The following is a 115,343-nucleotide window of genomic DNA, read 5'->3' on the forward strand; positions in this document are numbered from 1 at the left end:
CTTACCACTCTTGGCAATATGAGCGTATTTATCAACATAATATCCTGTATAACGTTGAATTACATCTGACAATTTTAATACTTGTAATTCTTTCCCCTTTAAATATTCAGAATCGTATTTCTGTTTATGAGATAGTTCATTAGTTTGTCGTTCAAGATAATAATTATCTTTCAATAAATCTTCCTGTAGATCTCTCACAATTGGATGATTTGCTATAAAATAGCTTTCTTTAATTTGTGTCTGCGAATTTAAATATTTTGTTATTTTGGCTCGTTCGCTATATTTTTTTATCTTTATTACTCTTACTAAAAGATCTGCATCATCTCTTAACCTAGAGTCATCATATGCTCGTGCCAAAGTCGTCACCGTTTGACACCCATTAACAATAGAGGCCCCTTTCATAAATAACGTGTTATTATTGGGACTATTCTTATAATCGTCACAGATAAATGTTATTCCATTGTTGTAATAATAAAACATTCCCGATGTATCATTTCCACTAGCAGTTTTATAGATTCCTTCATTCACTTTTGAATCACTTTCATATAATCGAATATTTTCATCAAAAACAACAGACAATTCATCTTTGACAGACTCTACAAGTTTTGCCGCGTTAACAACACCTACGCTGGATTCAATATTTTCTCCTGCATAAGAATTCGCCATATTTTTATATGTTAGTTTCACATCTACAGAAGTATTTTTTTGAGATTTTTCAAAAATATTTAGTATAGTATCTCTATCATAAAGTTTATATCTAAAATCGTAATCATCTTCATATTGAGAACTTCTGTTCCTTAATACTTCTACATTTGCATTTGATTTTATTCCTTTATTATAACTAACAAAATTTATGTTAAATTCATATACTTCTTCGTCACGCAGATACTCTTTCATTGCAATAAAACTTTTATTAGCTTTACCAGATTTATATTTGTTATCAACCAATGCATCAAAGCCATTAAATGTTTTCAGTATATCACCTTGCTCTATTTCCTTATTGATATTTTTTTCTGTTGGAAACTTAAATTGATATACATGCAATTTCTTATCATTCAAATATACAGCATCTATTCCATAATCACCATTCCCATCAATTATAACTTCACCAATTTGTTGATCATCTAATCCAACCTGATGCTTCAAAAACCAGTGTGCAAAGGCTAAGGAGTCATTAGGATACCCTTCCCTATCCTTTATACTATTCAATATATCTTTCAATTTTCGATAATAAACTTGATACTTTGTAATAGGCATTATATGTTTCCATTTCATAATTTAATAGACGTATATTATTATACCCGAAAATTATATAATGATGCCTACTATTTTTCTGTCAACATATAGTATCTATCCGCATCAACTGGGACAGCTAATTTCAGATCCATTGAAACAATCGGATCCTCTTTGCCATCCTGGCGTTTAGAGAACTCTTGCTGCATTGAATCCTTAATAATTTCACATGGCCCTAAATAGATAAATGAGGTCCCTTCATCATCAGACTTTTTAACAAACATGTGCATGTCCAATGCTGGCTTGCCTTCTTCAACACCACGGTAAAGTTTTTGAATCTCAGCTCCCTCAATCCGCCGCTTATTCTTTGAATACATGTGCATCACACTTGGATTCTTGAAATAATCACCGTATTGAATAGTTTCGCTAATGTTTTCACTCTTATGATATGTGATAAAAATTGGACACGTATCGTGATCTTTATCAATAAAATATCCGCCAATGTTTTGACCTGGAACACACTTGTTGAAGTTTAGCAAACGACAAGCATCTTTTCGTTCATAACGACAGCCAATGGTAAATGGCTGACTTGCATCATATTGTTCTGCTTTAAGTAGCCCCGTTTTAATAGCATCTTCAAACAATATCTTAAAATCATTGTTCTCTAATTCTGCCTTGATTTTATCATTAAACCGATAACTACCTGCATGATGTTCAGTAATCTCTGTGTCACCATAGCTCACTTTATTAGGCTTCGATTTATCATCAAAAAATGCTAACGATAAAATTCGATCAACCGATCCCAGTACTGCGTCATTTATATAACAACCTGCTTCTTTTAAAATCTGAACATATTGTTCATCAGTCAATTCACCTTGAAGAAGGGAATTTAGCAGTAATAATTCATGTTTACGTAAACCATTACTCAACTCAACCGTTACAAAAGAAAGCACTTGTTCTTGGAAAGGCGTTAAAACAAATTCTTCTTCATCCATTGCTAGCAAGAAAGCATTATATTGCTTATACTTACTTGCAATAACACTTTGATCAATTGAGTCACGCTGCAAATCGCACATTAAAGGTACACGACCAAGCTTATTTTTCACATTCATATACTCATCATGCAACTTTTTCTTCAAGGTTAAATTTGACTGGCTAATTGATTTATAAATGCGCTCTTTAGCAATCTTAGTGAAATTAATCACTGAAGTTCCAAAGATCGGTTCAAGATCTACAGAATCACGCGCGCTATCCTTGCTGTGAGATTTATCGCCAGTCAAAGCGATTGGAATCAGATAGTTATTTTTATAATTTCCAATAAAATCAATAATCGTCACGTATTCCTTATCTTTGAATTTACGCAAGCCACGACCTAATTGTTGCACAAAAACAATGCTCGATTCGGTATTACGCAACATAACAACCTGATTAACACAAGGAATATCGATACCTTCGTTAAAGATATCCACAGTCACAATATAATCAATCACGCCAGCTTCAAGTTGGCTGACAACTTCATCACGTCTAGCAATGCCATCTTCACCGGTTAAAGCAATGGACTTGTAACCGCGTTTACTCAATAATTCAGCAATACCTTTAGCTTCATCTTTACGACTACAAAATACCAATCCATGCAATTTGTCGCCTGAATATCCATAATACTTAGTCTGTCTAACAATATAATCTGCACGTTCTTCACTGACTAGCCGTTGTAGTGAGGTAGTATCGTCAATTGTCTCACCATTTAATTCGTAATCCTCAACTCCATAGTAGTGGAATGGGCAGAGCATATTCTCTTCTAGAGCGTCTTGCAGCCGAATCTCATAGGCAATATCATAATTAAATAATTTGTAAACATTAAAATTATCTGTTCGTTCTGGGGTCGCAGTCATCCCTAAGCAAAATTTTGGCGTAAAATATTCAAAAATCCGTTGATGCATCGAAGCACCCAAGTGATGTGCTTCGTCAAATAGAATATAGTCAAAACTATCTTTGGCAAATAGTGCTAGATTTTCTGGCTTGGAAAGTGTCTGAACTGTAGCAAAAACATATTTCTTGTCTAAGCCTTCACGATTATTGCCACTATAAATTCCATAATCATTGCGATTACCACCAATTACTTTATAGAAACTTTCTAATGATTTTTGCAAGATTTGCTCACGATGGGCAACAAGCAGAAAACGTTTAGGCTTAAAACTCCGTACATCAAATGCACCAAGATAAGTCTTCCCTGTCCCCGTTGCAGAAATAATCAATCCTTTTTGTTTACCACTTTGACGCAATTCAGTTAACTGATCTAAAGCAGCTTTTTGCATCTTGTTAGGTACAATTTTGCTATCAGTTTGATAAACTTCTGTACTTTCGGCTACATCAGCGGCTGCGATCAATTTTGGATGATTCTTTTTATATAGCTCGGTGTATTCTTCAATCCAAGTATCTGTGAGCTCGACTCCTCGGTCCCACTCGGCTTCAATTTGTTTGCTGATATTTTTGGTAATCTCTGCATTATCCAATGAAGTAACTCGTAAGTTCCATTCATAGTTCTTCATGATTGCATTGCTTGTGAGATTAGAACTACCGATAATTGCGGAATTATAGCCATTTTCGTGGGAAAACATGTATCCCTTAGCATGGAATGGCAGTGGTTCAGCAGTTTTTTGATCTTTACCCGTATAGATCCTAACATCGATATTAGGAATATTGGTTAACATTTTAAAAACATCTGGTTGATTGAACCACAAATAAGTTGAGGTAAGGATTCTACCACGTACGCCACGTTTGTCTAAATCTTGAAAAACGGATAAAAACTGGGATAAACCAGCCTTAGTGATAAACGCCACTGCAAAAATGAAATCATCACATGTTTGCAATTCATTTTTCAAGATTCGATAAACATTAGTGTTGGCTGATTCATTGGCAACCAATGACGCCGATAAACCACCGACCGCAGAGTATTTATCCCGATCCACAAAATTATTAAGTACAGTATTGGAAATATTATCGATCAAATGACTATTCAAAACTAATACTCCTTAAATCAACTTTTTCGATTGCTTTTTCAACCGGGATATCGGCCGGGGCCCAATTAAGTTGCGACAACTCATCAACTGTATGCCACTTAACTTCACTATGAGCTACCAAATCAAAGTTGTTTGTTAGCAATTTGGCATAGAATACTGTTAATTCAACGACACCGAATTCATATTCATATTTTACAGTTTCAGTAACTTGTGGCCCGACTAAAATTTCATCCTTAAACTCTTCTTCCAGCTCACGTTTTAAAGCTTGTTGTGGTGTTTCGCCAGGTTCAATCTTTCCACCTGGAAATTCCCACAAATCACCCAGTACTCGATCTGAGCTGCGTTTGGTTGTTAGAACTTTATTATCATCGATGATCGCTGCACCGACTACTTTGATATGTTTTATTGGCACTTTCTACACCTCAAAATCACTTTCTATATGCACATAAATACTCTTAACTCTAGTATAAATATAATACATATACCTTGACTTTGCCAAATTTCATTTATCTATGCCAAGCACCTATGTTTATCTCAATTTCGAGCATCGAAAACATCGATCTACCTCTTAGTAAAAACAAGAAACTCCATGAAAACTGGCCTAAGCCAGCTTCATCGAGTTTCTATAAAATTATTCAACTACAATTCATCCATTCCCATATCAATGAAGTATTGATATGTTTCATCAAGTATTTCATCTCTTGGGATAAATATAATCATTTCTTTACGTGCTCTAGTTAGTAGAACTCTATAGTTATTTTCAACAATAGTATCTATATCTTTGTATTTTCCTTGTTGCTTATTACGTTGATATCCTCTGGTCATCCACTTATTACCATATCGGATATAATCACCACTAAATACAACAATCGGACAATCAAGCTCCAATCCCTGATTTCCATATACTGAACATACCTTAGTTAACTCTTTACAACCACCACTAAACCAAGGACCATACTCTCTCATAGAAACAGCATTCGATCCGTTAAAACCAATATTCCAGCCCGGGAGCGCTTTACTAATGATATTTTGCTCAGCAAAGTTAGATACCAACATTCCATACTTCCATTCTGGATGATCTTTATCAATATCTGCTGCTCGCTCCTGAATCTTAGAGAAATCACGAGTCACACAAATTCTCATTGATGTTTTTTGTAATTTTTTAAATTCTGATTTAGCTTTTGATAAATTAGTGTGAGTATAGCAAATAGCCTCCTCTACCCATTTACTACAATCAATAAAATCCGCTCTCAGAGATGTTGGAAGAAACAGATCATTATCAACAACCTTTCTTTCCCCAGTTACCTGAATCTTATCAGCTAAATCTTTAGAAGCTAGTACAATCCAATCGCCATGTTTATTAAGCGCATCTTCCCATAATGACAGCCCTGCTTCTTCTCCAGTATAAATTACCTGTCCATTGCCATATAAACCAATCAGTACCGTATAGCCTCTCCTACTATAAATTCTTTCCCCAATATCAAATAGACCTTCTGGTTCAGTGAATCCTCTTTTAAGTTTTTCAGCGTCCCATGCTCTTTGTGCCTCATCAAAAATAAGAATAGATTGCTCAGGGACTGCTACTTTAGGAGAAAAAAAGGTCGCTTTAAATTCTTTCATACCTTGTATTGCATTCTCCCCCATATGTCTATTATTTCCAACCTGATTAATTTGATATTGAAGAACTTCTATAAGTGGGCCATTTCCAGAAAGATAGACCGCATTAGCTTTTCCATTCTTATTTGCTTCATATACCACGCTCTGAGCAACTGCAGTCTTTCCAGCACCGGGAACACCATTTATCAAAATAAGTAATTTTTTATTTTTCTTGCTTGCACCACTGATATACCAAAGTACCTTCTTAAGACAATTTTTATTGACATCTGAAATATACGGAATTCTTCCTTCACGATACATTATTTCAATCGCCTTAAGCATATCGGGCATTTCAGTCTTAGAAGAGGAAAGCCATTCTTCAATAAATTGGCATGAGCGTTCTCCATTAAGTTCCTGCTCTATAGTACTGCAAAAATTATCAGCTGTAAGAATATTTATTCCTCTCAATTCGCCAGGCTGAGCATCTCTATGCGTACACACGAGATAGCTTTTAACTTCTAAATTTTTATCTATTGTTACTCTATGATGATTCATAAGCCATTCTTTATATCTAATAGCCTGAGCTACATCATCTTTATTGTCATCAACCTGAGGAGCAGGTTTTCGTTTGAATTCTAAAGAAATTACCTTTTTATCAGTAAGTAAGAATACATCTGGCCTTTCATGGACTGTTCCTGGGAGACTATATTCAAAGACTAGTTCAAATTCTTTAGCAGCCATATTCAAATCTGACAGTGTACATGCGATAAATTTAAAGCAATCCATCCATACAGATTCCTGACTTGGGCTTACAGAATTACCTGTGCGTGATGAGTTATCCTCACTCATCACATCATTAACATGATCTTTAAGCATTTTCACCCATATTTCCAATTGTCTCTGATCAGCAGATATAATATCTCTTATCTTTAGCTTTAAAGCATAACCTTTTAAAAATTTACTCGCGCTAAAATCTTTTACTGGTTCAATACCACATACTTCTTTTGCAATAGCCAATGTTTCAACATTATACAGCCCATGCCATAGTCCTCGCCCCGGATCCCATCTGAATTTAACACTTTTCATCTTATCTCTTGTAGCTTCATCCGGAATAATACCATTAAAATTTATTTCAATTCTATTTCCTTCTGTTACGGTGTACGTTGCCACTTCAAGCCCTCCATCCCCTGTTTATCTAAATGTACATTTTTAAATTTTTGCGCAAAAAAAGGACATCAGATGCCCTCCTGTTATCCAATTAATTCACCACAAATAATCAATAAAGGAGTGTGACATTTATGTCCTATAATTATTTTATCTTAAAAATGTTAGATATTAAAGAAAAAACTCGGGATAATCGACTGAATTAACCAAACTTCTTGGTAATTAGAGCTAGGTACAGCTATTTACAACTTAAAAAATCAAATATTAAAAAATATAATTATTCAACCAGAAGATCGAAAGGTACTACTCGAATGCTGCTACCAAGCCGGAGCTGTTGTGACTTTAGAAGTCAACAATTTTTTACTAATTGATTATATTTTCATAAAAAAATACTTCCCACATTTCTACCGAAAGCCTATGGTTGTCGTAATTTTGAACATCTCAAAGCTTGGATCTATCTTCAGACATATCTTGGTAAAGATACAAGAAGCTCTGTGAAAACAGCCTAAGCTATTCTCACAGAGCTTCTCTAAAAATATTTACTCTTTCAGTGATTGACAAAGAGCCTTAATTAAAAATTTATACGAAGTATATACCCATAAGATAACCGTTAGCATTAAATCATTTACAAAACATATAGTATCAGTGAGTGCATAACACCTAAAATTCTATTATTGAAATAAATACTTATATCTTGACCTACATCTCCTAATTTTATACAAACTCTTGTATCTTTTACTCTTCTCCGTCAATTCCTAGTAACTCTTCCCTAGCTTTAATATAATTTCTAGATAGTTCATAGTTTTTCTTCTTTTCCTCATCTTCCAATGAGCTGAAACTAACAATATCTTCTATTTCTTCCCTACCAATCACATCTCTATTAATTTCTGCTATAACTTGTGAATTCATATTACACTTCCTGTAGTTATCTAATGCTATATGGAGTAGTTTATCCAAGGTATCTTCAGGAGTATTAATCAGATTCGTTTCTTTCACTGGAATTTTGACTGTTATCCGTTTTAGCTCATGCTTATCATCATTTTTCCATCTCTCCACTAAACCAATACATTTTTCTGACCATACTCGCTCTATTGTAGAGATAATTTCAGGAGCTTCACTTATACGCCTATTATATCTATATATTCCCTCTTCTTCCTCGCTAGCAAAAATACAAATTTTATAATCATCACTAAATCTATTAACAAGTACTCCTTCATTAGTATTACTACATTCGCCACTAAAAACTAGTCTCTCTGTGCCACATTGTATATACTGTTCATCTAGTTCTATAACTATTCCATTTTCTTTCAAAAACAGCTTTAACTCCGAGTCGCGATTCAAGACACCACGTAAATTTTGTAATCCATATTTATTTAATTCTTCAAAATCTGCGGTTGTATAATGATACCCCAAGATATCACTATTTAATAATATATCTAACGCATCACGGTTCTTTAGTATTTCTTGAACCTGCACTTCATCTATGTCTAAATCGTAGGACAGATTTTTGTTACTAAATTTAAATATTCTACCTAGTTCATCATCTTTCAATCCTGTCAACATCTTAATTGCTTCATAATAGTTGTTTTTTAAATCAATTAACATTTATATGTTCCCACATTTTTTTCACTCACTGCTTTACCTTTATCTCATCAGTAATATGCTACCTTATCCATTCATATATCTAAGCACTTTTTCTAAGCTTTCCATACTATTTGCTACATCAATATATTCATTACTTCCTGGGGCGTATAATCCTACCCTTTCCCAATAGTACCTATTTTCTTCAAAATAGTTTAATAATCGTTTTTCATAAGTTCCTGGTTCAGCAGCTTTTTCCCCAAAGTTCACAAACTTCCAATCGCTTATAGCATAATATGCAAAGCTATCAATAACAATTCCTGGTAGTTTATAACTTTTATAGAAATTATCTCTAACGTATCTTATATGTCGACAAGTAGCTACTAATAACCCATTACTCAAATTATTCTTTTCACGAATAGCACTTTGTTCTTCTTTTGGATTTGTAGATCTCCATCTACCTCCCATATTTGAATCTGCATGAGTATAACTTCCATCTAAATTCTTAAAAGCTGGTAATATTTCAAATGATATACCATCATAAAAATTTATCTTTACTATTTGACCATCTGCTCTTATATCACTATTTGGATAGCTCACTTTTAGTGCTTGTCTCACAGCCTGTAATAGTTTAGACTGTCCATTACCTGTTAGTCTATTATAACTATCAAATTTAGAGAATGGTAAACATACTAAAATATCTATATCGCTAGTACTTATTGCAGTATTTCTACCATAAGAACCAACATAAATACTGTTACTAGTTTCACTTGCTGTTCCCCAAAACTCCCTATTGACAGCCTTAGTTATTTGTCTATATCTACTAGAAATATTATCCCTCTCATCTTTAGGGATAATATTATCATATCTTATTACTCTAGTTCCCACTTGTCTATTTCCTCCTTAATGATTCTGGTAAATTTGCATCAATCTCCTCAGTCGAAAAGCTATTGTCTCCATTAATTTTTAAAGCTTTTGATGCCTTTTTTACAGCTTTATCGGTCGTACTTGGGGCTTCCCTATAGATTTGATCTAATTGTTTTATAAAATATTCATATTCACTTAACAGTTCAAAATCATCTTTACTTTCTAATTTTACTTTAACAAGCAATATCCTAAGCTTATCTCTGATGCCTAATAATTCATTTGCTGCTTTTTTATGATTTATTATTGAATTTTGAGTATCGAAAGACTTAAAATGCATGCTACTAAGCGTAATTACAAATGAAATCATTGTCGCTACGAATTTAATCAAAAATTGATCTGTGAAAATCAACGATATCAACCCTACAGAAGTTAACGCATTACAGATTAATCTAACAATTTCTAATTTTTTATATTCCCCCGCTAAAATATCCGACTGTTTTTCTTGAATTTTATGCGACCAAACAACACTCATATATGAATATCTGATATTATCTTCTAATATACTTTTTTCTTCTAAATTAGCCATACCTTGCATCATTTCCTTAACATAAGTTATTAAGTCTAAATTTCACTTGTGGAGTTTATTTTTCTAAAGATAAAAAATCTACTGACCCCACCACCAAACTGCCAGCTTGCAATAAATATTCCTCTAAATATCTGCACGTATTCCCTTGCATAGTGAAATACTTATCGCCGAATATTATACCATATCCTCACCCCCCACAAACATTCGTTCGGTTGATTGAACCTTATTAAAGATTGAAGCAATTTATTACCTTCATATCTTCAAATATATTTCATCGTCTAGAAATATTTCACTAATAAAAGAACACTATTTCTACCATACATAAGCATGTAATTGATACTTTTTCTTCGATATATTCCTTGGAATTCTTGAAAAATGGTAGAAAAAGAGCACAAAAAACTGCGCCACTTCATCCGAAGTTAGCGCAGTTTTTCTTATCCTTCCACAGCCACACCTTTAGACCGATATCCCTGCAACAGTCCCAGACCCTGGAATACTGCTTCCTTATATGCGATCTCGGCATTCCATTCGACTGTTTCCAAGATACAGGTTGCATGATGCAAGTCATCAGTGGTGATCAGTACCCCATGGCTATCCAGCAAGAAGATGTTATTGGCAGCTTTATTCCCTAAGGCCAGCAAGTGTTCATGGACCATATCTGCCAATTCTTTAGAACAAGCTGGGCGATACGGTAAACATTTGATCTCACCTAAGTCTAGATCGTGGCTCGTTACCTCAGTTACATTTGGCATATCACGTCCGATCGTAGCCCAAAACATTGATTTAGGTGCATGCGAATGATAGACGACCTTGATATTCTTATTGGCTTGATAGGCCTCTTGGTGCATATTCACTTCACGGGTCAGGCGCCCTGAACCATCGATCTGTTGCCCTGTTTCTAAGTCCACTACTAAGATCTGACTGGCTTCGAGTTCGCCAAACCAAGCTTCTGACATAAACGTTGGCGTCATTATCATATAATCATGCCCTTTTTTGATCTTAACATGACCATATTCAACATCCTCAGGGGCGGTTATTTTCTGGGAAATATTTCCCCCAGCTACGTTAGTCATTTTCCGCTCAAACATCTTTCGTGCGACCCGTGCCATATCACGCCGCTCTGCTTCAAATAAAAATGTCTCTGTCATCGCATTTTCCTCCTATCATCAAATGCTTTTTGCAAACGTGCTCGTTTAGCTTCACGTTTCTTGTTATATTCTGCAAATAATACGTCATCACCTATGAAATACGTTACGGTCGCAAGGCTTCCAGCCGCTAGTAATAACCACAGATCCTGCTTGATCAGACTAGCTAAAAATAAACTTACCGCTAATAATAAACATAGTGACCAAAATCCCTTTGACGATAACATCTATTTCACCTTCTTTTTCTGACTAAAGTTCATCCCATCTAAGGCATTTAGATCAATATTTTGATAATCGTTGACCTTCTTTTTATCACCAATATGCATCCCATCTAAAGCGTTCAGATCAATGTCTTGGTAGTTTGCGCTTGCCTTTGGTGCAACTGTGCTAGTTGTTGTAACACCTGCTAGCGTCGCATAGCGTTTACTTGGCAAAGCGATCTTTTGTTGGTCTTTATACAACCAAATAAACAGCACTGTCCAAATAACTGCAGCTACTACTGCCCACCATTGTCCGGCAAAGGCTTGACCAAAGAGCAAACGAAAATCGGGGCCTTCGATCGTTGACCAGGATAGTTGTTGTCCGGCTGGAACTTTAAAGCTCCCGGTCTGAACTGCTAATTTAGTGATCATTGGCGCAAAGTACGTCCCACCATACAAGAAGATCGGAGTTGAAATGATCCCTAAAACGATCATTCGCAAAAGGTTAGCCCCAGTCAAAAGCAAGGCAGCTACGGCAAAGGAAAGATTGATGATACCCGCAAATGGTAGGATATTATTATTTGGTAAGATGATTGCAAAGAGTAGTTCAACTGGCACTAAAACGATAACGGTCACCCAAAATTCACTGCGTCCGGCTAAGATCGGCCAATCTAAACCAATGTAGACTTGACGATCTTTGAAATGCTTTTTCATAAAATTACTCATAGCATCTGCGATCGGGTTCAAAGCCTCCATGAATAATTTAGAGATCATTGGGAACAGCGTCATCGCAGTTGCAGCTTGGATCGCTAGCATCAATGATTTTGATAATCCATAACCTGCACCAAAACCTAACAAGATCCCAATGATAAAGCCCATAACTTTATTTTCCCCGAAGATACCGATTTTCTTTTGAATAGCTTCCGAATCAATGGTTTGTTGAAGATCGGAATGTAATCTAATAATTTATTTATCGGATTAAGGATAACGGCAAATAGCGTAATGAAATGTGGGACCGTTACTCCTTCCATCCCTGTCATATCTTCAATGTGGCGTTGCCAAACATCACCGATCTTGAGTTCAAAGATGATCTGGATCGAAGCGACAATAAAGCCTAAAAACATATTATTGGTAAAGTAATACACGATAACATAGGTAAAAATCTTGTTCCAAACATTCCACATATCAACATTGAGCGTTTTAGTCCAGTTGAAGGTCAACATCACAAAATTGATCGCTAATAACAACGGGAAAAAGAGAAAAGCTACTTTATATGACCACGTGATCGCTGCCACACCGGTCCAACCGGCATCGACTGCATTTAGGGTCACTCCCAGCGCTTTAGACATCGCCTTCCCAGCTGGTGCAATGATCTCTTGCATATAGTTAACAACTAGATTCATCCCCGAAAAGGCCACGCCCAAGGTGATCGCTGCAATAAATGATTTCTTAAACGACAAACCTGCGACTAGCGCAATGATCAACATGATAAGTGGCACAAACACAGGACCACCTAAATTCAAGACGAAATTGACGATCTCTTTTAAGACTTCCATTTAGCTCACCTCTTTCAACTTGCCATTTGTTGCAATGCCCAAATGATCTTTCTAAATGAATCTTCAGCATTATTCCCTGTCAAAATATTGACTCCATTAACATCAACGATTCCGTGGTTATCACAAATATCTTGGATCTCTTGTGTTGGTTTGGCGATCCAAACATAAATATCATATTTTGGTAACACGCTTGCCAAGCCTTTAAAATCAGTAGCTTCGACTTCGACTCCGCTGATATTATGATCATCTAAGAAACCTTTGATCAACCCAACAACTGTTTCTGAAGTTGCGACACCACTACCACATGCTACGACGATTTTTGCCATTTTAGATTCCTCCCATTATTTATCAAATTCACGTTGTAAAAATTCAAACATTTCATTTTCTGCACTAATACTAGTCAAACCAGCCACAAACTCTTGATCTTGTAGCAACTTCATGAACTTTTGGAGTAAGATCACTTGATTTTTGGAATCGGTGATCCCCAGAAAGAAGAAGTACTGGGCTTGCATTGGTTTGTTTAACCCCATCTGCAACACATCTAATAACTTTTCATTTTTGACCATACAGATGAAGGCCTGGTTTACATGTTCAGGATCAGTATGTGGCAATGCTACTGGTAAGTATTTTGTTACTAATCCAGTCGGAAATTCCTGTTCGCGTTTTTCTAGGGCCCCAGCATAACTTTCCTTAACATACCCTAATTTCTGCAGACGCTTGCCTACTTGTTCAAATAATTGAGTCTCACTTTCAGCAGTAAGATCTAAAAAAATAAGTTCTGGATGCAACATCGCATGATAATCAACTGGCATAAACTTCTACCTCCTCGATAAACCGATTTCATTTATTTACAATTTAATTATAGTACTAAAACACTTCAAAAAATAAATGTTATTAAATATATGACAAACATTCAAAAAAGTTTTATTATATTGTTCAAAGGTTCAGAATTTATTCAAAGAGGTAAGTAACGATGAAAAAACAGCAACGGCGACTCGAAAAATTATTAGCAGTTCTTGAAGAAAACCAGCATATCCACATCAAACGGTTAGAGGAGTTGATGGGTACGTCAACTTCAACACTGCGCCGTGATCTGATAGAATTGGAAAAATCCGGTATGGTTCGGCGGACATTTGGCTTTGTGACGCTCTTGAAGAAGAATAATATTGAATTTACCACGACTTACCGTGAAGCCCAAAATGCTGAGGAAAAGAATAAGATCGGTTATTTTGCCTCCAAGTTTATCAACAGCAGTGATGCGATCTTCATTGATACTTCAACGACTTGCCAATATATTCTTGAACATTTGAACGACCAAACCAACATTAAGATCATCACTAATAATTTAGCAATCGCTGAAAAAGGCCGTCTCCAAGCCAGTCTACATATCTTTTTGGCTGGAGGCGCCCTTAAACCTTATTCTAATTCATTTTTAGGTGACGACACCATCAAGTATCTTGCTAATTTTCACGCGCGTATGGCTTTTTTCTCCTGCAATTCGATCAGTGAAAAAGGTGTCTTCATGGCGGACATGGAACAGACCCGTTGCAAGCAAAATATGCTCAAAAATGCTGATCTATCCATTCTATTAGTTGATCACACTAAGTTTCGCCAAGACACTGATTTCATCAAGATGGTCCCGATCCACAAACTGGATATCATCATTACCGATCAAAAACCTGATACCACGTTCTTGAAACTGTGCAAAAATAGCGATGTGCAGGTAGTGTACTGAATGTTAGTAATTTTATTTGGGACAATTCAGAGTATTATCAAGTTCTTAAAAAAAAGAAACTCATATTACAGACTCCCCATCTTTTGTCCACTAGTATGACTAGAAATGATTTACTTCCTTAGCCTCTAACTCTTTATCGTTATTTTTATAAAATTACGATAAAAGGCGAATTCTCGCATTTAACGAAATTCGCCTTTTACTGAATATTTCTTCATATCTTCTTAATATTCACTTCCTTGAAATTCATCCCACATAGCTTGGTAACGTTTAGCATTCGCTTGAACATGAGCAGATATTTTCTTATAGTCACTAGACTTCAATTGTACCATCTAAAAACATAGCCCCACTTCTTCTCCATGGACATAGATATGAACATAAGCCCTTTGTTTCTTATGATCATATTCATTCGTTCAAATTTCAATAATAAACTTTCCAAAACTATCAAGTATAATATAATTCCAATCAAGCTGCTACGGTAAAATTTAATAAGCTATTTCCCTAAATTCCCGGCAGATCTGCTTGGCCGACTTGCTCACAGCTTTGGCCAGCTCGCCTTCGATCGCTTCAGGCAAGATCTCAATGTCATGGGTAATATTTTCTTGTATCTCATTGATATATGAATCGAGCTCAGTCATCCCTTTTTCAAGAAGCGTATCTTTCTTAGCTAGCTTGCTTGGAGCTACAGTTTCCAATATCATCAAACGTTGCACTAATTTTTTGATCTGTTTTAACGCAGTCGCGACCACCGTATGATCATTGGCCAAAGTTCCTTTGTATACCAGCTGAGTCTGGGTCTGAAGTGCCATTTGGATAGCTAAAGTGTTCATCATGACCGCCTTCTTTGCTGCAAAAATTCCGCCTCTAATTTATCCTGGTGTCTCCGATCGTCCACACGATATTCTTCCCATTCAAGCTCTAATTTTTGGCGATTTGTTCGATAATCATCACGCGCAGTTTCGGCTAAGCTTGCATGCAACCGTTCCACTTTGGAAAGTTCCTGTGGCTCGGCATCATTTTGGCGTAAACACTGATAGGTCACATCAGCTATCTCATAATAGATTTGATCCAACTTGTGGTCGAGCATGGCAAGCTCTTCTTGCTGCTGTTCATATGATTTTTACGGTGATCTTTGCTTTAGCGTTTTTGAATATAATCAGCGTAACCTAATGCAGTATCGAATTGGCTCACTGGTGACTCAAAGAGTTAGACCAGATCTTTGGTTTGAGATAAAGTTTCATCCACACTAAGACTCACTAATATCCGATGTTTTTTATAATTTGCACAACAAAAATAGACCTACACCGTTCAGCATAGGTCTAAGTCCTCTATTTATCGTTATTTTTTCAGTGCTAATTCCATGATTGCTTGGGCTACTCCATCATGGTCGTTATCCACGGTATGGTGTGTGGCAACTTCTTTGACCGCTGGGATCGCATTCCCCATTGCAACACCTGTACCTGCAAATTTGAGCATTGAGATATCATTTTCCTCATCCCCGATCGCCATCACATTATCTGCCGTCAAATCAAGGATCTCACACAATTTAACAAGTGCATTACCCTTATTGACGCCTTTTGCATAGGCTTCGTAATAAAATTGTGCTGTCTTCATCAAGTCTAAGCGATCTTTGACAGGTTCAAAATATTCCTGCTTGGCGATCGCAGGGTCAAGAATTTCAGCATCTTCGATATACATAGCTTTAACAAGCGGGATCTCGCGCATTTCTTCGGGCGTCCGATACGAGACCGGCATCGACACCAAGTTTGCTTCGTAGAGTGTGTAATAGCCAATATCCTTGTTACACGTATAGATCCGCTCGGTATTGATCACTTGGAAATGCAAATTTAATTTGCGAGCGATCGCTTCTAAATCGACAAAATCGTCGTAGCTGATCCCTTTTTGGAAGATCAGCTTACCACTCGTGGTCTCAACGACTGCCCCACCAAAACAAACTACATATTGGTCATCTTGGTCCGCTAGATCTAGCTGGGCTAATAGATCAGTCACTCCTGCTAACGGACGTCCTGTGCAAATGACGACTTTGATCCCTTGAGCAGTCGCTTGTTTGATAGTTTCTTTGACTTTTGGCGTTAGCTTCCCTTTAGAATTGACCAAAGTCCCATCAATATCGATCGCGATCAGTTTAATATCCATAACAATATTCCTACCTTCTATTGCATCTGTCTCTATTCTACACTAAAGCGCTACCAACTAATACATAATGATACTTTTGGACTAATTCTTTGATCTCAATTAGTTTTAGGCATATCTTAGCAGTTGAATCCCCATTTTTGCAGAACGTCCTCCCCACCATTATTACCGCTAGCACCCAACATAGAGCACGGATCCATTTAATATCCCCCATCATCGTATAGAAAATCTGTCAGTGTTTTTTCATTATCTACCGTAACACTTGGAATACTTTTGCTCAATGAAACTAGATCTGTCATACCCACTTTTTATCCACAAATTCCATATTATCTGGTGATGACCCTGCATCTGAAAGGACACTTTTTGCAGTTTTTTTTCGATTTTGTAATTGAGCTTTTTTCGATCGATCCATCCATAAATATTCCCCCATATATTATTTTGTGTTCTCATCAATATGCCACTACCTTATGAAGCAACATAAAATATATTTCAATCATCTTCTTCACAAAGTTCTTTATCTTCCCTAACAGTTTTAAATAAACGAATAAATTCTTCAAAACCTTCTGGCCAAGCGTTACTCCCACTTGTCTCTAGGATTTTGCCACTAGCTAAATAAGCAGTAAATGACCATTGTGTACCATCACATACTCCAGGAAAGATATAGTATTCTTGAAATTTATCTATCTCTAACCTATCTAAAACAGTATTGATTTGTTCAAATTGACCATTTGAAATAGTAACTTTAGTGATAGTTGGTTTATCATCAACTAAACTCTCGCCCTCAATTATTTCCATATATCCTTCAACCAGATCCAATGTGTAAGCTTCAGCGGACCCAAGCCCTTCACTAGTAGCCTTGATCCAACTCTCCCATATATCTTCTACTCTGCAATGATCTCACTTAATTTAGGTGTCACAGCCTCAATGACTTGAGCTGTAAGTGCATCGGCGCTTTGCATCAAAGCTAGTGTTTGGTCAAGATCTTTGGCCTGCAATTTAGCGTAGACACTAGTCGCCATGATCGCTGCGCCAGCACCGTTTGTGTTGACTAATTTTGCCTTATGGTAGGCGACAAATTTAGCTGCCGTCGGTATTTGATAATAGATCCCTAGACTATCGACATAGACACAGACACGTTCACAGCCCCATGACTGCAATTTATCCGGCGACCATCGACATCATTTAAATACACATACGTAGCCGTCGGACGTTCGACCCGCAAAGCATCACTTAGGTCTAACTCATTATTTTGGGCTTCAGCTTGGAACAGATCACCGTTAGTATCATTTCCATACACCGTGATCAACTTTGTCTTGAGCCCTAGATTATCCAAGTTCGTAGCAATATTACGGCCCATCCCTCCGATAAATGAATATACTCGGCCCGGAGTCGATCCTGTAGTACTTACTTGGGCTTTGGCAGCCCCCAATACGTCTAAATTGACAGCTCCGATCACAGTTACTTCATTTTCCGCTGGAAAGACATAACCCCGACCAACGATCAAGCCTTCTTTGATCAAGTTAGAGATATGCGATCCGATATTTGAGCGCGTCGTTCCGGTTTTTTCAGCCAATTGTGCCTGCGTGATCAAGGAATCTTGCTTGATCAGTGCTAAAATTTCTTGTTCCCGCTTAGTTGCCAAAATAAATCTCCTCCGTTAATGTCATTAGCTCAATTATACCATTACAGTGTAAAGAATTGCGGTAAACTCCGTAGAAATAACGGTATCTCAGTCAGGAGGCGCTTTTTGCCTCGTGGATGAGATATTGTTATTTCCTAGGAGTTGCAATTCGGAGCACGACTTCATTACAGTGCGCAAAAAAGGTGGTGTCTCTAACTTCACAACCTGATTTACTCACCCAAATGAGCGCAATGAATCCATGATAAGTTGGATAAATCTTGGCCGATCGATCCCTAACATGACTTCCGTATTCTTTTCTTTACCCGTCAACTCATAGTAATCACAAACCGTCTCACCGCGAGTCAATTCACCCGTTGTTTCAACATCCACGTTCATTTTCTTGGTTTCAAACAGCGTCTCATCGATCAACCAAGCGATCGTACATGGATCATGTAAAGGTGCGCCATCAAAGCCCCATTTAGGATCTTTATGGTAAATTCCAAAGAACTCCAGTAACCCATGAAAGGCTTTGGCTACTTCATTATCGATCTGGCCTACTTGTTTGATCTCATCTTCTAAGATCTGTGCTTGATGAGTCACATTTAACGGTGCCATCACCAATGGGATCCCCGCATTTAATACGATCTTGGTGGCTTCAGGATCAACAAAAATATTAAACTCGACTGATGGTGTCCAATTACCAAGTCCCATGGCGCCACCCATAAAGACGATCTGCGCTAATTTTTCCTTAGCCAGATCAGGATAGACGCGCAAGAATAAGGCAGCATTGGTCATCGGACCCGTTACCACTAAAGTCACCTTTTCATCACTTTCCCGTAAAACTTTCGCCATCAATTCGATCGCGGTCATTGGCTGAACTTCAAATGTCGGTGTCGGTAGCTCAGCCCCATCCAGACCGGATTCACCATGAACATTGCCTGCTGTTTCCAATTCTTTGACTAGTGGCGTCTGGTTGCCACCAGCCACGGGGATCTGGGTTTGCCCTAATAATTGTAAAGTCCGCATTGCATTATTCAAAGTCTTTTCGGGTGTCTGATTCCCAGCTGATGTTGTCACCGCTTTCAATTCGATTTCTGGAGAAGCTACTGCTAACAATAGTGCTAAAGCATCATCATGCCCTGGATCACAATCCAAGATAATTTTTTTCGTCAAAATCACCACGTCCTTTCATACTTTAAAAATACAGCCCGACGATCGTTCCCGTCAAGACAGATGCTAAGGTCGCCCCAAGTAAAAGTTTCATTGAGAACTTGGCTACATAAGCACCTTGCTTTTCACTGATCGCTTTTAATGAACCAGTGATGATCCCGACCGTGCCAAAGTTAGCAAATGAGACCAAATAGGCTGAAACGATCGTATTATTAAATGATCGCTTAAAAAGCCTTCCAACTTCTCTAAATGAAGCGGAAGGCTTTTTAATATTTTTAGATTTCACCCAGTTGTTGGACTTCTGTGAGCGCAAAAGTTGGCTTTTGTTCCAAGACAGCCTCCCAATCAAAGGCTCCCCAGTGAACGCCCGCCGTTTTGACTCCTGCTGCATGTCCCATTTGGATGTCATAGATCGCATCCCCGATCATGACTGATTGCTTTGGATCAAGTCCATAGCGCTCCAACAAGACATCGATCCCATCTGGAGCGGGTTTATAATTTTCTACTTGGTCTGATCCGACTAGATCATCGAAGTAGGTAGCGATCTGCAAAAGCTCTAAATTGCGTCGTAGTGCTTCACTGTGCTTACTAGAGACCGCATAGATCTTTTTACCATTATCTTTCAACTTAGCTAAAACTTCCTTGATCCCCGGATATAACTTGACCTGACTAGCTTCCAGTGCCTGATAATGCTCCCGAAAGCCGGTAAACATCGCTGGTAGCTCAGTCTTAGCCCCCATCAGTGGAAATGACTTTTCGATCGGGATCCCCATGTAGCCCCGGATCTGGTCACTACTTGGCAAAGGGAGCCCAAAATCTTTAAATGTCGCTTGAGTCGCTAGAACCGCAGTCTCCCCTGAATCAACCAAAGTTCCATCAAAATCAAACATATAATTTTCCATCTATTATTTCCCCCATAGAAACTTGATCAAGGCGCGATCAACTTGTGAATTATTGTGCAACTTACTGTGTTGCCCCATTTTACCACGGATCTCTTTTTCTTGATAACTTTTAGCGCGTGGACTGACTAAATAGCGCAAGGTTTGTGCCGACTTGACTGGTACTGGTCCATCAGACTCACTTCCATCCAAGACATCACCATAAATATTCAACACCTTTGCCCCTGCTGGATAGGTCTCACGTAAAACTAAAAAATTCTCAAAATCCCCCGCTGTGACATTGGGTCTGCCCGCTTGATCAAGCGTCACATCAGCAGGCATTTGGTCGACTAACCCGTTAGGAAAAGCTGCTAAGGCTACTTGCTTATTTAATTTGGGTAAATTAGGATCACCAGCGTTATCGCGCAAATAAAATAAGATCGCCGAATTACCCATCGAATGTCCGACAAAGTTTAGCTTTTTAAATTTATACTTAGTCTGTAAAAGCTCAACGGCTGCTTTTAAATATTGCGCTTCCATCATCGCATTGACATTCTTGTTATTTTCAAAATTGATCTCGACCAATGGATCCTTGGCATTTTTAGGTAAATTCCCAACTAAGTGGGCCTGCCCGTAAATATCGACATCAATGCGCACAATGGTATTAGTCACTTTAGCTTTGACGGCTGCCTTGACCATGTGCTCCTCGGCGCGGTAACTACTGCCCCAACCGTGAACAAAAAGCGTCGGGATATTTTCTTTAGCTTGGGCAGTCTGCATGCCAAATAGCAAGCACGCCACGAGGCCCAATAATATTTTTAGTATCTTTTTCATCGTCTCTTTAAATAATCATCCTTTTTAGCTTCAACGATCACTTCAACTTGTGCCATTGAAAGTGGCTGGCCAAATTCAGGTTTAGTTGTTAGATAATCAAATTCTGGTGAATCCACTCCAACATTGATATTTTCCTTAGCATTGACGGCATAGTGATGGATATGGCCGTGTAAGTTGATGATCTTTGGTGCGATACCAAGCATCAGTGGATAGTGTGTCAGGTAGTATTGGCGGTGATCGTATTTGATCAAGGCACCTACGTCATGGAAAGTAAACTTAGGCTTGCCGTTGACCTCATAATTGTGTTTGGCTAAATATTTAAATAAAGCTCGATTATCATGATTTCCCTTGATCAACACTAAATTGCCATTCAAACGTTTTAAAACATCATAAACGCCTTGCTGGGCCTTTCTTTCCGGCCGGATAAAATGCACGGCGATATCACCTAAATGATAGACCGTATCGCTTGGATCGACCACTTTATTCCAATTTTCAATGATCGCTTCATTCATCATTGAGGCTAACAAAAAAGGACGGACCGCAAAATCCGTGATCCCTAACAAATGTTCATCAAAAAAATGCGTATCTGAAGTTACAAATATCATCACTTCACCCCCCAAAACTTAGTATAACCGTCTTAGGTAGCTAGCGCAAAACCAAAGTCACGCTTCTTCGATAACGTAGCCTGATCCCCGCTTAAGCGGTCAGCTTGATCATTTTCTCAGCTCTTTTGACCTGTTTTTTAGCAATATTGATGGTCACATCCTTAAGCTGGACCGTATCACTTAAAACTTCCCGCTTTTTTCGCCGAAGCAAGGCCCGGATCCGCGCTAGTAATTCTTCAAATTCAAAGGGTCGCACCAAATAATCGTCCGCCCCGATATCTAAGCCCTTGACCCGATTGGCTAGGGAGTCTTTAGCCGTCAAGATCAAGACGGGAACGATATTTCCTTTTTGGCGTAACTTTTCGATCAGGGTAAAACCGTCCATCAACGGTAACACAACTCCTATTAAATAATGATCCCCCTATGATGCGTGTTGCATTTTGCATCATAGGGGATCATTATTTATGCAAGGTCAACTCACTTTGAATCACTTTCTTACCTTAATACAAGAAATCTATTCTCAAAAAGCTCAGACCTATCCACTGTAAAATTCTTAAAAATTTTTCTATAATGAAGTGACGGCTTGAAACAACAAAGGACCGCCAATCTGTAACGGAAGCGAATATATTTTATGCAAATTACCGAACTCTTACCCGAATTGATCACTAAACTTGCACCAACCGGGCCTTTTCCAACTGATGTCTCAGCCCAATTTGCCTACTGGCGTCAACTTGTGACTAGACGCCAGCCAGGAGACTTACCCAAACATTACTTACAACAAGAAGATCAACTATTAGATCTCATCTGGCAAAAGCGTGGCTACGTTGAACTCAGCGATCTAACCGAATATAGACCGGGAATATATTTGGCCAAAGGTGATCTAACACGATTGAAAGTCGATGCGATCGTCAATTCTGCTTCAGACCAAATGCTTGGCTGCTTTGAACCAGAACATATCTGTTTGGACAATGAGATCCACGTTCTAGCCGGGAGTCGGTTGCGCGAAGAATGTGCTTTGGTGATGCAACACACGTACCTAAAACCTGGCCAAGCTCGGATCACTGCTGGGCACCACCTACCAGCCCAACACATCATTCATGCCTTAGCACCTAAAGTTACGGGCGAACCGACCTTACAACTCCAACAACAGCTAGCTGCTTGCTATGAGGCTACTTTGACATTAGCGCTAGAAAATAACCTCCGCTCGATAGCTTTTTGCAGTCTAGGGACTGGACATAAAAATTTCCCCAGCCCATTAGCTGCTCAGATCGCACTCGATGTCACTGAAAGCTTTCATGCTAAACATCCTGAAGTAAAAATCATTTTTTGCCCTTATAAAGACATCGATCATAATCTTTACCACTATTTATTAAATAACTAGCCAAAAAAGGAGATGAAACTCTATGAGTCTCATCTCCTCTTTTGTTGTATCAACACTCAGTGACTACTTATCAGATCAGTGCAAACACCACCATTAAACTCACTTGGCCCCAAAGTGTTTGAAAAATGTTACTTGTGAGCGGTAAATGCACCAACGTAGCCGCAAAAGCTAAAGCTACAATGTAGAAAAGCCCACTACGAAAGTAATCAGGCCACTTAAAATATAGTCCTAGATAAATCACAAATAACAGCCCGATCCCCCACAGTATCGTAGGGCCAAGGGGATAGATCAAAGTTTTTGGCGTAAAATGATCACTCAATAGCAATACCCCTAAATAGATCATGAATGCTACACCCGTGCCCAAATAGCTACGCCACGGGACACGGTTGAAAACATCATTGCCTAGCAAAGTAAGTATGATGTTGAGTAAAATGACCATCCCAACTATCTCAATAACATATTCGACAAGATCGATCTCGGTATGCATAAATGCTAATAATGTTAGCAAACAAAAGATGAATACACTCAGACTCAACTTTTCTTTTAAGTTCGTTTGCTTATCAGCATTTATCTCAGTTAGTAGTTCATCGGCTGCCATCTTAGGATCAGCGCCAAAATATTGTTGTGCTGTTTGCCCTTCCGCCTGCGCTTCGAGCATATCCTGCAAGATCTCTAACAATATTTCTTCTGTTACTACCTCGTCTTTACCTTTGGCCCGTAAATATAACAAAAGCTTTTCGTAATATTTTCGATTCTCAGGCATTAACTTTTCACGTAAATGGTTATTTTATTCGCTCAATAGCTCCATCCATATTTCCCCCTATCTGTTCGATGACCGCTGTCACTGTCGCTGTAAGTTGTTGCCAATCAGTAATAAAATTTTGGGTCTGCATTTGGCCACTAGTAGTTAAGTGATAATACTTTCGCTTTGGTCCCTCATTTGACGTACGTAACTGACTTTCTAAATAGCCTTGCCTTTCTAGTTTTTGTAAAAGAGGATAGACCGTCCCTGCACTGAGATCAAAAAAGCCTAAATTCTGTAGCTTGGTAACTAATTCATAGCCATAAACTTCTTGTTGGCTGATCACTAATAAGACACAGCCTTCCAACGTTCCTTTCAACAGTTGTGAATTATTCATCAGCTTCACCCTCCTACGCCCCAATTATATATTTTCTCCACTACTATGTAAAGCATAATAGCGAAATATCCCTGTAGATGTGCGCTTTGTCTGATATAACCAACTGGTGTAGTTCCGATATAGTGCTAAGCGGTTTTCACGTGAAACATTTTGCCAGCATAAAATGTCAGCGATACCATTACTATTTACTAGATCTCCGTAACCGTTTGCCTCTTTTTTAGCATCACCATCTGCATGCCAGAACTTTTTCGCCCGTTTCCGCAGATCAGATTCAAGCGGATTAACACCATCAAGATTGCCATGTGAATAGCGATAGCGCCACGGCACACGCCCTTTTCCATGTGGGATCCCATAATTAAAAGATTCAGTATCTGCCAATGCTCGCAATTCTGAAACGGTGTATTTTTCAGGATCTGAACAAAATTTTCCTGTTTTTTCCTGCTTGATCACATTCCACTGACTGACAAACTCCAACGTATCGACATTGATGATAAATTCTACCATTCGTGCATCGTTGAAACGCGAAAAATACCCATAGCTCGAGTTTTTAGCTAGTTGTACCTTCATATTTTCTGGTACAAAATCACTTTGTTCAGCTAAGTGGCGATTGTGATAATTTGCCCCCGTTTCAAAATCCAGCTCCACGCCACATTGCTTGGCATAAACGGCTAAACGCCAAAAATCATTGGGCAAAACCGGATATGTTTGACGTAAATAACTGATGGCTTGCCGATCGATATAACCCCGGAAAAGATTTAAGCGTCGAGTAAAATCAGAATTTTCTTGTACTAACGGTCGGCTATTCTTAGGTGCTTTTCCATATAATTGCAAGACTAAAGCTCTAAAAAGCACATTAAATTCAGCTAACGGTGCGAGGTCAGCCCAAATATGATATTTAGCTGTTGGAGCAAGCTGTAAAAAGTTATGTTCATCTACATATGTTCCCAAATGATTCAACACTAACTGAATTTTCAAGCGTGCTGGCAACCAAGAGCGCTGCAACATTTTAGTATATAGTGGGGTCCCAACTTCATGGATCTCTTGCCAACAATCTATCGGTGAGCTAGCAGCTTGTTTGAAATAGTTTCGCCGGTAATAGCGTAAACTGCGCTTATCCCAACCTTCTTTAGCTAAATTTGACAATTGCTGTTCTAACGTCATCATCTCCATCGTATTCCTTTCGCTTTTTAAGTAACAATACCATGAAAATAACTTTCTTTTCACGCAAATGACTTATTTTGCAAAAACGTGTGAGAAAAAGCAACTCCTAGAAAATAACAATGTCCTACTTATGACGCAAAATACGCATCATAAGTAGGACACCATTATTTATACGGAGCTACCCGTGCAGGCAAACACTCTATTTAGTATAATCCACATCCTTAGTTTCCTTAGTTGTCAACCAAGCGATAACTGAAGCTACTGCTAGGACGAACATATATAATCCCGCTGCGTGGAGACCAAAACGTGCGATCAGCCAAGTCGTTACTGATGGAGCTACGGCAGCACCTACTACCGCTGCTAAATTATACGTGATCCCCGCACCTGAGTAACGAACTTTGGTCGGGAAAAGCTCTGGTAAGACCGCACCAACTGGGCCATACAGTGTTCCCATGATGACAAAGCCAACACTTAAGAAGAGAAACATCCCTAAAACATTGTGTTGACCACTTAAAAAATACGGGAAGACTAACGAAAAACCAACTAAGCCAACTGTAGCTGTCAATAATACCTTTTTACGTCCAACTTTATCCGCTAACATCGAAGTCGTCATGATCAAGACTGCAAATTCAACGATCGCTCCCATCAAAAACAACAACATTTCCGAATGGCTAAAGCCCAACGCTGTCGTCGCATATGCTAAAGACCAAGTCTTCAAAGTGTAAAACATCGCATAAGTCCCACCCATGATAAATGTTCCTTTAACGATATCTTTCCAATAGCAGGAAAAGAGTTCCTTAAGTGGCGTCTTAGTCGTGGTGTCATTTTCTTGTGCCATTTGGAATAACGGTGTCTCTTGCAAATGATGACGTACATATAACCCGATCACTACCAATACCGCAGAAACTAAAAATGGTACGCGCCAGCCAAAAGCTAACATCTGCTGTGGCGTCAATAATTTTTCAAGTACAAAAAATAAACCATTACACAAGAAAAATCCCAGTGGAGCACCAACTTCTGGGAATGCTCCGTATAAAGCGCGTTTATCAGCTGGTGCGTTTTCTGTTGCTACTAAAACTGCCCCTGACCACTCACCGCCAAGCCCGATCCCTTGGACAAAACGACAAGCGCATAAGAGTAACGCACCCCAAACTCCAACACTGTGATAACCCGGTAAAAAGCCGATCGCGATCGTTGCACCTCCCATGACTAGCATCGATAATACTAAGGTCTTCTTGCGACCCAAGCTATCGCCAAAATGCCCGAATAAAAATGAGCCGACTGGGCGTGCCACAAAAGCAACACCAAAAGTCAATAAACTCAAGACCGTTGCCAATAGTGGTGTCATCTGTGGGAAAAAGACCTTGGGAAAGTACGCAGCTGCAGCTGTCCCGTAAGCATAAAAATCAAAAAATTCGACCGCTGTCCCGATCATCGAAGCTAAGATCACCGTCTTGACTGAACTTCTAACAACTGCTGTTTCCTGTAATTTTGTTTCCATTTCTATCGTCCCCTTTACTTATGTATCTACTACACTATAACTACTCGATTTTCGGCCCTCCTTTGAAATTTAAGCTACAAAAAAGGCGCGGCAACTATTTTCGTCAAACAGTTGTCGCGCCTAAAAGATCGAGACTTCCTGTCTGCACCAGCTGTGATGCAGACTAGCTAAACTATCCGCACCACCTAAGAAATGATCCGAATAATAATAATACTGTTGTTGGTTTGAGATCGTTTAGCCATTGTTCTCATCTTTTTTCGCCTCACTTAAATTTGATAAGCCAAAGTTTATCACACAATAAATTAAAAGACAACAAGAATATTAATTAAAATTTTAGAAATAACAGCTAAAACGCTTGTTTCCCGCTTTTTGATAGCGTATACTTTATAAAAATTATTTTGAAAGGAAGTGGTGGTATGCGTGGAAAATTGCATACCGGCGAACTATATCTACCTACCGATGAGACGATCGTAGCCGAACAAACCGCCTGCCTAGAATTGCTCTACGATTTCAATCAGACGCGCCCCCGTGAACAAAAAAAGCGCCGTGAACTATTACAAAAAATGTTTGGCAAGATCGGACCAAATTGCTATATCGAACCACCTTTTCATGCTAATTTTGGAGGTAACCATTGTTACTTTGGTGATCATATCTACGCTAATTTTAATTTAACTGTGGTCGATGATACTTATATCCATGTTGGAGATCATACAATGTTTGGCCCCAACGTGACTTTAGCAACAGCCGGGCACCCGATCTTACCCGAACTCAGACAAGCAGGCTACCAACATAATCAAGCGATCCATATCGGAAAAAATTGCTGGTTAGGAGCTGGAGTCGTCGTTTTACCCGGCATTACGATCGGTGATAACACGGTAGTCGGCGCTGGGAGTGTCGTCACTAAAGATCTCCCCGCCAATGTAGTTGCAGTCGGCGATCCTTGTAAGATATTGCGTCCGCTAAATGAATATGACCGTAAATATTACTTTAAAGACCGCCAAATAAAATGGGAGGAGTTAACATGACATCTTTGAATCTACCTTTAGCAAAATATGCAACGCTTGAAACCAGTCGGCTGACGCTTCGGCCAATTCAGTTAAGTGATGCCGCTGATATGTTTGAATATGCGAGCGATCCTAAAGTGATCGAATATGTTAGTTTTGAGCAACACCAAACTTTAGCTGACACTCAAAAAGCTATCGCTGATCACTTCATGGTGGCTCCTTTAGGTCGATTTGGGATCATTCATCGGCAAACAAATAAATTTATTGGGACGATCAGCTTAATGGATCTGACCCCACATGGTGCTGAGATCGGCTATGTTCTCAATCGTAAATTTTGGGGCCAAGGCCTAGCTCCCGAAGCTGCCCAAGCACTGCTAGAGCTAGCCTTTCAACACTTAGACCTAAAATACATCCAAGCTTACCAGCTCACATCTAATCCGCAAAGTGCCCGTGTCCTTGAAAAGATCGGGCTGAAATGTATCGGGACTTTACCAAACTATTTACCTTCAGCCGCTGGGATGCTCGATACCAACCTTTGGATGATCACTCAGGCTGAATATACGGCGTCCACTCCCCATTAAAATTACGCCTGACTTTGCTATTTCTTCAGGGTCAGGCTATTTATTTTTTAAATTTATGTTAACCGGTTGACACAAAGAGGAAATAAATGATATAACTAAATTATAGAAAGAAAGCGCTAACACAAAAAATGTCAACCGGTTGAAATTTTTTTGATTCTAATTTGGGAAGGTGAAATTTAATGAATTGGCAACATAAACTCGGTAATTTAAAAAATCCATCGTATCTCCAAAGTTCGAGCACCATGTTTTTATTCTTTGCTTCATGGGGCATCTGGTGGAGCTTTTTCCAACTTTGGTTAACTTCTAAGTCAAATGGTTTAGGCCTCTCAGGTAGCGAAGTTGGGACTATCTTTTCGATCAACTCAGTCGCCAGCTTGGTTCTAATGTTCATCTATGGCACGATCCAGGATAAATTATTCATCAAACGGCACTTATTGATCTTTAATGCTATTCTGGCAACTTTGATCGCTCCATTTTTCATCTTTGTTTATGCTCCCTTGCTTCAAAGTCACTTTATGCTAGGTGCATGGCTCGGAGCACTCTTCTTGTCGGCAGCTTACCTCTCAGCTGTCGGGGTCTTAGAAGCGACTACTGAACGTTTTTCGCGCGTCTTTGGTTTTGCTTATGGCCAATCACGGGCATGGGGCTCATTTGGTTACGCTGTTTCCGCGCTGATTGCCGGGTTTATCTTTGTCAAAGATCCAAACCTCAACTTCATCGGCGGTTCCTTGATCGGGCTTTTCTTGCTTTTAGACCTGCTGTTTTGGAAACCTAAAGAAGAACGCGATGCTTTAAAAGCAATCGATGAGCTAAAATCAGATAACTCTACCCCTAAATTAAAGGATATGTTTGGGTTGCTCAAGTTGCCTGTCCTTTGGCAGATCATCTTTTTTGTAATGTTTTCTTGGACTTTCTATAACGTTTTCGATCAGCAAATGTTCCCTGAATTTTACACCAGCCTCTTTTCTTCTGCCGAAGTAGGCCAACAGACATACGGAACTTTGAATAGTATCCAAGTTTTCATTGAAGCATTGATACTTGGTCTAGTGCCGATCCTTATGAAAAAGATCGGTGTCCGAAAAACTTTACTTTTAGGAACGGCCATCATGTGTTTGCGTATCGGTCTTTGCGGTTTTATCACTGATCCGATCGCGATCTCTGGTGTCAAAATGCTCCACTCACTCGAAGTTCCACTCTTTGTTCTTTCGATCTTTCGTTACTTTACCTTGCATTTTGATACTAAATTATCGGCAACTTTATATATGATCGGATTTCAGATCGCAGCTCAAGTTGGGCAAATTATCTTATCAACACCACTAGGGATCTTGCGTGATTCGATGGGCTACAGCATGACATTTAAGATCATCGCCCTCATCGTCTTGATCACTGGTATCTACGGTTTCTTTATCATCAAAAAAGACAACGAATTTGTTAACGGACAGCCACTAGAAAAATAACTAAAGGAGAATTTTTATGAAACAAATGATCAAATTAAACAACGACCGCTATCGCTTAGGTTATCATGTCAGTGCCCCAGCTGGTTGGATCAATGACCCAAATGGTTTTTGTTATTACAAGGGCTATTATCACATTTTTTACCAATACCATCCCTACTCCGCTGACTGGGGTCCAATGCATTGGGGACATGCCCGCAGTAAAGACCTCGTGCACTGGGAAAGTCTTCCGATCGCGCTTGCCCCTGACACCAAAGCCGATGAAGATGGTTGCTTTTCTGGCAGTGCGATCGTCAAAGATGACGTCTTGTATCTGATCTATACTGGTCATCATTATTATGATGATGGTGATCCAGATCATTTCTGGCAAAATCAAAATCTAGCTTACAGCACAGATGGGATCAATTTTACCAAATATGAAAATAATCCGATCATTGCAAGCGCTCCTGAGGATAACACCCACCATTTCCGTGATCCTAAAGTTTGGGAAAAAGATGGCAAATACTACATGATCTTAGGTAGCCAAGGAAAATATGGTGTTGGACGGGCGATCATCTATCGTTCTGATGATCTCAAAGATTGGCAATATTTAGGTGAGATCGCAAAAGCTAACGGTTTGACCACAGAAGGCTTTATGTGGGAATGCCCTGATTTCTTTGAATTAGCTGGTAAAGATATCCTCTTACTTTCACCCCAAGGGATCGAAGCACAAGGCCAAAAATATCTCAACTTATTCCAAACAGGTTATTTTGTCGGGAATTTCGACTACTCCACTAATACTTTTGAACACGGCGGTTTCACCGAGTTAGATCACGGTCATGATTTTTATGCGACCCAAACAACACTGGCTCCCGATGGTCGACGGCTGGTTTTTGGTTGGATGGATATGTGGGAGAGTAGATTTCCGGAAAAAGCTGATGGTTGGGCAGGTGCTCTGACTTTACTACGTGAATTAGAGCTAAAAGATGACCAGCTCTATATGCGTCCTGTTAAAGAAGCAGTTCAATTACGGACCGCAGAAATTTCTGCTTGGAACAAACAGGTAACTGAAAAAACTTTGCTCTGCGAAAATGAACATCAAGCTGAGATCGATCTGACCCTTACAACAGATCAAGCATTCGAGCTCGCCTTTACTGATCAAGATAAACAAGTCAAGCTCACTTTTGATCAAGCGACACATACTTTTACACTCCTAAATGGTGATGCCCGCTATGCTTCGATCAAGCCTAATTCTGAGCTCAAACTACAGATCTTCATCGATACTAGTTCACTTGAGATCTTCATCAATGACGGTGAAACTGTCTTTACTGAGCGTTTCTACTTTGATAATGCGCCACAGGTTTGGCTCACTGCAAAAGCTCAATGTTTGACACAAGTTTATCGCTTAGACGGTCAAGCGATCACATTTGAATAATAAGCTATCTAGTGAGACGTGTTCAACAGTCCAAGTACTGTTGAACACTCTTTTTTAACTCTTCGGCTAAAATTTTGCTAAAATTGATTAGAAGAGGTGATGGATTTTGCGACCTAAACTAGAAGATGTGGCTAAACTAGCCAACGTATCTAAAACAACTGTTTCACGCGTCCTGAATAACCGTGGCTATTTGAGTCAGGAAACTATCGAACGTGTTTACAGTGCAATGAAAGAACTCAATTATCAGCCAAATGTCGTCGCACGTCAGTTATACAAAAAGCAAACCCGGATCATTGGACTACTTTTTCCCACGATAGCCAATCCTTTTTTTGGTGAATTGAGTGCGGAACTTGAAAAACGGCTCTATAACGAAGGTTTTAAAGTTCTGATCGGTAACTCAATGAACGATCCTAAAAAAGAAGCGCATTACCTCAATCAGCTGTTAACAAAGCAAGTTGATGGTCTGATCGTCGGGACACACAATCGCGGGATCGCCGAGTACAATTATGAACATCTACCTGTCGTTGCGATCGATCGTAATATGAATCAAGATATCCCCGTGATCGAATCCGATAACTATAACGGTGGGGTCCTGGCAACGACCCGCTTGATCAAGCGCGGTGCTAAAAAGATCATCCACACTAATGGACCGATCGAGCTCGAAACACCAACTAAACGCCGGCGTCTGGCTTATGAAGATACGATGAAAAAGTACGGTCTGACCCCACTCACGATCACGGTCGATTTTAATATCCCTTATAGTGAAAAAAAGCAGATCTTTACCCAAATGTTCCACGATCATCCCGACTTAGATGCTGTATTTGCCTCTAATGATATCGATGCTGCTTTGATCATGCAACTAGCCTTAGAACAAGGCAAACGCATCCCAGAAGACCTTCTACTCGTAGGTTACGATGGTACACAGGTGATCCGCAACATTTTACCGGGCTTAACGACTATCGTACAACCGATCGAAGACATTGCTAAAACAGCAGTTGAAGTCTTGAAACAACGCATGAATAATGAAGAGACCTCGCTAGAATATGTCCTTCCCGTAACTTTACGTGAAGGTATCACCGGATAAAAAATGAGCCTAGGAACTTGGCCGATCCCAAGTTTCTAGACTCATTTTTATTTAGTAATTATTTTTGCGAACGTTTCTCAACAAATGCTCCTAGCCCTAAAATTCCGGCTAATAACGTGATGAACGCTCCAAGTAATTCATATGCTCCAGCATTAGTTTCACCTGTTTGAGGCAAAGCTTGTTTAGCCAAATGCTTATGTGTTCCACCCACAGATCCGTGGCCTCGCTTAGCATTATCCTTTACCGCCAAAACTTGTTGTGTCACTTGTTTAGTCTTTGTTTTAGCATGAACTTTTACTGTGACTCCAACTTCAGCTTGGCTCTTGTCAGGATATGTCACTACTACGGTCGCATGTTTTGTGCCTACAGTCGTGACATCGACAGGCAGTTTCCAGCTATAATCAGTTTTGTCCGGTAGTTCATCTTTATTAGCTACACCTGCCTGTGGAGCCGGGACCTTACCTAGCTCGGTCGTTACCACTTGTGGTCGTGGTGCATATTTATCTGCATCAGTAGTTGCTTTGACCTGCTTTTTAACAGGATTTAGCACCACAACTTTTACTGGTAATTCATCTGTGGAGCCATCTGGATAGGTCACTACTACGGTGGCATTTGTCTCATTTGGTGTCGTCACATCTACTGGAGTTTTCCAGCTATATTGCGTTTTGGCTGGGAGATCTCCACTATTTGTTACACCACTCTTGGCTGCTGGGAGCTTACCTAAAACAGTTGTCACTTGCTGTGCTTGCGGTTGATACTTATCTGCATCAGTTGATGTTTCGTTTTCTTTATCAGAAACTGGAGCTAAAACTGATACTGATACAGGCAGTTCATCTTTAGAGCCATCGGGGTAAGTTACAACTACAGTGCTTTGTTTTTCACCCAGCGTTGTCACGTCTACTGGACTCTTCCAACTGTATTGTGTTTTAGCTGGAAGAGTAGCGCTATTGACCACACTATCTTTTGCTTCTGGTTGCTTGTTCAGCTCTGTTCTTACTTGTTGAACTTTTGGCGTGTATAAGTCGGCATCTGTACCCACTTTTACTTCGACTTGTAGCTCATCTTTGCTACCATCCGGATACATCATTTCCACTGTGCCTTGTTTAGCACCCGGCGTTGTCACGTCTACTGGTGTCTTCCAGCTGTACTTAGTATCGGAAGGTAAGTCGGCACTGTTCGTTACTCCACTCTTGGCTACTGGGACCGTACCCAATTTCGTCGTCACAGCTTGACTTTGAGGGGTATATTTTTCTGCATCGGTTACCACTTTTACTGGTCCTTTGTCAGAAGTTGGAGCTAAAACCGTTACTGGTACAGAAAGTTCTTCTTTGGAACCATCGGGATATGCTACTACCACTGTGCCCTGCTTATCCCCCGCTGTTGTTACATCTACTGGACTCTTCCAGCTATACTGTGTACCCGCTGGCAGCTCTAGGCTATTTGAGACTCCACTTTGGGCACTTGGCTGTTTTCCTACCTCTGTCGCTACTTGTTGACCCTTTGGCGTATATAGATCAGCATCTGTGCCCACCTTTACTTTAACTGGTAACTCGTCTTTGCTACCATCTGGATAGATAACTTCCACTGTACCTTGTTTATCGCCTGGTGTTGTTACATTCGCTGGAGTCTTCCAGCTATATTTGGTACCTACTGGCAGATCTGTACTATTCGAGACGCCAGCTTCAGCATCTGGTTGCTTGCCCCATGTCTGTGTTTACCACTTGACTTTGAGGCTCATACTTATCTGCATCAGGCACTACTTTTTCTGGTCCTTCTGCATGTTTTTTGTCAGAAGTCGAGGCTAAGACTGACACTGGCACCGAAAGTTCTTCCTTAGAACCATCAGGATACGTTACTACTACAGTACCTTGTTTTTTACCTGGCGTGGATACTTCTACTGGATTCTTCCAACCGTATTTAGTATCTACTGGTAGCTCTTGGCTATTGGAAACTCCGCTTTTGGCTTCCGGTTCCTTGTTCAACTCGGTATTTACTTGTTGACCTTTTGGTGTGTATAAGTCAGCATCTGTTCCTACTTTTACCTGTACTGGCAACTCGTCTTGGCTACCATCCGGATATGTTACTACTACGGTACCTTGTTTTTCGCCTGGCGTTGACACTTCTACTGGATCCTTCCAGGTATATTGTGTATCTGTAGGTAATTCGTCACTATTCGCTACTCCACTTTTGGCTTCTGATTCTTTATTCAACTCAGTATTTACTTGTTGACCTTTTGGTGAGTACAGATCAGCATCTGTTCCTACTTTTACCTGTACTGGCAACTCGTCTTGGCTACCATCCGGATATGTTACTACTACGGTACCTTGTTTTTCACCTGGTGTAGACACTTCTACTGGATTCTTCCAGCCATATTTTGTATCTACTGGGAGATCTCGGCTATTTGACACTCCGCTTTTAGCATCTGGTGTCTTACCTACTTCTGTCACTACTTGTTGGTCCTTTGGTGTGTACAGGTCTGCATCTGTTCCTACTTTTACCTGTATTGGCAATTCATCTTGACTGCCATCTGGATATGTTACTACCACTGTGCCTTGTTTTTCACCTGGTGTAGACACTTCTACTGGATTCTTCCAGTTGTATTGCGTATTTACAGGTAGCTCAGCACTATTCGCCACTCCGCTTTTAGCTTCTGGTTCTTTATTCAACTCGGTATTTACTGGTTGAGCTTTTGGTGTGTACAAATCGGCATCTGTTCCCACTTTCACCTGCACTGGCAATTCATCCTTGGTTCCATCTGGATATGTTACTACTACGGTGCCTTGTTTTTCGCCTGGTGTGGATGCTTCTACTGGATTCTTCCAGCTATATTTAGTATCTGCTGGTAACTCAACACTATTCTTTACTCCGCTCTTGGCTGCTGGAACATTACCCAATTTTGTTGTTACTTTTTGGCTTTGAGGAGTATATTTTTCTGCATCGGTCATCATCTTCACTGGCTTTTTGTCCGAAGCTGGAGCTAAGACTGTTACTTTTACAGGTAACTCGTCTTGACTGCCATCAGGATACGTTACCACTACGTTGCCTTGTTTTTCACCTGGTGTAGACACTTCTACTGAATTCTTCCAATTGTATTGCGTATTTACAGGTAGCTCAGCACTATTCGCCACTCCACTTTTAGCTTCTGGTTCTTTATTCAACTCGGTATTTACTGGTTGAGCTTTTGGTGTGTACAGGTCGGCATCCGTTCCTACCTTTACCTGTACTGGCAATTCATCTTTGCTGCCATCAGGATAGGTCACTTCCACTGTACCTTGTTTTTCGCCTGGCGTTGTCACATTTACTGGATTTTTCCAGCTGTATTGCGTATTTGTAGGTAAATCAGCGCTATTCGCCACTCCGCTCTTAGCCTCTGGCGTCTTGCCTACTTCTGTCACTACTTGTTTACCTTTTGGTGTGTGCAGGTCGGCATCTGTTCCTACTTTTACCTGTACTGGCAATTCATCTTTGCTGCCATCAGGATAGGTCACTTCCACTGTGCCTTGTTTAGTACCAGGTTTTGTCACATCTACTGGATTCTTCCAGCTGTATTTTGTATCTACTGGAAGTTCTTGGCTATTTGACACTCCTTTTTTAGCATCTGGGGTCTTACCTACTTCTGTTTTCACTTGTTGACCTTTTGGTGTGTACAGATCGGCATCTGTTTCCACTTTTACCTGCACTGGTAACTCATCTCGGCTGCCATCTAGGTATGTTACTACCACTGTACCTTTTTTAGTACCCGGTGTTGTCACTTCTACTGGGCTCTTCCAGTTGTATTTAGTATTTCCAGGTAGATCAGCACTATTCGCTACCCCACTTTTAGCTTCAGGTAGTTTGTTCAATTCAGTTTTCACTACCTGTGCAAGAGGGGTGTTTAAATCAGCCATATTAGGATCAACTGCTACATTTACCGGAACGTTCAAATCAGTTCCATCCGTAAATTTTACACTTACCATACCAGTAGCTTTAGGAGTCGTCTGATCTAGAGTTGGCTTTTTACTCCAAACAACACTTGCTACTTCAGCTTCGTGTTGAGCCGTTAGATCTGGCATTTGAAGTACTGAAGCAGCTTGCGGTAAGCTTTGCTCCAATGTTCTTGTTGCATGAACATCTGGTTTAGCACTGGCACCATACATCGTCACTGGGACTGGAAAATTACCCAGATCTGGGAAAAGTCCTACTTTAGGGAAACTTACCTGTTTATTTTGGACATCGACTAAAGCCATCATCGGCTCAGTTTCAGTCTTATCGCTATCTTTAGCCACGACTGTCGTTGGTGCTTGTGCCCAAGTTACTTTCACACCTGGCAACCCAGCCCCAGTTTGTGTATCAACAAGATTCCCATTTTTACTTGGAACATAGGTCGTAACTGGCAAATACCGACCAGTTTTCTCATCTTTGGTATAAACAGTCAGACCATTCAACGCCTGCATCGGAGCTGGTAGGATATCCTTATCACTCGTCTTATGCGTGAAGACTGGTTTCACTTCACCCAACAGCACATTTCGATCATTAAAGACAGCCTTAGAATCACTATTCAACACGGTCACTGGCGCATAGGCGACGACTTTTTGCCCACTCGTAAAGCTGACCTCTACTGGGACATTATATAATCCTACGTCAGTCGTTACAGTTGGTGCTACTGTTAGTGTCCCTGTAGCATCAACTTTTGCCCAACTGAATTCACCCGTCGGATCAAGTAACGTGTACTTCACATTGCTTGGTTGGACTCTATCTTGATATAAAACATTTTCACTTTGTGTCGTATTTTGCATGACTGCTAGTGGTTGGTAAACCGGATGAAAGATATTTAAGTCACTACCCATCTCCAAATTAGTTGCACTCCACCAGTTAAAGTAATTATTAAAATCATCTTTAGTAGCCTGTGGCGTAGCTTGGGCAAAACTTACACTTGAATCAGGTGACAAACCAAATGGCGTCCCTTCTTTTCTAGCATTTAAGTAATTCATGGAATAGTCGCCTAACCAGTTGACTGATTTCAAATTTTTGACATTCCATTCATAATTCTTAGCTTGCGATACTTTATCGTTATTGTATTTAACATTGGCGATCGTTCCGTATTTAACTGGCACACTTTGATCATCGGCAGCATCCATCGTGATCTTATTGTCCGTTGCTTCCAAACGGAAAAGCATCCCTTTTTGTTTACCTGTCCGCACCATCTTAAATAGCTTAGGTGCTACGACATTGACCCGGTTTGTTGAGCCAACGCCCCACATCGAGACCATCCCGAGTGGATACACGGGAGAATGATAGTTGTCCGTCACATCCAAATAGGAATAATAACCCAGGTTAGATTTTTGTAAACTATCCTTTTGCAACGCATCTTCTAAAACGACCGAACCGTGATCGACATTTAACGAGTTCGTCCCGTTGTTTCCACCAACACCACCATAAGAGATCAATGGAGTTGCTGCTTGCTGGCTATTTTCATCAACTTTACGCACAATTTTTAGGAGAGCGTTTGGCTTGACCGTCAGATTCCCGTGAACATTGCCCGTCGTTACATCGGAGTTATTAAGTCGATCACTGCTGCCCCAATTTAACGTGATGACCCCAGAGTGGGCACCAGCACCAGTACTATCGATCCCAACATTCGTTACGCCATTATTGTCTTGGTAAGTTTCAACGTCTAACTTAGCCCCATCACTTAAGACTAAATTATCGGGATTCCAGACTGCATTAGAGACACCATGTCCCATTTTAAGGATTACCTGTCCACCATGTTGCACGCCAAATGCATGGTCATTATTTACAAAATAGACCCCACGTGTATTGGGAGCTTGCGTCGCATTGACGACTAATTTCCCAGTTGGGCCAATGACTAGATCATTTTGCGTAGTTGCAGGAGCACTGAGAACTACAGCTGCTACCACACTCGTTCCACGTTTTTCTTTAGTGAACGGATCGACCGTCAATTCGCCATCGACCTTAGTATTCCCATTTGTTACATCAACAGCCCGTGAGTTTGCCACTAGGCTTTCCCAAGTACCACCCGTTGGCACTGCTACATTAGGCGCAGTTGTATTGACTTTAACGTTTAATTTAGCATTCTTTTCAACATGCAAAGCCCCTGCTGTAAGATTTTGGGTCTCGTTACTATAGGCATTATTGGTCGTTAAAACTACATTAGCGCCACTCTTTACGTTTACTTTTCCATTAGCATATACGTTTTGAGGTGTACTTGTATTATTGACCCCAGCTGTTAAGGTAACATTTCCACTCAAATCAACATTATTCGCCGTCACATTGGCACTCGGTGAACTTTCTACATAAGTCGGTGTTGCAGATACATCATGCAATTTAACGGTCGCATTCGGTGCATGGACTAGCACACCGTTACCACTAGCTTTAACATTATCAAAGTTGACAGTGGCATCAGTCCCATTATTTTGGAAACTAACGACCCCATAACCATGTGGATCATTTGTCTTTACGTTGACATTTTTAAAGTTGAGTTGCCACTTATGGTCAGGTGTTGTGGTCTTATTATAAAAATAAAGCGAATGGTCGCCTAAGTTCAATGTCGTATTTCGTTCATCGACTTTAGAGCCCCAAACGGTCACATCCCGTGCTACACCAGGTTTATCAACGTTGACGTAGTTGTCAGTATCATTAGTGACATCCTTGTCCAAAACGATCTCGGCCACATTTTTATCGTTCAATGCCGTTTGAAACTGGGCCATGTCTGACACATGACTAGCATCTTGGCTCGGGACCACTTCAGGTTGAACTGGCTGTTGTTGTGGCGTAGTTGGCTGTTGTTCTAACACCGGCGAATCTGTTTGAGTTGGCACTGTTTTTTCAGGTGTAGCTGCCTGTGCTTGTTGTGGTACTTTCGTTTCAGGCGCTACAGGAGCATTAGTCGACACTGCCTCAGGTTGTTTTTTAGTTTCATCCTTTTGTTCAACTGTATCTTTAGTTGCACTTTGCGCTGTATTGGGTTCGACTTGGTCAGCTGCAACGTGGTTAGTTCCTGCATATAAAGCAAAAGTTGTTCCAACTAAAACAGATGCGACTCCCACCGTAAATTTTTTGATCGCAAATTTTTGCCGTTTAGGTGCTAATTTATTTGCGTATAGATCTGTATTATTTTTTGAAAGCATATTTCTTTCCCCTATCTTTAGAATATGCTCCCCCTGTACTTCCTGCTCAGCTTTGTTATAAAACTTTTCTTGGAACAAAACAACTTTTTTCCACGAACGATCGCTGGTTTATTCTATAAAAATTGTTTTATACAACAAAAAGACTGTACCTATAGTAATATAGATTTATTGTTTTAAATAAAAAGCCTTGATCTATATCAGGCCAAGGCTTGGAAATATTTCCTAGGTTATTTACGATATTTTGTTGCACGACCAGCACCGACTTTGGTCAAAAAATGTTTTGTGTTAAAATATCTGTCAACAACTTTTCTTGCAACTCTTTTTCTAACATCACAAACTCTAGATCCTGTTTACCTGCCAAACATTCATCAAATGTCTTATCCATTTCCCATTTCCTCTCGCCGTAATCATAGCATCGTCGCGGTTATTTTGCGACGATTCCATAAATCGTCGCAAAACGATTGAGATGATTTACAACGATCGCATCATGCATTATAAGTATTAATTTCCATGAATAACAAGCATTTTACAGCCTACTACTTCCTCACTATACTAAACTCAGAAAGGAAGTTGATACTATGCCTGAAGCACTGGTACTATACTACTAAAAATGTTGCCCAAGTTATCGCCAATAAATTAGATGCAGATATCGCTGAGCTCCATGCTAAACACCCCTACACTAGCGCTGATCTTGATTGGCACGATCCCCAGAGTAGAATATCGATCGAACAGCACCAACATAATAGTCGGGTCGAGATCAATGACGACCTACCCAATATTTCCAATTACAATAATGTCATCATTGGTCATCCAATTTGGTGGGGCATCCCACCGTGCTTGATCACAACTGCTATCGACAAGCTAGATCTTAACGGTAAAAATCTCACATCATTTGCTACATCGGGTGGCAGTGGTTATAAACGCTCGCAAGCTAATATTGAACGTACTCTAAGGAAAAATAACTATAATGTCACTATAACTCAAGGAGCTGTGTTGAATAATCAGCACCAAATCGAGACATGGGTGAAAACATTGAATTTTAGGTAGGTGCCGTATTTATTTAGATGACACTATAGTAGTGTTCATCTAAATTTGTGCTACCATAAGCACAGAGGGAAAGTGATCATTATGACAACTACACCAACTACGATTTACCTTAATGATGATTTAAAAAAAGAGTTAACAAAAAAATTAGACTCTTTAGGCATCACTCTTAACACTTATTTTAATATCGCAGCGCGTCAATTCGTGCTCCAAAATCATCTACCATTTGAAATTTCAGATGATATTCCTACTGAGAAAACCGAAAAAACTGTAATTCTCACTAAGGCTAAAGAACTAAAATTGATCAAAGATGATTCTGTCTCTTTTGATGACATTGACGAAGCCATCAAATTTCTTGATTCAGAGGTTTAAATATGTTTAATGTCATCTTTGAACCACAGTTTTTGACCTATTACCAAAATATTAAGAAAAATCATCCAGAAATCTCAAAAGAACTCGCTACTGCTTTAACAGAACTCAAAATGCCTGGACAGTTCCTCTGGTCTATAAACCACACTACTAAATACTCGTAACGAAAACTATAGTGGCTATTATGAATCTCATCTTGCTGATGGTAAATTTAATGTTTTGGTAATATACTTACCACATAAAAGCAATCCCAGAATTCGCTTGATAAGAATGTGGAGCCATCATGAGTTGTTTCAAGGTCCACTAAAGTAACCTTATCGGATAGCCATTTGAAGTTTAGGCATAATTCCGTTAAAATTACACAGAAAATTTGTTCAATAGTGGGCTGGCAGGAGAGACTCACTTATCCATAATAACAATTAAAATCGACCTAGATAATCTCACTGCTATGAAATCACCTAGGTCGATTTAGAATGAGAAACTAATTTCTCTCAGACTCTTCAATGCATTGTTAGTGTCCACGATGTTTAGCATGTTTTTTCTTTTGTCTCAACAAGTAACGTCTTTCAGTTTCTTGCTCTTTACTAACTTTAATCGCTTTTTTCTTCATTATTTTCTTTTCTTCGAATTGTCTCTTTAAATCTTGTTGTGCCTTAGTTCCAATAGAAGAATTTTTTATAGCCTTATGAGCTAATCTTTGAGCTCGTTTTGGATTGACATGATATTCTTTTTGTTTTTCAATACTAGTTTTGTAAAACTTTAGTTTAGAAAATTTAAAATTTACCATATTCAAAATTTGGGGCATATGTGGCATTGATGTTCCAAGATTTACTTGAGCAACATAATACTCACTACCATCAGTCCGTTCAAAGATAGCTTTATAAAACGGATAATCGAAAATAATTGTCAGTGCACCTTTAATCACAATGCATCCCTCCTAATAATTGCTTTTAAGAAAGATGGACATCCTAGGAGGAAGGTTACTGATATATTAATACATTCGGACTACCAACCGAAATTGTGTTTTTACTTTCTTATTTACATTCTACGCACTGTATTTTTATTATACAAGTATGCAGTATTTAAAAGAAAAGCACCTTATAATTATTAGAACTATATCTAACAATTATAAGGTACTTCAAAATTTGGGGGCTATTTTAGTTCAAAAGTCCCTTCTATTCCCATTCGATCGTTGCCGGTGGCTTAGACGTGATGTCATAGACTACACGGTTAACGTGAGCTACTTCATTTACGATGCGCACGGAGATCTCTTGTAAGACATCCCATGGGATCTTCGCAAAGTCAGCTGTCATCCCATCGATCGAAGTCACAGCACGGATCCCGACTGTGTAATCGTAAGTCCGGCCGTCACCCATAACACCAACAGAACGGATACCTGGTAACACTGTAAAGTATTGCCAAATTTCTTTATCTAAACCGTGCTTAGCGATCTCTTCACGCAAGATAAGGTCAGAGTCACGCACGATCTGAAGTTTTTCTTCCGTGATCTCACCGATAACACGGATCCCAAGACCTGGGCCTGGGAATGGTTGACGCCAAACGAGTTCATGTGGCATCCCTAATTTTTCACCTAATTCGCGGACTTCATCCTTGAATAAGGTGTTCAATGGTTCGATCAATTCAAATTGCATATCTTCTGGCAACCCACCAACGTTATGGTGTGACTTGATCGTTTGCGCTGTATCTGTCCCAGATTCGATCACGTCAGTATAAAGTGTACCTTGAGCCAAGAAATCGATACCCTTGAGTTTAGTTGCTTCATCATCGAAGACACGGATAAATTCATTACCGATGATCTTACGTTTCTTTTCTGGATCAGAAACGCCAGCTAATTTATCCATAAAACGTTCTTTAGCATCAACTTTAATGATGTTTAAGCCAAATTTTCCACCTAGGCTTTCCATAACTTGTTCAGCTTCGCCTTTACGCAATAAGCCATGATCAACGAAGATCGAAGTCAATTGGTCACCGATCGCTTTGTGTAACAAGACACCAACAACCGAAGAATCGACCCCACCAGAAAGACCAAGCAAGACTTTACGATCACCGACTTGTTCTCTGATCTTAGCAATTTGCATGTCGATAAAGTCTTCCATTGACCAGTTATCACGAGCACCACAAACATCAAACGCAAAGTGACGTAAGATATCATTACCGTATTCACTGTTACGTACTTCTGGGTGGAATTGCAAAGCATAGAAATTCTTGGCTGTGTTAGCCATTGCTGAAATCGGGCAGTTTGCACTTGTAGCGGTAACTTCAAAACCAGCTGGAACTTCTGTAACTAAGTCGCCGTGACTCATCCAAACAGTTTGTTCCTTAGGTAGATCTTTGAACATCACTGTATCAGCATCAGCCACTGTGATCTCTGCTTTACCGTATTCCTTATTATCAGCGGCTTCAACTTTACCACCGAGTTCTTGTGTCATCAATTGCATCCCGTAGCAGATACCCAACACGGGGATACCTAAATTAAAGATCTCAGGATCGACTTTAAATGCTCCCTCATCGTAGACACTGTTTGGACCTCCAGAGAAAATAATTCCCTTAGGCGCCATTTGCTTGATCTCTTCAGCCGTGATCTTGTGTGATAATAATTCGGAGTAAATACCGAATTCACGGATCCGACGAGTGATCAATTGGTTATACTGGCTCCCAAAGTCCAATACAATGATCTTGTCAAAAGCTTGCATGTCAACATTAGCCAAGATATTCACCTCATCATAAAATTTTTGCATGTATTATCTTACATTGTACTCATTGATTTAAGCTGGGTCAATCGTTTTTCACGTACATTTTTCATGAATTTAATTAAATTTTAGCTAGAACCCGAATAAACCTGCTCTAGTATTTGCGTAACAGCAACTCATTTATCAAATGATTTTTCCCTTTAACGATGATCAAATCAGCACGATTTCTAGTCGGTAAGATATAATCGTGCAAATTAGGATGATCGATCTCATCCCAGACTTTAGCCGCCATCTCAAAAGCTTCTTCGCGATCTCCCAAAGCATAAGGATAGTAATAGTTCTTAGGGTCTTTAAATGCTGTATCTAGCAGCATCCCGAAGCGTTCCAAATACCACTGCTTGATGTCTTCTTCCTTAGCATCGACATAAATAGAAAAATCAAAGAAATCACTCACATAGATCTTCTGTTTACTTGGCAACTGCAAAACATTGATCCCTTCGACCAACAAGATATCTGGCGAAGCGATCTCTTCGTATTCACCGGGAATGATATCGTAGACCTCATGTGAATAAACGGGAGCCTTGGTAGGTAAATTATTCTTAACATCATTGATGAAACTGATCAATCGTTCCATATCATAACTCTCAGGAAAACCCTTGCGACTCATCAAGCCTTTTTTCTTTAACACCTTATTTGGATATAAAAAGCCATCAGTCGTGATCAATTCGACTTTTTTATCGGGATAAACTTCGCTGAGCAATGTCTTCAACAAACGCGCCGTCGTACTCTTACCGACAGCTACCGAACCCGCGATCCCCAAGATAAAGGGCACTTTATGCGGACGTATCCCTAAAAAATTTGCCTGATCATCTTGGAGCTTTTGATGAGTAGTCACAAACATCTTGAGCAGATAGATCAAAGGCATGTAAATATCGGCCACATCTGCAGTCGAAATACGGTCATTTAGCGATTTTATCTTTTGCAGTTCAGCCTCAGTCAAAGGAGCGATATGGTCTTTATAAAAACCACTCCACTCTTTACGTGAGATCTTATAGTAATTTATTTGATTTTCCATGCGTATTATTTCCTTGTATAGCGTTTTCTATCTTATAATAGACAATTATAGCACGGATTTTGTATAAATTTACCAATAAAGGAAGCGGAAACATGACTAAAGTAGTATTATTCGGTGATAGTTTAACAGCAGGGGTCGTTGATGGTCATTCAAGTCCGATCTTTACCCGACTTTTAGAGGATAAATTCCCTGATGTTGAATTCATCAACCGTGGTTTACCTGGTGATCAAACACGTAATGCCTGCAAACGACTACGTGAGGATGTCTTAAATGAGGTCCCCGATATCGTAGTGATCTTCTTTGGCACCAATGATGTTTCCAGCAAAGAAGTCTTCTTGGCTAATTACCACAACAATTTAGCTTATATGCTGACCTGCATCAGTCCTAATAAATGTCTCTTGGTCACACCGGGGATCGCGGGGCCAACGCGCGCCAATCTGCGACCACTTTCCAAGATGGAGCAGTATGCTAAAGAGACTTTGACTGTCGCAAAGGAATTCGAGATCCCTGCCCTAGATTGGTTTGATTACTGTAAGACAAAAGATCCAAAAGAACTACTTCAAGAAGATGATCTACATTATTCCAAGAAAGCTTACCAGTATCTCGTCGATCAACTCGAGCCTCTCTTAAAAGCAAAGCTCGCAAACTTAAACTAGAGTGTGAAACAATGCGGGTAGTGCCGTACAGATAATGGGAAATCAAGCATAATGCGCTTTTTGCATTCTGCTTGATTTTTTATTATCTGCTAGGTGCTGCTTTGTCGAACACGTTTCAATAGAGTGTGAAACATGCCGTATAAATAGCTAAGGATCAGCATGATGCATTTTTTGCATCGTGGTGATTTTTTTATTATCTGCTAGATGCTGTCAGCTTTACACACGTATTTGATAATGTGTCTCGTAAAATATGTGAAGACGAATGTAGCGATCAAAAAAATAAGCCACCTCAGTGAGGCAGCTTACTGTGCTTAACGTTTGATCAAATGATATAAATTTTTATCCACAGTTGCAAACAATGGGGATAACTCTTTGATGGCTAAAATATCCAATTGATGCATTGCCCGTGAACAGATCGTATAGACCAGCTGACGTTCGCTCTCATCATGGTAATTTTTTTGATCGGCATTCCACATGATGACTGCATCAAATTCGAGCCCTTTAGCTAAATAAGATGGCACGATCAAAGTTCCAGCGACCAAACGCTGATTTTCCGTGCGGATCAGCGTCGTTTTGACGCCTTTAGCTTGCAACAAGTTAAAGAGTTCTTCACATTCTTCCAAACTCTTCCCGATGATCGCCGTTGTCTGTTTCGCAGCATCATTTTTAGCTAAAATATCCACAACATCATTCACTAAAGCATCTTTGTCCTGGTCAACAATGATCGTTGGTTTCTTCCCGTTACGCTCAAAAGCCGTCACTTTTTCACCGTTGACTAAGACTTCCTTGGTAAAGTCCGTGATCTGTTGGGTCGAACGATATGAGGTCGTCAACTGCACGACTTTTGTCTTTTCTTTTGGAAACATCGTGCTTAGCTCGCTCAAAAGTGTATGACTGTTTTCCTTCGTAAAGATCGCTTGATTCAAATCACCGAGCATCGTAAATTTAGCCCGCGGAAATTGGGTTTTGAGATACGCCAATTGAGAGGCCGTATAGTCTTGGATCTCATCGATAAAGACATGCTTGATATCACGTTCACCCTTCTTACCCGTGATCCGATCATATAGGTAAAGATATGGCGTTACATCGGTCAAGGATAAACGCCGCTGTTTGAGCATGCTGATCGTCTTTTCGATACCCGCTTCCCACTCTGCTTTAGTCAGCTCAAATTCGCTTAGATCCAACAATTCCGGTACACTGCGTAAGAAATGCACATATTGGGCATTGATGTTTAAGAAACGATTTCGCATGATCGCAACTTGGATCTTTTTGTAGTCTTGCATGACATATTGGCGCGCTAAGAAATTCAGCTCTTTATCGCCATTTTCAAAATTACGCGGTTGATCGCCATACAACTCATTTAGTTGTTGTTGGGAAAGATCTTGGACCGCTTTTTGAACTTCATCGGTTTTCGCCGCTTGAGCAACTTTAGAATTTAGGCGCTTGATCAAAGCTTCCTTAGTCGCACTCAAGCGATTTCCTAAATGATAATTTTCATTAAAGCTGTAGTAGATATCTCTGATTTCTTTTTTAGAGAAGAAAATTTCACCATTGTGCATGATGTTTTTGAAACGCATCCCACTTTTTTCAAGGTAATTACTGTAAGCTGTCGCAACTTTAAAAAATTTCAAACTATCCTTAACAGCCTTGATCTTTTGGTCGATACCTTGGTTTTCTTCTTCAAAACGTTCTTGTAGTGTTTCAACTCGAACTTTTGGTAAACGTCGATTGGTAAATTGATGATAGGTCATCTGCACCATATTTTGTTCCCCTAATTCGGGTAAAACTTGGTCGATATAGTCATTGAACAACTGGTTCGGTGAAAAAAGCACTACTTGACCGGAGTTGAGGTTGCCCCGATAGCGATACAAGAGATACGCCACTCGTTGTAAAACAGCCGAGGTCTTACCCGAACCAGCTGCCCCTTGAACAAATAACAACTCTGAATCGGTATCACGGATGATCTTATTTTGTTCTTTTTGGATCGTCGTCACGATACTTCTCATCTTCGTGTCGGAACCTTCATCTAGGACTTCCAACAACATCTGATCTCCCACAGTTTCATCCGTATCAAATAGCGTTACGATCTTGCCATCTTCGACCATGAATTGGCGTTTTAATTCGAGTTCGACTTCACGCTTGCCCACGGGTGTCGTGTACTCAACTTTGCCTAAACCACCGTCATAGTAAACACTTGAGATTGGAGCCCGCCAGTCATAGACTAAAAAGCGGTCCTTTTCATCAGAAAATGAAGCTAACCCGATATAGATCTTTTCTTGTTTTTGTTCACCTTGTTCTTTGATGTCGACCCGGGCAAAATATGGCTTTTTCTCCATCTTTTCGAGCACATCTAAACGTTTGGCGGCTTGCGTTCGGTTATTTTCCCGTTCGGCTAATTGCTGTTGTTGTTGGCGCACAGTTAGAGCGGTCTCCATCATCCCCGAATAAGTCCCCGTCTTGATACGGAGATTATTCTTAAAATCATCTTGGATCGCTTGTGCATCGCTTTTGGCGGTGGCTATATTTTTTTGCGCCTTTTTTTGCGCTTGCTTGATCTGATCGACCACCCGATCCATGCGTTTTTGTTCTTGTTGCTTAATACTTTCAGCCATTATTTACCCTCCGCTCAAACAAATTTTCGATATTCTATTGTAGCATATCTATTTTTCTTTGTCGTGTTTTTGAACTCAAGGAAATGATTGTGTATAATGAAACAAACATTTTCTAAGGAGGAAATCTCATGTCAGTTTCTGTACTGATAGTTACACTCGTGGCATTTGTCACCCCGATGGTCTTACAACGCTTTAAGATCAGCGTTTTACCGACCGCAGTAGCAGAAGTGCTCGTCGGGATCGTGATCGGTAAAAGTGGCTTTGACCTGGTTCAAACTGAATGTGTCTTAAGCTTTCTTTCAAATTACGGGGTCATTTTCTTACTTTTCTTGAGTGGTATGGAGATCGATTTTTCACTTTTCAAGAAAAATAACGGGCCACTTACCCCGCTGGCACGCAAAAAAGCAGCTAATGCTCCCTCAACTTCTCCCGTTCAAGTAGCTGTCGTTGCCTATGGTGGTAGTTTGTTGATGGCTTTAGCCTTAGCTTTACTATTTAAATTCTCGGGTCTATTCAGTAACTTTGCCCTGGCAGCGATCCTGTTTTCAACGGTTGCGTTAGGGGTCGTGATCGCTGTTTTGAAAGAAAATGAATTGTTAAACAAACCACTCGGCCAAGCTCTACTACTGATCGCAGTCCTCGGTGAGATCGTTCCACTACTATGTCTGACCGTTTACAGTTCATTTGTTTCCGGCAAAGGTGAAAGCGCATGGTTGATCTTCTTACTTTTCATCGTCGGAGCTTTGATCTTCAATCGTTTCCGGAGTTTCTTCACTTCGCTAGATGAGATCAACAAATCGACTACACAAATCGACATTCGCTTAGCTTTACTGGTCATCACCACGTTAGTCGTTTTAGCCGAATCGGTCGGGGCTGAAGATATCTTAGGGGCATTTATCGCGGGGATCGTGATCAAATTGCTCCAACCAGCTCACAGTACTCAAGAAAAGCTCGATGCGATCGGCTATGGGATCTTTATTCCTTTCTTTTTCATCTTAACTGGGGCCAAGATCGACATTCCAGGCCTACTAGGTTCACCTAAAACATTGATCTTGATCCCGCTGTTTTTTGCGGCTTATGTTTTGGCTAAAGTTCCAGCTTACTTTGGCTTGCGTCAACGCTTCAAGCGGATCAATGCTTTAGCTGGCGCGATGCTTTCTCAAACAACGATCACTTTAGTTCTGGCTACTTTGACGGTCGCTCAAAACTTAAAAGTCATTACAAGCGAACAATCAGGGGCCTTCATTTTAGCCGCTGTTGTAAGTTGTATCTTAGGACCGCTTGTCTTTAATAAATTGCACAAGCCTGAACCGGAAGATCTCAAAAAGACCAAAGTTACGATCATTGGGGTCAACTTGGTCACGATCAATACAGCTGAACAGCTAAATGAAGATTGGTATGACATCCAAATGTATACCAACTGGAAAAAGAATTATAAAACCTATGACTATCGTGACAATGTGCACCTGGTCGATAGTCTTGAACCAAAAGATCTCATTAAAGAACAGATCTTTGATACTGATATCCTAGTCTTAGGTCACTCTGATGTTGATATCAACTATTCTTTAGCTTTAGCTGCGAAAGAATACGGCGTTGAACGCGTTTTGACTCGGATCCAAAATAGCGATCCGACGAGCATGGCAGAAATGGATAAACGCCTCTCTGACGCAGGGGTCGAATTCTTTACGACTTTTGCTACCACTGTTGGCATGATGCGGGCGATCATCGAATCCCCATCGACCCTTGATTTGATCACTGGTGATTCACGTTTATACGAAGTCGTTGTGCGTAACTCCAAATTTGCTGGGCTTGAATTACGCAAATTACCATTTATCAAAGAGATCACTGTCAGCCGGATCTTCCGTCACCACAAAGCGATCCCGGTCAATGGTAATACACAGATCCAAGTTGGTGACCACTTATTGTTCTCGGCTAACAAAGACGTTGTTAACGATATCCGTAAAAAGATCAGTAAACTAAATGATTATGAATAAATAAACCATGACACGCAACATTAATTTGTTTGCGTGTCTTTTTGTATACCGCTTTCATGGTATAATTAAGACAAATATATTTGTTATGGGAGGAATTTTTATGGCATATTCGATCTACTTTGTCCGCCATGGACAGACTTATCTCAACCGCTACAATAAGATCCAAGGCTGGTGTGATTCACCTTTGACCCCCAAAGGAATAGAAGATGGGCATCAAGCTGGTAAAAGACTCGCCCACCTCAACTTTGCCCATGCCTTTCACAGTGACACAAATCGCGCGGCGCGGACATGTCGCTATATCCTAGAAGAAAATGTTGCTAGTGCTGAAGATCTGACCCCAAAAGCTTTGCCGAGTTTTCGAGAACAAAACTTTGGCTATTTTGAAGGTAGTGACACTAGCCAAGCCTGGTTGATGATCGGAGCAGATCATGGTTGTCGGACCTTTAATGACATCATCACCAAGTACTCGATCGAAAAAGCACGTGATTTTACCAAAGAAGTCGATCCCTTCCATGATGCAGAAAATAACGCTGAATACTGGCAACGAGTCGATCAAGGTTTTGAATATCTCGACCAGATCGCGTCAGATGGCGACAAGATCTTGCTTGTGGCCCATTCAACTTTGATCCGCAGTTTGACCTCACGCTTTGCCCCTGAAGTCGACATTACAGTCAGTCCCAAGAATGGTTCTGTGACTCGGTTTGATGTGGACGATAACGGTAAGATCAAATTAGCATACCTCAATCGCTATCAAGATGACGCTAAATATTGATATCCCCTACAAAAAAGTAGAAAAGCCTGCTTGAATTTCTTAAACAAAAAATTCAAGCAGGTTTTATTTATTGATCTGAGATAAGATAATTTTTAGCACCTCATTTAATTTATCCCCTTTTTCTCGATGCTTAAACCCAATAAGTTTATGTACTTTCATATTATTTTTTAAAATATCAAACTGAATTATCGGTGTAGTTTCGTCTGCGGAACCTTGAATAAACAATATTGGCGAGTTAACTCTCTTTTTTTGAACGATCTCAAAAAAATCAGTTGCACCTTTATCCATATACTCTTTTAACCATGATCTTTCTGTTGAAAACAGATATTGATACCTTAAACTAATAAATCCACTAACAACAATAACTTCTTTAATCCTAGAAATATCTGTTAATAAGCTTGCTAAATATCCGCCATAACTATCCCCTAAAACATATAAAATATACTCACTGTATTTTTCGATAACTGCAAAAATTTTACATCTTACGAATTTTAAATCCGTAGTTCCACCTTCGCCAGATACCAAAGGATAATTCACTATGACCACATTGATTTTATTTTTTAATAAATATTTTACGAATGGATCATCATCCTCGTTTTTAATACTAAAATCAGGTCCCCCATGTAAATATACAACTATTTTTTTTGAAAAAAAGTATATACTCTATTATTTCTTTTTCCATTAGATCACCTGGTTGATAATTTTAAGGGAATTTTACACAAAACACATTGAGCTATAAACATCATACCTAATGTAAGTAAAAAATCTATGATAAGTACAGTGACATCAAGACTTCCAAATGCTACTGTTCTAATAGCTTGCAACTGATATGTCAGTGGATTGATCATAGTCAATATCCTAACTATCAATGGTAGATCATCTGAAAAAACATATAATGTTGGCGCAGCATACGATACCGGACTAAATATCAAGGTCATCACAACATCTCTTTTCTCATAAGTTGTTATCTTCGTACTTAATAAGATCCCTAGAGAAGTCCAAAATCCTAGCGATACGATCACGACTAAAATAGCTAATAAAAATAAGCTAACTTTATATATTCCTTCTGATACTAGTCCAAGTAACAATAAGATAAAGCACTGGAAAAGTAAACCAATAATTGGAAAACAATTCATTCCAACTAAATAATGCCACGGCTGAATACCATTTAAAAATTTAAGTGCTAATAACCCGTATTCTTTATCTATTGTTGCGCGGTACATTGCTTGTGACATTTGTGTTGTCATAAAAAATGTCAATATCCCAGTCAGAGCATATTGTTTGTACAAAACTGTTACATTATCGATTTTTACTTGCCCCAAGCTCGTATTCAATGACAAAACTAATAGTCCATAAGTAATAAGTGGTTCCATTGCCATTGATAGCAAAAGCCCCTTGTTCTGTTTAAATGCATGCCATTCTCCAAAAGCAATAATTTTTATTGCTTTTACCCCAGTAGAAATATTTCTAAAATTTTTTGGATCCATGGTGCTTCCCTCTTTCTTTCAAGTATTTTTCCCGCAAGCTTGTTTCCCCATTTAAAAAATCATTTAGATAACCAAAATATTTTTGTTCCCCACTATCTAAGAAAATCAACTTGTCAGCATAATTTTCTAAAAGTGTGAGATCATGAGATGATACTAGAATCAGCGCACCTTGCCGACTACGCTTTTTCAAGAATGAAAATAGTCTCTCAGAAGTTTCAACATCAAGTCCTGTAGTGGGTTCGTCTAATATGTATATCTGTGGATCTTTAGCTAATTCTCGTGCGATCTGGACTCGTTGTTGTTGCCCCCCTGAAATATGATCAACTGGTGATGAACTTATTTCAGTAATATCTAGTAATTCAATCATTTTTTTACAATTTTTGGCTGCTTCTTTACGAGGAAAACCAGCGAGCACAGGTCCTTGAATAATATTGTCATACACATTCATGTACCAATCCATAATTTGATCTTGTGGACTAAAGCCAATATCGTTAAATGGATTTTTTCTTTTTGTTTGAAATTCAAGTAACACTTTCCCTGTAATTGGTTCTAAAATTCCTACCAAAGTATTTATCAATGTACTTTTACCAACACCATTAGCCCCAACTAATACAACGAAATCACCTTTACTCAGCATAAAATCAATATTTTTAACCACAACATCTCTCCCGTATCCAAGAGATACATCTTTTAAACATATCACCTAAAAATTCTCCTTATATTAATTTTTATATTATGATTTCATAGATTAAAAAAATATTCAAGTAGGAATTTTTTATGTCAAAAGATTTTAATTTTTTAGTTAAGGAACTATAGTAAAATCCGCGATTGGTCAGTGAATCCCTTTCAGATGAATCTAATTTTTGTCTAAATATAATTTGACAAATGTAGAACAGCAAGCACTACTACATCAAGTTCTATAATACACAACGCTATCAAACCAGACTAAACAGCCTAACTCCGGAAGAATACCGAAATCAGGCTGCCTAGGATTTTAATTATTTAATTGCCTACTTGACGGTGCCAGTGCAATGCGTCTTTTTGGGGCTATGAGTTCTACTTCACCAAAAGTTTGTCGTAGATCTCACTTACTTCCGATGCACTGTAGTTTATAAATTCTAAGATCGTAGCCAGTGTTTTTTGCCGATCATAGCCTTTAGCTACCATCTTTTTGATCATCACACTGATCGTTTTTTCACGCTCTTCTTTTTGAGTTGCTTCTCGAGTCTCTTCTCTAATATATGCCTTAAGTGACGCAATTTCCTGTTTGTATTCCATATAATGGTCCTTCTTTCTGGTATCTGTTTTTAATTCAGTGACTAACTCATCCAGTTTTCGAGTAAAATCATCAGTCACTTTGGAACTAGCTAAGTAATTCAAGAATGCAGCTAATCGCTTCGATACTAATGACAATTTGTTAGATTTAATGTTCAAAATGATATTATGGACACCTGTATCCAGTACCTTGCGATTTTCATGTAAAATCATCTTTGTCGAGTATAAAGGTAAACCAGAGCGACCGTAATCAAAGTCACAAATGAATATCACATAGGTATCAGCCTTTTCATTGTAAGCACATCCCGAAGCTAGTGCCCGTCGCACCAAATTACTTTGGTAGTAAGAGATCCGTTTACTTAGATCATGTTGATCAACGACTTGCATTTCAAGATCAAACATCCGCCCACGATCATCTTCAGTATAGACATCAAAGCGAACTCCATGATTTTTAAGGCTAGCTTTTTGAGTATATTCACTTATGACTTCAAAGATCTCGGTAACCGCTAACTCGGGTAAGATCAACTGAAGTAATTCAAGACAAACTTCTGGATGTTCTGAAACGATCCACGCAAAAATCACGCTATTTTTGAAAGTTGCCTGTTCCCAATTTGGAAGATCTTTTTCCTGATCATTCATTTCCTCATCCCCTTTTGAGCCTATTTTGGACCTAAGATAAGAAAGTCTCAAGTATAACGAACTGGTGCTATAATGGTAATTTTTCCACTAAAATAGCAGATATTCATGGACCTATGCTAGTTCTTCAAGGACTTATCCTGCTAAGATGACATCCCTATTAGTAACTTTTTAGTGTCCTATCAGTTGCTAAATCATTTCACATTTAATAAAAAGACTACTAGAATTTTCAAGCTAAACTCTAGTAGTCTTTTGTACTTATCAACTTTTATCGTTCGAATCGTTGTCAATACTTCGCTAGGGCTTTGGCAGTCAAACTTGTCGGGTGAGCCAATAATTCTGATACTGTACCGCTGAAAACGACCTTACCGCCATGTTTTCCGCCGCGTGGTCCAAGGTCTAAGATGTAGTCAGCATTGACGATCAAATTCAGATCGTGCGTGATCGTAATGATCGTTGCACCTTGATCGATGAGTTTTTGCATGACTTGAAGCAAGACTTTCACATCTAATGGGTGCAACCCGATCGTCGGCTCATCAAAGACAAAGAGCGTTGTTTCTTGCTTATGATCCAAGTGCTTTACCAATTTCAAACGTTGCGCTTCACCACCAGAAAGGCTCGGCGTACTTTCACCTAAATGCAGATAACTCAGCCCAACTTCTTTTAATAACTCTAACTCCCGTAAGATCTTAGGCTCAGCTTTAAATACGTTCAGAGCTTGATCAACATCCATATCTAAAATATCCACGATCGAATAACCATTCCATTTGACCGCTTGGATCTCAGGGCGGAAACGTTTCCCGGCACACAGTGGACATGTCTGTTCCATATCAGGTAAATATTGGACATCTAAGGTCACGACCCCAGTTCCACCACACTCAGGACAGCCACCTTGCTTATTGTTATAGGAAAAATAACTCGGCGTATAGTGGCGTTCTTTAGCCAGTGGTTGTTTAGCAAACAACTTCCGCAAATTGTCCATGATGCTCGTATAGGTTGCTGTCGTCGAACGGGTAGTCTTACCGATCGGACTCGCATCGACGCTGACAACATCTTTTAGCGGTGAATCAAGCTCGCTCACTTGTGCCGGTAAGCCTTCTCCCTTAGCTTTGGCCTTGATCGCTGGCACTAAGGAGTCTAAGATCAAACTGGTCTTCCCTGCTCCGGAAAAGCCTGTGACAGCGGTCAAACGATTAAGTGGTAGATCAACTTTGACATCATGTAAATTATAGTGCTCGCTCACAGCGATCGTAATTTTAGCTGTATCCACTGGCTGGATCGGACGAGCTATCAACTCAGCGGTCCCATTCAAATACGGTCCGATCAACGAATTTTTATTTTTAGCTAATTGCGCTGGAGTCCCAGTGGCAATGATCTGGCCCCCATTATCCCCCGAACCAGGCCCGATCTCAATAATATGATCAGCTGCTCTGACGATATCAACATTGTGATCGACAACGACCAGCGAATTGCCTTGAGCGACTAATTGTTTAAAGACATTCAACAAACCATTTATATTATCAGGATGTAACCCGATCGACGGTTCATCTAAAACATATAAGACCCCCGTCGTTTCTGTGCGAAGAGTCCTAGCCAACTGGATCCGTTGCAACTCACCTGTCGAAAGCGTGTTACCATTGCGAGCTAGCGTCAAATAATCCAAGCCTAGTTCTAGCAAAGGCTTGAGATCATCATCAAATTCAGCAAAGATCGCCTGTGCCATGGTATCCATCTCAGCTGGCAATGTTTTTAAGACTTGCATTTTCCATTCTGCTAAAGCGTGTAAGCTAAGTTCGGTAACTTCAGCAATATTTAATCCACCTGCTTTTTGACGCAACAATTCTGGCTTGAGTCGCGTTCCATGACAGGTCGGGCAAGTCGAATAATGGAAAAATTCACTGATCTTTTTTTGCGCCCGTTCACTTTTACTGGTTTTCGCCGATTCTAAAACAGCCTGACGGGCATTTTCATACAAAACATTGAAATCATGAAAGACCCGGCCAGTACTTGTGCAAAAATCCATCTTGAACTTCTTTTGGGGTCCATTTAACACAAAATCTTTTTCTTTAGCTGTCAATTCTTTAAAAGGCACATTGATCCGGACCCCTGCTTGTTCAGCCACACTAGGCATGAAGTTACGCCCCGGTAAGCGCCAAGAAGCAACTGCTCCATCTGCCAACGATAACTCTTCATCGGCGATCAACTTACTTTCATCTAACTGGCGCACATTTCCTGTCCCCTGACAAGTTTCACATGCCCCCGTCGAATTAAAAGTAAAATCTTCTGCACCATAGGCATAAAACTCCACTCCACAAGTAGGACATGTCAGTAACCCCATCTCTTCACCGGACTTACTCATCGCTTGGGCAACTTTCAGATCCGGACCAAATGCGTGCCCATTGGGACAAACAGGTCGCCCTAAGCGCGAAAAGGATCACATTTAGCAATTCACTCATCGTACCCACTGTTGCCCGTTCAGATGGGATCGCGGGACGTTGGCGTAAGGCTAACGCTGATGGGATATGTTTGACACTTTCGACGTTAGCTTTATTTCCGGTCTTGAGTCGTCTTCTAGTATAGGTCGAAAGGGCTTCTAAATAGCGCCGTGAACCTTCTTCATATAAGATCCCCATCGCAAGTGAACTCTTTCCCGAACCCGAAAGACCCGAGATCGCCACAAATTGATGTAATGGAATATCAATATCGATATTTTTTAAATTATGCACTTTGCCCCCACGAACTTCGATCTGTTGGGGCAGTTTTTCTATTTTTTCCATGTATACCTCACTAAAAAAGCGGACTCAGTCATTGCTAAGTCCGCTTTGCGCTTCAATTAATTTAGAATGCTTGAATGATCTTAATGACCCCGATCAAGATCAAATAAAAGGCGATGATCAAGACCAATGTTGTAGCTGCGATCAAGGGGTTGAACAATAAGACAAACCCGATGAACAAAGCAATGATGTTTAAGATCAAGTTCAAAATGTAATAGCCTCGGTTCAATTGCTTGAAATAGCCAGCTGTAGCAATTTCAGCGATCGAATCAAAGATGAACCAAAAGGCAAAGATATAGGCGATCACAATGATACCCGAAGCTGCTCTGAAGATAAACAAGAGACCCAAGATGATGTCAACGATCCCCATAAAGAGCAACCAACCCGAGCTTTCACCAAATAAATTACCGATCCCACGTCGGAACCATAATTCATAAAAGCCCTTGACTAAAGCACCGATCCCAATGCAGATCGAAATAAATTTCAAAGTATCATCGGGGTTCATGTATGATGCGATCCCGGCGATCACAAAAACGATCCCGACGATCAAACTAAACCAGTCGAATGCACGATGTTTTGTTTGCATAACGAAAAACCACCTTAAAAAATTTTAATATCGGTTACCGATTTTAACACTCTCTTAAATAATTGTCATGCAAAAACACTTGAAAAAGTGAGCCAAACTGACTCACCTTTTTCCTATTCTCCTAAAAGTTCCCACACATGTTGGGCGATCATGTATTCCTCATCAGTTGGGATCCGCATTACGGTCACCGTCGAATCGGGCCCCGAGATGATCGTTTCAGCCCCACGCTTTTTATTTTCAGCTTCATTGATTGTTACGCCCATATAGGCTAAGCGTTTCATGATCTCTTCACTTGTCTCAGGTGAATTTTCTCCGATTCCCCCAGTAAAGACGATCCCATCAACACCGCCCATTTCGGTGATATACTGACCGACATAGCGTAAAATGCTGTTATAGAATAATTTAATCGCTAATTCAGCGCGCTTGTTGCCAGCAGCAGCGGCATCTTCGACGTCTCGCATATCAGCTGAAACTCCAGAAACGCCCAAGAAACCGGATTTTTCATTCAGTAGATACACCATATCGGACATCGATTGGACATTTAATTTCTTCATGATGTAGTTGGCCAGAGAAATATCGACATCCCCTGCGCGAGTTGCCATTTGGATACCGCTGAGTGGGGTAAAGCCCATCGAAGTGTCAAATGAGCGTCCATGCTTAACAGCCGTGATCGAGGCCCCTGCGCCCAAATGACAAGTGATCAATTTGAGGTCTTCAAAAGGACGCCCCATCAATTCAGCTGCTTTACGAGCCACGTATTCATGACTGATCCCATGAGCGCCATAACGTCGAACCCCATATTTTTCATACCATTCGTATGGTGTACTGTACATATAATTTTCTTGTGGTAATGTTTGATGGAATGCTGTATCAAAGACAGCTACGGATAAAGCATTAGGCAGGTATTTACGAAATGCTTTGATCCCGTTTAAGTTGGCTGGGTTGTGCAATGGTGCTAATTCCGCTAATTCTTTGATCTTAGCGATAACATCATTATCGACGACCACTGGTTGGCTGAAATATTCGCCCCCAGCCACGACCCGGTGTCCGATACCTTTGATCTCGCTTAGATCCGCGATCAAGTTTAATTCTTTTAAGACATTTAGTAAAAGTTCTATCCCTTGTAAATGGTTGGTGATCTCATGGTCTAGTTCATACTTTTGTCCATCACCATATTTCACCTTGATCTTTGAGCCGTGGATCCCGATCCGTTCGATGATCCCACTTGCCAAGGTTTCATGTGTTTCATTGTTAAATAATTTAAACTTTAAACTCGAGCTCCCCGAGTTGATGATCATAATTTTTTCCATAAGCTCACCCCATTAAAAATTTACCTAACTTTATAATAGTATAATCTTTTTATTCAATCAAATTTAAAATGTAAGCGCTTTCTTTTTTGGCATAAAAAAAAAGCCGGCTATTTCGTAGCCAGCTTTCTTTGATCATCTTTGGCCGTAATAAGCATTGGCCCCATGTTTGCGATAATAATGTTTGTCGAGTAAATATTGTGGAACACTAGCTTGTTTAGGCGTCAGTTGTAGCGTGTGGAATGCCATTTGGGCGCTGACCGCATCTCAATTTTCGATCTTTGTATATGTTTGGTAATGCTCTAAAGTATCTGGTGCTACTGAACTATTAGTCAAGAGGGCATCGACATTATAGAGACTATAAAAGTTATAAAAATCATTACGATTAAACTTGTATTTATCCATTACAACATATCTTTCTTGGGCATTATTCAAACCAAGTGCCTCAGCTTGCCCTTCTTCGGTGTTAGCTGCCATCATGTTATCATTATTGACCCCATTGACACCTACAAACGCCTTGGTAAACTTGAGATCTTCGAGTAATTTGATCGTTAAGCCACCGATAAATTCTCCCGAATGTCGCCGATAATTGCCTCCAACTAAGATCAATTCAGCTTCGGTCTTTTGCCAAGCTTCAAAGACCGGTAAACTATTGGTCACGACCCGCAAAGTTTCTGGCTTTTCAACATAATTTAAAATCAATTCAAGAGTCGTACCAGCTCCAATATAGATCGTGTCACCAGGTTTGATCTTTTGCGCAGCTAGTTTAGCAACTTCTTGTTTTTCGACCAAATGGATCTCTTTTTTCTGATTACGCGAGAGTTCGACCTCTTCAATATTAGCGATCTTTTGAGCGCCTCCATGTAAGCGGATCAACTTACCGCTCTTATCGAGTTCATCTAGGTCACGCCGGATCGTCATATCTGAAACACCTAGCGTATTGATCAGTTCATTTACCGTAACGATCTCTTGTTGATCAACGATCTCTAAAATTTTTAACAAACGTTCTTTTTTTAACATCGCCTTAGCCCCTAATTTTATGATAATTCAACTATAACATAAACGGACAAAAGCAAACAGATTTCATCATCATAGCCCAAATTCTCCCGCTAATTCTTGATCATCAGCGATCCGTTTTTTGATGCTCTTGTCAAATGCCGTATCAAAGTCAGCTAGATCTTCTTTTAGCTGCTTTAGTGGTTTTAATTGCTCGTTTAGTTTCTCAACTGGCTTGGTATATAAGCTTTCCTTATCAGCTCCGGCATAATACAAGACCGCCAGTATTTCTTCTTCCGTGAGATCAGTCCCGATCTGGCGCGCCATCTGCAAAGTCTCATTCCAATTGGCTTCTAACTTCGCCTCGATCTGTTTTTGCGTCTGTTCGAGCACTTCGATCCCTGCTTGGCCGTGGTCTTCGATCGCAGTTTTTAGCGTATAAGCCAAAGCTGCATCTAGTTTGATCTTGCCACCTTTAACGCTATATTTATGTCCATACTTCTTGCGCAGTCCACGTATCTTAGCTAAGCAAGTGGCTAAATTCGTATCAGCTTTTGCCACTTTTGTTTCAAACGTGGCCTGTGTTTTGGAAACTGTCACTTTATGATGTGAATATCTAAGCTGACCTTTTTCATCGAACCAGTTAGCTACGTTATGATTTTCATTGATGAGCTTTTCTAATTTTTCTTTACTTATCGGGATCGTCTGGCCATTTTTCAAAATAAGCTTTACATCAACTAACTTTACTTGCTGATATTTTGATTGTTTTTTTAGCTGTGGCATTTTTTCTACAAAATATTTACTTGATCTTAGTCGCTAGCAGTTTGCTAAATAAGTGATAAAAAATACACTAAAAAGCGAAAATTATCCCCTAAATATTTTGTCTTCATCATAGCCCTTTTAGCAAACTTGTCAACAAAAATAGCGCGGGCACCACTATGATGCAAAAATGTATCATAGTGGTGCCCGCGCTATTTATACGGCGCTGACCGTATTTTTTGCTAGAACATTACACTTCTGAAATTGTATTTCTTCTTCAAGTAGCGTCTTACTAGGTAACCTAGACCGGCTAAGATAGCATAGACGATCGGTTCCATCGTCCGGTTGATCGAAACTGGGATAAAGCTGATGATCCCAAAGGCAACGATCCAGATCAAGATCAATTCTAATGTGATCAGCAAAGTCTTGATCCAACGCTTTTTACCCTTTTCTTTGCGGGCTGATAGCATACTACGATAGAAGAACGCTAAGCCGACCCCAGCGATCGTTGAAGTTGCTAACAAGGTGATCCAGCCACCACTGACATCAGCTTGTTGTGGTGAAAAGACGCCTAATAAGGTATACATGATACAGAACATGATGAACATGATCAAGCCGTTATCTAAAGCTAAGATCCAAAACTTAGGTAGTTCAGTAGGAGCTTCTGACTTTTTCGGCCCATTGATGATCAATTCAGCTTTTTCGGTGACCGTACCATAGAGCTTAGTTGCCACAACACCTTGCTTTTGTTTCTCCTTTAATTCTTGATACATTTCGTTTAAAACTTGTTCTTTTTGTTCCGGATCATAATTTTTTTCGGTCAAAGCCTTATCCAAGTGGAAAAGATAATCTTCATTACGCTTGGTCAGACCGGAAAATTTCCCATCACGCATCGTCACTTCAACTTCTTTGGCACGTGCTTGTTGCTGTTGCCCTGCTTTTTCATTGCGTTTACTTTCTGCCATGAACTTTTCCCCCTATCGCTTAAACGTTAAATCTAAATTCGATGATGTCACCATCTTGAACTTCATATGCTTTACCTTCGAGGCGCAAGCGACCTGCTTCTTTAACAGCTTGCATGCTACCATACTTATCTAGGTCAGCAAATGAGACCGTTTCAGCGCGGATAAAGCCACGTTCAAAGTCAGAGTGGATCACACCAGCAACTTGTGGAGCTTTCATTCCTTGTTTAAAAGTCCAAGCTCTAGTTTCCTTACCACCAGCAGTAAAGAAGGTTGCTAAGCCAAGTAATTTGTAAGAAGCACGGATCAAGCGGTCAAGCCCAGATTCTTCGACACCTTCCATTTCCAAGAATTCTTGCTTTTCGTCATCATCCATTTCAGCGATCTCTTCTTCAGTTCGGGCACAAACAGCCAAAGCTTGCGAGCCTTCATTTTCCGCAAATTCTTTGACCTGTTGGTAGTACTTAGAGCTTTCTGGATCTGCCATATCTTCTTCGGCAATATTTGCCACGTAAAGCACAGGCTTAGAAGTCAACAAGAACAAGCCCTTAACGATCTTTTGTTCATCTTCGTTGAATTCAAGCGAACGCACTGGTTGTTCTGCTTCCAAAGCTGGTTTGATCTTCTTTAAGACTTCAAATTCAGCCACTGCATCTTTATCCTTAGTACGTGCTACTTTTTCTACGCGGGCATAGCGTTTGTTGACCGAATCAAGATCAGCTAAGACTAATTCTAAATTGATCGTTTGGATATCTTCCAAAGGATCGACTTTATTAGCCACGTGGGTGATGTTTTCATCATCAAAAGCCCGCACGACATGCACGATCGCATCCACTTGGCGAATGTTTTCCAAGAACTTGTTACCTAGTCCTTCACCCTTGCTAGCACCCTTAACGATCCCAGCAATATCAGTAAATTCAAAGGTCGTGTGTACGATCTTTTTAGCGGGAATGATCTCATCGATCCGTGCTAAACGTGGATCTGGAACTTCCACCATCCCGACGTTGGGGTCGATCGTTGCAAAAGGATAGTTCGCCATTTCAGCGCCTGCCTTTGTGATCGCGTTAAATAGTGTTGACTTGCCGACGTTTGGCAACCCGACGATACCTGCTGTTAATGCCATTTGTTTTCCACTCTTTCTTAAAAAATTATTCCCCGGCTTTTTCTAAAACTTTCTTCATCTTCTTATCGAACTCTTTACGTGGCATCATGATCAAACGTTTGCAGCCGGTGCATTGGATCTTGATGTCCATCCCCATGCGAATGATCTCCCAGCGATTGACGCCACAGGGGTGAGCCTTCTTCATTTCAACGATATCATGCAATTCATACATAAGCATCCCTCACTTAATCTAAATGAATATCTAAAATATCCAAAATGCGGTTCAAATCATCCATTGATAAATACGAAATTTCGATCTTGCCCTTTTTTGAGCGTGCAGTGCTTTTGATCGCAACATTTGTCCCAAAGCGCTCCTTTAATAGGTCTTCACTCTTCTGCAAATGTGGATCCAAAGCAACTTTTCTTTTAGCAGCTTTTTTATGGTGTTTCTCACCATTTAGTTCACTGACTAATTGTTCCAATTGGCGGACGGTCAGATTTTCTTTGACCGTCTTTTTAGCTAACTGAACTAAATTCTTCTTGTCTTTTAATGATAACAAGGTCCGCGCTTGGCCCATCGACAATTGACCTTCTTGCAACATTTCCTTGACCTCTTTTGGTAAGCTCAACAACCGTAGATAGTTAGCGATATAAGGCCTTGACTTCCCTAAGCGCTCGGAAACTTGAGCTTGGGTCAAATGCAAGTTTTCCATCAGCGTGTTGTAGGCTTGCGCTTCTTCCAAAGGTGTGAGATCTTCGCGCTGAAGATTTTCTAGCACCGCGATCTCCATCATCTCTTCTTCATCTAGTTGACGCACGATCGCTGGGATCGTTTTTTTGCCAGCTAGCTTGGAAGCACGGTATCTTCTTTCGCCCGCAATCAATTCGTAGCCCATTACACTTGACGAACGCACGATGATCGGTTGAAAGACACCTTGTTGTTTGATCGACTCAGCTAGTTCTGCCAAACCAGCTTCGTCAAAGATCTTTCGTGGTTGATAAGGATTTGACCGGATCTCATCGATCTTTAGTTCGACCACAGTTTCTTCGGCTTGAGCATCCTCTTCAAAAGTCGAAAATAAAGCTTCTAGCCCGCGCCCTAAGGCTTTGTTTTTCTTATTTGGCATCAGTCGCCAAAACCTCCTTTGCCAAAGCTTCATAAGCTAATGCTCCCTTAGATCTTGGATCGTAGTCAACGATCGCCATTCCGTAACTTGGAGCTTCTGATAACTTGATATTCCGAGGAATCACCGTTTGATAAACTGTGTCACCAAAGAAATTTTTCACTTCAGCAACGACTTGATTGCCTAGATTAGTTCTAGAATCAAGCATTGTCATCAAAACACCCTCGATCTTTAGAGTAGGATTGAAGTGTTTTTGCACTAATTTGATCGTGTTGACTAATTGGTTCAAGCCTTCTAAAGCATAGTACTCACTTTGAACAGGGATCAAGATCGAATCACAGGTCGTAAAGGCATTGATCGTCAATAAGCCCAGTGAAGGCGGACAATCCAACAAGATAAAATCATATTCATCCCTGATCAAGACCAAAGCATCAGCCAAACGTTTCTCACGCGCAAACTGTGAGGCCAACTCGATCTCAGCTCCAGATAACCGGATCGTGGCTGGAACAACGTCTAACTTATCGCGTTTGGTATGTAGAATCACATCTTCTAGCTCGACTTCATTGACTAATACGTCATAAATATCTTGTTTGATCTGTCCTTTATCGATCCCGATACCGCTCGTTGCATTTCCCTGGGCATCCATGTCGATCAATAACACTTTTTGCCCGAGGTCAGCAAGGCTGGCAGCCAAATTAACACTGGTGGTCGTTTTACCAACGCCACCTTTTTGATTTGCTAATGCAATAACTCTTCCCAAAATTATCCCCCCTAGTCTTTAGCGACTGGAATATCAATAATGATGCGATGGAACTCTTTTGTATCTTCTTCGGTCACGTTAACTTTAACACCTGATTTTTCAACCATTTGGACCGCTTTTTTCACAGTGTTGACAGCAACTTTTTGGTTAGGTGCCACGTTTTTTGTGGTCGTCTTAGTTTTTTTCTTCTTTTCTGGTTTTGGTTGGTTCAAGGCCGCGATCGCAGCTTCTGTTTCTTTAACTGACCAATCATTTTCCTTGATCTGAGCTAATAATTCTAATTGGGTAGCTTCATCTTCGACCGTCAACAAACTCCGACCATGGCGTTCAGTGATCGAACGGTCTAAGATCGCATCTTGGACTTGCGTTGGTAACTTCAACAAGCGTAATTTGTTCGCCACAAACCCTTGGCTCTTACCCATTTCTTTAGCTAAATGTTTTTGCGTCAATTCGTTTAATTGCATCAAATGAGCATAGGCTTTAGCTTCTTCAACTGCAGTTAAGCCTTCACGTTGTAAGTTTTCGATGATCGCTAAAGAAGCTGATTCAGCATCACTCATCTCACGTACGATCGCTGGAACTTTTTCATAACCGAGCTTAGTTACCGCCCGAAAACGTCTTTCACCAGCAATGATCTCATATTGATCATCACCTAACTTGCGCAAAACGATCGGTTGCAACAAGCCGTGATCATAGATCGTATCTGCCAATTCAGCGATGCTTTCTTCACTAAAGATCGTCCGTGGTTGGTTTTGGTTCGGTACGATCTTGCTCAATTCGATCTCTTGGACCCGATTTTTGTCGTTTGGTTCTTCTTCCTTGTTCTTCTTAAAAAATGAAAATGCCATTTTTATTTCCTCCCTTGGGGCGCCTGTAAAGGCTGCTTAGCTGGTGTGCCTGGCTTGCGCGGATATTTATTTGGCGTTGGTTTTTTCTTCGAGATCACGATGATATGCCGTGTCTCATCACTCTTAGGCAAAGCGGTCTGGATATCTTCCTCAATTTTACCACCAAGTGTAGCCACTGCATACTTAGCATCCGCTAATTCTTCATTGGCTTTTTGCGCCTTTAATGCGATAAAACGCCCATTTAACTTGGCCAATGGTAAGCAAAACTCGCTTAGGACCGATAAACGCGCGACAGCCCGCGCCGTTACGACATCAAAACTTTCACGGAATTCACTCTTTTTACCGGCAAATTCTTCCGCCCGAGCATGATAAAAATGCGTATCTGTTAAGTTTAATTTTTGGGATAATTCCTCTAAAAATTTGATCCGTTTATTCAAAGAATCAACGATCGTGACCTTCAAATTCGGAAATGCGATCTTAAGTGGGATCGATGGGAACCCCGCCCCCGCACCAACATCACAAATACTTAAAGCACGTGTTTGAATATCTTTGACTTCAAGCGCCGGTAAAAGTGAATCATAGAAGTGCTTTAAATAGACCTCTTCTTGTTTGGTGATCGCAGTCAAGTTGACGTGTTCATTTGTAGCAACTAAAAATTCGTAGTAGGTTTGAAATTGTTGCATTTGCTCATCAGAAAGTTCCACTCCCCGCTTCGCCAATGCCGCTCTAAATTCTTCTGGTGTCATTTGTTCCCCTTATCTGATCTAATTGTGAAACATTGTTTAATTTATATGTTTCACGTGCTATTATAATAGTAATTTATTTAATGCGGAAATACAAGTCTCGCCCCCGCAAATCAAGCTTAAATTTGGAGGATTTTAATATGGAACAAAATAGTATCATCAATTTCAATGAACCACTTGTCCCACGCTACCCTAAGATCCAGACCAATCTCGTCTATGCCTTTAAAGACGGATGTCCCTTAACGTTAAATCTCATCACTCCCCCTATTCCCCCAAACGTTAAAGCTCATTTTCCCCTACTCATCTATGTTCCTGATATCGATGAACATAATATGGTCAAGATCGATGAACGGTTTGCGCAAATGCTCGAGATTGCCAAACGTGGCTATGCTGTAGCTTTAGTTTCATACCGTACCACTGCTGACGTCACCGCCATGGTCAAAGATATCCACTCAGCCACTCGCTTTTTGCTTGATCATGCCTTCAAATACGGTCTTGATCCTTACCGCTATTTACTATTTGGCGAAGGTCTAGGGGGATATTTGAGCAGTTTGAGCATCTTAGACCAAGGTCAACAACGGTCAAATGATGAAGATGTCAGACGTTCTCCTTTACGCTATAAGGGCGGATTACTATTGGAAACGTCACTGACACCGCACCCTTTTTCAGGACCGTTTCTCAGTGAATTGCTCTTACAAAATAGCCAAAAATTACCACCGATCTTGATCTTAAACGGTACAGCTGACCATACGCTGACCGATAAACAAGCCACTGAGCTCTTAACAACCATCCAAGCGCGTGGAAGTGAAGTTTCATTATTCAACTTTGAGGGGGCGACCTTGAGTTCAGATGCCTTCTTCACTCCATATAGCTTAGATTTCTTATTCGAGTTTATCAAGCATAGTTTTACTAAAAAATAAACGAGGTCGTTCAAATGGATCAAACACAACAATTGGCACAGCTTCATGCCTACACTTATGAAAAGCTTTCTCACGATCACACCGGTCACGACATGGCGCACATTGAGCGCGTTGTCAAGATGGCCCGTAACCTAAATGAAAAACTCGGCGGTAATAGCTTTGTGGTCCAAGCTGCTGCCTTATTACATGATGTTGTCGATGAAAAATTATTTACTGACATTGACCAAGCTAAAGCCAGCGTTATTGCACAAATGCAAGCTTTGGAGGTGAGTCAAAGTGACCAAGACCACATCATGGAGATCATCAGTAAGATGTCATTTTCTCACTCTTTAGCTGGCAAACAAGAGCTTAGTCTCGAAGGTCAGATCGTCCAAGATGCCGATTGGTTAGATGCGATCGGGGCGATCGGGATCGCTCGCGCCATTTACTATGGTGCACGTCATGAAGAAAAACTCTACGATCCCGCGATGCCACCCCGAGAAAAACTCGATAAAACGGCTTACCGTGATCTTTCAAATGAAACGATCATCAACCACTTTTACGAAAAGCTGTTCAAGATCAAAGACATGTTAAACACTGCCGAAGCTAAAGCGATCGCCCAAGAGCGACACGAGCTAATGGTAGCATACGTTACAGCTTTTAAAACTGATTGGTAAAGTTGGGCTATCATCAAATAAAATACTTATCAGATATTTATTTCAATAAATTTAGTATAAAAATTTATTGTTTATATATTTTTAAGTATTTTGTATCTAATCCTTAAGAAAACGATTACTTTTTCTTTAGCTTAAGCGCCTATACTGTAACCATAAGCTAAAGCAAAACATCACACAGGTGTAGTCCTATAGCTGAAACATTACCTAGTCAGCCCCCCTTGCTACTAGGTAAACATACTCCTTTTTTCCTCCGCACTCCCCTTGCGGAGGTTTTTTTATAGAAGTGTGGAGAAAAATAGGATACTGCATCATATATAGAAAGGATGATCATTATGAAAAGAGATATCGACCCTTATAGAGACCGTTATTTGAAATCCAAAGCAACGACTAATGGTATTTTATGTTCAGCTTTTATTTGGTATTTGATCTTTGGTCTCTTTCATATCATTATCACTTGTTTGATGCTGTGGTTTTTCTGGATCATCATTGACCCTGTTGGACGGATAACCGAAACGATCAACACAACTGTCCAGCAAACACGACCCCAACAGCAACATTCCACCACACCCGAAACTACAGAAGATAGTACTGATACAAGTGATGTCTATCAGGCTGAATAAAATTGATGATCTTAGTTGCAAAAAATCTATTTTTAAGTAAAAATAACTTTATAACACACTAAGAAAGGATGGCTAAAATGGAACCAGAAAACGATCCATACAGACACGCCTATCTCAAGGCAAAAGCTACGACTAATGGTATTATGCATGCCTTATTCAACTGGTGGTTAGCTTTTACGTTATTCAACTTAGTGGTCGTCAGCCTCTTCTTGTGGGCTTATGATCCGATCGGGCGTCTCAATGATGCACTTGCTCCGGTCACCCAGTCTCAAAAGCAAACACATCCTGCTTCTGATTCAAGTGCTGAAAGTCAAAGTAATATTTACGAAGCACCAAATGAATAACTTACTAACAAGTCAAAAAGACCCACGCTGAAAACTTTTCACCGTGAGCCTTTTTCGATCACTTTACAAATAACTTGTCATAAAGCACAATAGCTTCTTCTGCTGTAAAATGAGTCAATTCTGTAACCGTAGTAATGACATCTTGTTTGGAATATCCTTTAGCAGTCAGGCGACTGATCATATCACAAACAACTCTTTTTTCACCTTTGGCCCATCCCTCGGTGAGGCCTTCTTTTCTACCTTCCTTTCGCCCTTCGGCTAGACCTTTTTCTCGTACCTCTTTACTTACTTTCTTTGTTTCCCTAGCAAGGCGTGAACGAAATTCTAATTCATAGAACATATAATCACCTTCCTTTTGCGTGTTAGTTTTCAAAATAACAATATCATCAGCTATCTTACATGTAAGAGCACTCGTCGGAACATCTGTATCTACATATTTCAAAAAAGCCGCCGATCCTTGTGAAACAGCCGAAAAATCTTTAGCTTTAGCGTTTAAAATAATGTTATGTTCTGCTATATAAAATGTAGAACAATATAGAAGTTTAAGTACATTCTTCTACATTGTTAGAAAGAATTATATAGTTTTTCCTTTCCTAATTTTATTTACTGCCGTCAACATTAGTATTCCCATATCCTAACGAGAGGGTAATGACAGTGACTAACTCTTACAGTTTAAGGGTGTAGCCCACCCCTGTATTTTTTATATCAGTGCTAATAAATTCAACACTACGTTTTCATCTCTATCCATAATATTTCCGCATTCATAACAGATATATTCGTTGTGCTTAGTTCTATATTTTAAGTTGCCATTAAGCCCAACTTTTTCTTCACCAGTCTTAATATGACCACACTTAGAACAGCGTTGGGTGCTTGGATAATACTTATCAGCTAAGATAAGTTTCTTACCGTTCCAATCGCACTTATAACTCAGTATCTGTCTGAAATAACCAAACATTGAACGCTGTAGCCCCTTGGAAGCGACATGAGTCATCTGCATTTGTTTAACCGCCAAGTCTTCAATTACGATCTTGTCGTATTCTTCAACTAATTGAGTTGTAAACTTCTGCATAATATCATGTTGGATATTAGCTACTTTGCGATAATCACGTTGCAACTTGGCTCTCGTCTTAACATAATTATTACTTTTAGTAGCTCGTTTCCCATTCACAACACTCTTTCTAGCCAACATACGTTGATAATGTTTGATACGCTTATACAATCGTTTTAGATTATCTGGCAATGTATTAATTTTGCCTTCCGTATAGTTGATATGCCCGACATTGACATCAATAGCTGTTACATGGTCAGTTTTAGGCTTTGTTTCAATATTGACTTCAAAAGGTAAACTTGCCCAATATTTACCATTTTCACGGTAAATTGAAACAACTTTTAATTCACCAGTTAACAACTTAGCGCCACTCATGCGTATGTCATACCAATTCTTAATTCTATGTGGTTTATCCAAGCGCAACTTACCCTTAATAATCTTGGCACGGTCAGTTTTAAAACCCTGTCTAGTGGCTTTCTTTGATTTAAAACTTGGTTTACCCCAATCAACTTGTGCCTTATCAAAAAAGTTCTTCCACGCTTTAGATAAATCTTCGATCGCCAACTGTAAACAACGTGCAGATAGTCGGTATTGCCAATCCTCTTTATTTGCAACCAATTCATCACGAACCTTGTATTGTGTTGGTTTTAACTTTTTATCTTCTAAAATCAATGATTCTTCATACATATCATTCCATAAAGCCAAACCAGTATTCCAGCAATATCTGCGATAATCACACAAGTCATCTAAGACTTTCTGCATGGTTTTATTTGGATAAAGTCTAACTTTTTGGGTTCTTAACACCATTATTTTCACCACCTTTCAAAGATTTGTCGTTTTCTAGTTTATGCTTATATTTACGTAAACCATATAAACGACAGGAAAATACGTGTACAATACTCACCATATCATCAATCATTTCTTGCATTGGACTAGTTTCAACATTATTCAATACCACGATCTTAGTATTGTGTATCTTACATAATCGTTCAAACCACTCATAACCAAAACGAATAAATCTATCTTTATAAGTAATGTAAATCGTATCAATCTGATTATTCATTACTTCTTCTAGCAATTTATTCCACTTTTTTCGATTGTAGTTAAGCCCACTGCCAACATCAGTAATTGTTTCATCTAAAACAACGCCTTTAGCGTTAACGTATTGCCTAATAAAGTCAATTTGATTTTTTAAATCATCTCTTTGACTATCGTTGATACTCTAGCATAGGCAACTACTTTGCGCTTGTTGGACTCTGATTTACCAATATAGTTTAAATATTGTTCTTCAGTATAATATCTTCGATTGGTGGGAGTCCGATATGCTTTTAACACACCTTTACTATCCTAAATTTGCAAAGTTCTGACTGTAACACCTAAACGTTCAGCCATTTCTTTCGGTTTTAACATTGTCATAATAACCACCCACATTTTTACTTCTTTCCATGGTTTGTTATAACACATTTTTCTATGTTTTTGGTAACAGTTAACCACTCCTATATCGAGTATCAGATCACTTTCTTTTACGCATACTTCAGTCGTGTATACTGGTAAACTTGCACCAAAAAAATCGAAATCACAGATAAAGATCACATACGTATCAACCCTGTCATTATAGTCTTGCCCAGCCCCCAAAGCATGCTGGGTCAAATAACTTTGATAACATGAGATCCGCTTACCTAAATTATGTTCATCACTGACCTGCATCTCAATGTCATACATTCGTCCATGCTCGTCTGCAGCATAGATATCGAAGCGCGCCCCGTGAAAGACGGTATTTTGCTTATGCGTATCCTCTTTTTTGATGTTTTTAACGTCCACGATCTCTAAATCAGGTAAGATCAGTTGCAACAGCTCTAAACAAATGTCTTTATGCTCTGAGATGATCCACGAAAAGATCATTCCATCCTTAAAGCCCGCTAATTTCCATGCTTTAAGGGCCTCTTCATAAGTACTCAAATCCCCCATCCCCTTCTGACCTTATTTTGGATCTGTGCGCAGGATTTTTCAAGCCCAAAGACTTGCCTTTATACTGGGATTTATAGCACTAAAATGGACTTAAATCTAACACTAAAAACTCTGACAAAATTTTTCCGAGAATTTTTTAAATCGTAATTCAAAAGCTCTCACAGTTTAATTGACGTGTTCTCTTAAAATACTTAATCGTAATTTAGAACTTTTTAGGCTTCCCAACGCTTGACAGTAGTAAATTCAAACGTTAGTATCGTTAATGGTAATCATTACAATTTAAGAGAGGATATATTTATTATGCGAAAAAAATTATTTAGTTTCATCTTACTCGTGAGTGCTTTTCTAGCATTCTTCACCTTTGATCACAAAAATACTGCTGCTGCATCTGACAAGCTAAATGTCGTAACGACCCTTGATTTTTACGGCGAAACTGCCAAGGCCGTCTTAGGCGATCACGGAATTGTCACTTCATTGATCACTAGCCCTAACGTTGATCCCCACGACTTTGAAGCAACAACTAAAACAGCTAAGATCGTTTCCAAAGCCGATCTTGTTATCTATAACGGTGCCGGCTACGATAGCTGGGTCAAAAAATTGAATGGTAAAAAATATCTATCTGTGGCTGATGTCATGAAAGTCAAGGAAGGCCAAAATGAACATCTCTGGTATGATCCAACGACCATGGAAAAACTCGCTGACCGTTTAGCAACTGAATTTGGCAAAATGCAACCTAAAAATAAGGCTGCCTTCAAGAAAAATGCTACTAAATATAAAAAAACTTTAGCTAAATTAACACAAACGCTAGACAAGATCAAACAAAACAGCAATAATCAAAAAGTAGCTGTTTCAGAACCAGTCTTTGACTATTCTTTGAAGAAGATGGGTTATAAGATCGCTAACAGCCACTTCGCTAAAGCAACTGAAGAAGGTAGCGACCCATCCTATTCTGACATCAAGAAATTGCAAAATGATATCAAAGGTAAAAAGATCGCTTTCTTTGTCCAAAATACCCAAAGTGACAGCTCAGTGATCAAAAATATCGTTGAACTCTGCAAAGAAAACAACATTCCTGTCGTCAAAGTTACTGAAACTCTACCTAAAAACAAGACATACGTAACTTGGCTACAAGACGAATACCAAGCTGTCTTAGATACTCAAAAATAGAAAGAAGTAGTTATTCATGAAATCGATCCTATCAGTGCATAACTTGGATCTTTCCATCCCCAACCGCAAGCTTTTCTCCAACCTCTCCTTTGAGATCCCTCAAGGTAGTTTGACCTGTATCACAGGTGAAAATGGTGTCGGAAAAACAACGCTTGTCAAACACTTATTACAAGATCTAGCTAACAACTATACCGTCCACACGGTCTTTAATGTCAAGCGCGATGAAGTCCAATACGTACCACAATTGCGCAATATTGATGATGAGTATCCCCTTTGCATCAAGGATTTCGTAGCATTCGGTCTCAAAAAGCGCAATTTTTTTTGGAACCGCAAGCCTTTAAACGAAAAACTTGAACAGATCTTGGCAGAGACAAAACTGACGCGGATCAAAGATCAACCTTTAGGCAAAGCTTCTGGGGGCGAAAAACAACGCGCCTATCTAGCCCAAGCGCTCTGTGCTGATCCCAAGTTGCTCATCTTAGACGAAGCCACCGCGAGCTTAGATACGACCAACAAACACGAATTGTTACAAATGCTACGTGAGGTCATGCAACAACACGGGCTAACGATCTTATTTATCACACACGACCCCGAGCTGATCGAACAATACGCCGACTATGAACTTCATTTGGAAGATCAAACTGGTGTCTTACTTGAAAAGGGGGCTAAAAAATAATGTTTGATTATGATTTTATGCGCTATGCCTTTATTGCAGGGATCTTCATTGCTTTGATCTGTAGTGTTATGGGGACCTTTGTGGTAGCACGCCAAACATCTTTTTTCACCCATACGCTCTCTGAGATCGGGTTTTCTGGCGCTTCATTTGGGATCTTTATCGGGATCTCGCCTTTAGCGGGGATGCTGACTTTTACTACGGCTAGTGCCTTATTGATCGGGATGTCAGGTGAACGGCTCGGACGGCGTGAAGCTTCGATCAGCGTCTTTTCCGGCCTTTTCTTAGGGCTTGGGATCTTATTTTTATCACTCTCAGATAAACAAGCTAATTATGCGACAAGTATTTTATTTGGGAGCATCGTTGGGATCGACCGTAGCGATATCGAAGTTTTGATCGCCCTTAGCGTCTTACTATTGTTGACGATCACGATCTTGTTCAAGCGCCTAGCATATAACTCTTTTGATTCTCAAGGAGCTCAGTACAATCAGCGCTTCAACAAAACGATCTCGATCATCTTTTTAGTAATGCTCGCCTTAACGATCAGTATTACAGCTCAGATCGTCGGTGCTTTACTGATCTTTGTGCTCTTAACGATCCCAGCTTCGGCGACAAAATACTTCGCCCATCGGCTCTACCAGATGATCGTTTTAAATTTCATCTTCATTCTGGCTGGTGTTTGGCTTGGCCTATACTTTAGCTACCTCACTGATTGGCCAGTCAGCTTCTTTATCACCGTGATCGAGGCCCTGATCTATGGGGCAGCGATCGCCAAAGACCATTGGGCTAACCATCAAAAATAAATAAACAGGGTAAGTAGAACGTGTCGATACGAGCTACTTACCCTGTTTGTTTAAATACGGCTATAAATAATATGCTATACCGATCTTGAATCCAATTGGCTCGTTTGAGCACCAGTTGTCCATCTGCAAGCAAGAGAGCTTCTTTTTTTGTAAAAAAATAGCCGTGTCCTTGCAAGAAGACACGACTACGGTTAAAAATTTTTGCTACTTACGCTTATTATTTTCATCTAACCAGCGCTTAAGTAACAACATCCCAAGTATAGCAAAAACTTTTTTGATCACTAACTAAATATAATGATCTTATTTAAAATTAGAATGTCAGTTCAATGAGATAATAGCCAACTACTACCGCTTGGCATCCCATTCTTGATAGAATTGATCCAAATATACTTTTAAAAATTCATGGCGTCCCTGCGCTAGTTTCGTGGCATAGCTTGTATTCATGGTGTCCTTTAACTTAAGCAATTTTTCGTAAAAATGCATGATCGCTGTATCCTTACCATTGCGATAATCTTCCAAAGTGAGGTTTTCTCTAGGCTTCATAGCCGGATCGTGGATCGGACGCCCAACGTGGCCTGAATAACACATTACCCGTGCGATCCCGATCGCCCCCATAGCATCTAAACGATCAGCATCCTGAACGATTCTTCCTTCCAAAGTAGAAACATTTTCCTTTTGGTTTCCACCCTTAAATGACATCTTTGAAACAATATCCATAACATGAGCTAGTGTTTCACTAGATACGCCATTATCGACCAACCATGCATGTACCCTTTTTTGGCCAGCTTCTTCGCTCTCATTTAATTTTCCATCAGCAATATCATGTAATAATGCTGCTAATTCACAAATATAAATATCCGCTTTTTCATGTTTAGCAATTTCGATAGCATTATTAGTAACACGAAAAATGTGCCACCAATCATGGCCACTACCTTCATTATTCAAAGCATCATATACATATTCGCGTGCATTTTTGACGACCAATTCTTTATTTTCCATAGAAAAACTCCTTTGTAATTTAAGGAACGCAACAGCTGAGTAATGAATGCCACCTAATCTTTAACATTCAGAAAATGCTTGCTTGTGAAATGTACAATTTTTAGCTAACTCACTACTATCCCAACCATCTCCCCCTGTTTTTCCAGTTCGCTTTAATTCTACAAGATACTTTCCCATTACACCAACTATTCATCTTTTAAACTATATTTCTACTTAAAAAAACTTTTATCGTTCGTGTTTTACCAGTAGATTTATTTAAAAATAAATGCTAAAATCAACGCTTGTAGGGGTAGGAATTTATGCGTTACGGGCTCATGGAACGGAATGTGAACGTGAGCAGAAAGCCAAACCGTCATTTTGGCTGCGTGTATCTTCCGCATTCACCAATAATCTAACCATTGCTGGTGCTTGTCTCCCCCCAAATTATTTTAGGGAGATGTTTTTTTATGACGAATTTAGCTTGGAGAAGTCCAAAACTCACGACAAAAACGATCACTTTAGCTGCGATGCTCATCGCCTTGCAGACTGTCTTAGCCAAGATCTCATTTGGCTCAGATAATCTAGTCAAATTCGGGCTCGGTTTTATGGGAACGACTTTGATCGGTTACTTTTTGGGACCATGGCTCGGTGGTGTTGCCCTTGTTTTAGCTGATCTGATCAAAAGCACACTTTTTTCAACCGGTAGCACTTTTTTTATCGGTTATACTTTTAGTGCCTTTGTTGCCGGCTTGATCGCAGGGACCTTTTTATACCAACAAAAGGTCTCTTGGCAACGCCTAGCAACATATCAGTTCGTGCAGATCTTTGTCTCAAATATTTTCTTCAACACGCTATGGATCCATTTGATGTATCAAGCACCGATCTGGGGACTATTGAGCGTCCGCGGACCAAAAAATCTGATCATGTGGCCGATCGAAGCTACGATCAGCTTCTTGATCCTACGCGCGGTCTCACGCTTAGATAGTCGCTTAAAACTTTAATTTTTGATATTTCACCGGCTAAGTATCTGCTTAGTCGGTTATTTTTTACCAGCAACTGAGCTAGATAGCGGAAACATGTTCGACAAAGGGCCTCACTATGATCATAGTGAGGCTCCTAGTATCATTATTTTATGATCGCTTGGACCCGTTTTTTTAACTCTGGCAAGACCGTTTGGGCAAACCACGGATTTTTACTTTGCCAGAGTTGGTTACGGGGTGAAGGATGAACTAACGGGAAGCACTCTGGTAAATATACCTGATAGTCGCGCACGACATCGGTCAACTTTGTAGTACTTTTAAGGTGGAGGTAATGTTTGGTCGCATAACTTCCCACTAGCAATGTCAGTTCGATATCAGGCATCTGTTCTAACAACAACGGATGCCATTTTTTAGCAAAATCTTTCCTTGGTGGTAGATCCCCGCTTTTGCCCTTACCTGGAAAATAAAAATCCATCGGCAAGATCGCAAACTCTTTTGACTGATAGAATTCTTCACGAGAAACTCCCATCCAAGCCCGCAAATTGTCACCACTAGGGTCATTCCAAAACAACCGTGTATCCTGTGCCCGTTTGCCTGGTGCTTGTCCCACGATCAAGATCTTGGCTTCTTTTGGGGCTACATATAATGGATCGATCCCAGCTTCGGTATATTTTTTATTCGCGGGATCATTTTTTATCGCTTCAAATATCGTATCTTGCATATCGTTCACCTGTCCTTATCCCCAGCCTAGCACACCAATAAAAAAAGTGCCACACAAATGCGTGACACCAAGCCTTTGACGTGACCGCCAAAGCGCCCCTGCCAAGGAATTATATTATACCATGTTTATTTCAGCGTAGTTGCATAGATCGGACGTTCTTTTCGCTCGAAAGCTTTCATAAAGTCGACCAGTGCCTCTACCCCTTCAATCGGAAAGGCATTATACATACTTGCCCGCATTCCGCCAACCAAAATGTGGCCCCGAATATTTTTTAGCCCATTTGCTTCAGCTTGAGTGATGAATTTTTCATCAAGCTCTTTACTTTCCGTTGTAAAAGGAACATTGGTCAACGAACGATCGGGTGCATGCGCCGTTCCCAAAAAGAGTTTTGAGTTATCCAACATCTCATACAAGAGTGCCGTTTTAGCCTCATTTTGTTGTTGCATCTGCTTTACGCCACCCTGTTTTTTAGCCATTGGAAAACTAGCCCAGCCGCATAGATCGGAAAAACTGGCGGCGTATTTAAATTAGAGTCACGTTTGATCAACTTCACATAATCAAGCATTGAAGGCAGATCCTGTTCTTTGTCTAAAAGCGATTCTTTAACGATCACTAACGTCAACCCAGCTGGACCGATATTCTTTTGCGCACTAGCGTACAAAAGGCCATACTTTTGGACATCATGTTGATAGCCCAAGATGTTTGAAGATATATCTCCGACTACCGTTTGCCCTTGTAATTCAGGCAACTTGCGATACATCGTCCCTTCGATCGTGTTATTGATCGTCAAATGCACATAATCATAGGGTTTATCCAGTGTGATCTCATGTGGCAAACGGCTATAAGCGGAACTTTTGCCTGAAGCGACCACATCGACTTTGCGCTCAGGCACAAGTTGAGCATCTGCGATCGCTGTTTGCGACCAGTGTCCTGTGTCGACAAAAGCAATATTTTTCGTCTTCCGTGCCAGATTCAACGGTATCGTCGTAAATTGGGTCGACGCTCCCCCTTGTAAAAATAAGATCTTGTAATCTTTAGGCACAGCTAAGAGCTCTCTTAGATCGGCTTTAGCAGTTTGAAACATCTCCTCATATAGCGCTGAGCGGTGACTGATCTCCATCACACTCATCTCACTATCACGATAGGATACTAACTCAGCTTGGATCTGAGCTACCACTTCGGGTGGCATCATTGCCGGTCCCGCTGAAAAATTATATACTTCCACAGCTCGTACCTTCTTTCTGTCTCTAATTTTAAAAATTAATAATTGATAATAATAAATTTATTGAACCTCGCCTCAAAAGTCAATATTTACCGTGATTTTAAAGAGATATTTAAACTATATCTACTAGAAACATTAATAATTATTGATAGTAACATTAATTAATATCGATTTAACTTTTTTGTAATATCATTTCAAGCTTGATATACACTTTTAAATCTAAATAACTTTAATTTTACTAGCATTTACTTCACTGCGGTGGCTTATATTTTTTGTAACATTTTTGTAACATTATTTTTTAAATGTTTTGCTCTTTCTTCACCAAAAGCCTTGTTATATCAACGTTTATAACATTTTATTCATCTTTACTAAATCTTAATAAATTTATTTCCCCAATATTTTCAAGGTTTCGCGGTTATTTATTACAAAATTTGGTAAAATGTAATCTTTTTTGCATTAGGTTGCAACATAAATGGATTAAAATAAATGTATCAGTCAAATTGAAGTTAGTCGTTTAGAAATTATTGAAAATTATTAGGAGTGAATATAAATTTTGAATCATACAGCAAAAAAACTTTTAGTCGGTACAGTCGGAGCAGCCGGATTATTCTTGGCTACAACAGCAACAGCAAATGCAGATACAACTCATAAAGTTGCTAAGAACGATACAGTTTGGGATCTTTCACAAAAATATGGTGTTTCTATCCAAGCGATCGAAGCTTTGAACAACATCGACCAAAACTCTCACTTGATCGTTACTGGTCAAACATTGAAAGTTCCAGCTAAAGATGCTCAAGTTTCTGAAAACAACAATACAGCTCAAGCTGCTGACAAGAAAGCTGACACAGAAAACACTTCTGATGTAACTGTTAAAGCTGGTGACACACTTTGGACACTTGCACAACAATACAACACATCAGTTGAAAAATTACGTGAATTGAACGGCTTAGCTACAGATGCTTACCTCATTCACCCAGGTAATGTTTTGAGGGTCAATGGTACAGTTCAAGCAACACAACAACCTGCTCAAACTGAACAACCAGTGCAACAACAAACAGAACAACCTGTCGTACAACAAGAAGCTACACAAGAACAAGCTCAAGAACCTCAACTTGTTGTTTCAGCTAACCACACAACTCACACAGTACAAGCTGGCGAATCACTTTACTCGATCGCACAAGCTTACGGTGTAACTGTTGATTCTTTACGTTCTGCTAACAACTTGGGCGCTACTTTACTTGTTGGTCAAACATTGACGATCAATGATCCAGCTAAAGACCCAGCTCAAGAAGCTGCTGCTCAACAAGCTGCACAAGAACAAGCAGCTTCTCAAGCTCAACAAGAAGCTGCCACTCAACAAGCCGCACAAGAACAAGCTGCTGCCCAAGCTCAACAACAAGTACAACAACCTGTACAAAACCAAGCACCAGCTCAAACACAAAACCAAGCACCAGCTCAAACACAAACTCAAGCTGCTGCCCAAGCTCAACAACAAGTACAACAACCTGTACAAAACCAAGCACCAGCTCAAACACAAAACCAAGCACCAGCTCAAACACAAACTCAAGCTCCAGCACAACAAACTCAACAAGTGCAACAACAAGCACAACCTGCGCAAGTACAACAACCTCAACAACAAGTTGTTTCAACTTCTGCTGATGGTAGTGCGATCGCAGCTTATGCACAATCATTTATCGGCACACCTTACGTATGGGGCGGTTCTACACCATCCGGTTTTGACTGCTCAGGCTTGACACAATACGTTTACGCACACTTTGGTAAACAAATCGGCCGTAACACGATTGCTCAAGAATCTGCTGGTACACATATTCCAGTTAGCCAAGCACAAGTTGGTGACTTATTATTCTGGGGTACACCAGGTTCAACTTACCATGTTGCGATCTACTTAGGTGGTAACAGCTTCGTTGCTGCTCCAGAACCAGGTCAAAGCGTTAAGATCGGTAACATGGCTTACTTCATGCCATCATTTGCCGTACACGTAAACTAAAAAATAACTTTTTAGACCATGTGAGTTTAGGCTCCATGGTTTTTTTTGTGCACTGAAAAAGATCTGGCATAAATTACGACTAACAAAAAATATCAGCATGATGCGTATTTTGCATCATGCTGATATTTTTTGTTATTTGTACGGTGCTGACGGCCAAGCTCTCACACTCTATAATTCAACGATCGCAAAACCTGCTTGCCCTAAACGTTTGTCTTGTTCAACTAAGTTTTGCCCCAGTAATAATTTACAATTTTGTGGCAATACGATCTTAATGCTCCCATAGCCTAAGTTAAACAACGCAAATAGGCGTTTATCACCTAAACGACGGCTAAAACTCAAATAAGAATACTGATTGCTACATTGGCCCCATTCAAATGAACCTTCACACAATACATTGTTGTAACGCGTCCGCATCGCCAGTAAAGTTTTCAAGAAACGTTGCATCTCATCGCTTGCTTGATCATCTTTCCAATCCATACATGGCTGTAAGGCAGCTTCAGTCCCTGCTTTAAGTCCTTTTTCAGTACCATATAGGATACTTGGCGATTCTGGTTGCATGAACATAAATGCTAAAACTGCACGTAACAATTGGACATTGCCCTCACACTTGGCTAAGATCCGCTGTGTTTGTGGACTATCTGCCGCCAAAAGCGAAGCCGAAAGCGTACTTGGATCAGCCCGTAATTGATGCTCATTTAGCGCATAGGCCAATTCAGTCGGTGGAATATTTTTAGTGATAAAAGTTCCCTCAACTAATTCACGCACATCGATCGAATTATTACCCGCAAAGACATCATCATGTTCAGTTTTTTTAGCGATCGTATTTCCTAAAAGATAAATATCTTCCTTAACTTGACGTAGTGTTTCTAGCAGGTAACGTTTGAAGGCAGCCGGGATCTCATTAGAATCCGCAATGCTCCAACCATCAATATCAAAGTTACGTGTCCAGTACGTCAAAATATTACCAAAGTGCGCTTGGACCTCCGGATTTTCCAGATCGACTTTTGGCATATGGGGATTGTTGTTCAAAGCCTCATAGGTCAAACGTTCAGAATAGTCAGGTAATTCACTAGGAACGTAACGCACGGGAAATTCCTTGATCAAAAACCATTTGGCAAAACTCGACCGGACCCCATATTTACGCACATCTTGCCATTGGAGCGAGAAATCACTTAGATGATCACACGTGATATCTAACATGACCTTCATCCCCCGTTGATGGATCGCTTCGATCAATTCTTTGAACTTCTCTTTAGTACCAAAGGCTGGGTCGATCTCATAGTAATCGATCGTATCGAATTTGTGGTTGGAATAAGCATCAAAAACTGGACTTAAGTAGATCCCGTTAAAGCCTAACCCTTGGATGTGATCTAACTTATCGATGATCCCCTGCAAATCGCCACCAAAAAACTTCGCTTTATCCGCTTCTTGGCCCCATTCAAGTGTATCTTTAGGATCTTTTTGCTGATCACCATTGGCAAAGCGATCTGGCATCAAACGGTACCAGATCATCTTTTTCGTCCATTCTGGCGTTGTCGTAGTCTCATCCAATACTAAATACGGCGTCAAAAAGCCCGTCATCTCTTGAACGGCTTTTGGAGTATAGAGTTGCATCAAATTAGCGTCATATAAAAGCTCATTACCTTCACGATCGAGTAGATGAAAGGCATATTTTAGCTTACGCGTTGCCGGGATCGGCAATTTGACTTCCCAGACGTCATAGATCCCATTTTGCAGGCGCTTATCCATTTCTTTAGTTGCATATTCCCACGCATCTGTTTGACCTGAATCTTTGACCAGCATCTGGGGTGCCCCAAAGATCACCCGCACCCGCGTGATATCGCGATGCTTGGTCTTTAATTGTAACCGATAGTTTTGTTTATCCGCCATGTATGCCATCTCGCTTGCTGGGCGGTGATAGATAGCTGATCTTTCCATACAAACCTTCCTTTTAACTAAAGTATTTAACTCTATTATAGCCCAGATAGCGCAAAAAAAGCAGTCAAGAAAACCTCAACTGCTTGAACTAACTTATTAAATTATTTGGTAAACTCACCATCAGCGATCTCATCTAAAACCGTCTTGGATGGGATAAAGAATAGTTGTCCTGATAAAATATCTGAGAAGGACAACAAGAAATCATGTCCTTTGAGCATCGACAGTAACATCAATTTTGTCACTTGCCAATAACGTGAATACCCCATAAAATACGTTCCCGTCTTACCGGAAGCCGGGTCAGAATAAGGGACATTCATCCGAATGATCTTTTGTTCTTCACCATTGATCTCAACTTTGGAGACAACATTATGCGCATTTTTGAACTTCTCATCGTCATCAAGTTCAAGGTCATTGAACTTTTGTCGTCCGATCGCCTTCTCTTGATCTTCAGTCTTGAGCTTGTTCCAAAAATCCATGTTATGCAACCACTTTTGGGCAAAGGCATAAGATCCATTGACAAATTCTGGATCTTCATCCCCGACTAAAGCGTATTGGGAAGCTAACTCCATCTCGGGTGCTTCTGTCCCATCGATAAAGCCGACGATCGCCCGCCCTTCAAAGTAACGAAAGCCCTTCGTTTCATCAACAACATTGGTGATATCACGTAAAAAGAGCATAAATTGTGACATTGCTTCGTAAACGACCGCTTCATCATTAGCCCGAATGTGGAAGAAAAGATCCCCTTTAGTTGCTGGCATCTCGTACTTATCACCGCGCAAAGTCTGATATGGAACAAGCTCTTTTGGTTTCGGTGCATTAGGGAATAAATAATCCCAAGCATCACTACTAAACCCAAACGTTGCCCGTAAGCAACCTTCATTGTCGCGAATATGCAACGAACGCAAGATAGCTTGGTAACGATCAGCAAAAGCGGTGATCACTTCTTGTTCATGCTTTTGATCTTGACGCTTTAATTCAAGTACCGTGAATTGCACGTGCTTACCGGCGTCTTTCCAAACATCTTGAGCTAATTTTGGTTCAACTGTCATTTATTTGACCCCCCTCATATCTTCGCTTTAATTTTAGTCCTTTATCCTAAATTCAACAAGCAATATTATTCAAAGATCACAAAGCCGTTCTTTTCTAATTTACCGTCTGCAAAATTTTGTTCCAGGAGCGTTTTACCAATTGGGGCTACCGCATACGGTTTTTCGCCCAAATTAAAGACCGCACAGAGCTTAGTAGCATCTTTTTTTCGTGTTAATTTTACAACTTGAGCTGTATCATCTACTTGCCAAGCATAACCGCCATAACTGAGCACAGGTTGTTGGTCTTTACGCAATTTGATCAAAGCTTTCATAAAAGCGAGCATCTTTTGATCTTGCTCCTCTTTATCCCAGACCATGCAGGCCCGACATGCTGGATCATTACCACCAGCCATCCCCACTTCGGTCCCATAGTAAATACATGGTGAACCCATTTGCAGAAACATCAAGGTCAACGTCAATTTTGCTAGATCTTTATCACCTTGGCAAAGTGTCAACAACCGGGCTGTATCATGCGTATCCATCGAATTTAACATCACTTGGTTTGTCGGCATGCGATAGAGCATCAGCTGTTCATTCAACCGTGAGGCCATCTCGCTGAGGCTGATCTTTTTAGCTACTATCCCATCACTTAAAGTTTCTGTAAATGGATAATTCATCGCACCGTCAAATTCATGTTGGTTGACCCAACTTTGAGCATTGTGCCAAACTTCACCCAAAACATAAAAATCTGGCTTCAAATGATGTGTCAATGAATAGAAGTGCCGCCAGAAGTGGTGATCGATCTCATTTGCCACATCTAACCGCCAAGCATCGATATTGAACTGTTTGATCCAATACGATGCGATCTCATGCAGATAATTTTGCACTTCACGCGAAGCCGTGTTTAGCTTCGGCATATGCGGTGTGTTAGCGAAGACTTCATAAGTCAGGTCACGAGCAAATTCATCATTATCCGTCTTAGTATAGCTGACCGGAAATTCATTGATATGAAACCACGAAGCAAAGCGCGATTCTTGCCCATGTTCGATCACATCTTGCCACTGCATCGAAAAATCGCCCAAATGGTTAAAGACCGCATCCAACATGACTTTCATTCCACGTTTATGCGCTTCATCGACCAAACATTTAAAGGTCTTCTTGTCCCCAAAATGCGAGTCGATCGTAAAGTAATCGATCGTGTCATATTTATGGTTGGAATGCGCCGTAAAGATCGGGCACAAATACAGGCCGGTGATCCCAAGCTCTTGTAAATAGTCTAAGTGGTCGATGATCCCTTGCAGATCGCCCCCAAAGAAGTTTTGCCGTGTTGGCTCAGCACTGCCCCAGGGTAAGGTACCCGCTGGATCATTGGTCAGATCCCCATTGGCAAATCTTTCCGGAAATATCTGATACCAAACTGTTTCTTTGACCCATTCAGGTGGATCGATCCGATCGATCTCATGTAAATACGGCATGCGAAAACAGGTCAAAGCTAACATATTTTCCGCCGTCGCTGGGACGAATTTGCGATCATCATAAAGCCACTGGTCGCCCGCTTTGTCAGTAAGCTTGAAAGCATACTGTAACCGGTGCAAAGGTAGCGTTACTCGAGCTACAAAATAATCGTGTGTCTTAGTAATAAAGGCCCTCTCCATCGTAACGGCCTCATGCTCCCAGGCTCCCGCATCTTTTTCATTGACCTTAGTTCCATACGGGTCACCATATAGCAATTCAACTTTAGCTACATCATCGTGTTTGACTTTCAAGCGGATCTCAAAAACTCCATTAGCCCCTAAATAAGCCATTTCACTGTCAGGGCGGTGATAAACTGCTGCAATATCCATTGTTTTTCCTCTCTTTTTTTATTTTTGTAAAATAAGCGATCCATATGGCGCTAGTTTGACTTGATCTGCACTAACTTTAGCATTTTGGCTCAATAGCACCTTAGTAAAGGCACCACACGGATAACGCTGCTCATGTTCACTCAAATTACAGATGACCAACACTTGTTTATGCTCATCTATCACTCGACGATACACATACAACTCAGAGCTAGTATTTTCTAAAATAAAACGCCCTTGGATAAATATCTGTTGTTTCTTTAACTGTAAAATTTGGCGGTAGAAATTCAATACACTGTCAGGATCGCCCATTTGTTCAGCGATACTGGCAACATTTTCGTCTTTCGACCATTTCCATGGCTGAACTTTAGAAAAACCAGCATAAGCCGTCGTATCAAACGGTAACGGCAAGCGCGCTGCCATTTTATGCGCTTGACTAGCTTTGTGCAAGATCTCGCTATCACGCCAGCCTTTTTTCTTTGCTTGCTTAGCAAAATCAACGATCTGCGGATCTTCAAAGTCCGCCACCGTGCCTAATGTCTGCGAGCGCATGCCCAATTCTTCCCCATAATAGATGCAAGGTATGCCTCGCTGTAAGTACATCAACGTTGCCAGCATTTTTGCACAAGCTTTAGATCCCATTTTAGGTGCAAAACGACTCAAGATCCGGGGCATGTCGTGGTTGCTCCAATACAAAGTGGGATAGCTCACTCCTTCAAGTCGCTTTTGCCACTCGAGCATATTGGATTTAAAACCGGGAATATCTAATTTCACAGGCTGTCCTATCTGAGGCAGGTCGGGTTCGACTTGGCGCTTATCTTCGGCAAAGTAGCGGAAGGTCACGACCGTATCACAGCTCTCTTTTGGGGGCGTCGTATAATCCACCGCAAGATCGATGTCGGCACTAGCTGCTTCCCCTAAAATGAAGATATTCGGCTTTATCTGGTGTAATTGAGCGATAAATTCTTTTAAGTAAACTTGAACTTGCGGTAAATTAGCATAAAACATCTCGGCGATCTGGGGCTCAGCTGACTCAGCTAACATATCTTGCTCGAAGTCGGCTTTGGCGATATGGATAAAAGCATCCAATCTAAAGCCATCGACCCCATGCTCGAGCCAAAACTTAGCGATCTTGAGCATTTCGACTTGGACTTTTGGTTCAGCCCAATTCAGGTCGGGCATTTCCTTAGCAAATAGATGAAAATAGTAATTATCTGGATCAAGCGGATCTTTTTGCCACACACTTCCGCCAAAAAAGGAACCCCAATTATTGGGTGGGCCCCCATTTTTCCCTCGATGCCATAAATAACAATTACGAAATTCACTGTCTTTGTCCTTTAAAGCTGCTTGAAACCACGGATGTTGATCAGAGGTATGATTCATTACAAAATCTAAAATGATATCTAAGCCCAAGGCATGTGCTTTGGTCACTAATTCATCAAAATCTGCCATGATGCCCAATTTTTCATCGATCTGATAGTAATCCGCCACATCGTAACCGTTGTCAATTTGTGGTGAAACATAGATCGGATTGAGCCACAAAGTATTTACCCCTAGTTGCTTTAAATATTCGAGCTCAGCTGTGATCCCCTTAAGATCCCCGATCCCGTCATCATTACTATCCTTAAAACTTTTAGGATATATTTGATAGATAATGCGCTCTTTAGCACTTAATGTACTCACTTTTTTCCCACCTTTCTATAAAAACTCATACCCTAATCTTATAAAATAATCAGACTTTTTGCAATCGCTTGCAAAAATATTTTTCAGTTATTTGCTAATTGACCACAAAAAAATACGCTCGGAGAAAATAGCTCCGAACGTATTTCGCTTACTTAGGCTTAACCGCAATAATTGATAAATTTATCGCCAGCTAAGTTCTTGTAGTAGGCACTCATCGTTGTTTGGTAGTATGGGTAGACCCAGATAGCTGCGATCCCAAAGGTCAGAAAGACAAGCAACCACCAACCGATAAAGCTCAATTGTAAAACAAACATTTCGAATTTATGTCCGTTCATCAATTCTCGACTAAGTGTGATGTAGTCAAGATAATTCAAGTTGTTGGCTTCACCTTTTTGGTTTACATCTTTGTAGATATAGTATGTTTGTGAGTAGGAATAGCTCTTGATGAGTCCTGGGATAACAAATAATAAGGTCCACAAGAAAGTAAAGATCGCTTGTAAAATATACAAGACTAAAACTGGTACAAAGTATTCGCGGGAGAAGACGGAGAACATCCCACGAACTGGACTAAAATCATTATTTTTAGTCCGCAACCAATCAAGTGTCGTATAGGCGATACCTGTTGTGATCAAAGTACCGATCAAACCACTAAATAATTGGCCACCACTATTAGCTGCACCATTACTTGCTGTTTCAGTGATCGAAGTTTCACTACCAGAAAAAGCACCGCTTTGGGCCAAGTATGCGACAAGAGCAATTGCACCAGCAATAATAACACCAGCAAAAACTGCACCCAAGATCGGAATAATATTCAACACGATAGCTTTTCCCCAGTTACCAGCAAGCAACTCGCGCGCTTCGGCTTTAAGTTCGCCTCTAGTTTTCATTAGAAAAACCTCCTAAATTTATTTAATAAATCTCATTATACTATATTACCTACAAAAACGACAAGAAAAACTATTTGTCGCAATCTTTTTTGGGACAAGTGTGCCACATATGGGTAAAAGTGGCAATCGTTTCCCTTTTCTGCTGTAATGTGCGAAAAAAAGCAGCTCCTAGGAAATAACAATGCGCCCCCTAGGATGCAAAATACGCATCCTAGGGGGCACACCGTTATTTCTATGGAGCTAACCGCTTTTTTTCGCACTCGTTTTTTTATTCAGCAGTGATCGCGATCAAGTTGTCACCGTGTTTTACTTCGTCGACATCGATGCGCTCTACACTTTCGTAGTTCATCGTGTTAGTTACGATCACCATTACCGTTGTGTCGTAACCAGCTTGCTTGATAGCTTCCAAGTCAGCTGTTCCTAAAACGTCACCCTTCTTGATCTTTTGACCTTGAGTTACGTTAGATGTGAAATGTTGACCCTTCAAGTTGACTGTATCGATACCTACGTGGATCAAGACTTCTGCACCTTGATCTGTCTTGATACCATAAGCATGCTTTGTTTCATAAGCCACTGTGATCTCACCATCTGCTGGCGCATAGATCGTGCCGTCAGCTGGAACAACTGCCGCACCATCCCCCATCATCTTAGTGGAGAAGACTTGATCGTTAACTTGGCTCAAGTCGATAGATTCCCCATCAACTGGTGAATCAACTACTTGATTTTCAACTCCAGAAACTTTTTTAGCTTCTGTCTTTGCTTCCTTAACTTCTTTTGGTTCACTTGGTGCTGCCACTGGAGCTGGATTCAATAATTGGCTGTGGCTCTTACCATAGATAAATGTCAAGGCAAATGCGACTGCAAAGGCGATAAGTTCAGCTACGATGTACATTGGGATCGATGAAGCGTTGATCGATAAGAAACCAAGGAAACCAGCGGAACCAAGAGAAACTGCGATAACGTGCATCAAACCAGCAAACATCGCTGCAATACCAGAACCGATCAAAGCACAGAAGAATGGGAATTTATACTTCAAGTTGACCCCGAATAATGCTGGTTCTGTGATCCCAAGTAAAGCTGAAACACCAGCTGAAGATGCAAGACCTTTCATCTTCTTGTCTTTTGTCAATGCCCAAACTGCAAAGGTCGCAGCACCTTGCGCAACGTTAGCCATCGAAGCTACAACAAAGATAAAGTCACCTGCGCCTTTACCGTTACTGAAGGCTGTGATAAGTTGTGTTTCGATCGCAGGGAAACTTTGATGTAACCCAGTCAATACGATAGCTGAGTAAGTAAGACCAAAGATACCCATCCCGATAAAGCTTGTTGTGTCATATAACCAAACGATACCATTTGTTACCCAATCAGAAAGTATCTTCATTGCAGGACCAACGATCGTGAAGGTCAAGAAACCTGTTAACATAACTGCGATCAATGGTGTAAATGTGAAGTCAACTGCTGATGGTAAATGTTTGTGTAACCATTTTTCTAAAACAGATAAGATCCAAACTGCTGCTAAAACTGGAATAACTTGGTAGTAGTAGTTATTTTGCATAACTTGCATCCCAAAGATATCCCATGATTTACCGGCTAATAAGTCAGGACTTGTCATGATCATCCCGATCGCTGCCCCGAGGTATTGGTTAGCCCCGAAACGTTTAGCCGCCGAGATCGCAACTAAGATCGGCATGAAGATAAATGGTGCTGCCGACATCAATTGGATCATGCTAGACAAGCCTTTGATCGCTGGATTCATTTCTACGATCGCTTGTGGTCCAAATAAACCTTTTGATGTTAAGAAGTTGTTCAAAGCCATCAACAAACCACCCGCAACTAAAGCTGGGATGATCGGAACAAAAATATCAGATAAGAGCTTGATAAAGGCCATGATCGGGTTGAACTTCTTACCTTGTTCAGCGATCTTCTTAAGATCTTCCGTTGAAGCTTCCTTCAAACCAGTATCTTTGATCAATTCATCATAAACAAAGTTGACATCCCCTGGCCCAATGATGATCTGATATTGACCATTTGTTTTAAATGTCCCCTTAACGTCTGGATTGTTATCCAACGCTGCTTGATCGATATTGTTATCGTCTTTTAAGACTAGACGCAAACGTGTCGCACAGTGAGCTGCCCCCACCATATTGTCGCGACCGACTGCTGCGATGACGTCTTTTGCCACTTTTTTGTGATCCATCGTAAGCACTCCTTTTTGTAAACGTTTTACATTTTCTACATCTATAATGATAGCGTATTTTTAAAATATGTCAATCGTTTATCACAAATTTATTTTAAAAAATTTAAACACAGAAATTTATTTCGATATAAAATGATATACGTTTGACACAAACCACCGTAAAAGTTAAAATTCAATATATAGACAACGTTTTCAAAAACACTAAAAGAGAAGGGATCTTCAACTATGGAATGGACACGCGAAACGCGCTATCGGGCATATGCCGACTGGGGCGCTGAAACACTCTTAAAATTACAAGCACAAGCAGCTAATTCACAATACCAATTGGGTTACCATATCCGCCCAAGTTCCGGGCTTTTAAATGACCCTAATGGTTTTTCATATTTCAACGGTCAATGGCATGTTTTTTATCAATCATTTCCATTTGGTGCTGCTCACGGCCTTAAGTCATGGATGCACTTAGTCTCCGATGACCTCGTACATTGGAAAGATCTCGGCCTAGCACTTGCACCCGATACAAAATTTGATAGCCATGGTGCCTATTCTGGTTCCGCTTTACCTGTCGATGATAAATTATTCTTAATGTACACCGGTAATCATCGTGATCAAGATTGGATCAGACATCCATTCCAGCTTGGAGCTTGGATGGATCAAGCTGGCCAGATCACAAAATTAGATGAACCCTTGATCACTCAACCTGCCCACACAACTGATCATTTCCGCGATCCACAAGTTTTCAAACATCGTGATCTCTACTATGTCGTATTGGGCGCTCAAGATAAAGAAACTAAGACTGGTAAGATCTCCTTATTCTCATTCAAAGACCTTAAGGAGTTCACTGATCTAGGCTATCTTGAATTTACTGAAGCTGAAATGGGCTATATGATCGAATGTCCTAACTTGATCTTTGTCGATGACAAACCACTTTTGGTCTTTTGCCCCCAAGGTTTGGACAAAGATGTCGTAGCTTACGACAATATCTACCCTAATATGTATCTTCTAGGTGAAGATGTTCAACTAAACAAAGCCAAATTTGAAGCTGGAGATAATCAGATCCAAAACTTAGATGATGGTTTCGATGTTTATGCTTCCCAAGCATTCAATACTCCAGACGGCAAAGCTTATCTGATCAGCTGGGTCGGATTACCTGATGTTTCATATCCAACTGATGAAGAAAACTGGGCTAGTTGCTTGAGCCAAGTCAAAGAGCTTTCATTAAAGGATGGCAAACTTATTCAACGTCCGGTCGTTTCCATGGCTGATCTGCGTGAAAAAGGCATTTCACTTCAAACAGCAGAAAAAGTTAACGCTAAACAGCAAATAATTGCTGAAAGTGGCGAGCAATATGAGTTAAAATTGACTTTAGATACTGACCAGAATGGTACCCTCCATTTAGCTGGCAATGATGACCTTAGTCAAAGTTTGAAGCTTGAATTCTCAACTGGAAAAGACGCATATTTGACCGTTTCACGTGCAGACATCGGCGCTCAATTTGCAACCGAATTTGGGACAACGCGCACCATTTTGCTCCCAGACCAAAAAGCACTCGACCTGGAGGTCTTTATCGATCATTCGCTCTGTGAAATCTTTGTCAACGGTGGTGAACATGTGATCACTCTACGTTTCTTTGCCGAAGCTGGCAACAAACAGATCGCTCTCACTTCACCAACTGAGGCTGCGTTAAACTATCGGGGTACTTTCTGGAAGCTTAAAAGCATCTAGAAAGGATGGAGCCTATGCGTCCCAAATTAACTGACGTCGCCAAGAAAGCAGGCGTCTCTGTCACAACTGTCTCTCGTGTTATCAATGATTACGGTTATATCAGTCAAAAAACACGGGACAAAGTTTTTTCCGCGATGGAAGAGTTGAACTATCAACCCAACTCCCTAGCGCGCTCTTTACATGGCAAGAGCACCAATCTCGTTGGTTTGATCTTTCCAGCGATCACAAACCCCTTCTTTGCCGAATTAGTCGAACAGATCGAACAAAAACTCTTTAGCGAGGGCTACAAAGTGATCTTGTGCAATGCTGGTTCAGATAAAGAAAAAGAACGTGAATATTTAAAAATGTTATTAGCTAACCAAGTCGATGGGATCATTGCGGGGGCTCATAATCTAGGGATCGACGAATACAATCGGGTCGGACTTCCGATCGTCTCCTTTGACCGTAAGCTTTCCGAGCAGATCCCGATCGTTTCTTGTGATAATTATGCTGGGGGAAAAATGGCGGTCGAAGAGCTCTATAATGCTGGGGCACGCCACATTTATTTCCTGGGAAATCCACACCAAAATGGTAACCCGACCGATCAGCGTTTAGCCGGTTACTGTGACACGATCGACGGTTTGGGGCTAAGTCGGCACATCCATACGGTGAGTTTTTCAGAATCACCTTCACTCAAGTTATTTTCGATCAAAAAATTACTGACTGAAAGTGTGGCTGACGGCATCGTATGTACTGATGATCTAACAGCGATCTTGGTTTTACAAGCGGCCAAAGAGCTAGCGATCAAAGTTCCAGAACAATTAAAGGTCACAGGTTTTGACGGCACGACCCAAGTCCAGCTCTATCATCCTGAGCTCTCCACGATCGTCCAACCGATCTCTGACATCGCCGAGGTCCTAGTTGAAGTCTTAAAGGCTAGGATCAAGCAACCAAGCGAACCGCTAAAACAAATGCAATACACTCTACCGGTGAGCTTCTTACAGAGAGATTCGACAAAGTTTAGAGTGTGAGGGAGCTGAGCTACCGAACACGTTTCAATAGAGTGTGAGGATATGCGGGTTGAGCCGTATGAATAACGTTAAAGTCACCGTGATGCGTTTTTGGCATCATGGTGACTTTATTGTTATTCACTAGGCGCTGCATAGCCGAGCACGTTTCAATAGAGTGTGAAAGCTGGCACCCTACGCCATTCAGATAAATAGAAACCAGACACTATGCGTTTTTTGCATTGTGTCTGGTTTTTTGTTATTCACTAAACTTCAACATCTAAAGCCAAAACAGATCAGCGTCCGTTTTATACGCTCGGGGACCCTTTGAAAGGGCGAACATAGGAAAGATTCAACTATCGGTTTTAGACCCAACATTTGTTTTTCACAGATCGAATTATTTAATAAAAGATTTTGATTCACTTTCCTTAAAACAGGTAAGCTTCAAAAAACTCTATCATGATTTAGATCTACAAGTTCTAAATCATGAAAAGATCCTCTGGACAGCACCATCTGGTTTCGGAAAAACCACGCTCTTTAAGCTCCTACTGGGTGAACTTGTTCCTGATACTGGAACATACACGCTCAACCAGACAAACGTTGACCCTGCAACTGTTCATGCTTATTTTGCCCATGTCGCACAAGAACCGCATATTTTTGCTGATACTTTGCAATTTAACCTATGCTTAGGTAAAGATGTGCCAAAAGAAAAATTAGCACAGGTCATTGAACTGACTGGGTTGACCAAATTAGTCACACAACGCGGTCTAGATTCCGTATTGTAGCCAGCTGGTGCAGATCTTTCTGGAGGCCAAAAGCAACGGATCGAATTGGCACGCGCCCTACTACAAGACCGCCCGATCTTATTAATCGACGAAGGTACTTCTGCCTTAGATCCCAAGCTTTCGGAAATGATCCATGAGAAAGTGATCGCCCACTTCAACGGGACTGTGATCGAGATCGCCCATAAATTAAGTCCTAAAGAACAGGCTCTCTTTACTAAAAAAATCGCTTTAGATGAGCTCAGTGAATAATTTGATTAGTGTAAAAACTACTTTTAGACACAAAATAAAGGCGCTATCCCAAGTGTTCAGGGATAACGCCTTTATTTTCTCTATTTGATCACACATTCCACGCCAAAATGGTCACTGATCAAGGGTTGCTCTTTACCATCAAAAAGCACATGACTTTGCGTAACTTCAAGTTGTTGACTGACAAAGATATAGTCGATCCGCAAAGCTTTGTCATTATTTTCCCATCCATCGATATCTTGCAAGATCGTTGCCCCACCAGTCACCTCTTTAGCAGCTAAATGGCTGTCTTTTAGTTTTAAAGGACTAGCTAAGATCAATTCATGACCTGGAGTATTTTCTGGGTTATTAAAGTCTCCCATGATGACCAATGGTGCTTCTTCGGTAGCCAAAGTAGCTTCTAAGCGATGCCATTCTGATTTAAAATCATTCTTCCACCATGAGAAATGCCCGCTGACAACACACATTTCCTGACCTGCGACCTGTGTCTTAGCGATCAACGCCCGACGCGTATGATAGTCGTATTCATCATCAACATTTGACGTCAAAATGCTTCTTTCTGAGGTGAATGGCTGTTTAGATAACAAAGCCACCCCTTCATGATACTCGTCATAGCCAATATGACCGTAAGCCCATGTGAAATAATAATTTACGCCACGTTCTTTTAAATATTCGACTAATTTTAAAGCATAATTATCTTCGTGCAGATGATGTTGATTTTCTAGCGTATACGGCGCTTGCAAAACATCGGGTGAATCGATCCGTTGATTTACCTCTTGTAATGCGATCACATCATAATCTGCAGCCAAGATCTGTTTACCTAAGATCTCCAAAGCAAGCTCTGAATCTTCACCCAACCAACTATGTGTATTCAACGTTAAAAATTTTGCCACGTAAAATTCCTCCATAAACACAACTAAGCGACGCCAGATATCTGGGCGTCGCTTAGTTTTAAATCATTTAGACTTCAACTGTTCCGACAACTGTCTTAGCAGCTTGATGGCCTAATTTATCAATTTTGACTTCCTTGATATCCTGTACATTAGTAAATGCTACAACAATTGTATCATCTTTACCAGCTGCCTTGATCTGTTCAAGATCGGCTAAGGCAAGTAAGTCACCGGCTTTAACTTTAGCCCCGTCATTAACTTTGACTTCAAATGGTTTACCGTCAAGTCCAACTGTATCAAGTCCCATGTGAACTAAGACTTCTAGTCCTGCATCAGTTACTAGACCGATCGCATGCTTAGTTGGGAAGACGCTTGTTACTGTCCCAGAAACTGGAGCATAAACATTTTGGTTATCTGGTTTGACCCCGAAACCATCACCCATCATCTTTTGTGAGAAGACGGGATCATTAACGTCTTCGATCTTGATCACATCACCATCAGAAACAGTATGGATCTCTTCAGTTACACCTTTGAATTGGATCTTCTTTTCTTCTGTGACTGTACCGCTCATAACGTCGACTTTTGGAATTTCGACACCAGAGTCAAGTAAGTCTTGGACGTCAGATTTCAAAACATCGGCTTTTGGACCGTAAACAGCTTGTACACCTTCACCTTTAACGATCAAGCCCATCGCACCAACTTGCTTCCATTCTTCTTCAGAACCAACTTTGGCACTATCTTTAACAGTTACACGTAGACGCGTCATGCAGGCATCAACGTCGGAAATATTTTCGCGACCGCCAAGCAAGTTGATGATCTTAACAACTTGTGAGTTAGGATCAGCTTGACCATCAGCTGTTGTTGCAGAATCAGAACCTGTATCACCAGTATCGACACCATCGTAATTACCATTGCGCCCTGGTGTTGCCAAGTTGAATTTCTTGATCATGAAGTTTGCGATAAAGTACATTGCTACAGCAAAGAGCAAGGATACCCAAACAAAGTTGAAGATATCTTGACCTAAACCAGCTTTAAATGCCATTGGTGAGCGTGTAAGCAACTCGATGTTACCAAAGGAATGAACACGTAAGTTGATAAGGTCAGCTGATGCAAAGGCTAAACCTTGCATGATCGCATAAACGATATATAGTGGCACTGCAACGAACATGAACATGTATTCAAGTGGTTCTGTAACACCGGTCAAGAAGACAGCAAGTGCAGCTGAGATAAACATTGAGCTGTATTGTTTTCTCTTATCAGGATCAACATTGCGATACATTGCAAGTGTTAGACCCATCAAAATACCAGTTGAACCGATCATTTGACCAACTTTGAAACGAGCTGGTGTCCAGTGTGTTAAGACATAGTTGTATTTAGCCATGTCGCCGGCACCCTTCAAGTTGACCAAGTCAGTTGTCCAAGCAAGCCACAATGGATCTTGTCCGAACACATGGTGACCAGCTTGAGCACCAGTTAAGATCTCGTAAGTCCCACCTAATGAGGTGTAGTTGATCGGGATCGTCAACATGTGGTGTAAACCAAATGGAAGTAAGAGACGTTCTAAAGTACCATATAGGAATGGTGCCAAGAAGCGTGCTGTTTCTTGGGAAGTAGCGATCCACATACCGAAACTGTTGATCCCATATTGGATAACTGGCCAAATAATAGCTAAAATTAACGCTACGATCGTGGAACGTAAGATAACTACGAATGGAACAAAGCGCTTACCATTGAAGAATGATAAAGCATCAGGCAATTTACGGAAGTTGTAGTATTTGTTGTAAGCTGTAGCCCCAACAAAACCAGCAATAATACCGACAAACACACCCATGTTAAGTGCTGGTGCACCTAAAACGTTAACAAAGTAATCACTAACTAAGATCTTGCTACCAAAGATGGTATGTACATAAGCCTTAGAGTCTGCCATCATTTCAGCATTAACGCCAAAGACAGTACCAGTTACGATGTTAATTAAAATAAATGCTAAACCTGCAGCAAAAGCACCGCCAGCACGTTCCTTAGCCCAGCTACCCCCGATCGCTAATGCGAAGAGGATATTCAAGTTATTGATAACACCCCAACCGAGCTGTTCAATAACCCCACCAGTCGTAACTAGGGCAGTCATATTCGGATCGATCATTGCCAATGTTTTACCGATACTGATCATCAAACCAGCAGCAGGCATTACGGCGATAACGACCATCAAACATTTACCGAACTTTTGCCAAAATTCGAAACTGAAAAACTTTTGAAATTGTGCTTTCAACTACCTCACTCCTTTAAAAATTATCTCTAAATCGTTAAGTTATGCAACCGGTTTATGCAATCGGTTTCATTACATTTTTTATTATAGCGACTCTTCTTAAAAATGTAAACCCTTTCGCTTATATTTTTCACATAATTTTTTTAAACTTATCTAAAAGCAAGTATTTTAGCTGTTTACATAGGCAACAAATAAACTAGACCAATGAAAATGTGCTATAGTTAATTTAAAATTGAGCTAAGGAAGGTGGAGATATTTGATGAAGAAGTTTGATCTCTATCTGTTATTGAGCGATCTTTTGCTGATCGGTCTACTGATCATTGAATTATTTTTTGAGCTTGATCTCACACTCCGTATTTTAGGCTATGGAACGGCATTTATTTTACTTATCATGCAGACTTTCTTCTCTAATAAGTATCAGCGTGGGACATCTTGGTTCGAAACGAGCTTATATCTACTCTTTGTCTTTCTCTGTCTGCTATTCATCATCTTTTTATGATCTTTTGTCTACTACCTCTCAGCAGTGGCTTTATTACTGCTGAGTTTTTTCTAACTGCACAAAAAAAGCCGCTAGTCAAATCGACTAACGACTTTGGTCGCGTGGCAACTTCCTACCCTCGCAAGGGGCGATCCCCTAACTACTATCGGCGTTACAAAGCTTAACTTCTGTGTTCGGAATGGGAACAGGTGTAGCCTTTGTGCTATCGCTACCACACTTTTTTGTGAGAACCTTGTTCTCTCAAAACTAGACAATATCTTTATTTCCGAAAACGCTGCGTTTTTGACTTGGTTAAGTCCTCGACCGATTAGTAATGGTCCGCTCCATACGTCACCGTACTTCCACTTCCATCCTATCTACCTGATCATCTCTCAGGGGTCTTACTTCCATAAAGGAATGGGAAATCTTATCTCGAGGTGAGTTTCGCACTTAGATGCTTTCAGCGTTTATCTCATCCATACATAGCTACCCAGCGATGCCCTTGGCAGAACAACTGGTACACCAGCGGTATGTCCATCCCGGTCCTCTCGTACTAAGGACAGATCCTCTCAAATTTCCTACGCCCGCGACGGATAGGGACCGAACTGTCTCACGACGTTCTGAACCCAGCTCGCGTACCGCTTTAATGGGCGAACAGCCCAACCCTTGGGACCGACTACAGCCCCAGGATGCGATGAGCCGACATCGAGGTGCCAAACCTCCCCGTCGATGTGGACTCTTGGGGGAGATAAGCCTGTTATCCCCAGGGTAGCTTTTATCCGTTGAGCGATGGCCCTTCCATGCGGAACCACCGGATCACTAAGCCCGACTTTCGTCCCTGCTCGACTTGTAGGTCTCGCAGTCAAGCTCCCTTATGCCTTTACACTCTGCGAATGATTTCCAACCATTCTGAGGGAACCTTTGGGCGCCTCCGTTACCTTTTAGGAGGCGACCGCCCCAGTCAAACTGCCCACCTGACACTGTCTCCCGCCGCGATGAGCGGCGAGGGTTAGAGTGTTCATACAACGAGGGTAGTATCCCACCAGCGCCTCGATCGAAACTAGCGTTCCGACTTCTACGGCTCCTACCTATCCTGTACAAGTTGTACAAACACCCAATATCAAGCTACAGTAAAGCTCCATGGGGTCTTTCCGTCCTGTCGCGGGTAACCCGCATCTTCACGGGTATTATAATTTCACCGAGTCTCTCGTTGAGACAGTGCCCAGATCGTTACGCCTTTCGTGCGGGTCGGAACTTACCCGACAAGGAATTTCGCTACCTTAGGACCGTTATAGTTACGGCCGCCGTTTACTGGGGCTTCAATTCTGAGCTTCGCTTACGCTAACCCATCCTCTTAACCTTCCAGCACCGGGCAGGCGTCAGCCCCTATACTTCATCTTACGATTTTGCAGAAACCTGTGTTTTTGATAAACAGTCGCCTGGGCCTATTCACTGCGGCTGCACATTGTGCAGCACCCCTTCTCCCGAAGTTACGGGGTCATTTTGCCGAGTTCCTTAACGAGAGTTCTCTCGCTCACCTTAGGCTACTCGCCTCGACTACCTGTGTCGGTTTGCGGTACGGGTGGTCTGATTCTAACTAGAAGCTTTTCTCGGCAGTGTGACATCGATCACTTCGCTACTTTAATTTCGCTCCCCGTCACAACTTGTCCTTAAGACGATAAGCATTTGACTCATCATCAGACTCGTTGCTTGGACGTGCATATCCAACAGCACGCATCTCTAGCCTCCTGCGTCCCTCCATCGTTCAAACAAATCAAACCAGTACAGGAATCTCAACCTGTTATCCATCGCCTACGCCTCTCGGCCTCGGCTTAGGTCCCGACTAACCCTGGGAGGACGAGCCTTCCCCAGGAAACCTTAGTCATACGGTGGACCAGATTCTCACTGATCTTTCGCTACTCATACCGGCATTCTCACTTCTAAGCGCTCCACCAGTCCTTACGGTCTAGCTTCATCGCCCTTAGAACGCTCTCCTACCATGCAACATAGTTGCATCCACGATTTCGGTAATGTGTTTAGCCCCGTTACATTTTCGGCGCAGGATCACTCGACTAGTGAGCTATTACGCACTCTTTAAATGGTGGCTGCTTCTAAGCCAACATCCTAGTTGTCTGTGCAATTCCACATCCTTTTCCACTTAACACATATTTAGGGACCTTAATCGGTGGTCTGGGCTGTTTCCCTTTCGACTACGGATCTTATCACTCGCAGTCTGACTCCCGGATATAGATCTGTGGCATTCGGAGTTTATCTGAATTCAGTAACCCAAGACGGGCCCCTAGTCCAAACAGTGCTCTACCTCCACGATCCTTAACTCCGAGGCTAGCCCTAAAGCTATTTCGGAGAGAACCAGCTATCTCCAAGTTCGTTTGGAATTTCACCTCTACCCACACCTCATCCCAGCATTTTTCAACATACACGGGTTCGGTCCTCCAGTGCGTCTTACCGCACCTTCAACCTGGACATGGGTAGGTCACCTGGTTTCGGGTCTACGTCAACGTACTCATTCGCCCTATTCAGACTCGCTTTCGCTACGGCTCCGGCCTTTGCGCCTTAACCTCGCACGCTAACGTAACTCGCCGGTTCATTCTACAAAAGGCACGCCATCACCCATTAACGGGCTCTGACTACTTGTAGGCACATGGTTTCAGGAACTATTTCACTCCCCTCCCGGGGTGCTTTTCACCTTTCCCTCACGGTACTGGTTCACTATCGGTCACTAGGGAGTATTTAGCCTTGGGAGATGGTCCTCCCGGATTCCGACGGAGTTTCACGTGTTCCGCCGTACTCAGGATACTGGGCTGAGGAAACGAAGTTTCGCTTACAGGGCTATCACCTTCTCTGGCTGATCTTCCCAAATCATTCAACTACTTCGTTTCTTGGTAACTCAAATGTCCAGTCCTACAACCCCAAGAAGCAAGCTTCTTGGTTTGGGCTGTTCCCTTTTCGCTCGCCGCTACTCAGGGAATCGAATTTTCTTTCTCTTCCTATGGGTACTTAGATGTTTCAGTTCCCCACGTCTACCTTCAACTGAGCTATGTATTCACTCAGTGATAACAGGTCTTTACTCCTGTTGGGTTTCCCCATTCGGAAATCTCCGGATCACAGTTTACTTACAACTCCCCGAAGCTTATCGCAGTTAGTCACGTCCTTCATCGGCTCCTAGTGCCAAGGCATCCACCATGCGCCCTTAATAACTTAACCTATATTATCTTACGATAATGGTTATGAGTTTAGCGATTAAACATTAATGTTTTAAACTCTTTAAAACGCGGTGTTCTCGGTTATTTTAATTAACAAAGAAATAAAAGATATTATCTAGTTTTCAAAGAACAAGTTTGAGAGTAGACCTCTCAAAACTAAACAAAGTTTACGATAAAGTGCAGGTTTCCGAAATTATCCTTAGAAAGGAGGTGATCCAGCCGCAGGTTCTCCTACGGCTACCTTGTTACGACTTCACCCCAATCATCTGTCCCACCTTAGACGGCTGGCTCCAAAAGGTTACCCCACCGGCTTTGGGTGTTACAAACTCTCATGGTGTGACGGGCGGTGTGTACAAGGCCCGGGAACGTATTCACCGCGGCATGCTGATCCGCGATTACTAGCGATTCCGACTTCATGTAGGCGAGTTGCAGCCTACAATCCGAACTGAGAACGGCTTTAAGAGATTTGCTAAACCTCGCGGTCTTGCGACTCGTTGTACCGTCCATTGTAGCACGTGTGTAGCCCAGGTCATAAGGGGCATGATGATTTGACGTCATCCCCACCTTCCTCCGGTTTGTCACCGGCAGTCTTGCTAGAGTGCCCAACTTAATGCTGGCAACTAACAATAAGGGTTGCGCTCGTTGCGGGACTTAACCCAACATCTCACGACACGAGCTGACGACAACCATGCACCACCTGTCATTCTGTCCCCGAAGGGAAAGTCCTATCTCTAGGATTATCAGAAGATGTCAAGACCTGGTAAGGTTCTTCGCGTTGCTTCGAATTAAACCACATGCTCCACCGCTTGTGCGGGCCCCCGTCAATTCCTTTGAGTTTCAACCTTGCGGTCGTACTCCCCAGGCGGAATGCTTATTGCGTTAGCTGCAGCACTGAAGGGCGGAAACCCTCCAACACTTAGCATTCATCGTTTACGGCGTGGACTACCAGGGTATCTAATCCTGTTTGCTACCCACGCTTTCGAACCTCAGCGTCAGTTACAGACCAGAGAGCCGCTTTCGCCACTGGTGTTCTTCCATATATCTACGCATTTCACCGCTACACATGGAGTTCCACTCTCCTCTTCTGCACTCAAGTCTCCCAGTTTCCAATGCACTACTCCGGTTAAGCCGAAGGCTTTCACATCAGACTTAAAAGACCGCCTGCGTTCCCTTTACGCCCAATAAATCCGGATAACGCTTGCCACCTACGTATTACCGCGGCTGCTGGCACGTAGTTAGCCGTGGCTTTCTGGTTAGATACCGTCGAAACGTGAACAGTTACTCTCACGCACTTTCTTCTCTAACAACAGGGTTTTACGATCCGAAGACCTTCTTCACCCACGCGGCGTTGCTCCATCAGGCTTTCGCCCATTGTGGAAGATTCCCTACTGCTGCCTCCCGTAGGAGTTTGGGCCGTGTCTCAGTCCCAATGTGGCCGATCAACCTCTCAGTTCGGCTACGCATCATTGCCTTGGTAAGCCTTTACCTCACCAACTAGCTAATGCGCCGCGGGCCCATCCAAAAGCGGTAGCATAGCCACCTTTTACATAGTTACCATGCGGTAACTATGATTATGCGGTATTAGCACCTGTTTCCAAGTGTTATCCCCCTCTTTTGGGCAGGTTGCCCACGTGTTACTCACCCGTTCGCCACTCAACTCTTTATCGGTGAGTGCAAGCACTCGGTGATAAAGAAGTTTCGTTCGACTTGCATGTATTAGGCACGCCGCCAGCGTTCATCCTGAGCCAGGATCAAACTCTCAATTTAAAGTTTGTGACTCTTTATTTTTACTAGCGAATTGACTTCGCAAAATGTTTATTGCTCTTATAACTTAGATAAGAGACCCTGCACATTTGCTTATCGAAACTTTGTTCAGTTTTCAAAGATCTACTGTCGATCGATAATCAATAACTTATCAATCACAACTACTATATTGTAGCAAAATTATTTTTATCTGTCAACCACTTTTTTGAATTAATTTTGAATAAAAATTCAAAACTTTCAATCAAGCGACGACTTTTATATCTTATCAAAAACAACTTTTGATGTCAACAGATAATTTTTATTTTTTTCGATCACTCAAACGAATTAGTTATCCGCTCAAGCAACGATATTAACTATACAGGTATTTCTAGCTATCGTCAACACTTTTTGCGAAAAAAATTAAGATTTTTTACCCATCCGAATTTTTATAACTACTCATGCAAAAATATACGTTTTTCAACCGCAAACAAAAAGACGATCCATTACAGTAGATCGTCTTTTCTATAACTTATTTATTATCCTTCTTAAACAATTGGCTCAAATTGCGCCGTAAGACTTGGAAAAAGGTCAACGAGCGGACCATATCTTCTGGAGCAACATACTTTTGCATCGCTCGCAGTAATTTCTTTGAATCTTTGGCCGCAAACGAAAAAGTCCCATCTTTTTTCGTCTGGATCGCAAACCGGGGGATAAAACGCCCCTTAAACATAACTGAAGCGATCACTTTATCGACCTCATCCCAAGGTATTTGGATATACTTGTTCACATCTCGTTCATTAAAGAACTCAAAACCCTTATTGCCGATCATGATCTTGCCATAATCAGTCAATCCCATATAGGATGTACCAGCCATCACTAGATCGACTTTAGAATTAATTGATTGCACCATTTGCGTTTTCCTCGATTATTGTCAAATTTAGTCTCAGTATAGCACAAAACGGCCTCATTTCATTTACATGAAACAAGACCGTCTTAGCAGTCGCTTAAAGTAAACCGACCACGTGGCCTAAAATACCTACGATAAAGATCGCAATAATAATGATAATTGGAGAAACTTTCTTCTTCAAAAGCCACATACATAAGAATGTCAACAAGAGAGCTGCCAAACCTGGGATCAACGAATTTAAGTTATCTTGTAAAGTCGTTACCTTTTCTGGCGTTAAGGATAGACCTTTACCATTGTTGTATTGGATCAAAGCCTCTTTGATACCCTCTGCACCTTTAGGCAATTTATCCCATTCGATATAAGCGCCTTGTTGGAGTTTAACGGTCGAAACTTTTGGTGTAAAGGTAATGTTTACCCACCGTTCGATCAAACCACCTAAGACGAACATACCCATAATAGAAGCTAAACTCGTAACATATTGCAACATACCACCAGACATATCATCTGTGATCTTAGAACCAGCCTTGTAGCCAAATTCTTGTGTATACCACATAAATGCCCAACGGAGGATGTTCCAAGCTACAAAGAAGATGATAGGTCCTAAGATGTTACCACCCATCGCAAGGGAAGCACCCAAAGCACCTAACATTGGACGTAAGGTAAACCAAAAGACTGGGTCACCAACACCAGCTAATGGTCCCATCATACCAACTTTCACACCTTGGATCGCTGCATCGTCAACTTCAGTCCCGTTAGCACGATCTTCTTCCAAAGCAAGGGTCACCCCTAAAATAGGTGAAGCAACATATGGGTGTGTGTTAAAGAATTCCAAGTGACGCTTCAAAGCGGCAGCGCGGTCTTCTTTAGTTTTATATAATTTCTTGATAGCTGGGATCATTGAGAAGCACCAACCACCATTTTGCATACGTTCGTAGTTCCAAGAACCTTGAAGGAAAGTCGAACGCCATGCGACAGCTAAACGATCTTTTTTACTTAATTTAACTCTGCTTTCAGCCATGGTATCTTTCCTCCTATTCGTAATCATTTAAAATATCGCCAAGTGGGTCACCTGTATTGCTTGAACCGCCGTTGTTACCACCGTTACCAGCGTTCTTCTTAAGTTCAAGGTAGATAAGACCAAAGGATACACCTAAAGCACCTAAAGCGATCAATGTTAAATCAGAAACAGCAGCGATCACAAAACCGATCGCAAAGAATGGCCATACTTCGCGCGTTGCCATCATGTTGATAACCATTGCGTAACCAACAGCAACGACCATCCCACCACCGATCGTCATACCTTCATTCAACCAAGCAGGCATGGATTCCAAGAAACCACGCACTGCAGATGAAGGAATGACTAACAAAGCAGCAGCAGGAATGGCGATACGAAGACCTTGCATTACGATCCCGATGATCTGCCACATTTCGATCTTACGGAAGTTACCTTCTTCAGCAGCAGCATCCATGAAGTGCACGATCGGAACAGCGATCGTACGTGCCAACATTGTTAAGAACAAACCAGCAACAGCTAATGGGATAGCGATCGCGATCGCAGGACCCACACCTTTAACACCTTGGCCACCTTGGACCAAAATAATAGCTGAGGCAACAGCGGCTAAAGCAGCATCAGGTGCAACCGCAGCCCCGATATTAGCCCAACCTAAAGCGATCATTTGTAATGAACCGCCTAAAATAATTCCGGCTTCTAAATTACCGGTCACTAAACCGATCAAAGTACATGCTACCAATGGTTGGTGGAATTGGAATTCATCCAAGATACCACCCATACCAGCAAGAAAGGCAACAAGAACTACTAAAATCATTGATATAGCAGACATGTTATAATCCTCCTAATTCGTATTGTATTTCCAAGTTATCTACATCTTCAATTCTTGACGTGCTTTGTCTAAGATCGAATCCATATTTTCTGGTGAATCACTTGGAACTTTGCGGACGTCAAATTTAACGCCGTCTTTCTTCAATTTTTCGAATGTTTCAACGTCATCTTTATCCAAAGACAAAACTTTGTTAACGGCAACTTTACCGACTGAGTGTGCCATCGAACCAACATTTAAGGTGTCGATGTCAACACCACCTTCGATCGCTTTGAGCGCATCTTGTGGAGTTTCAAACAAGATCAATGCCTTTGTATCGCCGAAACGAGGATCTTTTGCAACTTCGATCATCTTTTCGATCGGCACAACATTTGCATGTACTCCAGGAGGAGCTGCCTCAACGATCATGTTCTTACGCAATTTATCATGCGCAACGTTGTCGGAAACAACGATGATCCGATCTGGATTTGTTGACTTGGTCCATGATGTCGCCACCTGACCGTGTAACAAACGTGAATCGATCCGAGCTAAAACATATTTGATCTTACCATCACCTAAAACTGTACCTGGTGGAATTGCTCCTGTCGGTTGAGCCTTAGCTGTGTTATCAGCACTAGCTTCTTTCTTAGGTTCAAGGAATTCTGGTTTTACTCTGACACCATCTTTACCCGCATCGACTAAATGAGCTGCGATCTCTTGGGCTTTTTCCATGGAGAAGCGAGATGCATAAGCTTCGATCACCATTGGTAAGTTCATCCCAGCCACGATCGCCCATTTGTCTTTGTGTTGTTCAACCAAATTATTAGCTTGGTTGAAAGGTGTACCGCCCCAAAGATCGACTAAGAATAATACTTCTTCTGGGTCATCAAATGATTTGATGGCTTCTTCCATCTTAGCTCTGATATCATCAGGACCTTCGCTTGGCATTAAGGTAACATGAGCTACATTTTCTTGTTGGCCAAAAATCATTTCACCAGATTGGAAAATGCCGTCTGCAAAACTACCATGACTTGCTAAAATAATACCAACCATTATTACGCCTCCTATAATATTTTCAAAACTTAACTCAAAACATCTACTAACTATGATCTAGCTCATCTTTGACTAGACCCTTGTCACAAAGTAACTTCCACAGATCACGTTTCGGATCACTGGAAACCTTGCGATGATCAAGCTCGATCCCGCGCCGTCTGATCCAAGCTAAGGCTAAAATATCTTGCTCATTGACGGCGATCGTTTCGGTGATCATCTTACGTGTCGCATCAAAACTAAGTGACCCTAGATTGACACTTGTCGTATTCAGCCCACCAGCGATCAAACGCATCGCATCTAACGGAGTCTCAACAAGCACCAAAACTTTATAATGATCAAAGCGCTCATCTCTGCACAACCGTAACATCTTAGAAACAGTAAGTACGTGAACCTTGATCCCCGGTGGTGCTGCTTGCATCAAGAGCGTCTTTCTAATATTATCGCCTGCTGCTTGATCACAAACCACCAGGATCCGCTCGATCGCAGTATTTTTAGCCCAATCTGTTGCGACCTGCCCATGGAGCAAACGCGAATCGATCCGCAATAACTTTACATCCATGGCATCGCCCCCAGATCCTTGACTGAACCGATACCTTGACGCCCAACACTTATCAGTTTTTCGACTAATTCGTCTAAACTAAGCGCTTCGGTCCGCAAGGTGCAAGCCTCCAAAAGCATCGCCAAATTGACTCCGCCGACTGCCGCAAAACGTTTCGGATCACGTTCAACGAAGCGTCGCGTTGCTAATAAAGGATTGCCTCCATAAAGGTCACATAAAAACAAGACTCGATCAGTTGTAGCAAATTGTTGTAAGCTAGTTTCATATTTATCTTCCAAAGTGGCTAAGTCTTCCGCTGGCTCAAAGGTCACCGCAATGACTTTTTCTTGTCGCCCTAAAATTAAATAAGAAGATTTGATAAGTTCTTGCGCTAGATTGCCATGACTGGCAACGATCAAACCTAACATCTACTCATCCCCTTCGAAAAATAATTCCTTACACTTTATATATAGCAAATACCGTGCCAACTTTTGTGTATCACGCTAGATCCCCTAATAAATAAAGCAAAAAAAATTCATATAAAAATAATGATACACTTTATTTTGTGTATCACTATTTTGTGTATTAACTTTCGACCATTTCTGTATCGACCAATTTGGCAATATAATACGCTTCAGCTGGCGGAAATTTCAAATTAAGTTTAGCTTCTAAATATTCATCTGCTAATTTCAGTACTTGGGGCCAGTCACTTTGTTCAAATTCAACAGCTTGTTCTTCGGTCAGCGTTACTGGAGCGGATAATAAGACCCGCTCGATCGCACCGCCAAGATGCATGATCAAAGCTAAGCGCCTAGCATCCGTTAATTTTAGTTGCCGTTCTTTAGCTAACAGATCACAGTACTGCCAAAGCACACCGATAACTTTTTTAGGATTGATAAATGTATAATACTGTTCCAAATAATTAGCCGCAGCAGTTTGATCGACTTTAGGTGCCGGCGTTTTAGACTCAACATACCAAGTCTGACTATTTTCTAGATGCTCGATCAATTGCCGTTTACCACGGTCACCTTGAAACAGTTCTTCTAATGAGATATACGGCACCCCTAGATTAGGGTCAGCGATCCCCGTCGTGGCGATAATACGATACTCTTCATTTAATTCGCTTATCTTATCGTTCATCCCCACAACTGACATCGTTAAGACCGAAACATCGTCAATAAGTTGGTCAGCCAAGATCTCATCCAGCATTTGCTTGATCTTTTCGGCTGTCCCTTTACCGGTCGAACACAGCGCCAAGATCGCCCGTTGCCTAACATCTTCTAGTTCACCTTGCGTAGGTTCTTCTGCTTTGCGGGAATATCCGTTAAATTCATTTAACTCGTGATAGACCAACTCAAGATCACTATCGATCAAAGCTGTTTTCCGAGCGGCCTCTAAGACCATGGCAGTCGTCACCATATCGATCGTTTTGACCTTAATATCGGTTTCTTCGGTGATCTTGGCACTAAACGTACTGAGCGAGCCCATATCGACTAGTAACAAGACCCCATTACCACGATCGACTTGTTTGACCTTGGCGATGATCTCATTTAATGCCACAGTCGGGCTCATCTCAAGTGACATATCAAACGCCACTAGATTATCGACATTCAACAACTCTGTTACTACCTGGACCATCGAAGAAGCGGTATGATTACCGTGCGCCGCGACAACGACCCCGACTTTTCCGTGTTTAGGCACAGAATTCAATGAGATCAAAAGTACGGCTAAATAGTACACTTCTGAAGCGGGCACGATAAAATCATAGTGGTCTTCTAACATTGCTTTGATCTTTTCGGCTAGCTTTAGGTCAGCGGGATAATCTTTGACCATTGCCACCAGATCATCTGAGACTTCACGCATCGGGCGCCCCGATTGGACACGTTTGATAAATGAACTCAGATGTAAACTCATCGCATAGATAAAGTTTTCACCGACATGATAACCACAATCTTTTTTCAGCATCTGCATGATATCTTTAGTCAACTGCAGGGTATCTTGATCGACTAATTCATTTAAATTCTTTTCAGTCCGCAAGATCTTATTATCACGATAAAATGACTTCAAGTGGACATTGATATCTGTCATGATGAAGTTATTGACTGCACCTTGTTCTAGCCCCTCTTCTTTTAACAAAGCCGCTTTGTTGCCGATGACCTCATACAGATTATAAGGCAACTCATAGCGGTCACTTTCATTGATACTCTCAGCCGCTCCATCGGGTTGGATCAACAAGACTGGCTCTAATAACTGCGATAATTTACCTAGGCGAGCACGATCACTGGCTAAACGCGACATCCCATCCTTGATGTTTTGGGGAAGTTGCTCGAATTTTAAATTGATCTGTTCGGCTTGATCGACACTATTCAAAAAGCCCTGGGCACAGACTAGCTGGATATTTGATTTCAATTGACCCACATTTCCAAATGTGACACTACCCAGCAAAGCTTTCACAACATCTTCAGTCACTGTGATGTTTTTTTGTGTCCGATTAGCTTCTAACGTCAACAAACGCTTCAAGAGCGCAAGTTGCTCTCGTACACTGCGCGCTTCAAATTGGGGCATCTGGATCGTGATCGGGATCCGCCGTACAAAAGTCTTTAATAGCGAACTCTCGGGATCTTCCGTTGTGGCACAGATCAAGCGAACATCAGCGTGATGGACCTTGGTGATCTCACCTAGCTTACTGTAAGTTCCATGATCCATAAAATAAAAGATCATCTCTTGGCCTTCTGGGGGCAAACGATGGACTTCATCTAAGAATAAGATCCCACCGTCGGCCTTTTGGATCAGGCCATCACGATCTTCTTGTGCACCAGTAAAGGCACCTTTGACATATCCAAATAAATGCGACATCAGTAATTGCGGATTATGAGCATAGTCAGCACAGTTGAAGGTCACAAAATTTTTATTTTCGACCATTGCCTGATTGATCGCAAATTGGTGCATCGCATTAGCAAAATAGGTCTTCCCCGATCCTGTGGGGCCAGTGATCAAAACATTTAATCCGTGAGGCGGATATAAGATCGCGGCCTTAGCTTGCTCGATCTGCGTCTTTAAACTATCCTTTTGGCCGATCATTGTATCAAAAATACTTGATCTAAGTGATGGTTCGGTCGGATCAGGTATTTTTGATACAGTTTCTGCGATCACTGTATCAGTTTTAGCGGTTAGACTTTGATATTTTACCGGTCGTCCGGCAATTTTGCTCAGTTGGCCTGCCCGGACCAATACATTGAGCTCTTTACTGACATTATTGCGCAAGATCCCTAGATCATCAGCGATCTCTTTGGTAGTAACCGCTTTATTTTTAGCTTGAACATAAGCTAAGATCTTCTCTTTTCGTGTCATAAAATCCCATTCCTTTTAGTCATTCTGCTATTAGTGTATCACTTCTGTATCAACTGAAGCAAAGAATTGCAACTGCTAGCCCTTAAGCTATTTTTTGGTTAAAATTGAGATAAATCTACTATAGATAAGAAGGTCTTGTGATGCCAAATATTACTAGCAAAGAAAAACGTGACCGCCTACTTTTTATCATCAAAGTATTGCGTCAGCATGAAGTCTTACGTAACTTTTTAAAACAAAAAGATCCTAAAGAAGTTCGACTCGCACTAGAAGAACTAGGTCCCACTTTCATCAAAGCGGGCCAGTTGCTCTCAACGCGCCCCGATCTGATCTCACCTGCCTTTATCAAAGAATTTCGCAAGCTCCAAGATAATGTCCAGATCGATCCTTTTACCACTGTCAAAAAAACACTTGAAGCTGAGTATAACTGTCCATTGAGCGATATTTTCCTTCAATTTAATGAACGACCTTTCGCATCTGGTTCGATCGGGCAAACACACCATGCTTTACTTCATGATCACACCCCGGTCGTCGTCAAAGTCCAACATCCCAATGTTTCCGAACTAGTCGAAACTGACCTTTCTTTATTCAAAGAATCTTTACGGATCTTAAAATTCGTCCCTGACCTCAGTGTGATCGACCCTAAAGAGATCTTTACCGAGATCCAGACATCCCTTTTGACTGAGATCGACACTCAGATCGAGATCAAAAATGGGATCGAATTCTACCGTCTAAACAACAATGACGGTATCATCCGGGTGCCTAAAGTTTACCCTAAATACTCTGCTAGTAAGATCTTAGTCAATCAGGCCATGCCTGGTCAAAGTATCAAAAAACTAATAGCCACTAAAGCCACCGAAACGAATAAACCTTTACGTACGACCTTGGCTAAAACGCTAGTCAAAAATTTCATCAAGCAAGTTTTTATCGATAATTATTTCCACGCTGATCCACATCCGGGAAACATATTATTTTACCAACTTCAGCCTGATGATCCCGAATACAATGAACTCCAGCCTACACACCAGTTCAAAAAACAACTCAAAAATACAAGCATTGAAGCTACTTCTGCCACGACATTGCCACCTTATCGCTTGGTCTACTTAGATTTTGGCATGATGGGCCATTTGACCAAAAATCTCGCAGATGGGATCGCCCAGATCGTCATCGCTCTCAACACTAAAGATACGCGCCAGATCGGTAAAGCTGTATTAGCAGTTTGTAACCGCACTGGCCCCGTCGATGAAGAAGATTTCTATAATGAACTCGGGGTCTTTTTGACTCCATACCTCAACTTAGGACTGGGCCAGATCGATCTTTCGAGTTTATTGTTCAGTATTGTAAATCTCTGTCGTAAAAATAACTTGCAATTGAAATCAGAAGTAACTTTACTGATCAAAGCCTTTGCTTCTTTAGAAGGCATAGTCGCTGCCCTAGATCCTGAGTTATCTCTAATGGAGGTCGCTCGTCCGTTTGCCCGGGAGTATTTCAAAAAGCAGTTCAACGTCAAAAAAAGCTTGGAAGAGTTAGGCTTTGAACTCTACCAAGCTTCAAAAGCAGCCCCGAAGATCCCACTTAAGTTTGAACAGCTCCTCGATATTTTGACACAGGGGCAAGGAAAGATCTCCTTTAAACTCAAAGATCAAGATAAATTACTAGATCGGCTCGAAAAGATCGTCAACCGCGTGATCTTGGCCATCATTTTAGCCGCTTTGATCATGAGTTCCTCACTCTTAGTCCAGGGAAGTGCTGCTCATCCCGCCATTTATAATATCGGGGTCTTGGGCTATCTTCTCTCGGCGATCGTTGTCATTATTTTGATCATCAGTGAATTGCATCGGCATTTCAAAAAATAGACCACAAAAAACAGGCTTAGGCATAGCTCCCAAGCCTGTTTTTTATCATTGTTATTGGATCTCGATCTTATTAGCAGTAGCAACAGCATCCTTTTCCTTAGGAAGAGTTACTGTCAAGACACCATCTTCATATTTAGCGGTGATCTTATCACGCTCAACATCAGGGAACCGGTATTGGCGACTGACCCGACCATATGAACGCTCGCTCGCTAGCAAATTGCCGTCAGCATCGCTTTCATCACTGAAGCTATCCCGCTTAGCTGTAACTGTCAAAATATCATTGTGATAGTCCAGTTGCATATCTTTCTTATCGACCCCAGGCAGATCGATCAACAACCGATAACTCTTCGGGGTCTCCTCCACGTCAGAACGCATCTTTAGCTCTGAGTCGTCAAAGTTGAAAAATGAACGTCCTAAATTATTGAAAAACGTATCGCTACCATTCATTAAGTCAGAGAAACGATTCGATAATTCATTTGCCATAAATAAGACTTCCTTTCATTTCCTCACCTTTATTGTAGTCCTTTTATTTTAGAATGCAAGGATTTAACTTTTAAGATTTTGCAAAATACACTTTACTTACAAAAAGTATGTGTTATAATTTAGATATAAACTAACGAAACGAGGACTTTACGATGACAAATCCAGTAAATCAAGAACTCAAACAACGCCGTTCGATCTATGCCTTGGGGAAAAATGTTGCTCAAACACCGGCTCAGATCAGTGAAACGATCAAAGAAGCGATCCGCCAATCCCCAACTGCCTTCAACTCACAAACAGTCCGCGCTGTTATCACTTTTGGTGAAAATTCCGACCGTGTTTGGGATATCGTTGAAGCTGAACTGAAAAAAGTTACTCCAGCTGACCGTTTTTCCGCGACTCAAGAAAAGATCGCCTCATTTAGAGCTGGTTTTGGGACGATCTTATACTTCACTGAAACACAAACGGTGCAAAAATTAGAAGCAGATTTCCCACTCTACGCTGCCAACTTTGCCAACTGGGCTGAACAAGGACTGGGAGGCGCTCAACAAGCGGTTTGGACTGCATTAGCTGTTGAAAATATCGGCGCTTCTTTGCAACACTACAATCCGTTGATCGATGAAAAGATCAAAGAAGCCTTTGACATTCCTGAAAGCTGGGAATTACGCGCACAAATGCCATTTGGTTCGATCGAAGCACCGGCTGGAGAAAAAGAATTTTTACCCGATGATGTCCGCTTCAAGATCTTCGAATAATTCGTATTGTTTGCAAAATCATTAAATTTATTTTAAGGTGTTATGTATATTCTATTAACAAATATATATAACGGAGTGTGACTTTTTTGAAGAATACAGACAGCAAGGCAATTTTACTGCTAGGACGAATCAGTTCGGTGCTATCTGTTATCATGTATGTATCCTATATTCCACAGATCATGAATAACTTGAATGGTAATTACGGCAGTCCGATCCAGCCACTGGTCGCCGGGATCAACTGCACGATCTGGGTGATCTATAGTTACTTTAAATCACAACGCGACTGGCCTATTTTTATCGCCAACTTACCGGGTGTCTTTTTAGGCTTCATTACCTTTTACACTAGTTTACATTAAAAAATAAGGTTCCCAACACCTCGCTACACTGGTGTTGGGAACCTATTATTTTTATAAACTTTTTTAATCGTGCTCCGAAAAATACTGTGTTATAGCATAACAGTCACTGCAGCTGCGCCTAGGATCAACACTAGGCCACATACTGTAACTACCATTTCTTTTGAAGTCTTCTTTTGACCTAAGAACCAAATACCGGTCAAAGTTGCTAGTACAACTGATGTTTGCGACAAAATAAAGCCAGTTGCTAGACCATTCATATCTGGTTGGGCCGAGATCAAATATGTCAACGCTGCGAAGGCAAAGAAGAAACCAGAAAAGATCTGTTTGTAAGAAACAGCCTCAACAAATGGTGATCTTTCCTTACCCTTAACTGTCATCATGATCGCATAGACTACCGCTGCTAAAACCATCCCGATCGCTTGGGGTAAGAACGCATGCATCCCATCGATCTTGGCTTGTTGCGGTGCAGCAGAATATAACCAGTAGCCGATCTCACCAACGGCTAATAAAGCCACAGCCTTGGTCAAAGCACTCTTGTTTTCAGGTGTCTTCTTTTCACTCCAGACCGTCATCCATGCGCCTAAAATGATAACTGCAAGTGCGATAAAGCCGATCGTTTTAGCCGTTGCAGTCGGCCAATCGCCTAAGTAAAATACGCCCCAAAGTGACGCCCCTAATAATTGAAAAGCTGTCGTGATCGGCATTGCTTTTGAAGAGCCGACCAAAGTAAATGAGTGGAACGTGATGATCTGTGCCGTTCCCCAACCGATCCCAGAAAGAACTGAGAAAAAGAGCGCTGCACCACTTGGAAGTGCCAAACCTTTGATCATCGCTAGTACTAAAGCAAAGATCAAGGTCCCTAATGTCGAACCTAAGATCTGATTGACCGGTTTACCGCCGATCTTAGATGCGATCGTGGGGTAAAGCCCCCAACCTAATAATGGTCCTAAACCAACTAAAATTGCCGTTGTATTCAATTCAATTTCCTCCTAACCGTTAAAACGTAACGCCACTCTCTAAAATAATGTTGGAATATGGTGTCATTTCACCGGTACGGATAAATGCATGACACTTGTGTAAGTCTTGTTTCATTTTAACATGTGGGATAAAGACGATCTCTGTTTCTGGGAAACGTTCTTTGATTGCTTCCAACTGAGCTGAATTTTGGTCCTTGATCTCTTCTGCTAAATATACCCGTTGAACTTCTAATTCAGTCAACACATTATCTAAAACTTGGAGAAAGCTAGGAATACCATTGGAAACCGCTAGATCGATCTTTTCTGTTTCACGTGGTACTGGCATTCCAGCATCACCGATACTCAATGTGTCAAAGTGACCCATTTGCGAAATTACCCGGGAAATATCTGAATTAATGACTTGTGTCTTTTTCATGATTATGCCTTCTTCTTTTTAATTTAATTCATGCTTGTATGGAATTGACGGTTGGGCGCCAAAACGTTGTACAGTCAGTGAGGAAGCTTTATTACCGTATGTGATCGCTTCAACGAGATTGCTAAAGTCAGGTTTTAACACAGTACTCAAAGCACCGATGAACGTATCGCCCGCTGCAGTTGTATCTACTGCTTTAACTTTAAAGGCTGGCACGATCCCACTTTGACCGTCCATGCTGTAAAATGAACCCTTGCTACCGATCGTGATCAAGACCACCTTAATCCCTAAGGCATGAAGTTTAGCAGCCGCTTTTCGCATGCTTTCTTCATCGACCACTTTGATCCCAGTCAAGATCTCAGTTTCGGTCTCATTAGGTGCGATCACATCCGTCGTCTTGAGCAATTCTTCGGGAACTGTTCGCATCGCAGGCGCTGGATTCAAA

General features: G+C 40.8%; 99 protein-coding genes, 3 rRNA genes, 8 pseudogenes and 1 riboswitch (2 of these 111 cut by a window edge). Of the genes and pseudogenes, 30 read left to right on the top strand and 80 right to left on the bottom strand.

What is annotated here, in order from left to right:
• From GSR62_RS08350 to GSR62_RS08405, 12 genes and pseudogenes are all read right to left on the bottom strand, one after another.
• On the bottom strand, positions 1–1,257 hold the 5' portion of the coding sequence (locus GSR62_RS08350; protein ID WP_066023597.1) for an AIPR family protein. It extends 444 nt beyond the left edge of the window; 1,257 of the gene's 1,701 nt are visible here — the first part of the coding sequence; its start codon is at positions 1,255–1,257; its stop codon lies off the left edge, out of view.
• Between the two features lie 68 nt (positions 1,258–1,325).
• Complete coding sequence (locus GSR62_RS08355; RefSeq protein WP_066023598.1) at positions 1,326–4,253, bottom strand: DUF3427 domain-containing protein; 2,928 nt, start codon at positions 4,251–4,253, stop codon at positions 1,326–1,328.
• Complete coding sequence (locus tag GSR62_RS08360; protein WP_136344411.1) at positions 4,246–4,665, bottom strand: (deoxy)nucleoside triphosphate pyrophosphohydrolase; 420 nt, start codon at positions 4,663–4,665, stop codon at positions 4,246–4,248. Before GSR62_RS08360 ends, GSR62_RS08355 begins: the two co-directional genes overlap by 8 nt.
• Before the next feature lie 227 nt (positions 4,666–4,892).
• A complete protein-coding gene (locus tag GSR62_RS08365; protein ID WP_066023599.1) occupies positions 4,893–7,019 on the bottom strand; it encodes a DNA/RNA helicase domain-containing protein in 2,127 nt (708 codons plus the stop codon).
• Between the two features lie 729 nt (positions 7,020–7,748).
• The gene (locus GSR62_RS08370) at positions 7,749–8,618 is read right to left on the bottom strand and encodes a hypothetical protein (protein WP_066023600.1); all 870 of its coding nucleotides are present in this window, start codon (positions 8,616–8,618) and stop codon (positions 7,749–7,751) included.
• Between the two features lie 63 nt (positions 8,619–8,681).
• Positions 8,682–9,482, bottom strand: a complete 801-nt coding sequence (locus GSR62_RS08375; protein ID WP_202879056.1) for an SMODS domain-containing nucleotidyltransferase — start codon at positions 9,480–9,482, stop codon at positions 8,682–8,684.
• A 4-nt stretch (positions 9,483–9,486) separates the two neighbouring features.
• Positions 9,487–10,047, bottom strand: a complete 561-nt coding sequence (locus GSR62_RS08380; RefSeq protein WP_161517665.1) for an SLATT domain-containing protein — start codon at positions 10,045–10,047, stop codon at positions 9,487–9,489.
• A gap of 434 nt (positions 10,048–10,481) precedes the next feature.
• A complete protein-coding gene (locus tag GSR62_RS08385) occupies positions 10,482–11,195 on the bottom strand; it encodes a class II aldolase/adducin family protein (RefSeq protein ID WP_066023602.1) in 714 nt (237 codons plus the stop codon).
• The gene (locus GSR62_RS08390) at positions 11,192–11,419 is read right to left on the bottom strand and encodes a hypothetical protein (RefSeq protein ID WP_066023603.1); all 228 of its coding nucleotides are present in this window, start codon (positions 11,417–11,419) and stop codon (positions 11,192–11,194) included. The genes GSR62_RS08385 and GSR62_RS08390 overlap by 4 nt, the downstream gene beginning before the upstream one ends.
• Positions 11,420–12,948, bottom strand: a pseudogene (locus GSR62_RS08395) (PTS galactitol transporter subunit IIC).
• A 14-nt stretch (positions 12,949–12,962) separates the two neighbouring features.
• Positions 12,963–13,274, bottom strand: coding sequence for a PTS sugar transporter subunit IIB (locus GSR62_RS08400; RefSeq protein WP_066023604.1), 312 nt, complete (start codon positions 13,272–13,274; stop codon positions 12,963–12,965).
• 15 nt (positions 13,275–13,289) lie between these two features.
• Complete coding sequence (locus tag GSR62_RS08405; protein ID WP_066023605.1) at positions 13,290–13,760, bottom strand: PTS sugar transporter subunit IIA; 471 nt, start codon at positions 13,758–13,760, stop codon at positions 13,290–13,292.
• Between the two features lie 161 nt (positions 13,761–13,921).
• Here GSR62_RS08405 and GSR62_RS08410 point away from each other — a divergent pair, with 161 nt between their 5' ends.
• Complete coding sequence (locus tag GSR62_RS08410; protein ID WP_066023606.1) at positions 13,922–14,683, top strand: DeoR/GlpR family DNA-binding transcription regulator; 762 nt, start codon at positions 13,922–13,924, stop codon at positions 14,681–14,683.
• Positions 14,684–15,165: 482 nt separating this feature from the next.
• Here the strand turns inward: GSR62_RS08410 and GSR62_RS08420 are convergent, their stop codons facing one another.
• The 12 genes and pseudogenes from GSR62_RS08420 to GSR62_RS09625 all read right to left on the bottom strand — a co-directional run bounded on the left by GSR62_RS08420 (position 15,166) and on the right by GSR62_RS09625 (position 22,327).
• Positions 15,166–15,510 (bottom strand): hypothetical protein, encoded by a 345-nt coding sequence (locus GSR62_RS08420; protein ID WP_066023607.1) that lies wholly within the window; start codon positions 15,508–15,510, stop codon positions 15,166–15,168.
• The gene (locus GSR62_RS08425; protein WP_066023608.1) at positions 15,510–15,767 is read right to left on the bottom strand and encodes a hypothetical protein; all 258 of its coding nucleotides are present in this window, start codon (positions 15,765–15,767) and stop codon (positions 15,510–15,512) included. The genes GSR62_RS08420 and GSR62_RS08425 overlap by 1 nt, the downstream gene beginning before the upstream one ends.
• 251 nt (positions 15,768–16,018) lie before the next feature.
• Entirely contained in the window at positions 16,019–16,837 is an 819-nt protein-coding gene (yidA, locus tag GSR62_RS08430; RefSeq protein ID WP_066023609.1) for a sugar-phosphatase, read from the bottom strand.
• 486 nt (positions 16,838–17,323) lie between these two features.
• Positions 17,324–17,650 carry a hypothetical protein gene (locus GSR62_RS08435; RefSeq protein WP_136344415.1) on the bottom strand — a complete coding sequence of 109 codons (327 nt, stop codon included), beginning with the start codon at positions 17,648–17,650 and terminating at the stop codon, positions 17,324–17,326.
• A 65-nt stretch (positions 17,651–17,715) separates the two neighbouring features.
• The gene (locus GSR62_RS08440) at positions 17,716–17,991 is read right to left on the bottom strand and encodes a hypothetical protein (protein ID WP_066023612.1); all 276 of its coding nucleotides are present in this window, start codon (positions 17,989–17,991) and stop codon (positions 17,716–17,718) included.
• Complete coding sequence (locus GSR62_RS08445) at positions 17,943–18,476, bottom strand: PfkB family carbohydrate kinase (protein WP_066023613.1); 534 nt, start codon at positions 18,474–18,476, stop codon at positions 17,943–17,945. The genes GSR62_RS08440 and GSR62_RS08445 overlap by 49 nt, the downstream gene beginning before the upstream one ends.
• A gap of 213 nt (positions 18,477–18,689) precedes the next feature.
• Positions 18,690–19,628, bottom strand: coding sequence for a pyrimidine-specific ribonucleoside hydrolase RihA (gene rihA / locus GSR62_RS08450; protein ID WP_066023614.1), 939 nt, complete (start codon positions 19,626–19,628; stop codon positions 18,690–18,692).
• A 22-nt stretch (positions 19,629–19,650) separates the two neighbouring features.
• Positions 19,651–19,836 (bottom strand): annotated as a pseudogene (locus GSR62_RS08455) (nucleoside transporter C-terminal domain-containing protein); the annotation flags it as partial.
• Between the two features lie 64 nt (positions 19,837–19,900).
• Positions 19,901–20,527 (bottom strand): HAD family hydrolase, encoded by a 627-nt coding sequence (locus GSR62_RS08460; RefSeq protein WP_066023616.1) that lies wholly within the window; start codon positions 20,525–20,527, stop codon positions 19,901–19,903.
• A 3-nt stretch (positions 20,528–20,530) separates the two neighbouring features.
• On the bottom strand, positions 20,531–21,337 hold the full coding sequence (locus tag GSR62_RS08465; RefSeq protein WP_066023617.1) for an alpha/beta hydrolase: 807 nt from the start codon (positions 21,335–21,337) through the stop codon (positions 20,531–20,533).
• On the bottom strand, positions 21,334–21,942 hold the full coding sequence (locus tag GSR62_RS08470) for a metallophosphoesterase family protein (protein WP_066023618.1): 609 nt from the start codon (positions 21,940–21,942) through the stop codon (positions 21,334–21,336). The genes GSR62_RS08465 and GSR62_RS08470 overlap by 4 nt, the downstream gene beginning before the upstream one ends.
• A 91-nt stretch (positions 21,943–22,033) precedes the next feature.
• Complete coding sequence (locus GSR62_RS09625) at positions 22,034–22,327, bottom strand: response regulator (protein ID WP_272951758.1); 294 nt, start codon at positions 22,325–22,327, stop codon at positions 22,034–22,036.
• 246 nt (positions 22,328–22,573) lie between these two features.
• Between GSR62_RS09625 and GSR62_RS08480 the strand changes: the two genes are divergently transcribed.
• Entirely contained in the window at positions 22,574–23,323 is a 750-nt protein-coding gene (locus tag GSR62_RS08480; RefSeq protein WP_066023619.1) for a macro domain-containing protein, read from the top strand.
• A gap of 70 nt (positions 23,324–23,393) precedes the next feature.
• On the opposite strand, the gene GSR62_RS08485 is transcribed toward GSR62_RS08480, so the two are convergent.
• The 4 genes from GSR62_RS08485 to GSR62_RS08500 form a co-directional block, all read right to left on the bottom strand.
• Positions 23,394–24,086 (bottom strand): DUF1129 domain-containing protein, encoded by a 693-nt coding sequence (locus GSR62_RS08485; protein WP_066023620.1) that lies wholly within the window; start codon positions 24,084–24,086, stop codon positions 23,394–23,396.
• A gap of 19 nt (positions 24,087–24,105) precedes the next feature.
• On the bottom strand, positions 24,106–24,462 hold the full coding sequence (locus tag GSR62_RS08490; RefSeq protein WP_066023621.1) for a PadR family transcriptional regulator: 357 nt from the start codon (positions 24,460–24,462) through the stop codon (positions 24,106–24,108).
• Positions 24,463–24,486: 24 nt separating this feature from the next.
• A complete protein-coding gene (locus GSR62_RS08495; protein ID WP_066023622.1) occupies positions 24,487–25,632 on the bottom strand; it encodes a DUF3114 domain-containing protein in 1,146 nt (381 codons plus the stop codon).
• Between the two features lie 190 nt (positions 25,633–25,822).
• Positions 25,823–27,124, bottom strand: a complete 1,302-nt coding sequence (locus GSR62_RS08500) for an MFS transporter (protein WP_066023623.1) — start codon at positions 27,122–27,124, stop codon at positions 25,823–25,825.
• Positions 27,125–27,540: 416 nt separating this feature from the next.
• Between GSR62_RS08500 and GSR62_RS08505 the strand changes: the two genes are divergently transcribed.
• The 5 genes from GSR62_RS08505 to GSR62_RS08525 all read left to right on the top strand — a co-directional run bounded on the left by GSR62_RS08505 (position 27,541) and on the right by GSR62_RS08525 (position 32,661).
• A complete protein-coding gene (locus GSR62_RS08505) occupies positions 27,541–28,149 on the top strand; it encodes a sugar O-acetyltransferase (RefSeq protein WP_066023624.1) in 609 nt (202 codons plus the stop codon).
• The gene (locus GSR62_RS08510; RefSeq protein ID WP_010688366.1) at positions 28,146–28,709 is read left to right on the top strand and encodes a GNAT family N-acetyltransferase; all 564 of its coding nucleotides are present in this window, start codon (positions 28,146–28,148) and stop codon (positions 28,707–28,709) included. The genes GSR62_RS08505 and GSR62_RS08510 overlap by 4 nt, the downstream gene beginning before the upstream one ends.
• A 179-nt stretch (positions 28,710–28,888) precedes the next feature.
• The gene (locus tag GSR62_RS08515) at positions 28,889–30,166 is read left to right on the top strand and encodes an MFS transporter (RefSeq protein WP_066023625.1); all 1,278 of its coding nucleotides are present in this window, start codon (positions 28,889–28,891) and stop codon (positions 30,164–30,166) included.
• Between the two features lie 16 nt (positions 30,167–30,182).
• Positions 30,183–31,577, top strand: coding sequence for a glycoside hydrolase family 32 protein (locus tag GSR62_RS08520; protein ID WP_066023626.1), 1,395 nt, complete (start codon positions 30,183–30,185; stop codon positions 31,575–31,577).
• Between the two features lie 106 nt (positions 31,578–31,683).
• Complete coding sequence (locus tag GSR62_RS08525; RefSeq protein WP_010688369.1) at positions 31,684–32,661, top strand: LacI family DNA-binding transcriptional regulator; 978 nt, start codon at positions 31,684–31,686, stop codon at positions 32,659–32,661.
• Positions 32,662–32,719: 58 nt separating this feature from the next.
• Here the strand turns inward: GSR62_RS08525 and GSR62_RS08530 are convergent, their stop codons facing one another.
• Both GSR62_RS08530 and GSR62_RS08535 read right to left on the bottom strand, forming a co-directional pair.
• On the bottom strand, positions 32,720–34,318 hold the full coding sequence (locus GSR62_RS08530) for a Rib/alpha-like domain-containing protein (protein ID WP_225362220.1): 1,599 nt from the start codon (positions 34,316–34,318) through the stop codon (positions 32,720–32,722).
• A gap of 25 nt (positions 34,319–34,343) precedes the next feature.
• The gene (locus tag GSR62_RS08535) at positions 34,344–39,788 is read right to left on the bottom strand and encodes a Rib/alpha-like domain-containing protein (protein ID WP_066023628.1); all 5,445 of its coding nucleotides are present in this window, start codon (positions 39,786–39,788) and stop codon (positions 34,344–34,346) included.
• A gap of 570 nt (positions 39,789–40,358) precedes the next feature.
• Here GSR62_RS08535 and GSR62_RS08540 point away from each other — a divergent pair.
• Both GSR62_RS08540 and GSR62_RS08545 read left to right on the top strand, forming a co-directional pair.
• A complete protein-coding gene (locus GSR62_RS08540) occupies positions 40,359–40,835 on the top strand; it encodes a flavodoxin (RefSeq protein WP_066023629.1) in 477 nt (158 codons plus the stop codon).
• An 81-nt stretch (positions 40,836–40,916) separates the two neighbouring features.
• Positions 40,917–41,204 (top strand): type II toxin-antitoxin system RelB/DinJ family antitoxin, encoded by a 288-nt coding sequence (locus GSR62_RS08545; protein ID WP_010688373.1) that lies wholly within the window; start codon positions 40,917–40,919, stop codon positions 41,202–41,204.
• A gap of 508 nt (positions 41,205–41,712) precedes the next feature.
• Here the strand turns inward: GSR62_RS08545 and GSR62_RS08550 are convergent.
• From GSR62_RS08550 to coaA, 3 genes are all read right to left on the bottom strand, one after another.
• Entirely contained in the window at positions 41,713–42,126 is a 414-nt protein-coding gene (locus GSR62_RS08550; protein WP_010688375.1) for a YjdF family protein, read from the bottom strand.
• A 250-nt stretch (positions 42,127–42,376) separates the two neighbouring features.
• Positions 42,377–43,930 (bottom strand): glutamine-hydrolyzing GMP synthase, encoded by a 1,554-nt coding sequence (guaA, locus tag GSR62_RS08555; RefSeq protein ID WP_010688376.1) that lies wholly within the window; start codon positions 43,928–43,930, stop codon positions 42,377–42,379.
• Positions 43,931–44,066: 136 nt separating this feature from the next.
• Positions 44,067–44,987, bottom strand: a complete 921-nt coding sequence (coaA, locus tag GSR62_RS08560) for a type I pantothenate kinase (RefSeq protein WP_010688377.1) — start codon at positions 44,985–44,987, stop codon at positions 44,067–44,069.
• Positions 44,988–45,079: 92 nt separating this feature from the next.
• On the opposite strand from coaA, the gene GSR62_RS08565 reads away from it, so the two are divergent.
• Positions 45,080–45,643: a GDSL-type esterase/lipase family protein gene (locus tag GSR62_RS08565; RefSeq protein ID WP_035448663.1), complete on the top strand. Its 564-nt coding sequence runs from the start codon at positions 45,080–45,082 to the stop codon at positions 45,641–45,643.
• A gap of 311 nt (positions 45,644–45,954) precedes the next feature.
• On the opposite strand, the gene helD is transcribed toward GSR62_RS08565, so the two are convergent.
• Positions 45,955–48,255, bottom strand: a complete 2,301-nt coding sequence (helD, locus tag GSR62_RS08570) for an RNA polymerase recycling motor HelD (protein ID WP_066023630.1) — start codon at positions 48,253–48,255, stop codon at positions 45,955–45,957.
• A gap of 128 nt (positions 48,256–48,383) precedes the next feature.
• Here helD and GSR62_RS08575 point away from each other — a divergent pair, with 128 nt between their 5' ends.
• Positions 48,384–50,249 carry a monovalent cation:proton antiporter family protein gene (locus GSR62_RS08575; RefSeq protein ID WP_066023631.1) on the top strand — a complete coding sequence of 622 codons (1,866 nt, stop codon included), beginning with the start codon at positions 48,384–48,386 and terminating at the stop codon, positions 50,247–50,249.
• Between the two features lie 100 nt (positions 50,250–50,349).
• Positions 50,350–51,021 carry a histidine phosphatase family protein gene (locus GSR62_RS08580; RefSeq protein WP_066023632.1) on the top strand — a complete coding sequence of 224 codons (672 nt, stop codon included), beginning with the start codon at positions 50,350–50,352 and terminating at the stop codon, positions 51,019–51,021.
• A 63-nt stretch (positions 51,022–51,084) separates the two neighbouring features.
• Here GSR62_RS08580 and GSR62_RS08585 read toward each other — a convergent pair whose 3' ends face one another.
• From GSR62_RS08585 to GSR62_RS08595, 3 genes are all read right to left on the bottom strand, one after another.
• On the bottom strand, positions 51,085–51,558 hold the full coding sequence (locus tag GSR62_RS08585; RefSeq protein WP_161517666.1) for an alpha/beta hydrolase family protein: 474 nt from the start codon (positions 51,556–51,558) through the stop codon (positions 51,085–51,087).
• 149 nt (positions 51,559–51,707) lie between these two features.
• Positions 51,708–52,508, bottom strand: a complete 801-nt coding sequence (locus GSR62_RS08590; RefSeq protein ID WP_066023633.1) for an ABC transporter permease — start codon at positions 52,506–52,508, stop codon at positions 51,708–51,710.
• Positions 52,489–53,211, bottom strand: a complete 723-nt coding sequence (locus GSR62_RS08595) for a metal ABC transporter ATP-binding protein (protein ID WP_066023634.1) — start codon at positions 53,209–53,211, stop codon at positions 52,489–52,491. Before GSR62_RS08595 ends, GSR62_RS08590 begins: the two co-directional genes overlap by 20 nt.
• A gap of 206 nt (positions 53,212–53,417) precedes the next feature.
• Between GSR62_RS08595 and GSR62_RS09665 the strand changes: the two genes are divergently transcribed.
• Positions 53,418–53,498 carry an IS3 family transposase gene (locus GSR62_RS09665; protein ID WP_137422624.1) on the top strand — a complete coding sequence of 27 codons (81 nt, stop codon included), beginning with the start codon at positions 53,418–53,420 and terminating at the stop codon, positions 53,496–53,498.
• A gap of 66 nt (positions 53,499–53,564) precedes the next feature.
• Here GSR62_RS09665 and GSR62_RS08605 read toward each other — a convergent pair whose 3' ends face one another.
• The 14 genes and pseudogenes from GSR62_RS08605 to rsmG all read right to left on the bottom strand — a co-directional run bounded on the left by GSR62_RS08605 (position 53,565) and on the right by rsmG (position 66,383).
• On the bottom strand, positions 53,565–54,422 hold the full coding sequence (locus tag GSR62_RS08605; protein ID WP_066023635.1) for an Rpn family recombination-promoting nuclease/putative transposase: 858 nt from the start codon (positions 54,420–54,422) through the stop codon (positions 53,565–53,567).
• Between the two features lie 283 nt (positions 54,423–54,705).
• Positions 54,706–57,196: pseudogene (locus GSR62_RS08610) on the bottom strand (excinuclease ABC subunit UvrA).
• Between the two features lie 61 nt (positions 57,197–57,257).
• Positions 57,258–57,779: an HdeD family acid-resistance protein gene (locus GSR62_RS08615; protein WP_005921008.1), complete on the bottom strand. Its 522-nt coding sequence runs from the start codon at positions 57,777–57,779 to the stop codon at positions 57,258–57,260.
• A gap of 113 nt (positions 57,780–57,892) precedes the next feature.
• On the bottom strand, positions 57,893–59,089 hold the full coding sequence (locus tag GSR62_RS08620; protein WP_010688387.1) for an acetate/propionate family kinase: 1,197 nt from the start codon (positions 59,087–59,089) through the stop codon (positions 57,893–57,895).
• 132 nt (positions 59,090–59,221) lie between these two features.
• A pseudogene (gene araD, locus GSR62_RS09580) lies at positions 59,222–59,347 on the bottom strand (L-ribulose-5-phosphate 4-epimerase); the annotation flags it as partial.
• 6 nt (positions 59,348–59,353) lie between these two features.
• Positions 59,354–60,106, bottom strand: coding sequence for a DeoR/GlpR family DNA-binding transcription regulator (locus GSR62_RS08630; protein WP_010688388.1), 753 nt, complete (start codon positions 60,104–60,106; stop codon positions 59,354–59,356).
• 69 nt (positions 60,107–60,175) lie between these two features.
• Positions 60,176–60,802, bottom strand: coding sequence for a hypothetical protein (locus tag GSR62_RS08635; protein WP_136363788.1), 627 nt, complete (start codon positions 60,800–60,802; stop codon positions 60,176–60,178).
• Between the two features lie 281 nt (positions 60,803–61,083).
• Positions 61,084–61,806, bottom strand: a complete 723-nt coding sequence (locus GSR62_RS08640; RefSeq protein ID WP_066023636.1) for a DUF1129 family protein — start codon at positions 61,804–61,806, stop codon at positions 61,084–61,086.
• 19 nt (positions 61,807–61,825) lie between these two features.
• Positions 61,826–62,926 carry a redox-regulated ATPase YchF gene (gene ychF, locus GSR62_RS08645; protein ID WP_066023637.1) on the bottom strand — a complete coding sequence of 367 codons (1,101 nt, stop codon included), beginning with the start codon at positions 62,924–62,926 and terminating at the stop codon, positions 61,826–61,828.
• A 25-nt stretch (positions 62,927–62,951) separates the two neighbouring features.
• Positions 62,952–63,137 (bottom strand): DUF951 domain-containing protein, encoded by a 186-nt coding sequence (locus GSR62_RS08650; protein ID WP_010688392.1) that lies wholly within the window; start codon positions 63,135–63,137, stop codon positions 62,952–62,954.
• Positions 63,138–63,150: 13 nt separating this feature from the next.
• On the bottom strand, positions 63,151–64,032 hold the full coding sequence (locus GSR62_RS08655) for a ParB/RepB/Spo0J family partition protein (RefSeq protein WP_010688393.1): 882 nt from the start codon (positions 64,030–64,032) through the stop codon (positions 63,151–63,153).
• Positions 64,022–64,789 (bottom strand): ParA family protein, encoded by a 768-nt coding sequence (locus GSR62_RS08660; RefSeq protein WP_066023638.1) that lies wholly within the window; start codon positions 64,787–64,789, stop codon positions 64,022–64,024. Before GSR62_RS08660 ends, GSR62_RS08655 begins: the two co-directional genes overlap by 11 nt.
• A gap of 11 nt (positions 64,790–64,800) precedes the next feature.
• Entirely contained in the window at positions 64,801–65,637 is an 837-nt protein-coding gene (noc, locus tag GSR62_RS08665) for a nucleoid occlusion protein (protein WP_035448682.1), read from the bottom strand.
• A gap of 2 nt (positions 65,638–65,639) precedes the next feature.
• Positions 65,640–66,383 (bottom strand): 16S rRNA (guanine(527)-N(7))-methyltransferase RsmG, encoded by a 744-nt coding sequence (gene rsmG, locus GSR62_RS08670; RefSeq protein WP_010688396.1) that lies wholly within the window; start codon positions 66,381–66,383, stop codon positions 65,640–65,642.
• A 137-nt stretch (positions 66,384–66,520) separates the two neighbouring features.
• On the opposite strand from rsmG, the gene GSR62_RS08675 reads away from it, so the two are divergent.
• From GSR62_RS08675 to GSR62_RS08690, 4 genes are all read left to right on the top strand, one after another.
• Complete coding sequence (locus GSR62_RS08675) at positions 66,521–67,300, top strand: alpha/beta hydrolase (RefSeq protein ID WP_066023639.1); 780 nt, start codon at positions 66,521–66,523, stop codon at positions 67,298–67,300.
• Between the two features lie 14 nt (positions 67,301–67,314).
• Positions 67,315–67,956, top strand: a complete 642-nt coding sequence (locus GSR62_RS08680) for an HD domain-containing protein (protein WP_010688398.1) — start codon at positions 67,315–67,317, stop codon at positions 67,954–67,956.
• Positions 67,957–68,288: 332 nt separating this feature from the next.
• On the top strand, positions 68,289–68,576 hold the full coding sequence (locus GSR62_RS08685; protein WP_005917880.1) for a hypothetical protein: 288 nt from the start codon (positions 68,289–68,291) through the stop codon (positions 68,574–68,576).
• A 77-nt stretch (positions 68,577–68,653) separates the two neighbouring features.
• Positions 68,654–68,920 carry a hypothetical protein gene (locus GSR62_RS08690; RefSeq protein ID WP_005917882.1) on the top strand — a complete coding sequence of 89 codons (267 nt, stop codon included), beginning with the start codon at positions 68,654–68,656 and terminating at the stop codon, positions 68,918–68,920.
• 58 nt (positions 68,921–68,978) lie between these two features.
• Here the strand turns inward: GSR62_RS08690 and GSR62_RS08695 are convergent, their stop codons facing one another.
• The 4 genes and pseudogenes from GSR62_RS08695 to GSR62_RS08710 all read right to left on the bottom strand — a co-directional run.
• Positions 68,979–69,362 carry a hypothetical protein gene (locus GSR62_RS08695; RefSeq protein ID WP_179854456.1) on the bottom strand — a complete coding sequence of 128 codons (384 nt, stop codon included), beginning with the start codon at positions 69,360–69,362 and terminating at the stop codon, positions 68,979–68,981.
• A 258-nt stretch (positions 69,363–69,620) separates the two neighbouring features.
• Positions 69,621–70,775: an RNA-guided endonuclease InsQ/TnpB family protein gene (locus GSR62_RS08700; RefSeq protein ID WP_066023640.1), complete on the bottom strand. Its 1,155-nt coding sequence runs from the start codon at positions 70,773–70,775 to the stop codon at positions 69,621–69,623.
• Positions 70,750–71,384 (bottom strand): annotated as a pseudogene (locus GSR62_RS08705) (IS607 family transposase). Before GSR62_RS08705 ends, GSR62_RS08700 begins: the two are co-directional and overlap by 26 nt.
• 159 nt (positions 71,385–71,543) lie before the next feature.
• A pseudogene (locus tag GSR62_RS08710) lies at positions 71,544–71,936 on the bottom strand (Rpn family recombination-promoting nuclease/putative transposase); the annotation flags it as partial.
• A 300-nt stretch (positions 71,937–72,236) separates the two neighbouring features.
• Between GSR62_RS08710 and GSR62_RS08715 the strand changes: the two are divergent.
• Genes GSR62_RS08715 through GSR62_RS08725 form a run of 3 tightly spaced genes read left to right on the top strand, consistent with a single transcriptional unit; the run spans position 72,237 to position 74,579 of the window.
• Positions 72,237–73,103 carry a metal ABC transporter solute-binding protein, Zn/Mn family gene (locus GSR62_RS08715; RefSeq protein WP_066023641.1) on the top strand — a complete coding sequence of 289 codons (867 nt, stop codon included), beginning with the start codon at positions 72,237–72,239 and terminating at the stop codon, positions 73,101–73,103.
• 16 nt (positions 73,104–73,119) lie between these two features.
• Entirely contained in the window at positions 73,120–73,779 is a 660-nt protein-coding gene (locus GSR62_RS08720; RefSeq protein WP_010688402.1) for a metal ABC transporter ATP-binding protein, read from the top strand.
• On the top strand, positions 73,779–74,579 hold the full coding sequence (locus GSR62_RS08725; RefSeq protein ID WP_035446940.1) for a metal ABC transporter permease: 801 nt from the start codon (positions 73,779–73,781) through the stop codon (positions 74,577–74,579). The genes GSR62_RS08720 and GSR62_RS08725 overlap by 1 nt, the downstream gene beginning before the upstream one ends.
• A gap of 345 nt (positions 74,580–74,924) precedes the next feature.
• On the opposite strand, the gene GSR62_RS08730 is transcribed toward GSR62_RS08725, so the two are convergent.
• A complete protein-coding gene (locus GSR62_RS08730) occupies positions 74,925–75,578 on the bottom strand; it encodes an HD domain-containing protein (RefSeq protein WP_066023642.1) in 654 nt (217 codons plus the stop codon).
• Positions 75,579–75,861: 283 nt separating this feature from the next.
• Positions 75,862–75,966: riboswitch (THF riboswitch) on the top strand.
• 58 nt (positions 75,967–76,024) lie between these two features.
• On the opposite strand from GSR62_RS08730, the gene GSR62_RS08735 reads away from it, so the two are divergent.
• Positions 76,025–76,558 carry a folate family ECF transporter S component gene (locus tag GSR62_RS08735; protein WP_010688405.1) on the top strand — a complete coding sequence of 178 codons (534 nt, stop codon included), beginning with the start codon at positions 76,025–76,027 and terminating at the stop codon, positions 76,556–76,558.
• A 124-nt stretch (positions 76,559–76,682) separates the two neighbouring features.
• Here GSR62_RS08735 and GSR62_RS08740 read toward each other — a convergent pair whose 3' ends face one another.
• Together GSR62_RS08740 and serC are read right to left on the bottom strand one after the other, a co-directional pair.
• A complete protein-coding gene (locus GSR62_RS08740; protein WP_066023643.1) occupies positions 76,683–77,258 on the bottom strand; it encodes a uracil-DNA glycosylase family protein in 576 nt (191 codons plus the stop codon).
• Between the two features lie 125 nt (positions 77,259–77,383).
• Positions 77,384–78,450 (bottom strand): annotated as a pseudogene (gene serC / locus GSR62_RS08745) (3-phosphoserine/phosphohydroxythreonine transaminase).
• Between the two features lie 583 nt (positions 78,451–79,033).
• Here serC and GSR62_RS08750 point away from each other — a divergent pair.
• Positions 79,034–80,488, top strand: a complete 1,455-nt coding sequence (locus tag GSR62_RS08750) for a C40 family peptidase (protein WP_066023644.1) — start codon at positions 79,034–79,036, stop codon at positions 80,486–80,488.
• Positions 80,489–80,656: 168 nt separating this feature from the next.
• Here the strand turns inward: GSR62_RS08750 and GSR62_RS08755 are convergent, their stop codons facing one another.
• The 6 genes from GSR62_RS08755 to GSR62_RS08780 all read right to left on the bottom strand — a co-directional run bounded on the left by GSR62_RS08755 (position 80,657) and on the right by GSR62_RS08780 (position 90,062).
• Positions 80,657–82,426, bottom strand: coding sequence for an alpha amylase N-terminal ig-like domain-containing protein (locus GSR62_RS08755; protein WP_010688409.1), 1,770 nt, complete (start codon positions 82,424–82,426; stop codon positions 80,657–80,659).
• Positions 82,427–82,527: 101 nt separating this feature from the next.
• The gene (locus tag GSR62_RS08760; RefSeq protein WP_035446928.1) at positions 82,528–83,475 is read right to left on the bottom strand and encodes a Dyp-type peroxidase; all 948 of its coding nucleotides are present in this window, start codon (positions 83,473–83,475) and stop codon (positions 82,528–82,530) included.
• A 65-nt stretch (positions 83,476–83,540) separates the two neighbouring features.
• Positions 83,541–85,298 carry a glycoside hydrolase family 13 protein gene (locus GSR62_RS08765; RefSeq protein WP_010688411.1) on the bottom strand — a complete coding sequence of 586 codons (1,758 nt, stop codon included), beginning with the start codon at positions 85,296–85,298 and terminating at the stop codon, positions 83,541–83,543.
• An 18-nt stretch (positions 85,299–85,316) separates the two neighbouring features.
• Positions 85,317–86,978 (bottom strand): alpha-glucosidase, encoded by a 1,662-nt coding sequence (locus GSR62_RS08770; protein WP_066023645.1) that lies wholly within the window; start codon positions 86,976–86,978, stop codon positions 85,317–85,319.
• A gap of 158 nt (positions 86,979–87,136) precedes the next feature.
• Entirely contained in the window at positions 87,137–87,865 is a 729-nt protein-coding gene (locus tag GSR62_RS08775) for a DUF975 family protein (RefSeq protein ID WP_066023646.1), read from the bottom strand.
• Positions 87,866–88,133: 268 nt separating this feature from the next.
• The gene (locus tag GSR62_RS08780) at positions 88,134–90,062 is read right to left on the bottom strand and encodes a sucrose-specific PTS transporter subunit IIBC (protein ID WP_066023647.1); all 1,929 of its coding nucleotides are present in this window, start codon (positions 90,060–90,062) and stop codon (positions 88,134–88,136) included.
• Positions 90,063–90,287: 225 nt separating this feature from the next.
• Here GSR62_RS08780 and GSR62_RS08785 point away from each other — a divergent pair, with 225 nt between their 5' ends.
• The 4 genes and pseudogenes from GSR62_RS08785 to GSR62_RS08800 all read left to right on the top strand — a co-directional run bounded on the left by GSR62_RS08785 (position 90,288) and on the right by GSR62_RS08800 (position 93,804).
• On the top strand, positions 90,288–91,784 hold the full coding sequence (locus tag GSR62_RS08785) for a sucrose-6-phosphate hydrolase (RefSeq protein ID WP_066023648.1): 1,497 nt from the start codon (positions 90,288–90,290) through the stop codon (positions 91,782–91,784).
• A gap of 14 nt (positions 91,785–91,798) precedes the next feature.
• On the top strand, positions 91,799–92,794 hold the full coding sequence (locus GSR62_RS08790; protein ID WP_010688416.1) for a LacI family DNA-binding transcriptional regulator: 996 nt from the start codon (positions 91,799–91,801) through the stop codon (positions 92,792–92,794).
• Positions 92,795–93,264: 470 nt separating this feature from the next.
• A pseudogene (locus tag GSR62_RS08795) lies at positions 93,265–93,597 on the top strand (ATP-binding cassette domain-containing protein); the annotation flags it as partial.
• A gap of 3 nt (positions 93,598–93,600) precedes the next feature.
• A complete protein-coding gene (locus GSR62_RS08800; protein ID WP_066023649.1) occupies positions 93,601–93,804 on the top strand; it encodes a P-loop NTPase family protein in 204 nt (67 codons plus the stop codon).
• A gap of 80 nt (positions 93,805–93,884) precedes the next feature.
• Here the strand turns inward: GSR62_RS08800 and GSR62_RS08805 are convergent, their stop codons facing one another.
• Together GSR62_RS08805 and GSR62_RS08810 are read right to left on the bottom strand one after the other, a co-directional pair.
• The gene (locus GSR62_RS08805) at positions 93,885–94,694 is read right to left on the bottom strand and encodes an endonuclease/exonuclease/phosphatase family protein (protein WP_066023650.1); all 810 of its coding nucleotides are present in this window, start codon (positions 94,692–94,694) and stop codon (positions 93,885–93,887) included.
• Positions 94,695–94,761: 67 nt separating this feature from the next.
• Positions 94,762–96,894, bottom strand: a complete 2,133-nt coding sequence (locus GSR62_RS08810; RefSeq protein ID WP_237745238.1) for a PTS transporter subunit IIBC — start codon at positions 96,892–96,894, stop codon at positions 94,762–94,764.
• Between the two features lie 319 nt (positions 96,895–97,213).
• Between GSR62_RS08810 and GSR62_RS08815 the strand changes: the two genes are divergently transcribed.
• Positions 97,214–97,453, top strand: a complete 240-nt coding sequence (locus GSR62_RS08815; RefSeq protein WP_035446916.1) for a hypothetical protein — start codon at positions 97,214–97,216, stop codon at positions 97,451–97,453.
• A gap of 99 nt (positions 97,454–97,552) precedes the next feature.
• Here the strand turns inward: GSR62_RS08815 and rrf are convergent.
• From rrf to GSR62_RS08865, 10 genes are all read right to left on the bottom strand, one after another.
• Positions 97,553–97,669 (bottom strand): 5S ribosomal RNA (rrf, locus tag GSR62_RS08820).
• Between the two features lie 71 nt (positions 97,670–97,740).
• Positions 97,741–100,657 (bottom strand): 23S ribosomal RNA (locus GSR62_RS08825).
• Positions 100,658–100,859: 202 nt separating this feature from the next.
• A 16S ribosomal RNA gene (locus tag GSR62_RS08830) occupies positions 100,860–102,423 on the bottom strand.
• The 16S, 23S and 5S rRNA genes sit together here, the layout of an rRNA operon.
• Positions 102,424–102,928: 505 nt before the next feature.
• A complete protein-coding gene (locus GSR62_RS08835; RefSeq protein ID WP_010689876.1) occupies positions 102,929–103,309 on the bottom strand; it encodes a DUF956 family protein in 381 nt (126 codons plus the stop codon).
• 94 nt (positions 103,310–103,403) lie between these two features.
• Positions 103,404–104,324, bottom strand: coding sequence for a PTS system mannose/fructose/sorbose family transporter subunit IID (locus tag GSR62_RS08840; protein ID WP_010689878.1), 921 nt, complete (start codon positions 104,322–104,324; stop codon positions 103,404–103,406).
• 13 nt (positions 104,325–104,337) lie between these two features.
• Positions 104,338–105,147: a PTS mannose/fructose/sorbose transporter subunit IIC gene (locus GSR62_RS08845; protein WP_010689880.1), complete on the bottom strand. Its 810-nt coding sequence runs from the start codon at positions 105,145–105,147 to the stop codon at positions 104,338–104,340.
• A gap of 39 nt (positions 105,148–105,186) precedes the next feature.
• On the bottom strand, positions 105,187–106,176 hold the full coding sequence (locus GSR62_RS08850) for a mannose/fructose/sorbose PTS transporter subunit IIA (RefSeq protein WP_035447172.1): 990 nt from the start codon (positions 106,174–106,176) through the stop codon (positions 105,187–105,189).
• Between the two features lie 46 nt (positions 106,177–106,222).
• Complete coding sequence (locus GSR62_RS08855) at positions 106,223–106,735, bottom strand: PTS sugar transporter subunit IIB (protein ID WP_005917803.1); 513 nt, start codon at positions 106,733–106,735, stop codon at positions 106,223–106,225.
• Positions 106,726–107,142: a PTS sugar transporter subunit IIA gene (locus tag GSR62_RS08860; RefSeq protein ID WP_005917806.1), complete on the bottom strand. Its 417-nt coding sequence runs from the start codon at positions 107,140–107,142 to the stop codon at positions 106,726–106,728. The genes GSR62_RS08855 and GSR62_RS08860 overlap by 10 nt, the downstream gene beginning before the upstream one ends.
• Before the next feature lie 157 nt (positions 107,143–107,299).
• Positions 107,300–110,065 (bottom strand): sigma-54-dependent transcriptional regulator, encoded by a 2,766-nt coding sequence (locus GSR62_RS08865; RefSeq protein WP_066024243.1) that lies wholly within the window; start codon positions 110,063–110,065, stop codon positions 107,300–107,302.
• A gap of 140 nt (positions 110,066–110,205) precedes the next feature.
• Between GSR62_RS08865 and GSR62_RS08870 the strand changes: the two genes are divergently transcribed.
• The gene (locus tag GSR62_RS08870; protein ID WP_035447168.1) at positions 110,206–111,918 is read left to right on the top strand and encodes an ABC1 kinase family protein; all 1,713 of its coding nucleotides are present in this window, start codon (positions 110,206–110,208) and stop codon (positions 111,916–111,918) included.
• Between the two features lie 51 nt (positions 111,919–111,969).
• Here the strand turns inward: GSR62_RS08870 and GSR62_RS08875 are convergent, their stop codons facing one another.
• A complete protein-coding gene (locus tag GSR62_RS08875; RefSeq protein ID WP_066024244.1) occupies positions 111,970–112,401 on the bottom strand; it encodes an Hsp20/alpha crystallin family protein in 432 nt (143 codons plus the stop codon).
• 152 nt (positions 112,402–112,553) lie between these two features.
• Between GSR62_RS08875 and GSR62_RS08880 the strand changes: the two genes are divergently transcribed.
• Both GSR62_RS08880 and GSR62_RS08885 read left to right on the top strand, forming a co-directional pair.
• Entirely contained in the window at positions 112,554–113,153 is a 600-nt protein-coding gene (locus tag GSR62_RS08880) for a nitroreductase family protein (protein WP_010689893.1), read from the top strand.
• 86 nt (positions 113,154–113,239) lie between these two features.
• Positions 113,240–113,509 (top strand): hypothetical protein, encoded by a 270-nt coding sequence (locus GSR62_RS08885; protein WP_066024245.1) that lies wholly within the window; start codon positions 113,240–113,242, stop codon positions 113,507–113,509.
• A gap of 89 nt (positions 113,510–113,598) precedes the next feature.
• Here the strand turns inward: GSR62_RS08885 and rbsU are convergent, their stop codons facing one another.
• The 3 genes in view from rbsU to rbsK are tightly spaced (at most 19 nt apart) and all read right to left on the bottom strand, a layout consistent with a single transcriptional unit that may run on beyond the window.
• Entirely contained in the window at positions 113,599–114,486 is an 888-nt protein-coding gene (rbsU, locus tag GSR62_RS08890; RefSeq protein ID WP_066024246.1) for a ribose/proton symporter RbsU, read from the bottom strand.
• A gap of 19 nt (positions 114,487–114,505) precedes the next feature.
• Positions 114,506–114,901 carry a D-ribose pyranase gene (rbsD, locus tag GSR62_RS08895; protein WP_010689899.1) on the bottom strand — a complete coding sequence of 132 codons (396 nt, stop codon included), beginning with the start codon at positions 114,899–114,901 and terminating at the stop codon, positions 114,506–114,508.
• A gap of 18 nt (positions 114,902–114,919) precedes the next feature.
• Positions 114,920–115,343 carry the 3' portion of a ribokinase gene (rbsK, locus tag GSR62_RS08900; protein ID WP_035447159.1) on the bottom strand. It continues 482 nt past the right edge of the window, so the window shows 424 of its 906 coding nt (coding positions 483–906); the start codon falls outside the window, past its right edge; the stop codon is at positions 114,920–114,922.

It is taken from the genome of Ligilactobacillus animalis (assembly GCF_009933595.1).
In the GTDB taxonomy this organism is placed as follows: domain Bacteria; phylum Bacillota; class Bacilli; order Lactobacillales; family Lactobacillaceae; genus Ligilactobacillus; species Ligilactobacillus animalis.

Bases quoted from the DNA above. Each gene is read 5' to 3' on its own strand.
- GSR62_RS08370 (WP_066023600.1), bottom strand. From the start codon at position 8,618: ATGTTAATTGATTTAAAAAACAACTATTATGAAGCAATTAAGATGTTG.
- GSR62_RS08380 (WP_161517665.1), bottom strand. From the start codon at position 10,047: ATGGCTAATTTAGAAGAAAAAAGTATATTAGAAGATAATATCAGATAT.
- GSR62_RS08385 (WP_066023602.1), bottom strand. From the start codon at position 11,195: ATGACAGAGACATTTTTATTTGAAGCAGAGCGGCGTGATATGGCACGG.
- GSR62_RS08390 (WP_066023603.1), bottom strand. From the start codon at position 11,419: ATGTTATCGTCAAAGGGATTTTGGTCACTATGTTTATTATTAGCGGTA.
- GSR62_RS08400 (WP_066023604.1), bottom strand. From the start codon at position 13,274: ATGGCAAAAATCGTCGTAGCATGTGGTAGTGGTGTCGCAACTTCAGAA.
- GSR62_RS08405 (WP_066023605.1), bottom strand. From the start codon at position 13,760: ATGCCAGTTGATTATCATGCGATGTTGCATCCAGAACTTATTTTTTTA.
- GSR62_RS08410 (WP_066023606.1), top strand. From the start codon at position 13,922: ATGAAAAAACAGCAACGGCGACTCGAAAAATTATTAGCAGTTCTTGAA.
- GSR62_RS08420 (WP_066023607.1), bottom strand. From the start codon at position 15,510: ATGAACACTTTAGCTATCCAAATGGCACTTCAGACCCAGACTCAGCTG.
- GSR62_RS08425 (WP_066023608.1), bottom strand. From the start codon at position 15,767: ATGCTCGACCACAAGTTGGATCAAATCTATTATGAGATAGCTGATGTG.
- yidA (WP_066023609.1), bottom strand. From the start codon at position 16,837: ATGGATATTAAACTGATCGCGATCGATATTGATGGGACTTTGGTCAAT.
- GSR62_RS08460 (WP_066023616.1), bottom strand. From the start codon at position 20,527: ATGGAAAATTATATGTTTGATTTTGATGGAACTTTGGTTGATTCAGGG.
- GSR62_RS08465 (WP_066023617.1), bottom strand. From the start codon at position 21,337: ATGAAAAAGATACTAAAAATATTATTGGGCCTCGTGGCGTGCTTGCTA.
- GSR62_RS08470 (WP_066023618.1), bottom strand. From the start codon at position 21,942: ATGATATTTGTAACTTCAGATACGCATTTTTTTGATGAACATTTGTTA.
- GSR62_RS09625 (WP_272951758.1), bottom strand. From the start codon at position 22,327: ATGGACGGTTTTACCCTGATCGAAAAGTTACGCCAAAAAGGAAATATC.
- GSR62_RS08480 (WP_066023619.1), top strand. From the start codon at position 22,574: ATGCAAATTACCGAACTCTTACCCGAATTGATCACTAAACTTGCACCA.
- GSR62_RS08485 (WP_066023620.1), bottom strand. From the start codon at position 24,086: ATGCCTGAGAATCGAAAATATTACGAAAAGCTTTTGTTATATTTACGG.
- GSR62_RS08490 (WP_066023621.1), bottom strand. From the start codon at position 24,462: ATGAATAATTCACAACTGTTGAAAGGAACGTTGGAAGGCTGTGTCTTA.
- GSR62_RS08495 (WP_066023622.1), bottom strand. From the start codon at position 25,632: ATGGAGATGATGACGTTAGAACAGCAATTGTCAAATTTAGCTAAAGAA.
- GSR62_RS08500 (WP_066023623.1), bottom strand. From the start codon at position 27,124: ATGGAAACAAAATTACAGGAAACAGCAGTTGTTAGAAGTTCAGTCAAG.
- GSR62_RS08505 (WP_066023624.1), top strand. From the start codon at position 27,541: ATGCGTGGAAAATTGCATACCGGCGAACTATATCTACCTACCGATGAG.
- GSR62_RS08510 (WP_010688366.1), top strand. From the start codon at position 28,146: ATGACATCTTTGAATCTACCTTTAGCAAAATATGCAACGCTTGAAACC.
- GSR62_RS08515 (WP_066023625.1), top strand. From the start codon at position 28,889: ATGAATTGGCAACATAAACTCGGTAATTTAAAAAATCCATCGTATCTC.
- GSR62_RS08520 (WP_066023626.1), top strand. From the start codon at position 30,183: ATGAAACAAATGATCAAATTAAACAACGACCGCTATCGCTTAGGTTAT.
- GSR62_RS08535 (WP_066023628.1), bottom strand. From the start codon at position 39,788: ATGCTTTCAAAAAATAATACAGATCTATACGCAAATAAATTAGCACCT.
- GSR62_RS08545 (WP_010688373.1), top strand. From the start codon at position 40,917: ATGACAACTACACCAACTACGATTTACCTTAATGATGATTTAAAAAAA.
- coaA (WP_010688377.1), bottom strand. From the start codon at position 44,987: ATGGAAAATCAAATAAATTACTATAAGATCTCACGTAAAGAGTGGAGT.
- GSR62_RS08565 (WP_035448663.1), top strand. From the start codon at position 45,080: ATGACTAAAGTAGTATTATTCGGTGATAGTTTAACAGCAGGGGTCGTT.
- helD (WP_066023630.1), bottom strand. From the start codon at position 48,255: ATGGCTGAAAGTATTAAGCAACAAGAACAAAAACGCATGGATCGGGTG.
- GSR62_RS08575 (WP_066023631.1), top strand. From the start codon at position 48,384: ATGTCAGTTTCTGTACTGATAGTTACACTCGTGGCATTTGTCACCCCG.
- GSR62_RS08580 (WP_066023632.1), top strand. From the start codon at position 50,350: ATGGCATATTCGATCTACTTTGTCCGCCATGGACAGACTTATCTCAAC.
- GSR62_RS08590 (WP_066023633.1), bottom strand. From the start codon at position 52,508: ATGGATCCAAAAAATTTTAGAAATATTTCTACTGGGGTAAAAGCAATA.
- GSR62_RS08605 (WP_066023635.1), bottom strand. From the start codon at position 54,422: ATGAATGATCAGGAAAAAGATCTTCCAAATTGGGAACAGGCAACTTTC.
- GSR62_RS08615 (WP_005921008.1), bottom strand. From the start codon at position 57,779: ATGCAAACAAAACATCGTGCATTCGACTGGTTTAGTTTGATCGTCGGG.
- GSR62_RS08620 (WP_010688387.1), bottom strand. From the start codon at position 59,089: ATGGAAAAAATTATGATCATCAACTCGGGGAGCTCGAGTTTAAAGTTT.
- GSR62_RS08630 (WP_010688388.1), bottom strand. From the start codon at position 60,106: ATGTTAAAAAAAGAACGTTTGTTAAAAATTTTAGAGATCGTTGATCAA.
- GSR62_RS08640 (WP_066023636.1), bottom strand. From the start codon at position 61,806: ATGGCAGAAAGTAAACGCAATGAAAAAGCAGGGCAACAGCAACAAGCA.
- ychF (WP_066023637.1), bottom strand. From the start codon at position 62,926: ATGGCATTAACAGCAGGTATCGTCGGGTTGCCAAACGTCGGCAAGTCA.
- GSR62_RS08650 (WP_010688392.1), bottom strand. From the start codon at position 63,137: ATGTATGAATTGCATGATATCGTTGAAATGAAGAAGGCTCACCCCTGT.
- GSR62_RS08655 (WP_010688393.1), bottom strand. From the start codon at position 64,032: ATGCCAAATAAGAAAAACAAAGCCTTAGGGCGCGGGCTAGAAGCTTTA.
- noc (WP_035448682.1), bottom strand. From the start codon at position 65,637: ATGGCATTTTCATTTTTTAAGAAGAACAAGGAAGAAGAACCAAACGAC.
- rsmG (WP_010688396.1), bottom strand. From the start codon at position 66,383: ATGACACCAGAAGAATTTAGAGCGGCATTGGCGAAGCGGGGAGTGGAA.
- GSR62_RS08675 (WP_066023639.1), top strand. From the start codon at position 66,521: ATGGAACAAAATAGTATCATCAATTTCAATGAACCACTTGTCCCACGC.
- GSR62_RS08680 (WP_010688398.1), top strand. From the start codon at position 67,315: ATGGATCAAACACAACAATTGGCACAGCTTCATGCCTACACTTATGAA.
- GSR62_RS08685 (WP_005917880.1), top strand. From the start codon at position 68,289: ATGAAAAGAGATATCGACCCTTATAGAGACCGTTATTTGAAATCCAAA.
- GSR62_RS08690 (WP_005917882.1), top strand. From the start codon at position 68,654: ATGGAACCAGAAAACGATCCATACAGACACGCCTATCTCAAGGCAAAA.
- GSR62_RS08700 (WP_066023640.1), bottom strand. From the start codon at position 70,775: ATGGTGTTAAGAACCCAAAAAGTTAGACTTTATCCAAATAAAACCATG.
- GSR62_RS08715 (WP_066023641.1), top strand. From the start codon at position 72,237: ATGCGAAAAAAATTATTTAGTTTCATCTTACTCGTGAGTGCTTTTCTA.
- GSR62_RS08720 (WP_010688402.1), top strand. From the start codon at position 73,120: ATGAAATCGATCCTATCAGTGCATAACTTGGATCTTTCCATCCCCAAC.
- GSR62_RS08725 (WP_035446940.1), top strand. From the start codon at position 73,779: ATGTTTGATTATGATTTTATGCGCTATGCCTTTATTGCAGGGATCTTC.
- GSR62_RS08730 (WP_066023642.1), bottom strand. From the start codon at position 75,578: ATGGAAAATAAAGAATTGGTCGTCAAAAATGCACGCGAATATGTATAT.
- GSR62_RS08735 (WP_010688405.1), top strand. From the start codon at position 76,025: ATGACGAATTTAGCTTGGAGAAGTCCAAAACTCACGACAAAAACGATC.
- GSR62_RS08740 (WP_066023643.1), bottom strand. From the start codon at position 77,258: ATGCAAGATACGATATTTGAAGCGATAAAAAATGATCCCGCGAATAAA.
- GSR62_RS08755 (WP_010688409.1), bottom strand. From the start codon at position 82,426: ATGGAAAGATCAGCTATCTATCACCGCCCAGCAAGCGAGATGGCATAC.
- GSR62_RS08760 (WP_035446928.1), bottom strand. From the start codon at position 83,475: ATGACAGTTGAACCAAAATTAGCTCAAGATGTTTGGAAAGACGCCGGT.
- GSR62_RS08765 (WP_010688411.1), bottom strand. From the start codon at position 85,298: ATGGATATTGCAGCAGTTTATCACCGCCCTGACAGTGAAATGGCTTAT.
- GSR62_RS08775 (WP_066023646.1), bottom strand. From the start codon at position 87,865: ATGAAAACTAGAGGCGAACTTAAAGCCGAAGCGCGCGAGTTGCTTGCT.
- GSR62_RS08780 (WP_066023647.1), bottom strand. From the start codon at position 90,062: ATGGATCACAAAAAAGTGGCAAAAGACGTCATCGCAGCAGTCGGTCGC.
- GSR62_RS08785 (WP_066023648.1), top strand. From the start codon at position 90,288: ATGGAATGGACACGCGAAACGCGCTATCGGGCATATGCCGACTGGGGC.
- GSR62_RS08790 (WP_010688416.1), top strand. From the start codon at position 91,799: ATGCGTCCCAAATTAACTGACGTCGCCAAGAAAGCAGGCGTCTCTGTC.
- GSR62_RS08810 (WP_237745238.1), bottom strand. From the start codon at position 96,894: ATGGTCGTTATCGCCGTAATGCCTGCTGCTGGTTTGATGATCAGTATC.
- GSR62_RS08815 (WP_035446916.1), top strand. From the start codon at position 97,214: ATGAAGAAGTTTGATCTCTATCTGTTATTGAGCGATCTTTTGCTGATC.
- GSR62_RS08835 (WP_010689876.1), bottom strand. From the start codon at position 103,309: ATGGTGCAATCAATTAATTCTAAAGTCGATCTAGTGATGGCTGGTACA.
- GSR62_RS08840 (WP_010689878.1), bottom strand. From the start codon at position 104,324: ATGGCTGAAAGCAGAGTTAAATTAAGTAAAAAAGATCGTTTAGCTGTC.
- GSR62_RS08845 (WP_010689880.1), bottom strand. From the start codon at position 105,147: ATGTCTGCTATATCAATGATTTTAGTAGTTCTTGTTGCCTTTCTTGCT.
- GSR62_RS08850 (WP_035447172.1), bottom strand. From the start codon at position 106,176: ATGGTTGGTATTATTTTAGCAAGTCATGGTAGTTTTGCAGACGGCATT.
- GSR62_RS08855 (WP_005917803.1), bottom strand. From the start codon at position 106,735: ATGGATGTAAAGTTATTGCGGATCGATTCGCGTTTGCTCCATGGGCAG.
- GSR62_RS08860 (WP_005917806.1), bottom strand. From the start codon at position 107,142: ATGTTAGGTTTGATCGTTGCCAGTCATGGCAATCTAGCGCAAGAACTT.
- GSR62_RS08865 (WP_066024243.1), bottom strand. From the start codon at position 110,065: ATGACACGAAAAGAGAAGATCTTAGCTTATGTTCAAGCTAAAAATAAA.
- GSR62_RS08870 (WP_035447168.1), top strand. From the start codon at position 110,206: ATGCCAAATATTACTAGCAAAGAAAAACGTGACCGCCTACTTTTTATC.
- GSR62_RS08875 (WP_066024244.1), bottom strand. From the start codon at position 112,401: ATGGCAAATGAATTATCGAATCGTTTCTCTGACTTAATGAATGGTAGC.
- GSR62_RS08880 (WP_010689893.1), top strand. From the start codon at position 112,554: ATGACAAATCCAGTAAATCAAGAACTCAAACAACGCCGTTCGATCTAT.
- rbsD (WP_010689899.1), bottom strand. From the start codon at position 114,901: ATGAAAAAGACACAAGTCATTAATTCAGATATTTCCCGGGTAATTTCG.